The organism is Spongiimicrobium sp. 3-5 (assembly GCF_046557915.1).
GTDB lineage: Bacteria > Bacteroidota > Bacteroidia > Flavobacteriales > Flavobacteriaceae > JBHEBG01.
Genome location: NZ_JBHEBG010000006.1, coordinates 1 through 115,343, shown reverse-complemented (window position 1 = coordinate 115,343; position 115,343 = coordinate 1). Strand labels below are relative to the sequence as shown.

The window sequence follows — 115,343 nt, the reverse complement described above, 5'->3', positions numbered from 1 at the left end:
TAACCACCGAAACCTTTATTGCGCTGGAAAATGGTAGTATTTATCAGAACCACCTCTATATGGGACAAATAAATAGTACACTGCTCCCCGATACCTATGCTGGATTATCTGGGCGCGAAGCTGAAGAAGTAAACGTAATGAAATGGCTTTATTAAAACGAATATCCGCATCTACCTTAATGGAAACTTTGGTGGCCACTGTGTTGATCGTCATCGTTTTTATGATATCGAGCTTGGTGTTAAATTCATTGTTTAGCAATAGCCTAAGGCAAAATACAAATGTTATTGACCATCGCCTTAATCAATTGGAATATGAATACGCCAATGGCGCTTTGGTTTTGCCGTACTATGAGGATATGGGAAACTGGGAGATTACCGTGACCCGTGAATATTATGAATCGCAAGGTTTTCTTCGATTTGAAACCATAAATACTGCCACTCAAAAACAGATTATAAACACCATACCCGATGACCATTAAACTAAAGCGAATAAAGTCATTTACACTCAGCGAAATGATCGTAGTACTATTGATTACCACCGTAGTTGTTGGTTTGGCCTTTGCAGTTTTAAACCTGGTTCAAAAACAAATGGACGGTATAAGCGCCAACTATAACAAAACAATGGAAGTGGATCGGTTTCGGCAGTTGCTATGGATCGATTTTAATCGTTTTGATCTGGTTGTTTTTAACCATACAACCAACCACCTATCCTTTACCAATGCATTGGAAACCAAAGTATATGAGTTTTATGATGACAAGGTAGTTAAAGATTTGGATACCTTTCGTATCGGGTTAAGTGACAAGGTCTTTTACTTTGACAACACCCTAAGACCCTATGGGGAAGTTGATGCACTAAACCTAACAACAACCAAAGAATATGGTGGGCAACAGCTTTTTGTTTACAAGAAAAATGCCGCCACGGCCTACATGAACAAGTAACTTATGGGATTTAAGATAACACCTACCGTACAAAAAGAACACCATGCCGCCGAAAAGGATTGGCTGTCCAATGTCTTGGCCAGGGAAGTATCTCTTTTTAGCAAGAGTTTCGGCAATAAGAAAAAGGAGGACTTTTACATGGAACTATGTGTACTACTAAAAGCGGGCATCAATTTAAAAGAAGCTTTAGTCCTTATTCAGGAAAATCAGAAAAAGGAACAATTACGTATCCTCTTTTCGGAAATGGTAAACGCCCTGGTTGCCGGCCATAGCTTTTCGGAGGTACTACAAGACAAAAAGGAATTTACGGAATATGAATACTATTCAATAAAAATTGGGGAAGAAACCGGAACCTTACCGCGAATAACGGAAGAACTGGGAAAATTCTATTTAGGAAAGAACGAACAACGCCGTAGTTTGCTGAATGCGCTTACTTATCCTATCATTATTCTTATAACCGCCATTTTGGTGGTGGTGTTTATGTTGCGTATGGTGGTGCCCATGTTTGAGGATATCTTTAGGCAAAATAGGGTAGAATTGCCCGCAATTACCAAAATGATCATTAATGCCTCCAATTTTATACGAGACTATGGATGGGTAGTAATCTTAGGAATTGTTTTGTTGGTATTGCTTAGGGGAACCTTTTCCAATAATAAATGGTTTCAGCGAAAAAGAGATTATTTGCTTCTAAAAATGCCTTATGCGGGGAAGTTTATAAGTACTGTTTATTTGGCACAGTTTACCCAAGCCGTTTCGCTATTGACCCTATCCAAGGTACCTATGCTCAGCAGTATACAAATGGTACGGAAAATGATTGAATTTTATCCTTTGCAGGATGCCCTGGGAACCGTAGAAAAAGATATTTTAAAAGGCCAAAGCCTTAACCAGAGTATAGCCAAGCACAAGATTTTCGATAACAAAATGGTTTCCCTGGTTAAAGTGGCGGAAGAGACCAACCAGACCGAATTTATTTTTGAGCGACTTAACCAACAATACGCGTTGGAGGTACAACAAAAATCCAAGTTATTATCTACTCTTTTAGAACCGCTAATTATTGTATTGGTAGGAATCTTTGTTGGGGTAATTTTGGTGTCCATGTACCTTCCAATGTTTAAACTTAGCACCGTACTGGGTTAGTTTTTTTGTTGAGGTTTCTGCGCATCGTTAACTAAATCCTTTTGTTTTAAAGGACTTATCTGGTGATAACCTTATACATGCCCGGACCGTGATCTGGCCGTTTGCGGTACCCAAACCGATTATAGAATTCCGCTACGTCTTGTGCTGCCATTAAACCGATAAATGCATATTCGGTTACAGCATCCGACAAAAATTTTTCTACGGCATCCATGATGAGCGTTCCTACGCCCTGGCCTTTGTGCTCAGGATGGACAATAACATCCTGGATGTAAAAATAAATGGCCCCATCGCCAATTATACGACCCATGCCCACGGTTTTACCATCACAGTATACGCAAACCGAAAATAGATCCCGTGCCAAGGCCTTTTCTACACCACTATCGGTAATGGGGTGCCAGCCAGTAGTGTTTCTCAGACCCTGGTAGTCGGTTGCGGTAAGCGCATCGGTTTTTACGGTATATGTGTTCATAGGTCTGTATAAGGCTACCTAGCTTAACAATGGTTAGGCTTTCTTTTTGTTCTACATACCAAATGTATAACGATCTACCACTACTTATTTGCTTAAACTTCCTATTTTTTGACCAAGTTGTACGCTTACCCCGTTAAGCCTGCTTTTTTCAAACAATAAAAGTACCGTGGAACCTCCGTAGGCAAAATGCCCCAACTTATCGCCTTTATAAACCTCAACGGGAGAATCCACAGGAACATCTTTGAATTTTTCCTCAAAGACCACCGAACCTATGGTTTGCAATCCAATCGGAATCATGGCAATATGCCCATACGCCTTGGTATCTATGATATAATACCCGTGACGGAAATCTTGAAACACACTATAATCCTTGTTGTAGGCAATATTGCCGTTGTTTATGATATCGGGAATATCGGGCATACCAAACAATCGGTCTCCGGCATCTTGCTTTGATTCTACCATAATTCCGGATATGGGCGCATGGAAATGGTGGTAATTGGTGGGCAACAGAAAAACTGCCAATGCGGTGCCGTCAATGAATTTTTCCCGATAAGGCGAGTCTTCCAGAAGCTCGTTCAGACTTAAGGTCATGCCACCCTTGGTGGGGATTTGGGAATTGAGCTGTATATTATTGTTTATCATATTAATTACCCCATCTGCCGGTGCCACCAATACCGAATTGTCGTGGATATCTGTTATAGGCCTTGCCCCAGGCTTTAAATCTCTTGTGAAGAATTCGTTGAAAGAACGGAATCCGCCCACGGGCTCAACAAAATCGGTGTTTTTTAGATCGGGGTCCGAAAGCCAGGCTTCGACGCTTTTTGCGGAAACCGGACTATCCATATACTTTCCGCGATCCTCGGCAAAACGTAAAGACCAGCTTAATCCGGGCTCTTCCCGTATAAACTTCATACCATCGGGGTTTTTATAATACAAAAACGAAAATTCCATGATGTAGTCCAGACCATCTTTGGTGTTGGGCAAGAAATAAAACCAATCGTTCATAAAAGCATACAGATCTTCGATATTTTTATCTTTCCATGGGTTTTGTTTACCATTGGGCAAATCGTGTATATTCCGGAACATACGATCTATTGTTGCACTAAAGGCCTTATCCTTGGTATACAAGTCCTTAAGCTCTAGCACCGCTTTGCAATCGTTCTGCCCTATTAGTGTAAGTGGGGTCATACATATTGTACAAAGTACAACGGCGAGTGTTTTTAAAATTTGTTTTTTCATTTTCTATGATTTAATTAGCAAGATGCTTGTTGTATTTAAGTCCACGTAGATTTTTCTGGGGCGAGTTTAAGATTTAAATATCGTTCTTTGATAATATTGAAATGTCTTAATTCGTGCCCAGCAATATGATAGGCCAGTCCGCGTACCGTTCTTGAATTGATAATACTACCGTCTGCATCTATTCCTGTGCCATTTCTTAGGAAACTGGCCTCGGGAAGATTCTGAAAGAGGGATATGGTAGATTTTCTTACCAATTCATATTCTTCAAAAATACTATCCAAGCTTCTTTCGTTTGCCTCTGAGTAGTACGCATAATGGTTTTCATCAAAACCATGCAAGGGAGTTTTGTCTTTGCGCGCATAGCGCAGCGCCCGGTACGTAAAGATACGTTCGTCGTCAATTAGGTGCACCAAAATTTCTTTAATGGTCCATTTGTCCTTTGCGTATCTGTAATAGAGTTTTTCCTCCGGGAGTTCGTAGATAAAGGTTCTGATTTCCAAGAAGTTTCTCCAAAGATGTTCTAGAACGCGTCCGTCATCTTCCAACAGATCTAGATAGATTTTAGAGTATTCCGGGTATTCTCCCGGAATGGGTTTGTCAATGCTTCTCATGTTTTATAGATTTTTAGTTAAAGTTTTTTGCCCAAATCTTTGCCCAGCCGCCTAAGGGTTCAATTAGTTCATACAATTCCTTTCCATGCTGTGTTAATGCGTATCCTTCCATGGTGCGCTCTATCAAATAGGAATCTTTCAGCTCTTTAAGCCTTTTGTTGAGGGTAGTAGGTGAAATAGTTTCGCAATATGCCTGTAACCCTCTAAAAGTACTAGGGCCGTTGTAGAGGTGCCAGACGATGCCCATGGCCCAACTTCGGCCAAGTAAGTCTAGAAGTGCCATAATGGGTTGTCCGGTCTTTGATCCCCGAACGGGTTTTCCTGGAATTGGTAGTGCCATATCGAAGTGTGCTACATATTTAATAGCAAAGCTACACAAAGCGTAGCATCTTGGCAAAACCGAAATGTTAAAATTTAAAACGCTGGCATACCAAACACTTACAACAACTTGGCATAGGCCATAAGGTAGGAGATCTGCACTATTGCCCGGTTAAATATCAATGCTTATCAATGATTTTCTTCCAGTTGGTATCTGCCTTTTCCTTTAATGCAGTGGCACCTTCGGAGAGCCAACTTTCCAAAGTATTGGTAGCCCTAAAATTGTAGAAGAGGTATAATTTGTTGTCTCGTATCTCGTAGGTCTCCGGATTTATCTTTACTTTCTTTCCGTTCTTTCCAATGGCATAAGCACACCAACCTCCGTATTGTGGTATGTATTTCTTGGGGTAAGACCTAAACTTGTTTAAATTGGTTTCTGAGGAAAACAAAAAATTGGCCCCCTCATAAGTATGGGCAAAACTTTGTTGCCCCTTAACGGCAGTAGAATCAAAATAAGCGACTACATCATACCCTTCGGCTACGTAACCACCTTTTACATTGAAATTTGTTTTTTGCCCTAAGGCCGAAATACTTGTAAAAATCAAGACGATAATTGCATAATATTTTTTCATGATCGCTTAGAGGTTTTGTTTACAGCACTACATTAGTATACAATTAGTCCCATTAATTACAAGGTGCTGCCATTTGCCTATCTGAACGGTCCCTGTGGCCTTGCAGGTATACTAGTTTATACGATGTGGCATGCCATAAAAAAGAAGCTTTTTAATTATTTTTTGTTAGGTTTTAATATTTAGTAGACTATTCACAGTAAGATACCCCTGCAAATTAATGGGCAGGCAATTAAGACTGGAAAAGTGAGTAGATTGGCCATTTTAGTAAATTCAAAAAGTACAGGAGATACCTATGCGCAAATTGGATTTTATGGTTTGGTTATCAGTTTTATTGGTGCATTGCCAATAGGCACCCTTAATAGTACGGCCTTCAACATAGCCGCATCACAAGGAGTTTCGGAGGCTGTATGGTTTGCTTTGGCGGCTGTGTTCGCAGAACTGCTGATTGTACGCTTTACGCTGGCAGGCAATGGTAAGATCAATTTTAGCGGTAAGGCATCAATCTATATATTGTCGTTAGCAGTTTTATTGCTGCTGTATTTATCCGTTTCCAGTTTTATGGCAGCCGAGATGGTATCGGGGCCTAACGCTAGCACTACACTTTTTCCGGCAATAAAATCGTCCATACTTCTTGGAATATTGTTAAGCTTCCTAAACCCTTTACATATACCTTTTTGGATGGGTTGGAACCGTGTGCTATGGTCTAAAAATTTGCTTCGGAACAAAACCGGATCCTATGCTTCCTACATGCTGGGAATAGGGCTGGGTACTTTGGGCGCACTAATGCTCTTTGTATATGCCGGAAAATATATTATTCAGAATTATCAACAATACAATACGATCATTGCATTTACCATGGGATGTTTGTATTTGTGTTTTTCCTTTTACCTGATTTTTCTATTGTACAAAAAAATTATAAAATCTAAAATTGATTAGAGTCATGATCAAAGCGTCGATACAGACCATTGAAGAATTTAAAGAAGTACTACTTCAGCTACCGGATGAATGCTATGCAAAGCCATGCGAAACCTTATCGAACTCCAGCATAGGGCAACATACCAGACATATCATAGAATTGTACCAGTGCCTACTACAAGGATATCATTTAAACGAGATATCCTACGATAGGCGTAAGCGAGACAAGCGTATAGAACAAGATTTGTTTTTTGCAATACAACAGCTTCAAGAAATTCAGAATTCTTTGGAGCGCCCGGACAGGGATTTACAGGTTTCCTATGATCTTCATGATAGCGAGGTAAGCCTTAAATCCAATTATTTTAGGGAAGTAATGTATAATTTAGAGCATACCATTCACCATCAGGCACTAATAAAGGTAGGTATCGGGCAATTTACAACAATGTCCCTGCCAGAATCTTTCGGAGTGGCACCATCAACCCTTCAATATAGAAATCAATGTGTACGGTAAGTTTTGTAGCCTTAGATAACGGTCAATACGTAATTACCTCTAATCGCGATGAGCATATCTCGCGCCATACCCCTGTGGCTCCTGTTACCGCAACGCACAACAATTTAAATATAACGTATCCGAAGGATCCCAAATCCGGCGGCACCTGGTTTGCAGTAAGTGAAAATGGGGTAATAGGCGTGCTGCTAAATGGGGCCTTTAGAAAACATAGGCCCAAGGGCAATTACGAAAAGAGTAGGGGGTTGGTATTATTAGAGATTACAAGCAACACAGATCCGGCACTGTTTTTAAAAACGGCAGATTTAACGCAGATAGAACCTTTTACCCTAATACTTTTCAGTGGTAGCGTATTGTTAGAGTTTAGATGGGATGGCAATCAGAAACACTTTGGGGAACTAAGCACAAAGAGAAATTACATCTGGTCTTCGGCTACTTTGTATAGTAACCAGGTGATGGAGCAGAGATCTAAATTGTTCGAAGAATTTGTAACGGGCCCGGAAGCTATTGACCCGGCCAATATCATTAAATTCCACTCCAATACCAATGAGGACCAGGAAAACGGTTTTGTAATGAACCGGAGCAACACCTTAAAAACACTAAGCATTACCCAAGCCGTTATAGACACGGAAGAAATTGGCTTACGCCATATGGATTTACTTATGCATCAGCAGCAATCCGTTGCGGTGGCGCTCAATACCATGTTTAATCAAACGCAGTGAATTTAAAACTTAAAATCCATAAGTTGTTGCATTGGGAATATTGGCCTATGGAGGCACTTTATTACCCCATATTTCCCATATGGCTCTACTATGCCATCAGGGCACGGTCGTTCTTCTTTTTTAGTGCTGCCAACCCTTCGATTAAAAACGGGGGAATGGCCATGGAATCCAAAAAGGAAATTTATGATATAATTCCGCAGCAATACATTCCCAAAACAAGGATAATACCAAAAAACACGAATTTGGATGAGATTGTGGACATTGCCAAGGACGCCGGAATAGCATTTCCTTTGATTGCTAAGCCCGATATAGGTCTAAAAGCCTTTGCCGTTTGTAAAATTGATGGGGTGGACGCGCTACGCGATTACGCTGCAAGTATTTCGGACGATTTTTTAATACAAGAGTTTATTCCATACCCAAAGGAAGTCGGTATTTTTTATGTTCGGGAGCCCGATGCCGTACAGGGCACAATTACCGGAATAGTATCCAAGGAATTTCTATCGGTCATCGGTGACGGAAAAAGTTCCATTCTAGAACTCATCAAACAAAAACCGAGAAGTTATTTCCAATTACCAAAACTAGAGACCAAATTTGGTGCCCAGGCTTTGGAACAAGTACTTAAAAAAGGAGAAAAATTTGTGTTGGTTCCTTACGGAAGTCATACACGTGGCGCTAAATTTATTGATGAGACCTTTAAACGAAATAAGCAACTGCTAGAGCATATAGATGCCATTTGCCAACAAATACCAGGTTTTTATTTCGGTAGGTTGGATATATTGTACACCTCTTTTGACGCATTATCCGCCGGCAGAAATTTTTCCATTATTGAAGTAAACGGTGCGGGTAGCGAGCCTACCCACATTTATGACCCTAAGCATTCTATTTTCTTTGCTTGGAAAGAGATAGTCAGGCATTGGAAATTACTCTATAACATAAGCGCCAAGAACTACAGAAAAGGGCATGGATATCTAAGTTTTAAGGACGGTAGGGCCATGATGAAAGCCAACAAAGCGTTGGAAGAACAGCTGAAACTTATCTGATATGACAAACGGACCAACCACCTTACTTTTAGCCCTAACCTTGCTCTGCATGTCCATGGTATATTCGCAGACAAATAATAATGATGCTACCAACAAAAGAACAGATTTGGGAATATCGTTGCAAGCTTATCCGGCAGGTATAATCCCTACCCTCAATGCAGAAAGATATCTTTCCGCAGAATCTTCTTTGGTGTTAAGAGTAGGTGCCAATTTTACGGACCGACAAGATTTTAGCGATGAAAACGATAATGAAGAAGGCTCCGGCTTTGGGGCTTCTTTCGGATATAGGAAACACTTTCCACTTTCTAAGGGAAAAATAGTGGCCGGAGTGCACACTGACCTTTGGAATCTTTGGATCGATTGGGAAGATGGCCTTAACACGCCCAACCCTAGGGCAGGTACTACATATATCCTTGTTTTACAGCCTTGGTTGGAAGCGGGTTATTTTTTTGACGTAAAAAATTCTTCTTCCCAAATTGGTATTACAGCAGGTTTTGGTAGGGAGATAAATGTAATCACCAATGGCGATGACGTAGCTCAGGATTGGATTGCCAGTATTTTGCTACACTACCAGATTACGTTAAACTAAGACTGTTATTGATGTCCTATAGCACGCACGGTCTTCTCCTTTTTGCCTTGTTTTTCATCAATAAGGCCGTATTGCAAGCACAATCTATTCCACGTCCTCCGAGCAAGCTTTTCGTCATGGAAACCTTGGATACTTTATATTTCGGGGGCTTTTCAGAAAATAAAAAGATTCCGGATGCTATTAGGCTCCAAGTGCTGACCGCCCTATCGTTTTATCCAGAATTGGCAAAGACCCGCATAATCTTCAGAATGCGAAAACGCAAGACACCCCTGGCATCTCGTCCACAGCTATGGAGCGTTTTTAAAAAAAGGAAAAATAGAACCTATATCATTACCATTAGTACAGCCTCTAACGACCAATTGTCCCCAATACTGTTAAATCAGTTACCGTTTAATGCTCAGATCGGGGTGTTGGGGCATGAGCTTGGTCATTCGGCTTATTATGATACAAAAAGCACATTTCAGTTATTGGGATTATCCTTTAAACTTTTAAGATCGAAAAATACGGATGCCTTTGAGTTTAACACCGATCGTATTTGTATAGACCATGGTTTGGGATATCAATTGTACGATTGGAGCAAATACGTACGTGAAGTTTTTCAGATAAAAGCTTGGCGAGGTGCATCCGAGGGTGCTGTAAAATTAGATACAACCTCCGTTGATCAACGCTATATGAATCCGCCCACTATAAAAAAATATATGGACCAAAACCCCATATATGCCAATATGCATTGAAATTTGAAGTAGAAACCACCAACAGTTGGGGTTTTACCCTTAAATAATAGGGTACCTCCCTAAAGATCAAGGTCCTTTTCATATATTTATAGGAATAAGTGATATCTTGCTTAACATGAACCCACGTCTTTATTTTTTTTCCTTGTCAGTCCTAGGTATTTTGTTGTTTCAGAGCTGTAGTGCACAGACGAATCTAATCCAAGATGAGGTAGAGACTGTCTCCATAGAAAAGTTGAGTTATTACCTATATTATCCGGAAGATTATGAGGATGATGTGGATGAAAAATTTGGACTGCTTTTATTTCTTCACGGTGGTGGAGATGCGGGCGATAGTCTTTCTAGAATAAAATCGAGCGGACCTCCAAAATTGATTGCCCAGGGCAAGCAATTTCCTTTTTTGATTTTGGCACCACAAAATCCTCACGAAAAAAAATGGTGGAATACCAGGGCCGTTGTGCAATTATTGGATACCGTGGTAGCCAATAACAGGGTAGATAAAAATCGAATTTATCTTACCGGATTAAGTAGGGGTGGGGGAGCTGCCTGGGAAATGGCCGTACAATACCCGGACAAATTTGCGGCAATGGCCGTAGTTTGCGGAATGACCCCGGTTCCCTATGCCGCATGGATAAACAAAGAAATGCCCATTTGGGTATTCCATGGGGAAGAAGATGCATCCATTCCCATTTCAGAATCGGAAGAAATGGTGACCCGTCTTTTAGGTATGGGGTATGATGTAAAATTTACGCGCTATCCGGGGGTAGGACACAATTCTTGGGTAAGGGCGTATAATACGGAAGAACTGTACGAATGGTTAACCGAACAGGAAAGAAAAAAATAAACCCTATTTAGGACCCAATAGGTATTTTAGGTTTTATGGCCCTTGGATAACCTTAACATACTTTTACTGCTATTTATAGTATTTTAGCCCAGAATAATTTTTTAAGAACCCACTAATTGGTATGCGCCGGAACACAAAATCCCTACTGACATTACTTTTCTTTACTTCATTACTTTTTCTTTCTTGCAAGCAGGAGGAAAAAAAGCATTCCGAACATAAGTTTACCAATGCTTTAATAGATGAAACCAGCCCATATTTATTGCAGCATGCTCACAACCCTGTGGATTGGAGACCTTGGAGCCAAGCGGCGTTAGATGAGGCACAAAAAGAAAATAAATTGGTATTGGTAAGCATAGGGTATTCGTCTTGTCATTGGTGTCATGTTATGGAAGATGAGACTTTTGAGGATGAGGAAGTGGCCAAAATGATGAATAAGGACTTCATCAATATTAAGGTCGATAGGGAAGAACGCCCAGATGTAGATCAGGTATATATGACGGCCATTCAATTGATCAAAGGAGATGCCGGGTGGCCGTTGAACGTAATTACGCTGCCCAACGGAAAGCCTATTTATGGGGGTACCTATCATACAAAAGAGCAGTGGCAGAAGGTATTGACGGAGATTAGTGGCCTCTATGCCAAAGACCCTGAAAAAGCCAATAGATATGCTGATATGGTAGCCAGGGGAGTGCAAGAGGTAAACCTGATACAACCCAATACGGATGATAAATTGCTTACCCAGGATGCTTTGACCACCAGCGTAGAAAAATGGAAGACGCACTGGGATTTGGAGTGGGGCGGTAACCAAGGATATCAAAAATTTATGTTACCCAATGATTTAGACTTTTTGTTGGACTATGCCGAAATTACGGGCGATAGCCAAGTGAGGGAACATGTAAGGAATACCTTGGATAAGATGGCTATGGGCGGGGTCTATGACCATATTGGAGGCGGGTTTTTTAGATATAGCATTGATGTGGAATGGAAAGTTCCCCATTTTGAGAAAATGCTTTACGATAATGCCCAACTTATAGGACTGTATTCCAAAGCCTACACCATTTTTGGAAACCCCAGATATAAAGAAATTGTACTCCAAACGGTAGCTTTTTTGGACCGGGAGATGAAAAACCCCGAAGGGGGTTATTATGCGGCCATGGATGCCGATAGCGAAGGCGAAGAGGGTAAGTACTATGTTTGGCAGGAAACCGCGTTAAAAGAGGCCTTAAAGGATGATTTTCAGCTTTTTTCCGCCTATTACAACATAAGCCCTGAAAACATTTGGGAGCACGACAATTATGTATTGCACACATCAAACAAAGATGAAGCCTTTAGTGAAACCAACGCCCTTTCCCAAACAGATCTGAACGATAAAAAGAAGACATGGAAGCGTCAGTTACTGACGCTAAGACAAAATAGGGTGGCACCGCGTATAGACGATAAAATAATTACCTCTTGGAATGCCCTTCTGATCGACGGCTTTGTAGATGCCTATAAAGCCTTTGGAAATGAAGCATTTTTAGAGAGGGCTACCTCAATTTTTGATTTTATGAGTGAAAAGAACCTGGAAGGGAATCAGCTCATACATTCTTATAAAAAGGGAGGTAGGCGCGTAGATGGTTTTTTGGAAGATTACGCCTTTTTGATCGATGCTTCCCTACAACTTTATAGTGCTACTTTGGATGCAAAGTACTTGTCTTTGGCAAATGATCTTAACGAAGTGGTAAAAACAGATTTTACCGATGCCCGTTCCGGTATGTTCAGATTTAGTAAGAGTACGGAACTCATTTCTAACATTATTAAGACCGATGATGGGGTTATACCTTCCCCCAATGGCGTAATGGCCCATAATTTGTTGCGTTTAGGGCACATATACTATGATCTTGAGGCGCAGGAACAATCCAAAAAAATGTTGTCGGCCTTAATGCCGGCAATGGAAGAGTATGCAATAAATTATTCCAATTGGAATGCCTTGTTGTTAAATACGGTTTATCCCTTCTATGAAGTTGCTGTAGTGGGCGATGGAGCCAAAAAACAACTTAAGGAATTGGCGGCCCTACATCTTCCCAATGTATTACTTGTTGGCAGTACTGCTGCTAGCGACCTTCCCTTGTTCAAAAACAGGTATGTAGATGGTGATACTTACATTTACGTTTGTAAGAACACCACTTGCAAATTACCGGTAACAACTACTGAGGCAGCGATTGAGCAATTGAAGAATTTTTAGCTCCCGGCCGGTTTATTTTAATGGTTTGCAACGAATCACTGTTTTTTGCAACTAAGAGATACTGGTCTCCCTTAACATTGATTAAGGAAATATCCTTAACATCACCGGTCGTTAGCAAGCCTGTTTTATAGCTTTCCAACGGCAGAAAGTTACCCGCACCATCTCCTTTTAGAAAAAGCCCGTTACCGGCATCGTTCCGCGGCGTTTCTACCTCAGAACTATGTAGATTACCGGCGATGATAAAATCTAGATTGGTATCGTTGTCAAAATCATCTACCAATATTTGATTAACACAAGAAATTTGCGCCATATTAGGTAAATTAATGGCATTAAGTTGGCCGTTATCATTGGCTAAATAAACGCTTGCAAAAGATTTTACCTGGTAATGCAGGGACTTTTCCAAATAAGCCTCGGTATACACGTCCTCCAAAGTTGCGGTAGAGAATGACGCGTAATCACCAAACTTTTTCTTTATCCCTGGCATTTGCTGCGAAGAACATTCGCGCCCTCGCAAAGGATACTTTTTACCTCCGTTGAAATAGCTCAATACTATATCGTTGGTTTTATTGTTGTCAAAATCATTGAAATAGATATCAAAAGTTTCATTTTCATTGGCTTTGTACTTGTAGTTAAGACCAAGGTTACCTACAATAAAATCCATATCCCCGTCCTTATCAAAATCACCTTCCTTTATGCTAAACCACCATCCTGTGGTATTTGCCAGCCCTAATTCTTCAGTGCTATTTTCAAATTTCCCTTGGATATTCTTAAACACACTTATGGGCATCCATTCACCAACAATCAAAAGATCGGTCCATCCATCTTTGTCGTAATCTGTCCATACGGCATCCGTTACCATACCCAATTGGGTTAGGGATGGGGCAATCTCTTTGGTAACGTCCACAAACTTTGCAACCTGTGGGGTGCTCCTGTTTTCTAAGATATAACTGTTGGCGGGCAAAGGATAATTGCCGGGGACCAGCCTACCGCCAACAAATAGATCTAAATCCCCATCTTTGTCAAAATCTGCACTATGCACCCGGGAACCACTTGTAATCATTATTGGCAGGGCATCTGTAGATTTCACAAAGGTGCCGTCGCCCCTGTTTAGGTATAATCGGTCTTGTAACATTTTTGAATCCGGGGAAAACTCGTTCCCCCCACTTACGATATAGATATCGTTATCACCATCGTTTTCTGCATCAAAAATATGTATGCCCAAGTCTTCATAACCGCTATCTTCTGAAATTGCTTCGATGAATTGTTTTGAGAAACCACCAGTGGCCGTCTGAAAATAAACACCTGCCTTGTTTTGGGAAGCTCCACCTACGATATAATCTTGAAGTGTATCCCCATTAAGGTCACCCACCGCTACACTGGGTCCAAACTTGGAAGTTTGATGTGGTAGCAATATCTCTTTCACAAAATCATTGTAAAAGTTTTCAATATGTAGATGGGGCACTCCAATACTGGTATCTTTTACTGTATTGAACAACGTGGTTTGAGGTTGTTTGATGGTGGTATATTCTTTTTCTGAGGCATTGGTGTAATCCAACGTTAATATTTGATTGGAGGCAATATCGGTAATGTGTTGTTCTTTTGCATCTGGCCAATGCAGTACCAGGGAGTCTACTATTGTAGCACTACCCAAACCAAAATGCAACTGTGGGGCCACGGATGACTGAAACCCCCTTGTTAAGGTCATTTCCTGAAATTGCCTAGACCCATTGCTGTAAAGGGAAACCTTTGTACCTATTCCATTTGGGTTTTTGGCAGGGCCTTTTAATTTTAGCGTGATATGATTGTTCTTGGAAGCACTGGTATTTTCAAATACACTTGCATAATCGTCTATGTTATTGGTAATGATCTCTAGATCCCCGTCATTATCCAGATCTACATAAATGCAGCCGTTGGAAAAGCCTTTATGGCTAATGCCCCATTCCGAATTTGCGAGCTCAAATGTGAGGTCTCCATTGTTTCTAAACACGAAGTTGTCTATTTTTTCGGATGGAATGGCCAAGGCCTTTTCCAGAAGACTATCGCGTTTATTACGATCTTCACCAAGTTTGATAAAATAATCCCTATTGTTAATTTCCCTACGAGTTCCGTTAGATATAAAAAGATCTTTCCAACCATCGTTATCCAAATCGGCAAATAGGGGACCCCAACTCCAATCCGTGGAAGAAATACCCGCAAGGCGGGAAGTGTTGCTAAAATTGGGTATGTCATCGGCAATAATGCCAGCATTCAATTGTAGCGAGTTGTGCATGTATTGATAGTGAAACCCTGCGTTTACCGTACTCCAAAAAATGGCAGGGTTCATACTGGCCATATTGGCCTTGGCACGTCTGTTATCTTTGGCGTCCATATCTACCTGAAAAATGTCTAGTCGCCCATCATTGTTATAATCTGCTATATCCACACCCATACCGTAAAAAGAAGTTTGTTTGGTAGCTTGTTTCACCACTTCTTTAAACGTTCCGTCTTGGTTGTTTATATATAAATAATCTGGTGTGCTAAAATCATTGGAAACATATAGATCTGGCCATCCATCATTGTTTAAATCACCCGCGGTGGCACTTAGCGTAAGACCAAAAGAACGTACCCCAGCCGTATCTGTAACATTGGTAAAAATGCCATCATCATTTCTGTAAAGATGGTCGGTCTCCACATCTTTGGTGTTATCCATTTTAAAAAGATAGTAATCGTTGGGAGCGCTAAATTTGGTAGGAGGGTAGTTGGCCACATAAAGGTCTAGGTCTCCGTCCCTATCATAATCGAAAAAAGTCCCCTGTACGCTATTGCCAAGATCGGCGATCCCCAGTTCCATAGCTTTTTCCGTAAACGTATTGTTACCGTTGTTTAAGAACAGTTGGTTTCCCTTGGGTTTATATTTACCACCAACGGAACAATAAATATCTAGAAGCCCATCGTTATTGATATCAATCATGGTTGATCCTGTATACCAGCGCGAATCCCCTGCCACACCGGCATCTACGGAAATGTCCTGAAATTTCAGATTTCCTAAGTTGAGGTAGAGCTTATTGGGCACCATATTGCCCGTAAAAAAAAGATCTATAAGTCCGTCGTTGTTTATATCCCCAGCTGAAACACCTCCGCCCATATACAAATAAGAATAGGTAAAATAGTTTAAGGAATCGTTTTCTGTGAGGATATTGGAAAATGATATTCCGGTTTCTTCATGGCTTAGTTTGTTGAATGTTTTTTGTCCAGCAGTTTTCTGCTGGTTACAAGATGCCAAGGTAAAAGCCAAAACTACCATTAGGCCAATTAAAATCTTAAAAATTGCGGTATGCTTCATCACCATAAATATAACAATAAGCAAATTCTATATATTAAAAAAAGAACAGGACATCGCTACAATATCCTGTTCTTGGGCATAAACTAACTCAAACTAACTATTTAACTTAATAACCCGGGTTTTGCTCCAATACGCCCTGACTAAGATCAATGGCCTGTTGTGGTATTGGAAAAATTGCATCGGTGTCCGTATATACGGAACCTGGTAAATAGCTTCTGGTATTGTCACCGGCAACAAAGGCATTTAGTACCTCTGCCGCTTTACCTCTACGAACCAAATCGAAGAAGCGGTGGCCTTCCAATGCCGTTTCCAAACGGTATTCAAATAAAATGGCCTCTTCTGCAAAAGCTGCATCGGGGAATCCTCCGTTATCCGCATACAATCCAATAACATAATTGGCTGCATCGGAATCATCATCGTTTTTCACCCAAGTATCTGGATTGGCAGCTCTTGCACGTACCTGATCTACTAGGGTCAGTGCCGTAGCCAAATCGTTTTCTGAAGCAGCTATTTCGGCTCTCCATAATAATAATTCTGCAAACCTTATAATATTGGTGTTTATAGCATTAACCGTAGTGGCCCATCCGGTAGCCGTATTTACAGAACCGTCTTGATCTGCCCTATAAACTATCTTTTTAGAAACATAGCAACCACCGTTAGAAGGGTCTCTTGTCCAGGCCAATCCTGGAAAATCTCCCCAACCATTGAATGGTATTCCTTTTCTACCTACCGTCCAGTCCAATCTTGGATCTAGATTTCCAGGTTCTTCTATAAAGGCATCGTCATCTGGGAATCCGCTTGCGCTAGTATCGCCTGGATCTACGTTATTAATGTTTGTATCGTTGAACGTATCGAACAATGGTAGCCCGTTAGCATCCGTTTTAAAAGCGTTTACTAAATTGTGGGTAGGCTGAAAGAAACCACAGCATCCGGCCCCGATGGGGCTGTTATGTGGATGGTTCAAAATATCACCGTAGTTTCCGTTACTACTGTTATTACTTCCATCATTTACTGCATACTGAACTGCAAAAACAGACTCTAGACTGTTGTTGGTATCCGCATCAAAATTATCATGAAAGTTTACATTTAGCATGTAAGGACCGTTGTTGATTACGTCATCGAGTAAGGTTTTTGCCGCTGCATATTCCAATTGGTACATATGTGCTTTAGCCAAATAGGCTTTGGCGTTCCATGAGTTTGCACCTCCAACGCGTGCGCTTTCCACACCTAAATTATCGATCGCAAATTGAAAATCGGCTTCTATGGCAGCCCAAACATCAACCCCGATATTTGAAACACTCTCTGTAATGGTCTCATCTACAAATGGTACGTTGCCAAACATCTTTTTGGCTTCAAAATGGTAGTGCGCCCTTAAGAATCTCAGTTCACCTTGGAAGCCTGCCGCATCGGCGGCATCCAGCGTTCCACCATCAAGACCACCAGCGATGGCATTCAAGGCTGTGTTTACCCTTGCTACGCCTTCGAATATCGATGTCCATTTATAATCAACATACGAGTTGGTCACTTGTCCGTCATAGGTTTCAAATTGGGTAATCTCCGATTGGTCACCAGCATCACTACCCTTGTAGGCACCATCGGCGGCTACCTCACCATAAACCCAGTTAGAGGGTGCAGCCCGCCAAACGTTCTGATTATCCCTGTTACCATCTAACATGGCATAGGCCGCCACTACCTGTGTATTGATAAAGGTAGCGTTAAGTGGCACATCCGATCCGGATAGATCCTGAAGCGGTATGTCCAAGTCATTATTACAAGCGGAGAATAAGACCGCTGTTACGATTATTAGATTAATTACTTTTTTCATATTTTTTTTTTTTAGAATGATACATTTAAGCCCAAAATGAGAGATCTTGTAATGGGGAAGACACCACTGTCCACACCGATAGTTAAGTTTGTATTGACCGTTGGAACCAGACTGATGGAGTTTCCATCGCTAAGCCCAGTATTCCGCAAGTTTACTTCTGGATCTAGACCAGTGTAATCTGTAAGGGTCAGTAAATTTTTTCCCTGCAAGTACCATCTTATCTTGGATACACCCAATTTTTCGGTAATTGCCTCGGGAAGTGTGTAACCGATAACGATATTCTTTAATCTGGCATAAGAACCATCTTCTACATAATAAGAAGACTGAGCAGATTCCTCCGATATAATTCCTGCATCGTTTGTAAGGGCCGGTAGGCCATTACTATTAACGTAGTTTACACTTTTGGCACCTGGAAAGGTATTGAAATCCGTAAAGAACTTCAAAAAGTTGTACAAATCATTTCCTTGTGAACCTTGGATAAGTAGCGAAAAATCCAAGTTTCTATAGTTACCACTAAAGCTAACTCCATAAGTAAAATCTGGATGTGGATTTCCTATATATTCTTGTTCCCCACCATTGGCAAACTGCATTCTACCATCGGCACCGATACCTGTAAATACCTTACCGTAGAAAGATGACAAGGGTTGTCCGGCCTGGGTCCTTGTTGGGTTTTGGTCCCTTAATCTTTGACCTAGAATAAAGAAATCCGCATTGTCGGGATCTAAGACGGTTACTTCGTTGGTGTAGCCAGAAATATTAAGGCCAATGTTGTAGTTAAAACCGTCTGGGTTGTTGTTTCCATAACCCAAAGCTGCATCAAAACCTTTGTTGGTCATTTCTCCCAAGTTAGATACAATGGTGTTTACAGAACCTAAAACGGTTGGATCTCCACCCACGGCCAACAGCATATCTTCTGTTTTGGCATCGTAGTACTCAAAATCGAAGGTAAGCATATCAAACAGCCTAGAGCTAATACCTATATTTAAAGTGGTAGTAGTTTCCCATTCCAAATCTGGATTTCCTCGGTTATTTAGCCCATATCCTGTTGCCGATCCTGTATTGCTGTTAGGATAAGAAAAGAAATCCGCATTTGGGCTAAAGGTATCCGATGTTGCATTGGCGGCAATATTGCCATCATTTGCAACTACTCCATAACCTACTTTTAGCATTAAATCGGTAAACACATTGGAATCGGTCATAAATGCCTCATTGCTGATTCTCCAACCTGCACTTACAGAAGGAAAGAAACCATCTCTTTGGTCTTCGTTGAACAGTGAGGAACTATCGTAACGTAAGGTACCGCTTAGCAAATATGTGTCCTTGTATTTATAATCCACTTTTCCAAAACCTGAAAAGTAGGAAGTAATGAACCCATTACCTACGGCATTTTGGGCACCCGTACCGAACTGTAAGAACCTAATGTTCTCAACATCGTCAAAAAGGAAGCCTCCTATACTAGACTGTGTTTGTCTGAACAAATCCCTGTTGTATTCCGTTCCCAATAAAACATCAAAATCGTGTTCTCCAAAGGACTTGTTATAAGTAAGTGTGTTAAACCAAGTATAGGTTCTTCTAAGTGAAGAGTACTCAGTTAACAAATTGTTGGTAGGTGCTTCGTTCTCAAAAGAAGCTGGATCGAAGGAAGAGGTGTTCACGGACCAAAGGTCGAAACCTAGGTTGGTCTTGAAGGTTAAATTTTCAATGATATCATATTCGGCATAAAAATTTCCCAATGCCCTGAAGCTTAGGATATCATTTCCACTTTCCCTTTCGGCAACACCAATAGGGTTACGTCCGTTACCCAAACCACCTACACCAGATCCGGCAAAATTACCTCCTACGTCGCGTACAGGTATTAATGGGTTTATTCTGAATAAGGAAGCTATTGCACCATTATTCACATCGGCCCCAGGAGGAACCACTTGCTCCGAATAGGTAATGGAAACATTCTCTCCTACTCTAAACTTATCGGTAATATCAAAAGACGAATTGGTCCTTAAATTGTATCGTGTAAAATTGGTTCCCAATGCCACACCTTCTTGGTCCAACGCACCTAAAGACATAAAGAAATTGGAATCTTCCGATCCGCCACTGGCACTTACATTAAAATTTCTAGTAATGGCATTATCAAAATATTCGTCGAACCAATCCGTACCCTGTGGGTTTGCGCGGGTAATTCTGTTATCGGGAAAGCTATAGCTACTTTCGTCCGCGGTCTGCGCTCCTTGTGGAAAAAGGTAAACAGGTAGTACTGGTGTAGGGCCAGATCCATATTGTGGGTTACTCGCTACGGTACCATCATTGGCATTGGCTTCCCAAACGGCATCTGCCAATTGTTGTGGGGTTGCTAAATCGGGGTACACAGAGGAAGGAATGAAATCTACGCCTACATAGGCATCAGCGGAAAAGTTCACTTTAGAATTCCTTTTACCAGATTTCGTTGTCACAATAATTACACCGTTAGCCGCTCTGTTCCCATAAATTGCTGCAGAAGAGGCATCTTTCAGAATTTGAACGGACTCTATATCGTTCGGATTTATTTCCGTAAGTCCGGCATCGGTTGGTGTACCATCTATTATATATAAAGGATCGTTTCCGTTTATGGTACCATACCCACGTATTCTTACAATGGCACCGGAACCTGGACCTCCTTGGTTACCAACTATAACACCTGAGCTCTGCCCCTGCAAGGCTTCCTCAAAGTTTAGGGGAGCAGTAGCGGCCAGGGCCTCAGATTTTACAGTAGTTACAGAACCGGTAATGTCTCTGGTGTTTTGCGCAGAATAACCCGTAATGACCACTTCATCCAATTGGCTGGCATCTTCAATAAGGGTAATATTGATAGAAGACTGCCCGTTAACTGCCACCTCTTGGGAGGAAAACCCGATATAACTGAAAACCAGTGTGGCATTAGCATCTGCCTCAATGGAATAGTTACCATCAAAATCGGTTTGAGTACCATTTGTGGTACCTTTCACCAAGACGTTGGCACCTGGTAAAGGAGCTCCGTTAGCATCTACAACCGTACCGGTAATGGTAGCTTGTAAACTGTTGGTGAATTTCAAATTTTCAACATTCAACTCCGGACTTGCCAGGGCAAACTGTGTTCCCAGGCAAACCAGCATCGATAAAAACCCAAGGCTAAAAGAAAATGATCTTCTCCTAGGTCTTAACGAGTTACATTCATTTTTTTGATTCATAATCATCAATGTTAGTTAGTTATAATTATTTTAGTGAGTCCGTTGTTTTATATATCCATAAGCTCTATTTGCCGATAGAGAAATGTTAATAAAACGTTACGTAAGCTAATTGAACAAATGTATAGGAAAGAAGAACCAAGGCTTTATAGTATTTTGTCAATTAGTAATCAAATTATTAAATATGTGTTAAAATTTTAAGTAATTTGATAACCGAGAGGCCCATTTTATATAGATATGATCGATTTTGCACCCCTAGAACAGGGTTGGTATTATATTGACATTATTGATTCACCAAAGGTGTCGAATGTTACCATATTGCTAAGAACAAGCGAATTATGTTTAATTTTGTAGGGAGTGTGCCCTAGGGTACACTTTAAAAAACGTAAGCTGTCACGTGCAACTTCCTTAACCATTTGGAACTACCGTAATTTATACTGAGGACGGTTGAAGCTGCCTTAATATTTGAATACACCCCCTACCGTTATGATATGGACATTTCCAGGGGCCGACCTTGTTTTCGTCCGTATATGGAATTCCTTTTTGATCTACTCTAAAGTACCATTCTCCCAAGGGACGGTCTATAATTTTGGCATCGATAAATTGCCATATTTTTTTTGCGATATCCAATTGGGTATCCTTTCCCGAAATTTTCCAATTATAAATTAAACCCACAACTGCCTCTATCTGCGGCCACCAGTGTTTATCGGTATCCATTTTTGAGGTAGCCAAATCCATAGCATTAAAAACTCCGAAATCTTTATCCAATGCTTCTTCTAGAAAAGTATCGGTTACCTTTAAGGATAACTGCACCGTCTTTTCCATTAAATTTTTTTCACCAAGGATATCACATGCGTGTAGCATTAGCCATACGGCCTCAATATCGTGCCCAAAAGAGGCCTCGGTGGAGAGGCTTTTCCATTGATCCGAAAAGAACAGCTTAAAGTGATTGTTTTTACTACTGAAACGTTCATGGAATAACCGAATCAATCGGGCAAGGGCAGCACCTACTTCTTTATCCTTGCTTACCTCGTATAGGGTGGTATAGGCTTCCAGGATATGCAAATGTGTATTCATGGTAATGGGTGCATTTATGTCTTTTGGGCTTAATCTCATATCAGTAATGGGTCCCCAATCCTCATCAAAAGCTTCTATATAACCACCAATTTGGGGGCGATAAGCTTTGGTTTCCAATAAATTAAAGAGAGACATTGCCCATACAAGCACCTCGTTTTTTTTACAGTATTTAAAGTACTCCGCTAGTGCATAGATGGTAAAAGCTTGGGCATATACCTGTTTTCTGGTGTTTGTAGGCTTACCCAAATAATTAAGCTGCCAAAAAACACCATCGAATTGGGTGTCCCTGAAATTGGATTTTAAAAAGTTGTACGCACGTTTACATTCTTGGCCATAACGATTATCCCCGTAATAATTGGACGCGGCCGAAAATGTCCAGAGTATCCTGGTATTGAGGATCACACTTTTGTCCGCTTTTTCAATAACCTTGTTGTTATGGTCTATTCTGCCATGAAAACCACCATGTTCTTCGTCCTTGGTATTATTTTTCCAATAACTTAAAATGGATATCAGTTGCGTACTTACGGCGTTTATAAACTTTTGGTGCATGGGGATATTCCTGTTTTTGTAATAAGTTGTTCCGTAATCTTCTTTTGTCATTCCTTGTAACCACGGCGCCCTTTGAAACTTTTCAAAAGGCGCTTTTTAGGTAATGTATAGAGCTTTAAGTGCCTTCTTGGCACTAAAACCATTCCTTGGTATTTTTTGGGAATTGCCCTTCCCATTTTGCAAATACCTAAACAATAAAATAACTAAACTAATTGAACATTACACTAATAAAATCCTCTGTTACTCTCTATTAGATTTAAAATATTTTCGACGGAAGCGGTAGAGGAGAGTCTGTCTTCCGGGGTGTTTTTGCAATAATCCAGCAAAATATCTATTGTGGATGTGGCAACATGCATTCGGGTATCCGATGATGCGTAGTAGATAAATACTTTTCCATCCTCATCTACTATCCATCCGTTTGCAAACAATACATTGCCTACATCACCAATGATTTCGTCATTACTAGGGGCCATAAGATATCCTCCCGGTTGGTGTATTACTTTGGTAATGTCATTAAGATCTGTGACAAACATATAAAGCACATAACGAAGTCCGGCGGCTGTATTCCTTACGGCATGGGCCAAATGTAACCATCCGTCCTTGGTTTTTATCGGTGATGGCCCCTGACCGTTTTTCAGTTCATAAACGGTATGATATTTTTTTGGGTTGATGATTATCTCGCCTTCTACAACAGGATTCCGCATATCGGAAATATACCCCAATCCTATGCCTCCGCCAGAGCCAGTTTCGATAAACCCATCTTGTGGCCTTGTATAGACTGCGTATTTTCCATTTACAAATTCTGGGTGTAATGTAACGTTGCGTTGTTGTTTGGAAGAAGAAACCAGGTCTGGTAGCCTTTCCCATTGTTTAAGATCTTTTGAACGTATTATTCCGGCATTGGCCACTGCCGATGATGTATCGCCACTGGGCGAATCCGGATCTTTCCTTTCCGTACAAAAAATACCATAGATAAAACCATCTTCATGGGTCACCAACCGCATATCGTAGGTGTTTACATCTGGAATTTCATTTTGGGGCAACACCAAAGGTTTATCCCAAAACTTAAAATTATCTATGCCATTAGGGCTTTCCGCAAAGGCGAAGTACGATTTTCTATCGCTACCTTCCACGCGCACTACCAGAACATATTTATTGTCCCATTTTATAGCCCCGGCGTTAAAAGCGGCATTAACGCCTATGCGTTCCAATCCTAGCGGGTTGGTATTAGGATTTAGGTCATAACGCCAATGTAATGGAATATGGGCCGCCGTAATAATTGGGTGCACATATCTTTTAAATATACCATTTATATGGGGTTTGGCTATATTGGCTTTAGTACACAGGGTATCATATTCTTTCAACAGTTTTTCAAATCGGATTTCCGTTTGCTGTAATGTTAAGGGTCGAGTCATAAAAATTATAATAAAAAAATTATTGTTCTTGTGATCTTCTATGTAATAAGTCCGTATTTATTTTTTGCATAAAGGCATCATCTAATTTGTAGAACAAAATGAATATTGCAGATATTAGAGCGCCGGCCGCAGGCAAGAAACTAAGCATCATTCGTATTCCGGTTTTAGCTTCTTCGGTTTGTACCATATTGGCCTCAAACCCATAAAAGGCGAGCATCCAACCTGTTACCGCCCCACCAAGGGTCCAACCCATTTTTTGGGACATGGACGAGGAAGAAAATATAAGTCCGGTGGCCCTACGGCCAGTTTTCCATTCAGAAAAATCAGCAATATCTGCGTACATAGACCACAATAGCGGAAATATTATTCCGGCGCAAATACTGATCAAAAATTGAAAGGTAAATATGAGGGTTAAATGGTCTTCCCTAAACCAGAAAAAGATACAACTGAATACAGTAGCCAGAATCATGGCAAAAAGAAAGGTTTTCTTTTTGCCTAACCTGTCGGATATGGGTTTGGCAAGTATTACCCCAACAATGTTGGCTGCCTGTCCCAATACAAGGTATAGTGTACTGAAGGTTATGGAAATACCAACAACCGGTAAAAGGAAGGCTTCTTGATCCACAAAATAATATTTAAAATAATAGATGGCAGAACCATCCCTGAGGGAGTTAAAAATTAGGGTGGCTACACCAGCTCCCAATAAGATAAACCATGGTTTATTTGATGCTAAATTTTTAAGATCTTCCTTTAATGAGGTCTTCTGTTGTTTAGGAGGGGTTATCCTTTCTTTGGTAAAATAGAAGGTGCCATAGAAGAAAACTGCTGCAATGATCGCGTAGATGATCATGGTATACTGCCAACCCCGCGTGGCGTCGGTTTCTCCATTTGCAGTTTGGCTGAAATAGCTTACCAAGGGTTCGGCGGTCGCTAGCACCAATATACTCCCGGCAAACGCAAAAATAAATCTGTATGAGGCCAAGGACGTACGGTCTTTTAGGTTAGAGGTCATTACCCCTAATAAGGAGGCGTAAGGAACGTTTACGGCCGTATAGATTATCATCATTAAGCAATAGGTAACATAGGCGTAAACAATTTTGGAATTTGTGCTCAGCTCGGGGGTGGTAAACGTAAGTACCCCAATTATTCCAAAAGGTATGGCCATCCAAAGCAGGTAGGGTCTAAACTTTCCCCATTTGGTATTTGTCCTATCCGCAATAATACCCATTATGGGGTCGTTGGCCCCATCAAAAATTCGTGTAATAAGGAACATAGTACCTACAACAGCAGCAGAAATACCAAAAACATCTGTATAGAAATAGAGCAGATAAACAGAAAACATCTTCCAGAACATGGAGGAAGCAAAATCGCCATATCCGTAACCCAGTTTTTCTTTAAGTTTTAATTTTTCCATGACATTATTTCTACTTTCAAAGCTATGGTCTGGTTGTTATCTAATTTTCTTGATGTCCTTTAAAAAAAGAACATGGGGAAGATTCTTAAAAGTAACAAAGTCTTCACTACTTCCTTGGCCCGTGAAAGGTGCAAAATAATGATTTGGCCATGCATTTCTCCAAAAAAGGGCCCATGCAATACCGGTACCACCTATTTCCTTATCCAAGACTTGGGTCCACCAATTGGGAATGGGGATCATATTTAAACCACTTTCTGTAAGTGCGTAGGGCATCTTTTTATCGGTCGCAACTTTTTTCAAGATGGCGAGATCCTTTTTTAGGATGGTCATAAACTCTTCGGCAGAACGTTTGTGGTATATATCTATACCCAACATATCCACAAAATTGTCTCCAGGGTAATACTTTAGATAACCTGCGCTGTCCTCTACCACATCGGGGGCATAGATATATAATAGGTTATGTACTTCATAATCGTTGGTAAGAATATCAAAAGTCTCTTGCCATAGTTTTTTATATTCCTCGGATGAGCAATGCCCTTCTCCCCACCAGAACCATGGACCGCTCATTTCATGAAAAGGTCTAAAGGCTACGGGGATGGCATTTCCGGAGGCGTCCTTAAGGTCGAGCATAAAATCGGCCACTTTCCTAAGCCAGGCCCTATATTTTTGATGTAAGGGCGCCCCTTTTAATATGGCGTATACGGCGGGGGTATGGTCCCAGGAACTTTTAAGTGAAACCGGGTTGTTCGGATGCCAGCTAATGGTAATTATTCCACCTTTTTGATGTGCCTTACGGATCAAAGTCTTCATAAGCCCAAAATTTACCGTATCCAGATTCTGTGTATGCCCCAATTCTAGGTGGCCCAACTCAAAACCATGCACTGCAGGGTGATCTCCGGTAACTTCGTTCACATCGCTCTTATATAGTTTCCCATCGTTTTTCCAACCCATGCCATAGGCTGTGGCATCCTGATGCCCAAAGGCATAACCAACTTTGGAAAGGGCGTTTATTCTATTGTAAAGGTATTTGGTTTCTTTAGTTGCCTTTGCATCTGCCAATTGGGCATCTTTTCGCATAAGTGCTGTTGTGGATTTGCAGGAAGAAACGATAAACAAAAGCAGTATTATTTTTACAAATAAAAGTCTAATTTTTTCACTTTTGGTACTTATACTTATCAATGACTCAAACATTTTTACAAAAAATATTTAACGGATTACGAAATCATAGTTATAAATACTCATAATTAGGTATATCGCTATTTTTTTTAATTATTTTTGAAATATCCTTAATAAATCGGAATATTGTCATTAGCAAATATAGTTCATGCTGTTGCTAAGAATAGATACTATTTTATCAAATCAATATCTAATAATTGCCAATAAACTATGTATATGAAAGTTGATGTCCTTAAAAAATTCCATAGGGAAATTACTCCAATGTCTGTTCAAGATAGCTTTTTTGTGATTGATCGCACTAAGGACTGCTTTGATTACCCCATTCATTATCACCCAGAACTGGAACTTAATTTTATCCATAATGGTAGCGGACTTAGAAGGGTGGTAGGGGATAGTATGGAGGAAACGGAAGATTACGAACTGGTTTTGGTGGGGCCTAGTTTGTACCATTGCTGGGAACAATACAATTGCACCAATAAAGGCATTAGAGAGGTTACCATTCAATTTCATAACGATCTTTTTACAGAATCATTTCTTAGCAAGGATATAATGAAACCTATAAAGGATATGTTTGATAGATCTGTGCATGGCATTTTGTTTTCCCAAAAGACTACCAAAAATATTGCTCCAAGGATATTGAAGGTTTCAAAATTGGATGGTATTGATTACTTTTTGGAGTTGCTTTCCATTATGTACGATTTGGCCAATTCTAGAAACCAACGCCTTTTATCAACCTTTACCGTTCAGCTCGAAAATTTTGAGAACGGTGATAAAATCAAGTTGTTATACGACTACATCCAAAAGAATTACGCTTCAAAAATTACGCTGACCGAAGTATCGGAATTGGTAAATATGAGCAACGTATCCTTTAATCGGTTTATAAAGAAAAGAACGGGTAAGACTTTTGTAGAATATCTAAACACGGTAAGAATTGGGTATGCAACCAGATGGCTCATAGAAAAGGACTTAAGTATCTCCGAAATTGCATTTATGTGCGGTTTTAATAGTATTGCCAACTTTAATAGAATATTTAAGAAGAACAAGGGCCATACACCTACCAAGTACCGACAAGATTTTTCGGGTATAAAGCGGGTGCTTTAAGAGTAGGGATTCAATTGCTTTGTTAAAAAGACGAAAAAACACCTGTACAACTAGTTATATTTCTATAAGAATCCAATTATTCTGTCAATTTCATATATTTTTTAGTCAAAATGTACCTTTTATGCAGTTGTTGTGAATGGATTTTATAACTTTCTGCCACTTTAGTAAAAAACAACAACTTTATGCAGATAATAGAATCCTCAACTACTTATGATGTTATCATAGTAGGTTCGGGGGCCGGTGGTGGTATGGCGACTAAAGTTCTGGCGGATGCCGGACTTAAAGTAGCTGTAGTAGAGGCTGGTCCTTTTTTTGATCCCGCCGATCCAAAACAACAAACCCAGTTAAAATGGCCATGGGAGTCTCCTAGAAGAGGGGCAAGTAACATACGCCCTTTCGGAGATTTCGATAGTGCTTATGGTGGATGGGAAATTGAGGGTGAACCGTATACCCATAAAGATGGAACTAAGTTCGATTGGTTCCGATCACGAATGTTGGGAGGCCGAACAAATCATTGGGGAAGGATATCCCTACGTTTTGGACCAAAGGATTTTAAGCGCAAAAATGAAGACGGTCTTGGAGATAACTGGCCCATAGCCTATGAGGATGTAAAACCCTATTATGACAAGGTTGATAAACTTATCGGATTGTTTGGTACAAAGGAAAATTTACCCAATGAACCAGACGGTTTCTTCCTTCCTCCCCCAAAACCAAGACTACACGAATTGTTTTACATAAAAGGAGCCAAAAAGGCAAATATACCGGTGATTCCTTCTAGAATGTCCATGTTGACAAAGAAAATAAATAACGATAGAGGTGTATGTTTTTATTGTGGACAATGCGGTAGGGCTTGTCAGGTCTACGCAGATTTTTCAGCAGGCTCTTGCTTAATATTTCCGGCCCAAAAAAATGGAGGACAGGTAGATTTATTCGTCAATGCCATGGTCCGCGAGGTGACCACCAACGAAGAAGGGCACGCCACTGGGGTGTCCTACGTTAGCAAGGAAGATAGAAAGGAATATAAACTTAAAGGAAAGGTAGTAGTTTTGGCGGCCTCTGCCTGCAGTTCAGCAAGAATATTATTAAACTCCAAGAGCAAACAACACCCCAACGGGCTTGGTAATTCTAGCAATATTGTAGGGAAGTATCTTCACGATTCTACCGGAAGCAGCAGAGCAGCATTTATCCCGGATTTAATGAACCGTAAATTATATAATGAAGATGGTGTAGGTGGTATGCACATATATACCCCTTGGTGGTTGGATAATAAAAAATTAGACTTCCCGAGAGGATACCATACCGAAGTTTGGGGAGGTATCGGTATGCCAAGCTATGGTTTTGGATTTAATGTTAACGAGCTCAATAAGTTTTTTGGTATTAAGGTGGGCGGTTATGGAAATGGGCTGCGAGATGATGTCAAAAAATATTACGGCTCCGTTATGGGGATAAGTGGTAGAGGTGAATCCGTCGCCATGAAAGATAACTACTGCGAAATAGACCCAACAAAAGTGGATGAATATGGTATACCCGTCTTGCGCTTTAATTACAAATGGTCCGATTTTGAGAGAAAGCAGGCCAAACATATGCACGAGACCTTTGAGGAAATTTTTCATAACGCCGGTGGAGAAATTTTGGGAGAAACCCCGACAAAAGAAGATGATTATGGGCTTTTGGCACCCGGTAGAATAATCCACGAGGTAGGTACCACACGCATGGGCAATGACCCAAAAACTTCAGTAACCAATAAATTTGAACAAATGCACGAAGTGGACAATGTCTTTATTGTAGACGGAGGGCCCTTTGTTTCGCAAGCCGATAAAAATCCTACTTGGACCATCTTGGCACTTGCTTGGCGTACGTCTGACTATATAATTGAACAATTAAAGCAACAAAACATCTAAGAAATGGACAGGAGAAAGAGTATAAAATCCATAATCCTAGGCTCTGTGGCAGGCGGATTGGCCATCCATGGATGCAAACCCGAAGCTGAGGTTTCCGAAGACATGGCAATCGCTGAAGGCGATAAAAAATATTTTGGTAGAACACCGGAAGAAGAAAAACTAATCGATGAGCTTAATGCGAAGCAGTTCTTTAACGAACATGAAATGGCTACTTTATCGGTGCTCTGCGACTTAATTTTACCCGCCAATGAAAACTATGGAAGTGCTTCGGAGGCCGGTGTACCGGATTTTATAGAATTTATGGCTAAGGATATGCCAGAAATGCAAACAAACCTTAGGGGTGGTCTTATGTGGTTAGACCATAAGTGCAATACAGAGTTCAACACCGAATTTAAATCGGCATTACCAGAACAACAAACCAGTATTCTAGATACCATTGCTTTTCCGGATATTGAAGTACCCGAAGCGGAACACCCTTTGGAAATTCAGTTTTTCTCATTAATACGAAACCTAACACTCACGGGTTATTATACCTCCAAAATGGGTATAGAGGATTTGGGATACAAAGGCAATATGCCAAATGTTTGGGATGGAGTCCCAGACGATGTTTTGGCCCAACATGGGATCTCCTATGACCCGGCGTGGTTGGCTAAATGTGTAGACCAAAGTAAGAGGGGCGTGTTGGCCGAATGGGATGAGCAAGGAAATTTATTAACGTAAAGTAAATGGTACTTCAATGAGATTTGGTTTTAAACTCATAACTGTATTCTGTATAGCGTTTATGCTAAATTGCCCCATAGTATTTTCCCAGGAAATAGGTATTCAATTGTATAGTCTTAGGGAACAGTTTAAGCAAGACGTACCCGGTACCCTTAAATTGATCAGCAGCTGGGGCATATCAAAAATAGAGGGTGGAGAAGACACCTATGGCGTGCCAGAGGAGGAATTTGTGGCGTTGTTAAAGAAGAATGGCCTAGATGTAGTAAGTGTTGGGACCTCTTTTGAAGAATTACAAGAGTCGCCTCAGAAGGCATTGGCAAGGGCTAACACTTTTGATGCAAAATACATAATGTGCCCCTGGATACCACATGATGGAAATAACTTCACGATTAAGGATACAAAAAAGGCCGTTAAAGTTTTTAATGAAACGGGCGCTATGTTAAAAGCGGCGGGAAAGGAACTCGTCTATCACGCACATGGCTATGAATTTAGACCTTATAAAGGAGGAACTTTATTCGATTATATGGTAGAAAATGCATTGGATTTTAATTTTGAAATGGACGTATACTGGTTTGCCCACGGAGGCGCAGACCCACTACAAATGCTAAGAAAATATCCGACAAAGTTTAAATTAATGCACCTGAAAGACATGGCCGTTGGTACAGTAGGTGACACTTCTGGCCATTCCGATGTGGAAACCAATGTGGTACTTGGCACGGGTTCTATAGATATAAAGGCATTGGTAACGGAAGGTACCAGATTGGGTATAAAGTATATGTTTATAGAAGATGAATCTTCAAATGTGGTAACCCAAGTACCCAAGAGCCTTTCTTTTTTAATGAAATTATAAGACCCCAAAGGGTTTCCTGTAGTCCCGGTCCATAAAACGTTTTGGTAAGGACGGCATTAATGTATTGTAAAACCAATCTTCATGACCATTTTAGTTGTTGTTTTTTGTGTTCTGGTACTCGTATTGTTGATTACCTGGGGGAAGATAAACCCTTTTCTGGCCTTTCTTGTAGTATCTATTTTAGCCGGAGTATTGCTCGGGATTCCCATAGGGGAAGTTTCCAAATCCTTGGAGGTGGGAATAGGGGGTATGTTAGGTTCCTTGGCAGTTATCATTTGCCTTGGGGCTATGTTTGGCAAGATTATAGCCGAGAGTGGAGCCGCAAAAAAGATAACTTTGGTTTTGATGGATGCCTTTGGGGAAAAATACATTCAATGGGCGTTGATGATCACCGGGTTTATAGTGGGCATACCCTTGTTTTACAATGTAGGGTTTGTACTTCTGGTACCATTAATTTTTTCGATAGTCTATCAATTTAAACTACCTGCAGTATACATAGGCATTCCCATGTTGGCGGCACTATCGGTTACCCATGGGTTTTTACCTCCACATCCCTCACCCACTGCGTTGGTTGCCCAATTCGATGCTAATTTGAGTACTACCCTTATTTATGGCCTTTTTGTGGCCATTCCCTGTATGGTAGTGGCCGGACCATTATTTGCCAAAACCCTAAAACGAATAGAAGCCCATCCTCTGGAAACATTTAGACCCAAAGAAATTTCCAATGAGGATCTCCCTAGTGGATTTAATTGTTTTGCTACCGCATTATTGCCTGTTTTTTTACTGGCAGCATCTTCCTTATTACCTTATCTGTCGGTAACAAGTAAAACTCTGATCAGTCTTTTCGTATTTCTTGCCGATCCAGTAACCGTTATGCTAATATCTCTGATGATAGCTACTTACTCGCTCGGAATAAGGCGTAAAATTAAAATGAAAGCCATTATGGTAGACTATGCGGATTCTGTAAAAGATGTGGCCATGATTCTTTTAATCGTTGCGGGCGCAGGAGCTCTAAAACAAGTCTTTATAGATAGCGGTGTAAGTTCCGATATTGCAGATTTGTTGGGAGGATGGGAAGTAAATCCATTGATTTTGGGTTTCATAATGGCTACAATTATTAGGGTAAGTCTAGGATCGGCTACCGTGGCCGGATTGACCACGGCCGGAATTATTGCTCCCCTGATAGAAACAACAGGAGTGGATGCCAACCTCATGGTTTTGGCCATTGGGGCGGGTAGCCTAATGTTTTCGCACGTAAATGATTCTGGTTTCTGGATGTATAAAGAGTATTTTAATCTTAGTTTAAAGGATACGTTTAAATCCTGGACCGTAATGGAAACCATAGTTGGCGTGGTCGGAATAATTATGGTACTAATATTGGATGTTTTCGTTTAGCTGTCGTAAATTGTCGAGTATATAAAATAAGGACTGTTTAACAACTAATAAGTTTCAATGATATTTTGCAAATTAAAAACCGGGGTGTTGTTCGTTTTTATGGTTACCATAATAGCGTGCAACCCAAAAGCTAAAGAAGTGAAATCTACTACGATCGATATTATTGCAGGTACGTATACCAATAAGGAAAGTGAAGGTATTTATCTACTCAGTTTGGATACCATTACTGGTGAAATTGCAACTAAAGGACTCCTTGCCAAAACCAATAACCCGTCTTATCTAGATTTTTCAGCGGATAAAAGCATAGTTTATGCAATAAACGAGGACGGAAAAGGACCCGAAAGCAAAGGGGGAGGTGTAAGCAGTTTTATTTGGGACAGTAAAAATAAGACGCTTACTACTCAAAGTCATCAACTTACCCAGGGAGATCATCCCTGTTATGTATCGTTGAACCCCAACACAACATATCTTAGTGCCGCCAATTACTCAGGAGGTAACATTACCTTGTTTAAATTGGGGGAGGAAGGGCAGATACTACCCAATCCGGAGATAAGAAATCATTCCGGACAAGGAGCAGATTCTACACGTCAAAAGGCGCCGCATGCCCATTGTTCATTGTGGAATCCTTCGGGCAATCAACTTTATGCGGTAGATTTGGGAATAGATCAGGTTTTGTCCTATCAATTTAATGAGGCCACTGGCGCCTTGGGTCAAGGAAAAACGGCTTTTGAGCTTGAAGGAGGTTCCGGACCAAGGCATTTGGTTTTTCACCCTACTAAAAAAATGGCCTTTGTAGTCAATGAGTTAAATAATAGGGTTCAGTCCCTAAAGTATGGGGATGATAGTTCGGAACTTACCTTAATAGATGAGCAGGTTTCGCTACCAGAAGGCTACACGGAAACCAGTTATATAGGACATGTGGAGATTTCTTCCAACGGTAAATATCTTTACGTATCCAATAGAGGACATAATAGTATTGCCGTTTTATCGGTTTCGGAATCGGGGATGCTACAACTCATCGATACTTTTCCGGTAAAGGGAGATTGGCCCCGGTTTTTTACCCTATCACCCAATGGTAAACACCTGCTTGTAGCTAACCAGAGATCCAATAACATTGTGGTCTTTCAAATTGATGCGGCAACCGGCAAGCTGTTGGATATTGAAAAAGAAGTAACCCTGGATACTCCGGTACACTTGCTTTTTCCCTAACCTATAAGTTTCCTCGGTTACGCTTTTTGCCAATAGTTATTAATGATATGAGCTGTTTCAAAATTGGTGTTTTTGTTGCATTTTTAAGTGCATTTGGTTGTGTTTTAGGTTGTGCCGATGTTAAGGATGAGCCTATCAAAAAAGAAATACTGCCCAATATCATATGGCTGGTTGCGGAAGATCAATCCCCGCATTTTTTTCCGATGTATGGGGATTCTACAATAGCGCTTCCCAATTTAGCGACCTTGTCCAAAGATGGGGTGGTATTCAATAATGCCTATGCTCCTGTACCGGTATGCGCTCCAACGCGCAGCGCCATTATTACAGGGATGTATCCAACAAGTTTGGGGACCCATAATATGAGAACCTACAATGCCTATAGCACTGAGAACCAGCCCGAAATAAATATACCCAGCTACTCACCCATAGTACCACAAGCTACCGTTATGTTTACCCAATTGTTAAGGGCCAAAGGTTATTACTGTAGCAATAATCCCAAGGAAGATTATAACTTTCAAAAGCTTGAAACAGCTTGGGATGAGAGTGGAGAATTGGCACATTGGAGAAAAAGAAAGGCCGGACAACCTTTTTTCAGTGTTTTTAATTTTAATGTCTGTCACGAATCCGGTATTTGGAGACAAGGGGCCGAATCGCTTTTCGTGGACCCCAAGACCATACCCGTACCTCCAATTTTTCCGGATGACTCCATAGTACGACACGATTTAGCCGTCAACTACAGTAATTTAAAACGGATGGATGATCAAGTAGGTATAATTATAGATCAGCTTAAAGAAGATGGGCTATATGAAAACAGTATCATTTTCTTTTACGCAGACCATGGAGGGCCGTTTCCAAGGTATAAAAGGGCATTGTACGAAACGGGTACTAAAGTCCCCATGATCATAAAATTTGCCTCAAACAAGAAAACCGAGGACTTTAATGATGACTTGGTTAACTTTATAGATTTGGCCCCTACCGTTTTATCACTTTCAGGAATAAAGCCTCCGAGTAGCATGCAAGGCAAGGCCTTATTTGGTGCGTTTAGCGATAAAAACAAACGGAATTATCTGTTTACCACCTCTGATAGGTTTGATGGCACTGTAGATCGCTTACGGGCAGTGAGGTCTAGGAACTATAAATACATCAAAAATTTTAATATTGATCAAACCAACGCGCTGCCGGTAAAATATAGGGAACAAATGCCCATGATGCCCAGGTTGCGAAAACTGTTTGGGCAAGGGCTGTTAAATGAGGCACAGGCAAAATGGTTCAGCGTTCCAAAACCGGAAGAGGAGCTATACGATTTACGTGTCGACCCTTACGAACTTATAAATTTGGCAGATCAGGAAGCAGTTAAGGACACTTTGGGACATTTACGGGAAGTACTTAAAGATTGGATCCACACCACTAAGGATCTAGGTCAATTTCCCGAAAAAGAATTAATGGATAAATGGTTGGTAGATGGCAAACAACCAAAGCTCAATAGTCCTGTTGTTGAGAAGACCAAAAAGGGTGTGGTAATAACCCATGGGATTTCTGATGCGAGCATATTATGGAGAATTGATAAGGACACTGTTTGGCGCGTATACACAGATGCCATATCCGAAAAGGGCAATTTATGGGCTAAAGCCGTACGCATTGGTTATCAAGAAAGCGAAGAGGTGGCTTTAGATCCCTAGGAGCAGATAATTATCGTTATCCCATCAGTTTGGGAATTAGCCGTAACTTATTGAAAATTGAAATTTGGTGGAGGATATTAAACAATACCATTTACACAAAGACGATCATTCAAAACTTCATTTTGAGTTAAAAGAAGCGGCTCCCTATCTTAGTAAGTTCAAAGATCGCGCTACCAAGGCACATCGTCATAGTTTTTATCAAATCCTTTGGTTCACAACTGCTGGTAGACATTATGTGGACTATGAGATCATAGATCATAAACCAAACACCGTCTTTTTTATTAAGAAAGGGCAAATACATTATTTTTGTCCAGAATCTGCCAATGAAGGCTATCTGTTCCATTTTAATGATTCCTTCATCAACAAATACGATGGCGACGCGGAGAATAAACTAAGTTATCTTTTGTTCAATGAAATAGGTAGTTCTTGGGTAAATCCCAATAAGGATGATATAACAAAAATAGATCAACTTACTAAACTGATCAGCTCCGAACTGAAAACCCCGGAATATAATTACAACCAACAGGTCTATTTTCTCTTTCAGGCACTTCTTACCTTAATTGAAAGAATAAAACAAAAGGTACAACCGCTTAGCACTATGGCCGATTTAGACTATGGAATGGCCGTTGGGTTTAAAAAACTAATAGATGTCCATATACATGAGTCTTTAACCATAGACCATTACGCTTCCCAGCTTGGCGTAAGTGCCAAAAAACTTACTGCCATTTCCAAGAAGTTTCTGCAAGATACCCCGGCCAATATCGTCCACGGAAGAAAGATTTTGGAGGCCAAAAGAATGTTGTCTAACCATAGATTAAGCATTAAGGAGGTTGCCTATGATCTGGGCTTCGATCAGGCCACATATTTTAGCAAGTACTTTAAAAAACACACCGGATTAAACCCTAAAGAATTTAAGGGACTACTTCCTTAAATTACCCTTTATGGTCTTAATATTGCCATTTTTCATGAGTTTATTGGATCAATTTTGTAAAAGAAATTAAAATTGAAATTTATCATGAAAAAGCAAGCATTAATAGTAGGTGGAACCACCGGAATGGGAAGGGCCACTGCAGAATTGTTATTAAAAGACGGTATAGAAGTGTTTATAATTGGTAGGGCCGATAAAAATCTGAATACCACCAAGGAAGAACTGGCTTCTTTGGGTGAAATACAGACCATAGGTTTAGACCTTTTTGATTTAAGCGAGGTAAAGAATTTTTCAAAATCGATTTCCAAGACCATCCCCAACCTTGGATACTTGGTGAACGCAGCCGGGTTTTTTAGTCCAAAATCTTTTTTAGATCACACCGAAGCAGATTATGATATTTACCATAATTTCAATAAAGCATTTTTCTTTCTCACCCAAGGTGCGGTAAAAGTAATGGCCAATAATGGGGGAGGATCTATTGTAAACATAGGTTCCATGTGGGCAAAACAAGCGATAAAGGCAACTCCATCATCTGCCTATTCCATGGCAAAGGCCGGTTTGCATTCGTTTACACAACATTTGGCCATGGAACTGGCTTCTAACAATATTAGGGTAAATGCAGTTTCACCCGCCGTAGTAGTAACACCAATTTATGGAGCCTTTATAGAAAAAGATAAGATTGAGGAAACTTTGCAAGGATTTAATGATTTTCATCCTATTGGCCGTGTGGGTAGGCCTATGGAAATTGCAAAGACCATTCGTTTCTTGCTTTTGGATCAAAGTTCATGGGTAACAGGGGCCATTTGGGATGTGGACGGCGGTGTTATGGCCGGAAGAAACTAGGCAACTAGAACCTTAAGTATGGTAGTAGTCATTTATTAACTGAATTTGGGGGTGGTAATTGTAAAAGGAACGCCCCCTATTTGATTAAAACCGCCCCGTTTTATAATTTTTTAAGTTGAAGTAATCTAAAATCTATGGCTTGGTCTCCAGGTATTTTTATTGCGGATAGTTTTAGGGTACCACTACCTTTTTTAAGTGTAAGTTCACCTATGTTAGCAGAAATAAAGTCTTTAACATAGGATTCGGCGCGGGGAAACCGATCATTTTCCATTCCCTTCAAAGGTGGGTCGTGTGTTTTTTCCACTGTATAATGGATTTGGTGATCGCCAAATTCCAATTTTAATTGCGTGCCTTTGTTTTCGGGCTTGCAGGTGTAGTAGAGTGCTACTTCAAAAATACCGTCTTCCAATACCTCTATGTTCCAAGTAACGGCATCATTTGTACTATTCCATTCAGAAAAGAAAGAATCATTGGGGTATTTATTGCTTCTTGTTATGTTACCATGTGCAATACCGTCGCGTGCCGGGAGTTGCGTATAAATAAAGTCAGGATGGCCAACGGTAAAACGCCTTTCCCCATGGGTTTTGTTTTTATCCATCACGTTGGCTCTCCAACTATTCTTAAGTGCAATAAGGGAATCCCTAAATTTGGGAAGATTGGCAGCAATATCTTCTGTTTGGCCCACATCCGCCTCCATATCGTACAAACGGTTCTTATGGTCCAATCTATATTTTTGCGTTCTAAGGCTGGTAGAATCTTCCCAGTGGTTGTAAACAACCCGTGGTTCTACTTTGGTATTGCTTCCCAGTAACAAAGGGGCAAGATCTTTTCCATCGAGCCTTTGGGGTTCTTTAAGGTCTATATGTGCTAAATGGGCCAGAGTGGGTAGCAGATCTATAGATGCGGCTATGGTATTTAATTTGGTCCCGGATTTTATCACATTCTTCCATTGAATAAAGAAGGGTGATTTTACCCCTCCTTCATCTGTGGAACCTTTTTTGCCCCGCATAGAACCGTTCCATCTCCAAGAGTTTGGTCCATTATCAGAAAGGTAGATAACAATGGTATTTTCCTCTAGTCCCAGCGTTTTAAGTTTCTCACTTACTCTACCAACATTATGGTCTATATTCTCTACCATGGCCAAGGCCGCCCTTGTAAAACCAACATCTTCCTTAATACTGTCTTTATAGCCAAGGGCCAGGGGCTTATTCTTAAACCTATCCCAATAGGCATCGGGTACTTGCATAGGACTATGTGGGGTGTTTAAAGGTAAATACAGAAAAAAAGGTACCTCCTTGTTCCTCTCTATGAAGTTGAGACCTTTATCCGTAAGATCATCTACAAGAAATCCGTTTCCCGTCACAATTTCTCCATTATGTTCTAACATAGGGCTGAAGTAATTTCCCCAATGCCCAGAGCAAAAACCGTAAAAATCCTGGAACCCCCGTGCATTTGGATGATAGGGGGGTTGCATACCATTATGCCATTTTCCATAAGCGGCCGTAGTGTACCCCGCATCCTGTAAAATTTCGGCTAAAGTAACTTCGCCCAAATTCATGCGCTCCCCACCCGCGGAGGTAGCGTACACACCCGATCGGCCAAAATAACGACCTGTGAGCAGTTCTGCCCTAGTTGGTGAACATACGGGTTGCACGAAAAAATTTTCGAACGCAGCCCCGTTTTGGGCAATGGCATCGATGTTTGGGGTGGCCAAGTTTGTATTTCCATGAATACTTAAATCACCCCAGCCCTGATCATCCGCAAGAATAAGGACAATGTTCGGTTTTTTTATTTCTGTGTTTACAATCTCGGTTTTTGGGTTCTTACAGTAGGTTAGCAGTATAATGCAGAGTAAAGCACCGATTAGTTTGGAAAGCGCGTTCATAATACTTGTTTTATAGTGATCCATATCTTCAACGATGAGTTGAGGGATGTTGGTTATCCTTATGTTGTTAGCCTAGAACCCATTTTCCTTTATGACCTCTTTAAACCATAAAGCCGAATTTTTAGGTGTTCGTTCCAAGGTCTCGTAGTCCATATAATGAATGCCAAAACGTTTAGAGTATCCCAAGGCCCATTCAAAATTATCCATAAACGACCATACAAAATATCCTTTAAGGTTTACACCGTTGCCGATAGCTTTGTGGCAGGCAGATAGGTAACCGTTTAAGAAATCCAAGCGTTCCGTGTCCTTAATCTCACCATTCACAATCTCATCATTATAGGCGCACCCATTTTCTGTTATATAAAGCGGAGGATTCTGGTACCGGTCCTTAATCCATTCCAAGAGCTTTTGGCATCCCCATGGTGCTACAGGCCACTGCATGGCTGTGGTCTTCCATTCCGGGTCGGCGCTAAGCGCTACCCTTTGGTCTTCAAAAATACCACCGTTGCCGTATACATTGTTTTCTGCGGCAGGTCCGGAGGGAGCGTCCGCAGCGTACAAGGTGGTGTAATGGTTGAGTCCAAAAAAATCGGAGGAACCCAATAACATTTCCTTATCCTCTTCTGAAAACTTGGGTAATCTATCGCCCAATTTATCGCGCATGGACTTGGGATAATCACCAAAATAAATAGGATCTGCAAACCACCCCAAGAAAAACTCTAGCGCCTTTTGCGCGGCAGCTACATCTTCGGGTGTATCAGTGAGCGGTTCGCGCCAATCGCAATTATTTGTTATTCCTATTGTTCCTTGTTGTGTCTTCTCATATTTTTCCCTATAAATTTTAACCGCTTTTCCATGAGACCGTAGTAATTGATGTGCAACCAGGTATGGCTCGTCTTTGGACTTACGTCCGGGAGCAAAAACACCATCGGCATATCCCAAAATGGATACTACCCAAGGTTCGTTAAGGGTAATCCAGTTTTTTACCCTATCCCCAAAACGCGAGAAACAGATATCGGCATATGTACCAAAATAATCGGCTATTTCCGGATTAAGCCAGCCGTCCTTTTCGGTATGGAGTGCCAATGGTAAATCCCAATGGTACAAAGTTACCCAAGGGGTAATATTATATTTTAAAAGTTCATCGATGAGATCGGAATAGAATTGTATCCCCTCTTCGTTTACTGCACCTTGTCCATCGGGCTGTATTCTGCTCCAAGAAATGGAGAACCGGTATGCCTTAAGACCTAGATCAGCCATTAATTTTACGTCTTCCTTATATCTGTGATAATGGTCACAGGCCATATCTCCATGCTCATTGTTGGCCGTTCTGTCCGGTGTATGGGCAAATGCATCCCAAATGCTCCAAGCTCTACCGCCTTCGGAAGCTGCGCCCTCTATTTGATAACTAGAGGTTGCGGAACCCCAAATAAAATCCTTTGGAAAGTGTATCATCTAAGTAATATTGGTGATAAATAATTAGTGATTATAAAGATGTAATAAATTACGAATAATTACTAACTGAAAAATGACAAAAAAGTATCGGAATTGAAAAAGTTGATGTATTTTTCTCTTTAATAGTTCAATTTAACCCATAACATGATAAACAAGAACATAGTAATTCTAATTTTTAGCGTTGTTCTTGCAGTTGCCTGTAAAAACAACAAGGCTGCTAAGGAACCTATGGATGCGGTAGTGGAAAAACCCGATACTTCAGACATTAAAATAACGGAACCTGCTACGGTTGTTGTAAAAATGAAGACTTTGGAAGGGCTTGCGGATACAACTTTTGTGCGCTTGGCAGATTACAGTAAAGACTTTGTTTATGATTTGCGCTATGCTACCAAGAACAATTTTTTGGAAGCCAAAGTATACAACTGCGCCGAGTGTTACACCCGTGTAAAAACGGCAAAGGCCCTACTAAAGGCCAATGCCCAATTTATGAAACAAGGTTATAAAATAAAGTTTTTTGATTGCTATCGGCCCAACTCCGTGCAGTATAAAATGTGGGCCATTGTCCCAAATCCCCAGTATGTGGCAGACCCCGTCAAAGGTTCCATTCACAATAAGGGAGGAGCCGTGGATATTACCTTGGTAACCTTGGATGGCGAGGAACTGGACATGGGTACGGATTTTGATTTCTTTGGTAAAAAGGCCTATCATGATAACTTGGATTTACCCAAGACCGTTTTAGACAATAGGACATTGTTGAAAGGGATTATGGAAAGCCATGGGTTTTGGTCCATTAGGACAGAATGGTGGCACTACAACCTATCGGCGGCTTCTAACGACCCCATTGCCGATTTTAAATGGGAATGTACCACTACAGAGCCTTAGCACAGTAGAGCACTAGGAGCTTGCCCTGATGCGCTGTTACAAAAAACAGATAAACCTCCCCGCCATCGGTTATTTTAAACTTTTTTCTTAGCGTGGCAACAGTTTCGGGAAAATTACGGGTGGCAATATTCGCTTTTTTAAGGCCTAGGCCAAGAACGGTCTTTTTGTTGTATGGCAGTACCCGTTGTACAAAAAACCGTCTTCCCGGAAAACCTATTAATCGGTCGGAGGTGAATAAATGCGTATGTTGATGCAGTTTTGCAAGCTTAAATTGTTGTCCTACAATCTTAAAGGCCCCGGATTTAAGGATGGCCGAATTGGGTTCGTAGAGGTAGGCCATGGGAAAACCATAATCCGTCAGGGCGCTTTTTTCTTGACCGTCCAAAAAATTGAAAGTTTCAGAACTGTCTTTGGTTATGTTGATGGTTTTTATGGCCAGGGTACCTTTAAATCCCTTTTGCAACACCCACAACAATTCTTTTACTTCGTTTTTAACAGCTACCACATGGATTTCCTTTACAAACTTAAGTTGTTTAAGTCCAACGGAAATATCCAATAGGGGAGCGGTCTTAATCAAAATATTGCTGGCCTTGGAAAAAAGAAGCTCCAAATTCTCAGGAACGTTGGGAAGTGAATCCGTTAGTGTAAAAACTTTCCCTTTATCCTCATTACGTCTCGAAGGATCTACATAGATCCAATCAAATTTATCATTTGTGTTTTTTAAAATATGGAGTCCATCGCCATTTTTTGTCTCTACATTTTGGACGCCCAAAATGGTGAAATTATGAGTGGCTATTTCGGAGAGGTTTTGATCAATTTCACAGTGCACTACGGACGTCATTTTTGTACTAAAAAAATAGCTGTCCACACCCATTCCGCCGGTAAGATCCAAAAGCGCTTTTCCGTGTATCAAAGTGGCTTTGTGTTTGGCAGTAATTTCTGAGGAAGTCTGAGCAATATTAAGCTTGTTCGGATAATAAATTTTTGGCGTATTAAACCAAGAGGGAAGTTTATCCGCACACTTTTTTTTGGCCTCGATCTGCTCTGCAAGCTCTTTTGGGGAAACACCCTCAAAATTACTCTTTTTTAACAGAACTGACACGATGTCAGTATTTAAATTTTTGTCTATAAAACTTTGAACACCAGTATTTAATATGTCTTTATTCAAAGTTTTACTATAAATTTTTTGTTAAGGATTTTACGATCTTATTTTCAGCAAAAAACTCCTTCAAAATCACTTTTATTGCCGTATATCCTGGTACGGCGATGATCATTCCTGTTACTCCGAACAAAAGTCCGCCTATAATAATAATGAGGAAAATTTCTAAGGGATGCGACTTTACGCTTTGCGAAAAAATTCGTGGTTGAGAGAAAAAATTATCTACCAATTGGCCAACTAAAAACCCACCCATTACCCACAGCGTATCGGGTAAAATAACGTCCTTAAAATCGGCTCCGATATTGCTCGACATGGTGAGCACCAACATAAGCACTCCACCAATGATGGGACCCACGTAGGGAATAAGATTTAGTAGGGCACAAAGGAAGGCGATCACTACCGCATTTTCGATGCCAAAAACAAGTAATACAATCGTATAAATTATGAAGAGAATCAGGATTTGAAAAACCAATCCAACAAAATACCTGGATAGTAAATCCTTTATGGTATTGATTGATTTTTTTAGTCTACCCTCATTTCCCTTGGGTACCAATACCAACAAACCTTCTTCAAAAAGTTGGCTATCCTTTAGAAAAAAGAAAGTAATGAAGAGTACGGAAAATAGCCCAATGCTAAAACTTCCCAAAACACCAATCAGGGAATTGAAAAAATTGGGGACAAAGCTAAAATCTAGATTGGACAAGAGTTTGGAGTTTTTAATGCTTTGCTCAATATCTACGGTACTAAGTCCAAAATAATCAGTTATCTGCAAATACAGATTTTCCACATCGCCTTGCAAAGCATCTATATTCAATAAGGACAGGTTATGCCCTTGCTGTACCAAAAGCGGAACAAATAGTGCTATAATGCCTACTACCAAACCTATCAATAAAAGCATGGTAAAAACAACCGCCAGAATGTTTTTAAATTTTAACCTTCTTCTTAAAAAAAGGACTATAGGCCTCCCAATTAAGGAAATTACTGCCGCTATGGCAATATAGACTAGCACAACACTAATTTTTAAGAGGAAATAACCCAAAAGGACAACAACTACGATAATACCTACTGCCCTTAGAATACCTTCAGAAATTATTTTTGGGTTCATGTATTAATTTTTAAATGCATATTGTACAATATTGGCGCCCATTTGGAGTGCCTTTAGTCTAACCTCTTGTGGGTCATTATGTACCGAAGGGTCTTCCCAGCCATCTCCCAAGTCGCTCTCATAAGTAAATAGCAGTACCAATCGGTTTTCATAAAAGATACCCATGGCCTTGGGTCGTTTACCATCGTGTTCGTGAATTTTGGGTAGCCCTTCGGGAAATTTGTATTTCTGATCGAAGATCGGATGGTCTGCCCCAAGTTCGGTCAGCGCTATATCCGGAAATACTTTGGCCAACTCCTTTCTTAGGTAGGGTTCCATACCATAGTTATCGTCTATATGAATAAAACCGCCAGACTGTAGATAGGTCCTTAGGTTAGCCGCTTCATCCTCAGAGAAGAAGACGTTGCCATGCCCGGTCATATGCAGATAGGGGTATTGAAAAAGGTTGGTACTGCCAACCTCAACTGTTTTTGGTCTGAGCGCAATTCTGGTATTAATATTATCATTACAAAACTGGATTAGATTGGGTAGCGCTGTAGGGTTGGAATACCAATCTCCACCCCCTCCATATTTTAGGATAGCAATTTCTTGGGCATTTAGGGTAGTTTTCCCAAAAAAAGTTAAAAAGAAGACGAGTAGCGTAAGTAGTTTCATGTACGATCGAACTTATAATAAACCAAAAGTAACAAATCTCATGTTTAAAAAAATTATAGTTCCCTCAATTGTTTTGGTCAGTTTGGGTTTTATGGCGTTTACAACGCTGAGTTCGGCTACGTATACTGCCAGTACCAATGAAAAGTTACCGGAAGCAGCTGTTTACGACCCTATTGTAGTTTTGGAATTGTTTACTTCCCAAGGTTGTTCTAGTTGCCCTCCTGCAGATGAGTTGTTGAACAGAGTTAAAAAAGAATACAAAGACAAGGTATTTGCCCTGTCTTACCATGTAGATTACTGGAATTATATCGGATGGACAGATCCTTTCAGTAGTTCTAAATATGCCCAAAAACAAAGGGAATATAACCTTAAATTTAGGAATAGGAGTAACTACACCCCCCAAGTGGTAGTAAATGGTAAAGAACATTTTGTAGGTTCTAGCGCTTCCAAGATGTATGGTAAAATAAGCGCTTATAGCGACCTAAAATCCACGAACAAGATAGAAATCTCAAATCTTAAGCCCAATACAAGAAGTTTGAGTTTTGATTATAGTATTGAGGGAAACATAACCAGTAAAAAGATAAGGGCGGTTTTGGTATTGGACCAAAAAATTACCGAGGTAAAACGCGGAGAAAATAGAAATAGGACCCTTACCAATAGTAATATTGTGGTATCGGAGAAAACCATTGCCCTGGGCAAAGCTTTGGGCTCTTCTTATTTAAGCATCCCCGAAAATGTAGGGCCCAATGAAAAAATTAGATTAATGCTGCTTTTGGAAAATGCGGATTATGATATAACCGGTGCAGCAAAAATTGAAGTAAAAAGGTAAGTGTTTGATGTTTGTTGTTGTTCCGCACTTCGGGCTGTTTTGTTCAGCAGTTTGGAGTGCGGAATTTTTTTTACAATCCTTAATTAACCGTTGTTAATGATGGTTACAACCGTACAGGCGAAAATAGCCGCGGTTTCTGTCCGCAAGCGGTTTTCCCCTAGGGATACCGGCAAAAATCCGGTTTTAAGGGCCGTGTCTATTTCTTTACCCGAAAAATCGCCTTCTGGTCCTATAAGTATGGTGATATCTTTGTCTGGAGCTACACGTCTTTTGAGCTCCATTTTTTCACCGTCATCACAATGGGCAATAAAAAGCAGCCCATCTTGCGGCTCTTTCATATAGTCTTTAAATGAAATGGCCTTGTTCAGTTTTGGCAAGTAGGCCTGCAATGATTGTTTCATGGCCGATTGGATTACTTTTTGCATCCGCTCTTGTTTAATTACCTTTCTTTCGGAGCGGTCACAGATAATCGGGGTAATCTCGTGTACCCCAATTTCGGTGGCTTTTTCCAAGAACCATTCAAAACGGTCGTTCATTTTAGTAGGGGCCACCACCATATGTAAGTGATATCTTTTAGGGTGTTTTTTAGTAGTATTCACTATTTCTACCTTGCAACGTTTGGGGTCTGCCACTATTATCCGCGCATCAAAAATATAGCCCACACCGTTGGTGATATATACCATATCGCCCTCTTTTTTACGAAGTACTTTAACGATATGTTTGCTTTCTTCTGCCGGGAAAGTAAATTGGGAAATACTTAAATCCAGATTGGAGTTGTAAAAGAGTTGCATAAAATAGGGTGTGTTATAGTTTGGTTTTTGCGTGCTCTAATCCAAGTTCTATCCAATGCAAAAGTTGTTCCTCTGTTTTAAATCCGTCTGGGGATACATACACAAATTCTTTCATTGGACGTTTGGTAAAATCCATGGGTCTCGCAAAACCTTCACTTAAAACGGTGTTTATTTTATCGGAAACTACGCGTACTGCCAGCTCTTCCTTAATTACGCCTACGGTCATTTTACCTTTGTAAAGAAAGGACAGCCCTCCGAACATTTTCTTTTCGGTAAAGTCCTCCGGAAACAATTTGATGGTAATTCGTATTCTGTTTGCTAAATCCTCATTATAAGCCATCTGCTTAAGTTTAGGGTTGTTGGGTTAAAGTTAGCGGTTATTTATCGATTTTGGTTTTTAAATACTGTACCTGGCTTTGGTAGTGACCCGTTGGTCCGTAAATGCACCTTCCTTGTATTTTAAGTAGCCAACAATACCTATCATAGCGGCATTGTCCGTGCAGTATTCAAATTTGGGAATGTATGTAGACCAACCCAAAGTCTTTTCAGATTCTTTAAGCGCGGTTCGTATGCCCGAATTGGCCGAGACCCCACCGCCGATAGCTATTTCTTTAATACCGGTTTGCTGCACAGCCTTCTTTAGTTTTTCCATAAGTATTTTAATGATGGTATACTGAATGGAAGCGCATATATCGTTCAAATGTTCCGTTAAAAACTCAGGGTTTTGTTTTACGTTCTTTTGGACAAAATATAGGATACTGGTCTTTAATCCACTAAAGCTAAAGTCTAACCCCGCCACCTTCGGGGTTGGAAATGGAAATGCTTTTGGGTTTCCCAACTGTGCGTATTTATCTAGCAAAGGGCCACCAGGGTATGGTAATCCAAGGAGTTTTGCACTTTTATCAAATGCCTCGCCCACGGCATCGTCCAAGGTTTCCCCTAAAATCTCCATATCAAAGTAGTTGCGTACCAGGACAATTTGTGTGTGGCCGCCACTAATGGTCATGGCCAAGAAGGGAAATGGTGGTGTTTTAACCCCTTCCTCCTCAATAAAATGGGCCAGAATATGCGCCTGCATATGGTTTACCTCTATTAGCGGGATATCTAAACCAAGTGCGAGTGATTTGGAAAATGAAGCACCTACCAATAAAGAACCCATAAGACCAGGTCCCCTCGTAAAAGCTATGGCTGATAATTGTTTTTTATCGATATTTGCCTTGGACAACGCTTGGTGCACCACCGGCACTATATTTTGCTGGTGTGCCCGTGAGGCAAGTTCGGGAACAACCCCCCCGTATTCCTCATGGATTTTTTGCGTTGCCACCACATTGCTCAGTTTTTTTTTGTTGCACAATACCGCTGCGGAGGTGTCGTCACAAGAAGATTCGATAGCAAGTATGTAAATATTTTTTTTTTCCACTAGGTTTTGGAATAAAAATTGGTTGTACAAAAGTAAAACATAAAAGCCCTATCAAAAAATTAAGGAAAATACTGGTAAGATTACTTTTGGTTATCTTAATGATCATCGTATTGGGTTCTATAGTATTGTCCTTGCCCATAGTACAGACCAGCTTTGCCAAATACGCCACAGATTCCATAAACAAGGAGTTTGGCACCAATATAAATATAGAGCGCCTTCGTGTTTCCTTAATTACTTTAGATACTTCGCTTAGAGGTATTTATATAGAAGATTATAAAAAAGATACCCTTTTCTATATTGATCAGCTTACAACCTCTATCCTTAGTGCAAGGAATTTGGCCAATGGAAAATTGGAGTTTGGTGATATAGACGTTGAAGGACTCAATTTTAAACTAAAGACCTATGCCGGCGCTGACGACAACAATCTGGGTGTTTTTATAGATAAGTTAGACGATGGAAAACCACGGGAACCAGGAACCCCACCCTTCTTTTTTTCTTCTTCCGATGTAGAAATAGAGAAGAGTTGGTTTCGACTGATCGATGAGAATCTGGAAAACACAAAGACATTGGATTTTACGGATTTGCATATCCAGGCCGAGGATTTCCAAATACTTGGACCGGAAGTAACCACCGTTATAGAATCCTTGTCGCTTAAAAGTCAGGAAGGTCTAGAAATTGAGAAACTTGCAACTTCCTTTAAATACACCAAACAACAAATGCGGTTTGATTCGCTCAATATCCTTACACCAGAATCTAGCCTAAAGGGAAATCTAATCTTTAATTATAACAGGGAAGATTTTGCCAATTTTTTGGATAAGGTAAATGTAACGGCTTCGTTTGAAGAATCTACGGTGGCTTTGGACGAGATTAATTTGGTGTACAATCAATTTGGGAAGGGAAAAAAGGTTGCATTCTCATCCAACATCAATGGAGTGCTCAATGACCTGAACACCGAGGAGCTTTTTCTACAATCCGATAATACAGGTATCCGGGGCGATTTCAATTTTAAAAATCTTTTTAGTAAAGACGATCCGTTCGAGTTGAACGCGGATATGAAGAACGTTACATCGAGCTATTATCAGCTTAGGGCCCTACTGCCTAATATTTTGGGAAAATCCCTTCCTTCTTCCTTTCAGAAATTAGGACAGTTTACCATACGGGGGGATGCCGTTATCACCGAGAATTCCATTAATGCGCAGATTAACCTAAATACAGCTATAGGAAGTAGTTACTCTGATTTGGATCTTAGTGAGATCAATGATATTGACAATGCTTCTTACAAAGGATTTGTTTCTTTCATTGATTTTGACATTGGAGAATTTCTGAACGACCCAAGAATGGGAAAGACCAATTTAGATTTCAATGTGGAGGGAAGAGGTTTTGTACAGGAAAATCTGAATACGGAGGTAATCGGAGAGGTGTATTCGTTGGTTTTTAACCGTTATGAATACAAAAACCTCAAAGTTTCGGGTATCATTAAAGAACAGTTGTTCGATGGTACCGTGAATTGTAATGACGAAAACTTAAAGTTCGACTTTAAGGGATTGGCAGATTTTGGCGGAGGACGTCGCAATAGCTTCAATTTTATTGCGTCCGTAGCATATGCCGACCTTAAAAAGCTGAATTTCATAAACGATAGCATCTCCATATTTAAGGGCGATATCAATATGGATATTACCGGAAATTCATTGGATAATATCGTAGGGGATATTAAATTTTCCGAGACCAACTTCAAAAATATAAACGACACTTATTATTTTGAGGATTTTAAGGTGTCCTCCAATTTTGAGAACGATTCTACAAGAACCATAGATATTAATTCACCAGATATCATTACCGGGTTTATGAGAGGTAATTTTAAAGTGGGCGAACTGGGTAAATTGGTGCAAAATTCCATAGGTAGTATTTATACCAATTACAAGCCCTATGAGATTTCCGAGGGACAAAATCTGGCATTTAACTTCAAGATTTATAACAAGATCGTAGATGTATTTTTTCCTGAAGTGAAATTTGGCCCCAACACATTTATAAGGGGCAATATCATTGCCGATGAGGGAGATTTTAAGCTTACCTTCAAGTCGCCAAGCATAGCTGCTTATGGCAATGAACTAGACAATATAGATATAAAGGTCGATAATAAAAACCCCTTGTTCAACACCTTTGTTTCCGTACAGGATGTTTCCACATTGTATTATGACGTGCAAGATTTCAACCTTATAAACACTACCCTAAAAGATACCTTGTTCTTTAGGACGGAGTTTAAGGGGGGCAGTCTTTATGACGATAGCTATAACCTTAACTTCTACCATACGTTTAATGAGCAGAACAAATCCGTAATAGGATTAAAAACCTCGGATATAAGTTTTAAGGGCAACAAGTGGATACTAAACAAGGACGGAAATAGAAAGAACAAAGTTATCCTTAACAAGACCCTGGATAGCATTACTATAGAAGAAATAGTGATGAACAACAACCGGCAAGAACAAATTAGGTTGCGCGGACAACTCGCAGATTCTACCTACAAAGATCTTGAGCTTCAATTTAAAATTGTATCGCTCGATAAAATTACGCCAGCCATTGATAGTTTAAAATTACAAGGCGAGGTAAACGGTACCCTAAACATATTGCAGAAAGATAATATCTACCTACCCTCGTCCAATTTGGAAATTTCCGATTTTGCGGTCAATAGTATGCCTTTAGGTGATCTTTCCATTGGTATTGTAGGTAATAGGGATCTTACCGATTTTGTAGTGAACTCGCAAATTACCGATCAGGGAAGGGAGAAGTTCAGCGTCATCGGTAACATCACTAATAAAGGTAAAATTCCCAAGGCCAATTTGCTGGCTAATTTCAACGATTTTGAAATGGCACCTTTTAGTCCCTTGGGCGAGGGGGTAATTACTAAAATTCGTGGAAATATAAATGGTAGCGCCAGAATAACCGGCGATGTGGATAATCCTGATATCAGTGGATTGCTTACCCTTAATAATGCTGGTCTGGCCATACCGTATCTAAATGTGGATTATGGTTTTGCACCAAATTCGCGGGTACAATTGTTTAATCAGACCTTTTACTTTGAAAATATTGGACTCACCGATGTTGCCATGAACACAAGAGCCACCGTGGACGGTACAATAAACCATACTGCCTTTGGGGATTGGAATTTAGATTTGGATGTTAACACCAATAATGATAGGTTTCTAATTCTAAACACGGGGTTTGAGGAAGAAGTGTTGTACTACGGTACCGGCTTCTTTAATGGTACGGGAAGGGTGTTTGGGCCTACTACCGCACTGAATATAACCGTCGATGGATCAACGGCACGGGGCACTTCCCTAAAAATACCCCTTAGTGATGTTGCCAGTGTTGGGGATTATTCCTTTATTAATTTTATTGAACGAAACGATGTTAGGACCATAGAGGAACAACGTATCCTTAGGGACTATGAAGGGTTGGAACTGGCTTTTGACTTGGCGGTTACCCCCGATGCCGAAGTAGAAATTGTTGTAGACCCAAGGACAGGTAGCTCATTAAAAGGTACTGGGGAAGGAATTTTACTAATTGAGATAAACACCAATGGTAAATTTAATATGTATGGCGAATTTGTGGCCGTAACAGGAGAGTATAACTATAAATTTGGAGGTTTAATAGACCGGACGTTTTCCGTAAATCCGGGTGGAACCATTCTTTGGGAAGGAGACCCCCTTTCAGCACAATTGAATATGGAAGCCAAATACTCCTTAAACGCCAATCCTGCTCCGCTGCTGGACAATGCTGAATACACCCGAAGAATTCCTACCGATGTTGTGGTTAGGCTTACCGGGGAGTTGGAAAGACCCAATATAGATTTTAATGTAGATTTTCCCGGCACCAATTCCATAGTAAAATCTGAGCTCGAATATCGGTTGCAAGACCCTACGGTAGAAGAGCGTAATGCCTTTTTTCTATTGGCACAGGGAACTTTTGTAAATGAAAGAAGCGGTCTTAACCAACAGGCCGTTACCGGTAACCTTATCCAAACGGCATCGGGACTTTTAAACCAAGTGCTAGCGGGGGAAAATAGCAAATTGGACCTTGGTGTATCGTACGAACAAGGCTACTTGGATCCCAATGCGGATATACAGACAGAAAATAGGATAGGGGTTACCGTATCCACGAAAATAAGTGACAAGATCCTGTTCAACGGTAAGTTTGGTGTGCCGGTTGGTGGGGTAAGCGAAACAGTGGTGGCAGGGGATGTAGAGGTGCAGGTACTGCTCAACGAAGAAGGGACCCTACGTGCTAAGATATTCAATAGAGAGAACGAGATACAGCAGTTTTTAGCGGATAGGCAAGGATATACCCAGGGCTTGGGCCTTTCATATGAGGTAGATTTTGATAATTTTAAGGAGTTGATGGACAAAATTTTCAAAAGTAAATCCAAAAGGGAAGAGACCGCTCCTAAATCCGATCCAACCTCCAGATCCGTTATGGGAAAAGATAGCTTAATACAATTTTATCCAAAAACCGACGGGCGCGACTAATTTTCTATCTTTCGGGATTACTTTTTCCTCATAATTCTACGAATAAAATGAAAAATTGTTAACGAAAACGTTTGAAGTTTCCGATTCAACTAAAATAGCACCCTACGTCATACCTTTATTGGAATAAGTTTCCTAGTTTTACGCTCTTAAAATTTTTAATGGCTTCCAAAATAAAGAAAATAGCTGTTTTTACCTCGGGCGGCGATTCTCCGGGGATGAATGCTGCAATTAGAGCGGTGGTGCGTACGTGTGCCTATATGAAAGTAGCATGTGTGGCAGTTTACCGAGGATATGAAGGAATGATAGAGGGCGACTTTAAGCCAATGGATGCCAGAAGCGTAAATAATATCATCAATAAGGGAGGTACTATTCTTAAATCTGCCCGTTGTGAAGAATTTAGGACTGCGGAAGGCAGAAAGAAAGCGCACGAACAATTAATTAAGGAAGGGGTAGATGCTTTTGTGGTTATCGGTGGTGACGGCAGTTTTACAGGCGCCATTACCTTCAATAAAGAATATGATTTCCCGGTAATCGGTATACCTGGAACCATTGATAATGACATTTTTGGAACTACATACACCCTGGGTTTCGACACAGCCTTAAATACTGTGGTAGAAGCTATAGATAAGATTAGGGATACGGCAAGTTCGCATAACCGACTCTTCTTTGTTGAGGTTATGGGGCGAGATGTAGGGCATATTGCCCTGAATGTAGGAGTTGGGGCAGGTGCCGAAGAAATTTTGATCCCGGAAGAAAATCTCGGTCTGGAACGTTTGTTAGATTCTCTAAAGCGTAGCAAGAAATCAGGAAAATCTTCGAGTATCGTAGTAGTTGCCGAAGGTGATAAAATTGGAAAAAATGTCTTTGAACTCAAAGAGTATGTAGAAGAACATCTTCCCATTTACGACGTTAGGGTATCCGTTTTAGGCCATATGCAACGAGGAGGATCCCCTTCGTGCTTTGATAGGGTGTTGGCCAGTAGAATGGGGGTTAGGGCCGTTGAAGCACTGCTAGAGGGCAAAAGTAATCTGATGGTAGGCATACAAGACAACAAAATAACACTTACGCCTATAAGCAAGGCGATAAAGGGACATACAAAAATAGACAAGGAACTTATTAGAGTATCCGATATAATGACTACATAATTTTAATCAAAAAAAAAGTAAAGATGTCAAGTTTGAAAATAGGAATTAATGGATTTGGGAGAATTGGAAGGTTGGTTTTCCGTACAATTGTAAAGCGCGATAATGTGGATGTTGTTGCCATCAACGATTTGTTGGATGTGGAACATTTAGCATATCTATTGAAATATGATTCTGTACACGGAAAGTTTGAAGGTTCCGTTGAAGTTAGTGGAGGAAATCTTGTAGTAAATGGTAAGACTGTAAGAATTACGGCAGAGAGAGATCCTAAAAACTTAAAATGGGATGAAGTAGGAGCAGAGATCGTAGCCGAGTGCACCGGTATCTTTACAACCTTGGAAACAGCACAGTACCATATTGATGGCGGTGCCAAGAAAGTAGTTATTTCTGCGCCATCCAAAGATGCTCCAATGTTTGTAATGGGAGTTAACCATACCAGTATAAAAGCTTCCGATACCATTGTATCCAACGCCTCATGTACCACCAACTGTTTAGCGCCCATGGCCAAGGTATTAAATGATAGTTTTGGTATAGAAGAAGCATTGATGACCACAGTACATGCCACCACGGCAACTCAAATGACGGTAGATGGCCCTTCTAAAAAAGATTGGAGAGGTGGTAGAAGTGCTATGTTAAACATCATTCCGGCATCTACAGGAGCTGCGGTTGCAGTAACCAAGGTAATACCGGAACTTAAGGGAAAACTAACCGGAATGGCCTTTAGAGTACCTACGGCAGATGTTTCCGTAGTGGATTTAACCGTACGTCTAGAGAAAGAGACATCCTATGAAGAAGTAAAAAAGGCCTTCAAAGCGGCATCCGAAGGAGCGCTCAACGGAGTTTTGGGCTATACCGAAGAAGCCGTGGTATCCCAAGATTTTGTAAGCGATGCCCGTACCAGCATTTTTGATGCCGGTGCCGGAATTGAGCTGAATTCCAAATTTTTTAAACTTATTTGTTGGTATGACAATGAAGCCGGATTCTCTAATAAACTGGTAGACTTGGCACAATACGTAAACAACCTGTAATAGGTTAAAGTTCAAATACAGTCTGAAAGGGACCATATCAATGGTCTCTTTTGGATTTTTTTAATATAGGTCTATGATATTGATAGTTGATAGTGGCGCTACAAAATCCGATTGGATAGCCCTGGATGAGAAAGGAAACCAATTGTTTTTAACGCAAACGTTGGGACTAAGTCCGGAAGTGCTTACACGTGAGGTAATAGAGGATAGATTGGCTAATAATTTTGAACTTTCCAAAAATAGGGAGAAGGTAAAAGGCCTATATTTTTATGGTGCCGGATGTGGCACGGACCGTATGAAAAGATTTTTGAAAGGAATTTTCAGTGTCTTTTTCCCTAACGCCAAAGCCGATATAAAAGAAGATACTTTTGCCGCGGTATATGCAACTACAAAGATAGGAGAGCAAGGAATTGTTTGTATTTTGGGCACAGGGTCTAACTGTAGTTATTATGACGGACACCAACTATTTCAGAAGGTAATAGCCCTAGGTTATATACTTATGGACGACGGCAGTGGTAATTTTTTTGGTAGAAAGTTATTGCGCGATTATTATTTCCACAAAATTCCGCAATCTTTGGCCTTAAAATTTGAGAAAGAATACGACTTGGAAGCGGATGTTATTAAGGAAAACCTATACAAACAACCCAACCCTAATACATATTTGGCCACCTTTGCGCGTTTTCTAATAGAAAACAAAGATCATCCCTATTGCAAAGGAGTTATAGACAAGGGCTTTCAGCAATTTGTGAATAACAACATCATGCAATTTGAACTTGCCACCAAGGTTCCTATTAATTTTGTGGGTAGCATTGCCTATTTCTTAAGTGAAGAACTGACTACGGTTATTGAGCGTAACGATTTAATCATGGGTCAAATACGCAGACGCCCCATTGATGGCTTAATGGAATTTCACAGAGATACTATTTAACGGCGATCATAGAGATTTCCACATTTACGAACATAGGTAAATTGGCAACCTCCACAGTTTCCCTTGCTGGGGCTGTGGCAGCATCAAAATAGGCGCCATAGGCTTCATTTACCTGAGAAAATTGGTGCATATCCTTTACAAAGATTGAAGCCTTCACTACATTTTCAAAGGTCATACCTGCCTCATTCAAAATTGCCTTTATATTCTCCATGGATTGCCTTGTTTCGGCTTTGATATCTCCTTGTACTAGTTTTCCTGTGGCAGGATTCATAGGGGTTTGTCCGGAAACATATAGGGTATTTCCACTAAGAATTGCCTGATTGTAAGGACCTATTGGGTCTGGTGCATTGGAAGAAGTGATTATTTTTTTCATAGGATACTGTATTAAGAATGTTAGCGTTGACTTCTATTCTCCCATTTAAGGTCGCTGAGGATGGAGCTTTTTATCCCAATAAAAAAGTACCACCGTTCAAAACCGCCAAAAGGAGTCCAGTTAAAATTCATTCTAAAACTTTTTAAGTCTCGTTCAAAGCGTAACTGGGTTAAGGTAAAACCTTTGTTCTTAAAATCATAACCAGAGGAAGCACCTACCTTCCATCTAGGTGATAGGTCTACGTTGCCCGAAAACATTAGGGAATGATTGGTAAATTCATTTTGCCTGTTAGAATTACTATAGGTTACCGCATATTGTAACCTTAGATCCCAGGGTAATTTGGTGCCGTAATACGGGTTCTCAATATCATCGGAATCCTTGTCGTCCCGATCATTGAAACCACGTCCGTTTTCAAAATCGTTGGCCTTTCCAAAAAGATCATCGGTACGTCCTCCACTGGCAGCTACATAATCGTAGGGATCCTCCTCTTCCTCTTCGTCCTTTTTGTCCTTGTCGAATGTTTTACTGCTTAACGAATAACCTATATTCATTCTTGCAGAGGTTAACCTAAAAAGACTGCCTCCGTTATCAATATTAAAGGTATTTATTCTCCTACCATTGTTATCTATGGCATACGGATCTAGATTGGCTCCAAAGTTTATAGACATTTTATTGTCCAGTATTGTGGTACCCCCTGTAATATTAACAGGACTTATTCTTAAAGAATCTGCTTCAAAGTTGTACCCAGTGGAAACATTTAAATTACTCAAAATAGAAACTTTCTTAGGCTCCAAGGCCGTAGAATCCTTGTCGCGTACCTTGGCTTCCAAGGTATTGGCAATGGCAAAGCTCATGGCATTGGATTTTCCCAATCTTGGTGTGCCATACAAACTTCCCTGAAAACGGGTGAACTGCACATCCTCGCCAGTAACCGTGTTTAAATATTCGTCATAAAACTGATCAAAGGAGGGTGCATAGCCATAACTTATTGTTGGCCTCATCGTATGACGGATGGCTTGTATTTTTTTGTCCTCCCCAAAGACAAAGGTTCCGTATATCGTGGTGCCAATGCTGGTACTAAAACTATATTGGTTAAACCTATCAAAACCAGAAACGGTATCGCGCACAACTTGTTCCGTAGTGGAATCGAAACTTTGGTTTACGGTTTCCAAAGTCCAAACATCTTCATAAGATCCTCCAACGCTAACACTAAAGTATTTGGCTACCTTAAAGTTGGTGCTTATGGGGATACGGTGTCTTGCACCCACTCTGGCGTTGTCGAACATCCTTGCCGTTAGAAAATCCTCGTCGTTGGTAACGATACTATTTTGGGCATTTACGTCGTATTGAAAATTTATGTTTTGGATTATTCCCTTTTTAATACCATCGCGTTTTGCAAACGGAAAAATACGTTCCATACTAGCCTGCATGGTGGGCAACGTTAAGTTTACGACATCCGTTCTTGTATTCTGGTTATGCGTAGCGGTAAGGCTTAGATTCACAGAAGGATATTCTGGAAAGGTTTTGGAGTACGAAATGGACGAATTTAAACTGTTCACCTGTGTATTGGGCAAATTCTGTTGCAAAAGAGAATTGGTGAAGACGTTGCTGCTCCCCAAATTTACGGAAGCTGAAAGTCTGGAATTGGGATTGCTCTTAGGATCTTGGGTATGCGATATCTGAATCTGGTAACTGGTACTTCTGCTAAAATCATCGAACCCTTTTTGGCTAGTAACAATATTTTCAAAACTAAAATATATCCTTCCTCTGTATTTATATCGTTTGGCATACAGACTTTGGCCCCGAACGCCATAACTTCCGTTGGTATAAAAATCTCCCGAGAGGGAGAAATCAAAATTATCGTTTATAGGTATGTAATAACCCCCATTTTGAAGAAAATAACCTCTATTGGGGTCGTTTCCGAAAGTGGGGAAAATTAAGCCTGCGGTACGTCCTGTGGTAAGCGGAAAATAGGCAAAAGGTAAAGCTATGGGTGTGGGTACATCCACCAGATAAAGATTACTGAAACCTGCAATTACTTTCTTTTTAGGTACAAATTTGGCCTTTTTAACCCGTATATAGTAGTCTGGGTCTATAGTATCTTTAGAGGTAGTTAGTTTTCCTTCACTTAAAAAATAGACCGAGTCGTTTTCTTTTTTGGTGATCTCGGCATACACCTTCATGGCGTCACTACCCAGTTGTCCCAAACCGGCCTGCTGTTCAGTACGCGAGTTCCAAATAAGTGCTTTTTGGGTATCAAAATTAAACCGGATAGAATCTGGTATTACCACATTGTTACCCTGTTTAAAATAGGGTATTTGCGTATAATTACCCAAAGAATCCTTAATGCGCCCGGCATATACCTCGTTCTTTATGTAATCCATAATAATGATACCGGCCTTTAATTCGGTATCCTGATAGTATATTTCCGCCTCGTTGTACAGGTATATCTTTTGGTCTTTTTGACTTAGCTTTACGTAATCTTTGGCCTTGTACTTTATTTTGTCCAATAACAATGGCTTTTCGCCATTTAAGGAATCTGCCGCTACGGAATCTACCGCCGTGGTATCTCTTATAATATTTGGAGGCAACGTTGGTGCAACAATAGAATCCTGAACGGCCATAATCGGCAATGGTTTAATAAGATCCTCCTGTGCCAAAAGGGAAACTGTACCAAACGATAGTAGTAATAGGAAAAGTAAATAATGTTTGTTTGATTGCAAAGCTATAAATCCTATTTTTGTAAAGGTTTGGCTTAGTTTTTGGAACCCAAACTTACATATATTTTTTATTCCGTTCGTAGGGTATTACAATAAATTTAACCAATGACAAAAGCAATAAAATTCTAATGTTGATATGAAAATGAAACTGTTTTATATAATTCCCGTTTTTATATTGACCTGTCTGTTGATATCCTTTAGCAAAAATGATACCGAGAACGGCCCGGCAGATAAGTTTATTGTGGTATTGGATGCAGGCCACGGCGGACATGATCCTGGAAATCTTGGAAACGGCTATTTAGAGAAAAATATAGCCCTTAGTATTGTTCTTAGAGCCGGGGAACTTTTAGCGAAAAACCAGGACATAGAGGTAATCTATACCAGAAAGGACGATACCTTCATAGATCTTTTTGTGCGCGGAGAGATTGCAAACAAGGCCAATGCGGATCTTTTTGTCTCGGTACATTGCGATTCGCACACCTCGGATGCCCATGGGGCGGGTACCTTTGTTTTGGGCCTGCATGCCAACAAACAGAATTTTGAAATAGCAAAGAAGGAAAACTCGGTTATCTATCTAGAGGATAACTACGAGATAAGGTATGCCGAATATGATATCAACTCCCCGGAATCGGTTATTGGCTTAACCATTATGCAAGAAGAGTTTCTAGATCAGAGCATTATGTTGGCCAAGATGATGCAAGATAATTTCTCAAATAAGCTTAAAAGAAATAACAGGAAGGTAAAGCAAGCGGGTTTTATTGTATTGCATCAAACCTTTATGCCAAGCGTACTTATAGAGACAGGTTTTCTCACCAACAAAGATGAGGGACAGTACCTAAATTCCAAAACAGGTCAGTCCCAAATGGGAAAGGCCATAGCAGACGCTATAGTGGAGTATAAGAACAATATAAAATCCAATACAACCAGCGCATCACCTCGGAATGTGCCAGAACCTGCTACTACTGAAAGTAAACCAGCAGAAACCAAGCCAATAGTAGAGACGCCTAAAGAAGTAGTGGTTGCCACTACGGAAAGTAAAAAGCCGGTATTGGAACAACCTAGCGAAGAAGCTAAGGAGGATACGGCAAAAGAAGCGGTTGCCCGGAAAGAAGAAAAGCCGGAACCCCTAAAAGAAGTAGCCACAAAACCCAAACCCAAACCTCCAGTGGCTGTGGTGGAAAAACCTAAACCTAAGGCGTCGGTAGAAGCCGTCACTACAAAAACTGCGGAAGAAGAACCCGCTGCCAAAACCAATAAACCGGCAGTAGCTACCGGTACTCAGAAAACGACAAATATCAAAGATGATATTGTCTTTAAGGTGCAGATTTTGGCCAGCTCCAAGGATCTTCCTTTGCGAGCAGAAGATTTTAGAGGACTCAATAGATTATCAAAAGAGCCCTACAAAAACCTATATAGATATATGTACGGTAGTGTTAAGACCCATTTTGAGGCTACCCTGTTAAAATCCAATGCCGATGCAAAAGGGTATACCAGCTCCTATATTGTTGCGTATAGACAGGGTAAAAGAATAGAGTTATCCGAAGCGCTAAAATACGTTTCAGAATAATAGTCACTCTTCTAAAAATTATTTCTAATTTTGTTTAGAACAGAAAAAAGATCCTTTTGAAACTATCCAGGGAAATTAAGACTGGGATTATCGTTATAAGCGGGATCCTATTGTTTATCTTAGGCTTTAGCTATTTAAAATCTACCCCACTTTTTGATGACAGTAAAGTTTTCTACGCGGTATATGACCATGTGGGAGGCCTGCAACCTGGAACACAGGTATCTATAAATGGTTTTGGAGTGGGCAAGGTGCAGCATATTAGATTTAAGGATAGGGAGGGTAATTTACTGGTTACCTTTTCAGTTGATAATAGTTTTGAGTTTTCCAAAAACAGTAAGGCAGAACTCTATGACACCGGAATCATTGGAGGCAAGGGGATTCAGATTAAACCGGTTTTTGATGGTGCAGCCTTGGCCAAGTCTGGGGATACCTTGCCAACAGAAACAAAACCAGGCCTTACGGAACTGGTACAACAGAATTTGGCACCTTTACAATTAAAGATAGAGGGGGCCGTGGGCCATGCTGATTCCTTATTAATAAATTTTAATGAAATATTAGACGATAAAACCAAAAGAGATCTACGGGAGAGTATTGGCGGGCTCAATACGTTGGTACAAAGTTTTCAGGGTAGTGCCAATACCCTTAACGAATTATTGGCCAATAATAAGTCCCAACTAGATAGTTCCATTACAAACATAAACCACATTACCAATAACTTTTCAAAACTATCGGATTCTTTGGCAGGCGCAGGGTTGGCAAAGACCATGCGTAGTTTGGAGTCTACGGTAGGCAATTTGGATATTCTTCTAGCCAAGATTGAAAAAGGGGAAGGTTCCCTAGGGAAGCTGATGCATAATGAAGAGTTGTATGTTAACCTTGCCAATGCTTCCAAGGAGTTAGACCTGCTGCTTCAGGACTTTCGCTTAAACCCAAAGCGTTATGTTAACGTATCGGTATTTGGCAAAAAGCAGAAAGAATATGTGGTACCCGAAAATGATCCTGCGCAGCAATTAGAAAAACAATAGATGGATTACCTCCCCAACATCTTATTTACCATAATACTGCTTGCCGGTATAGCTTTTTTTGTAAAAAATGTACGAAGGCTTTCCCGAAATATAAAAGTGGGAAAATCAATAAGTATAACCGATAACAAATCGGAACGGTTAAAAAACATGGCTAGGATAGCCATTGGGCAATCCAAAATGGTTGTTAGACCGGTAGCGGGGATACTCCATATTTTAGTGTATGTAGGGTTTATCATCATTAATATTGAAGTGTTGGAAATCATCATTGATGGTATTTTTGGTACCCACCGCATTTTTGCCCCTTTAGGAATGGCTTATGACTTGCTGATAGGTGCTTTTGAAATTTTGGCGCTTCTTGTGATTGTTGCCGTGGTCCTATTTTGGTTACGAAGGAATATTATCCGGTTAAAACGTTTTATAAAGCCAGAGATGAAAGGTTGGCCAAAGCAAGATGGTAACCTTATCCTGTATATAGAATTGGTGCTAATGCTCTTGTTTCTTACCATGAACGGGGCAGATTATCAATTGCAACAAATGGGTGCGGAACATTATACCCAAGCAGGAATGTTCCCTGTAAGTCAGTTTATATCTGGTATGTTAGGCGATATGTCTACTGCTTCTTTGATTGTTTTGGAACGGATTGCCTGGTGGTTGCATATTGTGGGAATACTCTTCTTCCTCAATTACCTTTATTATTCTAAACACCTCCATATTTTATTGGCATTCCCGAATACTTATTATGGAAAACTAAAACCAAAAGGTCAGTTAGAAAATCTGGAGGCGGTTACCAAAGAGGTACGCTTAATGATGGACCCTTCTGCAGATCCTTTTGCCGCACCAGCCGAAGATGCGCCGGTACCTGAAAAATTTGGGGCTTCGGACGTAATGGATTTGACCAGGATACAATTACTTAACGCCTATACATGTACCGAATGTGGTAGATGCACCAGCGAATGTCCGGCCAATATTACCGGTAAGAAATTATCGCCGAGAAAAATAATGATGGACACCCGCGATAGGCTAGAGGAAGTTGGCAAAAACATGGAGGCCAATAAAGGAGAATTTGTTGCAGATGGAAAGCAACTTTTGGGAGATTATATCAGTCATGAAGAGCTATGGGCCTGTACGTCTTGTAATGCATGTACGGAAGCCTGCCCGGTAAGCATAGACCCCTTATCCATAATCATGGATATGAGGCAGTATTTGGTAATGGAGCAGTCCGCTGCGCCCATGGATTTGAATAATATGATGGGGAATATAGAAAATAATGGAGCACCTTGGCCTTTTAATCAGATGGATAGGCTTAATTGGGCAAACGAATAATAATGAAAAGCAAGGACACATATGGGCAGTGAGATTAAAGTACCTACCATGGCCGAACTTTTTGCGGCCGGTCAGCAACCGGAGGTATTATTCTGGGTGGGTTGTGCAGGAAGTTTTGATGATAGGGCAAAAAAAATTACCAAAGCATTTGTAAAAATTTTGAATAAAGCACAGGTAAGCTTTGCGGTTCTTGGTACTGAGGAAAGTTGTACGGGAGACCCGGCAAAACGATCTGGAAATGAATTTTTGTTCCAAATGCAGGCGGTTACCAACATTGAGGTAATGAACGCCTATGAGGTTAAAAAAATAGTTACGTCTTGCCCACACTGTTTCAATACCATTAAAAATGAGTATCCAGGTCTGGGTGGTAACTATGAGGTAGTGCATCATACAACATTCCTAAAACAATTGGTGGAAGAAGGCAAAATTGGCTTGGAGGGAAATCATTTTAAAGGAAAACGTATTACGTATCACGATCCTTGCTATTTGGGAAGGGCCAACAATATCTACGAAGCACCCCGCGATCTAATTAAAAAGCTGGATGCAGAGCTTACGGAGATGAAGAATTGTCGTAAAAAAGGACTATGCTGTGGTGCTGGTGGTGCGCAAATGTTCAAAGAACCCGAAAAAGGGGAGAAGGATATTAATGTAGAACGCACAGAGCAAGCACTGGAGACACAACCAGAAATTATCGCTGCCGCTTGTCCTTTCTGCAATACCATGATGACCGATGGGGTTAAGAACAAGGAAAGGGAGAATTCCATTGCCGTTATGGATATTGCCGAGCTTATTGCGCAGGCCGAAGACCTTTAAGGTAATAGCATCCAAAACTTTATTGCTAATCGTACTAAAACGGGTACGTTCCTGTAGACAAAAATATATTGAACCATTAGAAAAGGCATGGCTATTGCAGGGTGGTTACTAAACTAATAAAACAATCAGTATTAAAAAGTAAATATGTTAACAGCATTTGAAAAATTACCGGATACTTCTAGAGTATGGATATACCAAGCGAGTAGAAGTTTTGATGAAAAGGAATTAGGGGAGATAAGAGAGGCATTGGACACCTTTATCCAGGATTGGACGGCCCATGGGAGCCATTTGGAAGCAGGTTATGAAATAAGGTACAAACGCTTTATAATATTGGCTCTAGACAACACTATTACAGGTGCTTCCGGATGCTCCATAGATGCTTCTGTACATTTTATACAGTCTTTGGAAAAGAAGTACAAGGTAGATTTATTGGATAAAATGAATGTTTCCTATAAGCAAGGCGACTATATAGCCTACAAGGGGTTGACCGATTTTAAAAAGATGGCAAGACAAAAAGCGGTTTCCAGAAATACCATAGTGTTCAATAATTTGGTGACCAATAAACATGAATACCTTCACCATTGGGAAGTACCTGCCGAAGAAAGTTGGCATGCCCGTTTTATGTAGCAGCAGCGCGGTATACCCTTATTATCATTAGTAAAGTCGTTGAAATGCAATAATAGTTTTTGTTTTAAGTTACTATCATAGTAATTTTTATTTATGAGATTAAAGCTACTTTTTAGCCTATTTTTTCTAAGCTTATTTTTTGTCAGGGGTCAGGCAGACCCTTTGATGACACAAGATAGCTTGGCACAGCAAGAATGGGTAGATACAATTTTTAAATCCATGTCCCTGGAAGAAAAGCTAGGACAACTTTTTATGGTAAGCGTAGCTTCCGAACAGGGAAGCAGTAGTACCGATAAAATCAAAAAATTAATCCAAGATCACAAAATTGGAGGTGTAATCTTTTCCAAAGGTGGCCCATTAAAACAAGCCAAACTTACCAATGACTATCAAGCAGCATCCAAAATACCCTTGCTTATTGGTATGGATGCCGAATGGGGACTTGCCATGCGATTGGATTCTACCTACGCCTTTCCTTGGAATATGACCCTGGGTGCTATTCCCTATGATACCATTGTAGAAAGTGTAGGGCATCAAATAGGGAAACATGCCAAGCGTATGGGAGTACATATAAACTTTGCACCCGATATCGATATTAACATCGACCCAAGAAATCCCATTATTGGAAATCGTTCTTTTGGTGAAGATAGAGAGAACGTAACAAGAAAAGGGATTGCCTTTATGCATGGTATGGAGCGTGCGGGCGTGCTTTCTTGTGGAAAACACTTTCCAGGACACGGGGATACTGCAGTGGATTCCCATAAGGCCCTACCTCTGCTAGATCTGTCGATGGAACGTTTGGACAGTATTGAGTTGTATCCTTACAAAGGCTTAATAGCGGAAGGTTTAAGCAGTGTAATGGTAGCACATTTAAATGTGCCTAGCCTGGAAGAGCGAGAGGGTTACCCTTCTTCCTTATCAGAAAATATTATATCGGATCTTTTACAGAAAAAATTAGGATTTAAAGGGCTAGTATTTACAGATGCCTTAAATATGAAAGGTGTGTCCAATTATGCAGACGCCGGCGAGGTAGAGTTGGCCGCCCTACTTGCGGGTAACGACATGCTGCTAATGCCCTTGGATGTGGAGCGGGCAAAAAACAAACTTGCAGTAGCATATGCAAGCGGAGTACTTAGCGAGGAACGGTTGGCACATTCGGTAAAAAAGATTCTTAAGGCCAAGTACAAAGCAGGACTGCATCAATACAAGGACATCGAAACCGAAGGGTTGTACGAAGATCTCAATAGTTTGGAGAACGATCTGATCTATGAAAGGGCAATAGAAAATGCAATTACCGTCCCAAAAAATGATTTTTCGTTAATGCCGATAAAAAAATTGGAAAATAAAAAAATCGCCTACGTAAAGTTTGGCGATGCCGATGGGGACCATTTTTTAACCATGTTAAAAAAATATGCCTCGGTAACGGAAGTAAAAGGTAAAGATATTGTTACCCTAAAACGCAACTTGTCCAAGTTTAACTTGGTCATAATTGGCCATCATAAAAGCAATGAAAGTCCTTGGAAATCCTATAAATTTTCGAAGAACGAACTGTTCTGGTTACAAGAAATTGCGCGTGCTAGAACCTCAAATGTTATTCTCACTGTTTTTGCAAAACCGTACGCCCTGTTAGACGTGGTTTCCTTTACAGGAATAGATGGCTTGCTGGTGGCTTATCAAAATAGTAAGTTGGCGCAGGAAAAGGCGGCGCAGGTATTATTTGGAGCAGTTGGGGCCAATGGAATATTGCCAGTGACTGCCAATACGGTACTTCCGATAAACACAAGTGTTACATTAAAATCCCTATCCCGTTTGGGGTATAGTTTCCCAGAACAGGTGGGTATAAGTAGTTCAAAACTGGCAAGGGTAGATGAACTTGTAAAGAACGGGCTCGATTCTTTGATGTACCCCGGAGCGCAAGTACTTGTTGCGCGTAAAGGCAAGGTCATTTATAACAAAGGTTTTGGCAAACCTACCTATGATGCCAAGGAAGAAATACGGACAGATCATATCTATGATTTGGCTTCACTTACCAAAATATTGGCCACTTTGCCCATGATAATGAAAATGGAGGAAGAAGATAAAATAGCCCTGAACACAACTTTCAAGGAGCTAATGCCCGCCTATGCAGAATCCGAGTTAAAAAATGTTACCGTACTCAAAGCCCTGTCTCATTACGGCAGACTCCCGGCATGGATAGCCTTTTATTTGGATACTTTAGATAAAAAGAGGAGGCCATCGAGCGAGTTTTATAGGGATTCGCCTTCGGATGGATTTTCTATTCGGGTAACGGACAAATTATACCTCACAAACGCCTTTCAAGATTCCATTTATAATAGAATTGGTAGACAAGACCTAAAATCCAATCGGTATCGTTATAGCGATATTGCTTATTATGTGCTTAAAAAATATATAGAGGATACTTATAAAACCCGTTTAGATCGGCTTGCCGATGATTTTCTGTACAAACGTATAGGGGCCAGCAGAACCAGCTATAATCCCTTAGAAAAGTTTCCTAAGAACAATATAGTTCCGTCGGAAGTGGATAACTATTATAGGTACCAAACCGTTCAGGGTTATGTGCATGATATGGGAGCGGCAATGCAGGGAGGTATCGGCGGTCATGCTGGTTTGTTCAGCACGGCCAATGACGTTGGCAAGATTATGCAAATGTACTTGCAAGGAGGATATTATGGCGGCGAACGGTTCTTGGATGCCAGAACTATTAAAAAATTCAATACCTGTTATTTCTGTGATAAGAACGTTAGAAGAGGGGTTGGGTTTGATAAACCCCAAATAAAGGACAAAGGGCCAACCTGTGGATGTGTATCCCGACAGAGCTTTGGACATAGTGGTTTTACCGGTACCTACACCTGGGCAGATCCCGATGAAGAGTTGGTTTACGTATTTCTATCCAACAGAACATATCCCTCAGCATCCAATACACTTTTAGTTAAATCTGGGTTAAGAACCCGCATTCAACAAGCTATTTACGATGCCATTATAAATTAATTGGTAGCTTTGTAATAATGAAAATAGCCATTGTATGTTATCCTACCTTTGGAGGTAGCGGTGTAGTTGCCACGGAACTTGGAATAGCCTTGGCCAATAGGGGCCATGAAGTACATTTTGTAACCTATAAACAGCCGGTTCGTTTAGAGTTGTTGAGCAATAGGATACACTTCCATGAAGTACATGTTCCCGAATATCCCTTATTTCACTACCAACCTTACGAGTTGGCATTGTCTAGTAAATTGGTAGATACCATAAAACTGTTCGGAATAGAACTTTTACATGTGCATTATGCCATTCCGCACGCTTATGCCGGGTTTATGGCAAAAAAAATATTGGAACAAGAAGGTATTTATATTCCGATGATTACCACCTTGCACGGTACCGACATTACTTTGGTAGGAAACCACCCGGTGTATAAGCCCGCGGTAACCTTTAGTATAAATAGTTCTGATGTAGTTACATCGGTTTCCGACAATCTTAAAAAGAATACCCTAGAGCTTTTCGATATTCGTAAAGAAATTGAGGTTATACCAAACTTCATAGATAAGACCAAGTATAGTACTAGTTTTACTGACTGCCAGCGCTCCCTGATGGCCACGGATGAGGAACGAATCGTTACTCACATAAGTAATTTTAGAAAGGTAAAACGTATCCCTGATGTTATCCAGATTTTTTATAGAATTCAGCAAGAGATCCCGGCAAAATTGATTATGGTAGGGGAAGGGCCAGAAAAGGAAAAGGCCGAATTGTTGAGCGAACAGTTGGGCATAGCGGATCGTGTAGTATTTTTGGGCAATAGTAATGAAATAGATAGGATATTGTGTTTTTCCGATTTGTTCTTGTTGCCTTCGGAATCTGAAAGTTTTGGGTTGGCGGCTTTAGAAGCCATGATCAATAAAGTAGCTGTTATTTCTAGTAATACAGGGGGGATACCAGAGGTAAATCGCCATGGAATTACCGGTTTTTTAAGCGATATTGGTAACATTGATGAAATGGCCAAGAATGCCTTGAAAATTCTTAGGAATGACAGTGTTTTGGAAGAATTTAAAGAGAATGCCGCAGAAGTGGCATTGGAATTCGATATATTGAATGTACTGCCACTTTATGAGGCCGTCTATGAGAAGGCATACAGGGCTCGCTACAAAAACTCTTATTAGAAAGTGATGAAACAACTTTTACTTTGCATAGCGTTGTTGGCGACGGCCTGTAAAAGCCAACAGAACAGTGCTGCCGTAAAAACTGGTAAGGAATCTGCCGATAACTTGGAATTGCTATTACAAGACGGCTATGCCGGAATAACGGAAGCAGCTTTTATGGTGGTAAAAGATCAAAAAACATTAAAGGGGTTTTATTCAAAGATAAATAGGACACGCAAGCCTGGCATAGTACCTCCATACATCGATTTTAATAAAGAACTTGTAGTTATATTCTGTAATGGGGAGACCTCTGAAAATATGCTTCCGAGCCTCTTCATTGATACGGAAACAGATGGGGAATTGATTTTAGGTGTAAAACCCCTTAAGAACCTTAAAACCCCCACTAAGGCTATGGTTACAAGTCCTTTCTGTATATATAAAATACCATTGACCGAAAAACAGATCAGTTTAACGAACCACAAGGTTTCGGAGTAGGCCAAAGTTTCCCCTTTTTGTACCATCTGTCGGATTTTACTACACTTAATAGTACTTTGTTCATGAAGCTCTAGTTTGGCGATAACTTTGCCCTAGGTAAATCCCAAATTTTAGTTCGTTATGAAATTCTACAAAATTACATTGCACGTATTGATCGTTTTGATGGTAAATCAACTTTCATCACAAGATTTACAGTTAACAGCAAAAGATAGTATAATAAAGCGTTCCTGGATCGTAGGGCTTGGTTTTAATGCTGTGGACGATTCCGGTGATGCTTTCAACGATTTTACAACAATTAAGGATCAATGGAACGCAGTACCGTTTCCCTCTAGGTTAAGTATTGGCAGGTATTTTAAGAGTGGAATAGGGTTAGAGGCCATTGCCACGTATAACCGATATAAAGAAGGTAATATTGTGGATAACGCCATAAACATGGAGGATAAAGATTATTTTGGGTTAGATGCCAGATTAAGCTATGATTTGAACAAGATTATTGGCGAAACAGGGTGGTTTGATCCATATATAGGTGCCGGCTTGGGATATACCGATGCCAATGATATTGGACGTGGCACCTACAATGCCGTTGTTGGATTCAGAACTTGGTTTTCAGATCGATGGGGATTGGATTTTAACTCTAGCGGTAAATGGGCCTTTGGAAATGACGTTACAAACCACATACAGCATGCAGCCGGGGTGGTCTATCAATTTGAAACAGAAAAAGGCCTGACCAAGAAAGGGCAGGAAAAATTAGCGCTCATAGAAGCCTTGGAAAAGGAAAATCAACGCGTGGCAGATTCCACCGCACTGGCAAAAAAGGCAGAAGAAGAGGCTAAAGCACTGGCAGAACAACTTGCTAGGGAAAAAGAGAGAAAAGAAGCAGAGGAGCAAGCACGCTTGGCAGCCCAAAAAAGAATACAAGACATTGAAAACCAGGTAAAGGCCTTGGGTTATGTATATTTTGATTTAAATTCTTCTTATTTAAGCAAAGAATATAAAGGATTACTAGATCAACTGTATGCCATTATGCAAGAGAACCCGACCCTTATCATAAAAGTAACTTCGCACACCGATGCTAGGGGTACCGACAAATATAATGTTTGGCTCTCCGAAAGACGCGTAAAACAAACGATGGATTATTTGTTTACAAAAGGGATTACAGAAGATAAACTGCAAGGGGAGGCTTTTGGCGAGGAAAAACTGACCAATGAATGCAAAGATGGGGTTTATTGTTCCGAAGAAAAACATAGAAAGAACAGAAGGTCAGAGTTTATTGTAGTTAAAGTATAAGGTTTTGTTCAATAACCTTGGTATTTCAAGTTACTTTTGACTCAATTAAATTTATTGCGAAAAGTATAAAAACTGTTCATATCTTGTACCTAAGTACTTTTAAAACCCATAGTCCCAGTTCGTTTTAAATTTCTTGGAGCAACAAATTAAGTCGCGGCTGCAATCTATTACTAATTTTAGTCGTTTAGTGCTAAGTGGCTTTTTATTTATCATAGCGTTAGTAACATAAAAAATGCTTAACAAAGGCATCAAATTTCTAATAGAAAACAAACTGGTAGCGACTGTGCTGCTGGTTTTGTTCGTATTATGGGGTGTTGTACATGCCCCATTCGACTTGGGACTGGACTTTATACCCAGAAATCCCGTTGCTGTGGATGCCATACCCGATATTGGTGAGAACCAACAGATCGTATACACGGAATGGAAAGGCCACTCCCCACAAGATATAGAAGATCAAATTACCTATCCGCTTACTTCCAACCTATTGGGAATTCCTGGAGTAAAAACCGTACGAAGCTCATCTATGTTCGGTTTTTCTAGCGTTTATATCATTTTTGAGGATAATGTAGAATTCTATTGGGGAAGAAACCGTATTTTGGAAAAACTAAGCGCCCTACCCACCAATTTACTCCCAAATGATGTAAAACCTACCTTAGGACCCGATGCTACAGCCCTTGGGCAAATTTTTTGGTATACCTTGGAAGGAAGAGATCCTAATGGAAAAGTTGTTGGGGGTTGGGACCTGCATGAAATACGGAGTGTTCAAGATTTTTATGTAAAAAATGCACTTGTCGCCACCCAAGGGGTATCCGAGGTTGCCTCCGTAGGAGGTTATGTACAAGAGTATCAGGTAGATGTAGACCCTGAGCTGATGAGGCAATACAATGTATCGCTACAACAGATTGTAAATGCCGTTAAAGCAAGTAATAAGGACGTGGGGGCCAGAACCTTGGAAATTAACCAAGCAGAATATTTTGTTAGGGGCTTAGGGTATGTTAAATCAATAAAAGACATAGAAAATACTCCGGTATCTTCCCAGGATTTTACTTCCTTACATATTAAAGACGTTGCCCGCGTTTCCATGGGACCTGCCGAAAGAAGAGGAATATTGGACAAAGGTGGTGCCGAAGTTGTTGGTGGGGTAGTGGTATCCCGATTTGGGACCAATCCCATGGAAGTTATTAGCAGGGTAAAGGAGAAGATAAAGGAAATATCTCCAGGCCTTCCATCCAAAATTCTTGAAGATGGAACTAAAACCCAACTTAAAATAATACCCTTTTATGACAGATCTCAACTAATACAGGAGACACTTACCACCTTAAGTGATGCCCTTACATATGAAATTGTAATTACCATCTTGGTGGTTATCGTTATGTTGTTCAATCTCAGGGCGTCTGCATTAATTTCCGGCTTACTGCCTGTAGCGGTACTAATGGTATTTATAGCCATGAAGTATTTTGGGGTGGATGCAAATATTGTTGCACTATCGGGGATTGCCATTGCCGTGGGTACTATGGTTGATATGGGTATTATTCTCTCTGAGAACATTGTACGACATTTGGACGAAAAAGACCCACATGAAAACAACGATACTGCAATATACAGGGCAACCACGGAAGTATCGGGTGCTATATTGACTGCGGGTTTAACCACCATTGTAAGTTTTGTTCCGGTTTTTACACTCACAGGAGCGGAGGGAAAGTTGTTCTCTCCCGTAGCTTTTACCAAGACCGCTGCGCTATCCGCTTCATTAATGATTGCACTTTTCTTGATACCTCCCTTTGCAGGTATGATATTCAGAAAATATAACTGGTCTAAAATCCTAAGTATTACAATCAACAGTTTGCTTATTGTTTTAGGACTGGCCATATTGTTTATGGGAAATTTTCTTGGATTGGTATTAATGGCCTTCGGGGCCATGGCTATTTTGCATAAGCTAAACAAAGTATCAGCACCACAACTTAACCTCTCTCGTTTGGGTATTAGTTGCCTGGCGATTATAATATTTTTGGGTACCTATTGGCGACCCATGGGTTATGGGAACAATATTGTGGTTAACCTTCTGTTTGTTGTACTTGCTTGTGCCCTGGTTCTAGGGATATTGATGCTTTTTAAAACGTATTATGTACGGATTCTGCAATGGGCCTTGGACAATAAACTATTGTTTTTAGGAATTCCTGGTGTAATGGTTATTCTTGGTACTGCAATACTCTTCAACACCGGTGAGGAGTTTATGCCCGCACTGGATGAAGGCTCTTATTTGCTGATGCCAACCTCTATGCCACATTCTGGTATCAGTGAAAATAAACGGGTACTTAAGCAATTGGATATGGCCGTTGAAAATATGCCAGAAATCGATATGGTCGTTGGAAAAGCAGGTAGGGCCGATTCTGCTCTCGACCCTGCTCCGCTTTCCATGTATGAGAACGTAATTTATTATAAACCCGAATTTGCCTTGGACAGCAATAATAGGCCTATTTCATTCCGACAAAACGATGAAGGTCTTTTCGAAACTACCAAGGGCAATTTTGTAGCCTCGGGAAGCGGAATAGATACGGACCAACTTATACCTGATCGTAACGGTGCCTTTTTTAGAAATTGGCGACCCCAAATTAAAAGTAAGGACGATATATGGACCGAAATTGTTAAGAATACAAAATTCCCCGGAGTAACATCGGCACCTAAACTTCAACCTATTGAAACCCGATTGGTTATGCTGCAGACTGGTATGCGCGCAGCTATGGGCATAAAGGTAAAGGCTCAGAATTTGGATGAGATTGAACAGTTTGGATTACATTTGGAGCCCATCCTCAAAAAAGTAGCAGGTATAAATGCTGCATCAGTTTTTGCCGATAGGATTGTAGGTAAACCCTATGTTATAATCGATATAGACAGAGAAAAAATAGCACGTTATGGTGTTTCCATAAACGAAGTACAAGAAGTATTGGAAGTGGCCATAGGCGGTAAGATACTTACAGAGACCATTGAAGGAAGGGAAAGGTATGGAGTGCGGGTTAGATATCCCAGGGAGCTAAGAACAAGTCCGGATGATCTAGGGTCTGTTTATGTACAATTGAAAAATGGCGGTAGCGTTCCCTTGGAGGAGTTTGCAACTGTTAAATATGAAAGAGGCCCTCAGAATATAAAAAGTGAAGATAGTTTTTTGGTAGGTTACGTCATATTTGATAGGCAAGATGGTTACACCGAATTGGAAGTGGTAGCTAATGCACGTTCCACCATACAAAAAGAAATAGACAATGGTTCCTTATCCCTACCAGATGGACTTAGTTATAAATTTGCAGGTACCTATGAGCATCAATTGCATGCGGAAAAGACATTGTCTTTTGTAGTACCTTTGGTTTTATTGGTTATTTTTTTAATACTGTATTTGCAATTTCGCTCGGTATCCATATCACTAATGGTCTTTGTAGGAGTGGTTGTTGCCTTTGCAGGCGGGTTTATCATGATTTGGCTTTATGGCCAGTCGTGGTTTATGGACTTTGCCATAATGGGAACGGATTTAAGACACCTTTTTAACATTAAGACCGTTACACTTAGTGTAGCCGTATGGGTTGGTTTTATTGCATTGTTCGGTATCGCTACTGATGATGGAGTGGTGATGGCTACCTATTTGGTTCAGGTTTTTAGAAAAAACACCCCAAAAAGTGTGAAGGAAATTAGAAGTTCGGTTATAGAAGGAGGTAAAAAGAGAATACGACCTTGTTTAATGACCACGGCAACTACAATATTGGCCTTATTGCCCATATTAACATCTACCGGAAGGGGAAGCAGCATAATGATTCCTATGGCAATACCTTGCTTTGGAGGAATGCTTGCAGCGCTCATTACATTATTGGTTGTTCCGGTACTGTTCAGTTGGAGGCAAGAATATGTTTTAGAGAGATCAAATAATCAGATAAATAAATGATTATGGCTAAGAAATATGGGATTTACACGGTGATTTTGGTGGCAGGGATTTGTCTGGGCTATATTTTTTTTGGCAACAACAATGCCAATGAGACTACGCATTCTCATGAGGAAACAACTGTTAAGGAAGTATGGACTTGCTCCATGCATCCACAAATCGTTAAAGAAACTTCGGGTGCGTGTCCCTTATGTGCCATGGATTTGGTTAAAAGTGAAGGTGGGAACAATCTGCCGTCCGAGAATCAATTTACCATGAGTGAGGATGCCCTGGCGCTCGCCAACGTTCAAACTACGGTTGTAGGGATGTCTAAAAACAGCAATGAAAACTTGTCATTATCTGGTAAGATTACCGCTAACGATAAGACCAACGCCATCCAAACCACGCTATACGATGGAAGAATAGATAAGTTAAATGTAAATTACGTAGGTGAACGGGTCTATAAGGGACAAGAAATAGGTCTTATTTATTCCCCGGAGCTTTACTTGGCCCAGGATAAACTGTTAACATCTGCATCTTTTAAAGAGACCCATGAAAAACTGTATCAGGCAGCGAGGAACTCCTTGGGTCTTTGGAAAATGACAGATGAGCAAATCGACGAAGTACTCAAAACAGGTACCCCCATGGTTAATTTCCCTATTTATGGGGACGTAAGCGGTACCGTTACCGAAATTATTGCAGCAGCCGGCAATTATTACAAGCAGGGCGACGCCTTATATAAAGTTGCAAACCTAAATACCGTTTGGGCCGTTTTTGATGTTTATGAAAATCAATTGGCTTCCCTGAAAGTTGGTCAGGAAATCGAAATTACTTCCAACGCACTTAAGGGCAAAAGTTTTAAGGCCAAGGTAAATTTCATAGAACCCTTTCTGAACAATTTAAAAAGAACGGTTTCTTTACGCGCTACTCTGAACAATTCCAAGGGCCTGTTTAAACCTGGAATGTTTGTAAAAGGCGTTGTAGGAGTAGGGGGGGATAACCATCTGCTTACAATACCCAAGTCTGCTGTAATGTGGACAGGAAAACGCTCTTTGGTATATGTAAAACCTTTTTTAGATCAGTATGTTTTTGAAATGAGGGAGGTTACCCTAGGTAGCGAAATGGACGATATTTATGTTGTATTGGAAGGACTTGCCGATGGGGAGGTAATCGTAACCAACGGTACCTTTACTTTGGATGCCGCAGCACAATTACAGGGAAAAAAATCAATGATGACCGCAGTAAAAACAAAAGATTCCCAAATGCCATCAATGGACGATAAGAATTCGGTGGCCGATCTAAATCCAAATATAAGTAAGGAATTTGTTGAATCGCTTGATATTTATATTGAACTGAAAAATGCACTAATAGCCTCAGATTTTGAAAATGCCCAATCCAAGTCGAGAGTATTACACCAAAAGATTGTCAAATTAGAGCTCGATTTTACGAACGAAGCAACGCAACAGATGTTTAAGGCCATTGCCAAAAACGCTAGGGAGATATCTACTGCCGCCGATGTAGAGGCACAACGAAAGTATTTTAAACCCTTGTCAGAGGATATGGTTGGTATAACATCGGTTCTGAATACCTTGGGTAAAACGGTTTACGTTCAGTTTTGTCCTATGGCGGATGGCAACAAGGGCGCAAGTTGGCTAAGCTTTGAAAGTGAGGTTAGAAACCCTTATTTTGGGGAAGTTATGCTAAAATGCGGTTCAGTAAAAGCCACCTTAAATTAAGAATTTCCCTTTAGTTTTGTACTTGGAAGGTGAAAGTTTCGGAGTTAGACTCATTCCCCAACAAGTCTCTTGTAACTATTTTCCAGTAGTATGTGGTACCCGCAGTTATTTCAATATTCTCCAATTGTGAATTAGAAACTCCGGTTTCAAATAGGCTAGGAGGGTCGTTCTCTTCGAAATAAATATCGTATTCCGAAATGTCCCCGTCCAGATCGCTGGCTTCCCACACTAGGGTAATGGTGCTTTGCCCCGTAGAGATATCTGCACCGTCTACCGGAGCAATATTTTGTGCAGGGAAAGGGATAAAGGACCTTAGGCCGGGTCCTGCGTTATAAAAAGTTTCCCTATCGCTCTCCGCCGTATTGGCAGAGGATTCTACTTTGGATACAACATACCAGGTATAGGGAGTACCTCTGGACAATCGTATATCTAATTGAGACTCATTGGAAATAAACTGTTCATTGACCCCTGTACTTAAATTTGTGAGAAATACTTCATAACTATCGGCTATTTCTGCATCACTCCATTCAAAAGTTACCTCGCTCTGCGTTTCCGAAATTATATCACCTGCCGTGCATTCGCTATTGTTTTCTGGAAAAACCAGGGTTACCGCCGTGGGCACGGACTGAATTTTTGAGAAAAGATCACTATCCTTGCCGCAAGCTGTTACAAGAAGTACCGAGGAAAATAAGAGACAGTATCTTTTCATCGTTTCACAACTTTAAAGGTTTCTCTTAGGCCATCTTTTATAATGGCCAATACATAGATACCATTGGGTAAACTGGCAAAATCAAATTGCGAAACCCCGTTGGCAATATCAACGGATGATGAAACAATCAACATCCCGTTGTTTGCATACAAATTTAACTCTGCATTACCATCTCTACCACTAAATTCCAAATTCAAAATATCCTGGAAGGGATTAGGGAATATTTCCACTTCCCCTACCATCATAATTGTATCCTTATACTTGCCCTGGCAACTTTTATCTGTGGTGACTTCCAATAGATTTTCCTTTTCCGTGAGTACAAGTTTAACTTCGTTGCTGGTTGTTCTAAAACTGTTTTCATTGAGGGTCACAAAATACGCACTACCTCCAGACATGGACAAGGTTACAGAACCATCCAGCGAATTTAAAACTGATGAAACCTCCAAGCTTTCTGGTTCGTTCACAATTGCCTTAAAACAAGATTCAAAATCGGGAAGGCCTTGTACCGTAATACAGAGGTCATAACTACCTGGGGCTAGATTCTCTATTTGCAGGCCATTTTCGAAGGTAAAGTTTTGCGCTGTACCAGTGCCGGTTAAGTTAAGGTTATAATCCAAATTTAATTCTGGATTAATTTCTATACGCCCATCTTGTAAGCCTCTACACGAAGTACCCTGTACCGAAAGTTCGAAATTGTCCGCTGGCAATGTAAATATCTGACATCCATCTGCTCCGACTACAACGCCCGAAGGTGTATTGGGACATTGATCTAGAGCGTCGGGGATACCGTCTCCATCGGCATCTGAGGCGCTTACGATTAAGCTAAAGGTTTCTGAGCAACCTTCTTCAGAGGTTAAAGTATAAACTCCTTGCTCCGAGGAAGATACGTTTCCCAAATTGTAATCATCTCCAACTTGACTACCATCCGGAAGAGTAATGGTGAGTCCAATACCGTTTGGTAACATACTCAGCACAACTTCGGTACCCGATGCCACAGTTAATTCACTTTGGCCGCTAAACCAAGTACCGTCCAATCTGTATTCTGGAACAATACTGTTGTCAGAACAGTTAAAGTTTAACCCCCAAAGGGCAACATTTAAAGCGTTTGTTTGACCAGCAGCACTAAAATTGCCCCCGGCGTAGAGCGTCTCCTGATCGCTGGATAATATCAATGAATTGATCTGGGTATCTACCCCAACGGAAAAATTGATACCCAGCGCCTGCCAACCTAAGTTTTGGCTCCAACGGGCAACGTTATTCACAATTTTATTTATGTTGACAACATCCGAAGCTGTTTGAAAGCTACCTCCAACAAAGAGGTTGGTGCCATCATGCACCAAAGATCTTACGTTGCCACTTAAACCTTGTCCAAGCGCCTCCCATTGTGATGAACTCCGGTTCCATTTTGCAATTCGGTTAACTGTTTCGAAACCAGCTATAGCAAAATTTCCGCCAGCATATATATGGGAAGAAGTAACAGCTATAGCTTGCACAAATCCACTGGTGCCGCTCCCTAGTGTACTCCAATTTTGTCCATCCCAAGTAGCGATCCTAGACGCAGAATTTCCACCGGCAGAGTCAAAATTTCCCCCTACATAAACGACATTGTTTTCATCAAAGGCAATTGCCCTAACTTCATTATTGGTTCCTGATGTTCCGCTACCGGAATCGGTAAGGGCTTGCCAAGTACCGTTGTTCCATAGGGCTATATTGTTTACCGTAATTCCACCAGCGGTTTCAAAGGCACCACCTACATATACTTCACCAGAGTCACTGACCTCAATTTTGGCTACAGGACCATTGGTGCCAGTACCTAATGGGCTCCATATGCTTCCATTCCAAACAGCGATATTTGAAGCAGGGATTCCGCCTACTTCAGAAAAGTCACCGCCTACATATATAGCTCCGTCACCACCAATAGCAATAGAGTTAACTTTACCATTGGCGCCACTTCCAAAAGCACTCCAACCTGTATTTGTATCGTAGATGGCCAAATTGTTTACCGAGTTTCCACCTGCCTGGGTAAATTCACCGCCAAAATATAATGATCCATTCTGTGCTCTAGTAATAGATTCTACAATGCCGTTGGTACCTCCACCTACCTCGTTCCAACTCCCTATTCCGGTAACGGTGACAGTTTGTGGACCACTAGTTCCTCCTACTATTTTATATATACTGGCAGAAGAATTATAATCACTAAAATAAAGTTCCCCAAATTCATCCAAGCCAAAGCTTGATATAAATTCTCCATTGGTCCGAAATAGAAACTCGGAACTTGCCGTATTATTTGATGCGTTATAGTCTAAGGACCAAACCCTCCCCGACGCAAAATCACCATAAATATATTTACCCTGTAATGATGGGTTGTCGCTACTTCCGCGATATACATAACCGCCCGTAATGGAGACGTCTCCGCTGTTGTGATCATAGAAGAATACGGGTTTCGTGTCTGGTGTGGTAACCAAATCAGTACTGCCATCTTCAACATCAAAAGCCTCAAAACGATTCCAACCGTAGTTTTCCCCAATATTGATGAGGTTAATTTCTTCATTGGCGTCTTGGCCCACATCACTCCCCCAAAGCCTGCCCGTTTGAGCATCAAAAGAAAATTTCCAGGTATTTCTAATACCCCAAGCAAATAGCTCATCCAAACCGCTTTGACCCACACGCGGGTTGTTTGCAGGTATCTCGTAATTACCATTCGGGGTATCTGGATTGGATTCAACCGGGTTACTGCCGTCTAAATCGATATCGATCCGCAGGATACTTCCAAAGACTGTACTCAAATTTTGACCATTCCCTTGTGGATCACCGGCCCCGCCACCATCACCAACGGAAATGTATAGATAACCGTCTGGTCCAAAGGCTATTTTACCGCCATTGTGGTTAGAATTATCCTGGTTTTTATCAAAACTAAAAATCACAAGTTCACTTCCGGGATCAGCTATGTTTGGGTCCCCGGCACTAACAGTGTATCTAGCAAGTACTATCTCCTCGTTAATTCCCGATACCTGGCTGTCCTGGGTGTAATACACATAAAAAAAACCGTTTTGGGAATAATTTGGATGAAATGCCAGTCCTAATAGGCCAATTTCTTGCCCTTCGCTATACGATACAATTTGGGACAGGTCTAGAAAGGTGTCAACATCACTATTAGAAACCGATATACTGTTTGGAAACACTTTTATAAGCCCTGGCTGTTCTACCACAAACATTCTATTGGTACCGTCACCTGCGGTAGTAATTTCTACAGGAAAATCGAAAGAAATATTGGGATATGCTAGTTCAAACGTAACTTGCGCTGCTAACGACCCGCTAAGAAAGACCGTGAAAATAATTGAGATCAAAAAAGATCTCGAACAGGTTTTTATGTAAGTATCCACAAATTTTATCATTAGCTCAGCGCCCTATAAATATACGTACAGAAATGGCAAGATAGACTTTTTAAAAACCTTTTTTAGTTGAAATACAAAAAAACGGTAAAAGCTATAAAACATTAAGCATACGGACGGTTTGGCATTGGTACTCTAAGTCTTTTCCATTTTTTTTCAGGATTGAAAAAAAAGGATCAATTTGTAGTTTCTTTTACCTTTAAGGCGTACGATGTGAATCCTATTTATAAATTTCTGCTATAATGTGTGATCTCAAAAACGGAAAAAAATTGAACATAGGATACAGTTTAGAGACCCGTCTTCCTATCGGTGGCGCCAAAGTGGTTCTATGAAAAACAATATTTTTAGATTTATCGAATAATTGTTTCACTTCCTTTTGCTTTACACCCTTAACGTCTTTGTTTCTAGGGTTGTCAAAAGCAAAATCATACCAAATAATTACGCCTCCCGGCTTTAACAGAGACCACATTTTATTTGCTAGCTTGGTTTTAAATTCAGAATCCAATATGGAAGTGAAAACGGTAGCTTGCAATACAATATCGAAAGTTCCCCCTTCTTCTTCTGTTATTTTTAAGGCATCACCATCAATAACGTTTATATCCGGGTGTCTTTGACGTAAAACAGCAAGCCGATCCGATAGCAACTCATTGGCAAAAATGTGTTGATGGTTTATTCCAAGTTCCTTAAAAATACCAATGTTATCACCCGTACCGGCACCTACTTCCAGAACTTTTATCCCATTAAGCGAATCAAATCTATCTTGGACTATTGTTGCATATCGAGACTCTCTTTCAATCTTCATATGCCTCATATAATGAGTATACTTGGTGGAGTTTTTTTCTACATTTTTATCACCCTTCCTTTTTTCATAACGATCAATGATCTTTTGGGTTTCGGTTTTCATACTGCTTGGTTTAAAAATGGCGGTTAAATGTATAATTGCGATGATTTAAGGAAGCATTTGAAAGTTGAGTGGATGAATTTAACAAAATAAATAAACTAAATGCTGTTTTATCGTTCTACTTATATAATTATAGTTGTTTGGTTTAATTGGGAGCTGTTTTTTTTGCCCCAAACGCTCTTAAAACGTTTTCGGTAATTATTTCAACCTGCTTTGACTGTCTTGATTTTCTTAGCATTGGCACGTTAAAATCATCCAAACCCCAACTCCATTGCATACTTCCTGTTGCAAAAACCTGAGCTCCGCTATCTGCTTTATAGAGGGTCATATGGGAAACAACCTTTCCAGAACGCGTTATTTTAACAAACCAAACCGCAAAAGCCAGAAGAAATAGAAGTGCGAAAGGCATAACAAAAGCAAAACCAAAATTAAAAGTTGCGGCACAACCAGCGATTAAAACAGCGGCAATAGCCAGCCATACGATATTGGCACTCATTGTTTCGGATATTTTTAAGGTATTGATCAAAATACTACTTGGTAGTGACACCATTTTTTTAATCATGTATTTTAGAATTGCGAGATAATCGCTTTTACCAACGTTTTGGCATGGAGAACTGGCTAAAATAATTACATTGTTTGGCGAATCTTTGACTACGGCATCTACTTCATACCCCAATAGTCCTTTTAACAACTGACCCTGTTTTAAGTTGGTATTTGCAAATACCCAATGATCCGGATTGGATATTTTAATATGGCCCTGTACGGGATCTAGAATATACTGAACTCCCATTACGGTAGCTTCCGATTTTTGTTCTTTTATATCTCTATAGTTGATGGTACTTTTAATACCTTTTATTGGATCCTCGTCGGCATTTTTATAGCAAACCATTGTTCTATTTGGTTCTTGGGTTAGGGTACTTTTCTCTAACCGAACCTGCCAGTACATAGTATTCGAAGAAAAAAATGTAAGATTAACACCGCTATCCCGAGCTAGGGTTACGTTATTTCTCATTTCGGCCGACCAGTACTCATCATGCCCCTGAGATAGAAATACCTTGGTCTTGGTAAGCAAATTTGGCTTATTATGGGTATCTATATTGGTGATATAGCCTAGGTCATAGTTATTTTTTTCTAGCCATCTAACCATATTATAGTCCCACGCAGCACTACTAATGGGGTAATTATGTGTGGTAACGGGCTGTACATTGGTCAAAAATTCACCTGCGCCCACACCAAAAGCGGCTTTTGTATTGTTACTTCTTGCAAAAGGCCTGTTGAACGAAACTTTGGTTGCGTGTTCGCCGGTATTTGTCCCCCATTTTTCCAATGAACCGCTTCCGGTATCGTACAAAGATTTCCCACCCCAATAATTGTAGGCCTGGTACGTGGTTATTGGCAATTGAAAAAGTAGGCTGGGACTATTTTCATCGTCTCTAATTACAAAAATGATATAGCTTTGTGTATTACTTTTTTGTTCCTCCAATTTTGCCAAATAAACACCGCTGGTCCAGGAAGCGCTGGTAATTAGGGTATAAGAGTTTGTCCAATTACATTCAACCATTCCGGTTTCTGCATCTGGTACGGGTGTTTCCTGAACAATACCTGTTAGGGTTATAGGATCGGTAATTTGTCTAGCTCCCAATCCTTTATACCAGCCCATCCTATAAACGGTCAATGAGTACCTTGGGGAAATGCTGCTCACAAAAAGATTGATGGATTCGCCAGCGTTGATGCTCGTTTGGGAAGCATATCCTTCTATTTCCCTGTTTAAGGCAGGCTTATCCAATTTCCAATCAGATGTTCCTCTTTTTGAGTTTTCAATGGCAATTTTATTGGTGCTTTTGTGAGACATAATACTTGGACTACATGATATACTGGTAGTTTAAATGCTTAGATACGTGTGTTTGTACCATTTTTGGAAACAATAAAAAGCCCATACACTGTATGTGCTGTCCTTTTTTTTGGAGATATGGTTTTTTACCAAAGATGTAATATTATCCTTAATAAATATTCCCTGCGATTCTAAAAAGGAGGGGTCTATATAAGATTCAAGTTCTTTTCTTAAACCAGATCGTAACCAATCGCCCACCGGAGAACCGAAGCCTTGTTTGCTTTTCTCTAGAAACTTATCGGGGAAGTCGGTTTTAAAGGCTTCCTTTAGAATGTACTTTTTATTCCACCCGTTCATTAGATATTTGGCAGGTAATTTCTTGGTAAAATCCCAAATCTGTTTATTTAGGAAAGGTGCCCTGCACTCCAAAGAGTTTAGCATACTGGTTCTATCTACCTTGGCCAACATACCCCCTTCCAAACTGAGCACTTTATCTATAAATCTAAAATCGTTAAGAGAACTCGGTTTTTGAATGCCAGTTTTATCCTTGTATTCTTGAAATAGATTTGCTTCAAAAAGCTCTTCCTTTATTAGGCCTGCCAATTGTTCCTTTGTATTGGCAAGTGAAATAATATCCCAATAGTATTCGCCATCATAATTAACGGTCTGCAACATCTTATTGATCTTAAAACGCATTCCACGCTTATCATCACTAGAGGTTAACAGCCTATTGCCAATATTTAGAGAAAGATTATGAAGTGGTCTGGGAACAACACTGGTATATTTATTGTTCAATTTACCTACATAATATTTGTTGTATCCACCAAAAACTTCGTCGCCTCCATCTCCGGTTAATGCAACTTTTACAAAGTCTTTTGTTTTTTTTGATACCAAGTAGGTAGGTAGGGCAGCGGTATCGGAAAATGGTTCATCAAAATTGAGTAAAATTTCGTGCACGTTATTTTTTAAGTCATCTTCACCTATTACAAATTCGTGATGGTTGCTATTGATCATCTTAGCTACCACCTGGGATTTATCTGTCTCGTCAAAAGATGCTTTTTCGAATCCAATTGAAAAAGTATCAATTTTAGCGCTGGTCATTTGGGACAGGCAGAGGGAAACTATGGAAGAATCTACACCTCCGGACAGAAAAGTGCCTAATGGTACATCGGATATAGACCTGCTCTCAACACTCTTTGTAACCAATTCTTTGGTTTGGGCCTTGGCATCGGTAAAGGAAATATCTAAAGGACTCTTGTCCTCGCTGTCTGTAATCTCTTTAATCTGAAAACTATGGGAATTAAGATCGTAAACGATATAGTGATTGGCTTGGAGCTTATAGATATTTTCATAAATGGTATGGGGTGCAGGAATATATGTTAGTCTTAGAAAGTGATTTAGTCCGGTTTTGGAAATTTCTGGTTTCTCTGGCGCATCGGTCATTATAGACTTAAGTTCAGAGGCCCAAATAAACCTATCTTCTCTTTGGGTATAGTAAAGGGGTTTTTCTCCAAAAAAGTCTCGAGCAATGAAAATTTGGTTCTTCTTTTTATCGTAGATGCTAAAGGCGAACATACCATCTAGCTTAAAGAACGAACTTTCACCTTCCAGTTCATAAAGCTTCAGGATAACTTCTGTATCGCTATTGGTGGCAAAGACGATGCCTTGCTTCTCTAGTTGGTGTCGTAAAATGCGATAATTATAAATTTCACCGTTAAAAACAATAACTATTTGTTTGTCAGAGGAGTATATCGGTTGTTTACCAGATGTGAGGTCTATTATAGAGAGCCGTCGCATTCCCATTGCAATACAGCCATCGGTACCTACTTCCGTAAAGACCCCATCATCATCAGGACCTCTATGGATAATAGTATCATTCATGCTACCAATTTGTTTTTTAATTTGTGTAGCATCAAGATCAGTTTTAGAAACAAAACCGTTTATTCCGCACATTAGCTTTTTTTTAGTTGTGTATAAATTCTTTGAACTGTTTGTAGATATTTTTTAACTCAAACTGTTCGGCCCTTGCCAGGCTTAATCTACTATAATTGACCCTTTCCGCTGCATTTGACCTTAAATACCGCAGAGCACCGGCCAGGCCTATATGATCATCATTGTTAATTAATATTCCATAGGAAGCTTTAAAAAAACTGCCGTTGGGGATTACAACCGGTTTGTCATCATTTAAGAGTTCCAAAGGTCCGGACAGGCAATTGGTGGAGATGCTGGGCAGCCCCATAGCCATGGCTTCCAATAGTGCATTGGGAAAACCTTCGGTATGGGAAGATAGTACAAAACAATGGTTTTTTAGAAGGTAGTCGTTTACGTTTTTTACTCTTCCTCCCAAGCTTACTTTATCTTCCAATCCAACTTCAGCGGTATATTCTTTAAGTTGTTTTTCCAGGGGTCCGGATCCAAATATTTCCAATTCATAATCATCATCGAGGTTTTGAAGCGCCTTAATGATCATCTTTTGGTTTTTTCTAACGTTCAAAGTACCCACATTGATCACTTTAAAACTTTTAGGGTTGATTTGTAGTGATTCAGGAATTATTACATTAGCCGGTAACTCTATGGGGTTGTATACGATCTCCATGGGTATTGAAATCCCAAAATTGTCTTTTAGGTCCTTATTAATATATACCGAATTTGAAAACAGTTTGTAACATCGATTATAGAGTAGGGGGTAGAAGATTTTAGAAATTGCCAAAGACAGTTTACTTGTAGTGTTATCGGAAGGAAAACCTCTTTCACTAATATAAGTACGCACCTTTTTGTTAAATGTTGCGATAATACCATTTACCAAGTTGGGAAATGCCAAGAAGGAAACTGCGTAGCTTATTTTTTCTTGCTTTACAATTTTGTTGTACTTAAAAACAAACCCAATAAGGTCTGTTGCCTTCTGATAAAACTTTCTATCTGGGCTTTTTTTGGTCAGCATTATTACATTGACCTCCGGAGGTATGGGAAAATGAATTTCATTATAAAACAGGATCAGATATACATTATAATCATGTACTAACTCCTTTAGGAGTAAGCTCATTACTTTTTCGGCACCCCCGCTTGTAAAGCTTATAGCTAAAATACTAAGATTGGGTTTGGAGGACATATACGAATGGTTTGTTATACAAGATTTAAACGTTTAAAATGGTAAGGATGCAAATGCCAATACGGGACTGATGTACCTTTTTAATATTTAACTATTTGATTATTAACCCTTTTCCATTCTTGTTAAGCCACTGTTTCAATACCAAAAGCTTCCAGATTAATGGATAATGATTCCAACTTCCGTCCATATGTTGGTTTATCATTTTTAATGTTTTATCCACATTTATTCCCGGAATGGTGGTTAAACCTTCCCTATCCAATTCTGTTAATACAAATTCCTTGAGTTCTTTTCTAAACCATTCCCTAAATGGCATGGTGAAGCCCGCTTTTGGTCTTTGGAATATTTTCTCGGGTACATGTTTGTACAACAGATCTTTCAATATCCTCTTTTGGTTTCCGGGCTGAAATTTAAACTCGGTAGGTAACTTATTTGCAAGTTCTATTACCCTATGATCCATAAGGGGAGATCTGGATTCTAATGAAAATGCCATTGTTGCACGATCTACCTTGGTATTTATGTCCCAATTTAAATAGGCTTTGGAATCAAAATCGGAAATACGTTCAAATAAATTTTTATTATTATGGAAAAGGTATTCCTTGTCCGGCAAATTATCATAGTCCCACTCGTCCTCTATCCAAGACAGGTCTACTCCCGTCAAAATTGCAAGATAAAGGTGTTCTAGGCGGTCATAATTAAGTCCTTTGGCTATAGTTTTTAGCCTGTAATGGGGCGCTAAACCTACTAGGCTCGCGGAAAATTTTCTCAACCCTTTGGGCATGGCATACATTCCGAGAACTTTTCTCATCCAGTTATACCTGTGGTAGCCTATGAAAATTTCGTCCCCTGCATCTCCAGACAATGCTACCGTTACTTTTTTTCTGGTATACTTGGCCAAAAGTAGTGTTGGTATTGCCGAAGGGTCTGCAAAAGGTTCATCATAATAATAACTGAAACTATCGATAAGCTCTAGTCCCTCATCATAATTGCATTCAATAACATGGTGATCTGTCTGTAAGTGATCTGCTACCTGCTGGGCGTAGGCACTTTCATCAAAGCCCTTTTCATTGAATTTGACAGAGAATGTCTTAATTTGAGTAGGTGTGGTCTTAGAGGCTATTGCGGACATTAGGGAAGAATCTATTCCGCCAGATAGAAAAACACCTACCGGAACATCCGCAAACATTCTGGTATGCACGGCATCTTTTAATATATCTTCCAGTTCTTCAAGCGCCTCATTATAGGAACCGGTATAGGACGGCTTGTTTTTGTAATCAATATCCCAATACTGGTGGTCCTCAAATTGACCGGTATTTAGGTCATAAGTAAAATAATACCCGGCCCTTAGTTTTTTTACTTCATTAAAAATTGAAAATGGATCTGGCACATTGCCCCATTTTAGGTATTCAACAATTGATTTTCTTGAAATACTCAGATTATTATTGAATAACTGTATAGAGGATAATTGACTCGAAAATTCAAAATTACGTCCATCATGGTAGTAGTGGAAAGGTTTCTGGCCCAGTCGGTCCCTAGCCCCAAACAACTGTTGCTTTTTTTGATCGTAGATCACAAAGGCAAACATTCCGTTAAGGTGTTCAACACAGGCTTCACCATACTTAAGGTAAGCTGCACATAACACTTCGGTGTCACTAGAGGTTCTAAAGGTATACCCATCTGCCTCCAACGTTTTTCTTACCTCCTTAAAATTGTAAATTTCTCCATTGAAGACCACTTCTACTTGGTCTTCGTAGTTAAAGGGTTGATTTGATCTGGGATCGAGATCAATAATTGCCAAACGATTATGGCCAAGGGTCACCTGCCCGTTTGGATTGGGAATCGTTTTCCAATCTAATTTATCTGGGCCCCGGAAAGAAGTTCTTTTTAATTTTGCTTCAATTTGATGTTCTTCGTACCTGATTGTAGTACCGTAAATTCCACACATATAGGATGGGTTAGTGTTTTGGTTTAGGTTTTTAAATGCTTGGTTTTGACGTTAATCAATACTAGAACGTTGACTTGTAGATTTAAGTGTGCATCATTTCGCAAAATAATTGTTCGTATTTGGTTAATATAATTTCTGCACTATATTTCTTGAAAACCGACTCACTTACCGCAGCAGGGGCAAAACCACTGGTGTTTATGATCGTAAATACAGCCTCTTCAAATTCTTCTTCATTTTCTACTATAAATCCGTTAGCCCCAGTTTGCACAATTTCGTCTATTCCACCGGGGGCCTTAAAGGCAACTACGGGGGTTCCCACGGCACAACTCTCCAATAACGCATTGGGAAAACCTTCTACGTACGATCCTTGCAAAAAAATATGGCTTTCAGACAAATATTTATCTACATCGCTAGTAAAGGGTAAATGTATTAATTTATTTTGCAGATTTAGCTCTTGTGCCAAATTATTGATCTTTGCCTTTTCCGAACCATCGCCAATTATCATATATGAATATTCCAAATCCAATTTTGCGAGTGCTTTTAATATGCGCAGATGTCCTTTTCTGGGTTCCAAACTGCCTACCGTAATAAATTTAAAGCCCTTCTTATGGTCAGGTTTAGCGGTTTTAGGTTTAAATCTTTCGGTAATAGGGTTGTTAATAAGGTGCAATTTGCCCTGCAATCTTGGATATTCGGTACGGAAATCTTTTAGCATATCCTGTGACTGACATACGATAGCGTCTAAAAGTGAAAATCCTAGATTCAACAAAAAGCGGGGATAAGATCGCTCAGTTTCTTCAGGGTACTCCTTTAAAACACTCATTACATTAACCTCCCGACCAATAAATTTTATTTTTGGAAAGAAAAGGGAAAGTAACCCCATTACCACATTCATATGTCTAATGGCGCTCATTACTATGTCTGGCCTAGATTTTCTTAAATAGCCAAATACCGAAGGTATTGCAAGTAAAACACGGGATTTGTTTAAAAAAACTGCATCCACGTCTTCTACGCAATAACGACTTTCACTTTCGTAGCCTATTACCAGTATGGTAGCTTTAAACTTGGATTTATCTAGGTTTTGGGCAATGTAAGACATTACACGTTCTGCACCACCGGCAGTAAGGGTAGGTAAAACAAATAATACGCTTATAGACTTTTTTGGGGCTTTCATCTAATAGTTCTCTTATGTATTTTTGGCAAAAAGTAGGTTATGGTTAACCCAAAATCATCGTTAAAAGTAGCGCGGTACTTTTAAGTTTTATGTCTCAATCCTATATGTTATGTGTTTAGATGCGGTTTTACCAAATTTCTTGTGGCATACGACCAAAGATAGTCATTACCATGCTAAAATTAAAGGTAGGTACTCTTTTAGACCTTGCTTTTAACAAAAAGTTTAGTCTTTAGTATATTTAGGAAGATGCTATTTTTCTTATATTCTTTCGAATAGTCTTTCGTATTGGCCTAAAATAGTTTTTTCGCTAAAACGGTCTTTTACCGAGTCCATTATGGTCTTTTTTTGCCAATCTTTGAAGAGGGTAAGAAAGCGTATAAATTCGCTTTCCTCGTTTACTAAAAATCCATTGATGTCATGAATTATGATCTCTTTGGTACCCCCGGGGACATCAAACGCGATTACTGGAGTACCTACGGAACAACTTTCCAAAACTACATTGGGAAATCCTTCCACATATGAACCTTGCAGTAAAATGTCCGAGGCCCTTAAGTAAGGGTATGCGTTATTGGTGTATGCTATATGTGTTATTTTATCACTTAACCCAAGTTCCTGGATCAATTCAAGTAAGGTTTCTCGCTCGGGGCCATCCCCTACAATGGTGTAGTGAAAATCTATATTTATCTTGGACAACATTCTTAACAGCGGTTCGTGCCCCTTTTCCGGGCTTAACCTACCTATTGTAATGAATTGCTTTACGTCATTGCTGATCTTTGGTTCTAATGTAGTATCCTTTCTTCTGGTAATAGGATTATTAATTATAAATAACTTATCTGATGGAATATTATAAAGGATTCTAAAATCATTTGCCATATCCTTGGATTGACAGATAACAGCGTCTACCATAGGGTAACTTTTCTTTGATAGGTAGTCATAAAGATTGTTCTTTTTTATAAACTTCTTAAAACTACTTATTACGCTTGCTTCCCTAATTATGAATTTGGTTTTTGGAAAAATAGGAGAAATTAATCCCATTATGGTGTTTAGATGTCCTATGGAACTCAGTACAACATCTGGTTTGTATTTTATCAAAAACAGCACGACTTGTGGAATGGCCACTAAAACCCTGCTCTTATTTAAAAAATACGTGATTTTGGGATCTGTTTCGTAAGCCGCGTCTGTTTGGGGCCCAATAATCAACAACTTGCTGTCAAATCTACTGTTGTCTATGGTATGGGAGACAAAGGAAATAATTTTTTCAGCTCCGCCAGCCCTCAAAGTGGGTAATATAAATAAAACTTTTCTTTTTTTTGACATCATGCGGCAGCATTATGTTTTGTGGTCTAATTAGGCTCAGATTATCCAGAATGATCAGGATTCTAACAGCATTTGTTTTTGTGCCTCTTTTTCAACATTTATCTTGTTATACATCCATAAGGCAATGATAAGGAGGTAATCGGTATCAAAAAAGTTGTGGCAAGTAAGTATAAAAAGGGAAAAGGCAATACCTTGCATTAGCAAATAGGGGGTATGCCTAAACAGTTGGGCACCCATAAAAATAAAGTACAAACAAAGACCTATAAAAATTAGAAACGGAATAATCCCAGATTCACCGAGAACCAAAAGGAAAGAGTTGTGGGCCCCTACATGATTGAGGCCATTGGTTTGGAAAGCTCCATATCCATTGCCAAAAAAGGGCTTCTCTATAACATAATCGTAAAAAACAGCCCATGTTTCGGTTCTAGATTCTTTATTGGCACTTTTTAAGGCACCTTCTTCCTTGTTCAATATGGCAGTGAACTGGTTTAACCGCTCTGTATTTAGTTTGAGCATTGGCCCAAAAATGGTCAGTGATACCAGAAGCCCTAAGCCAATAGCCAATATTCTTAAGTTTTTGATGCTGATACTAATGGATAAAAGATTGGTGATCACCCAAATTAAAATAAATGTCCTGGAAAATGTAACTATACCCCCGATTGTTATTATAATTTGAGCAAGACTTTTGGAATAGAAGTTTTTTATTTTAAAGGTCAGTGTATAGGCCATTATAGCAATAAAACCCGCCATATTAGGGTTAATATAAAACCCGCTATAACGACCAAATCGATCCGGAAAGAAAACTGCATGAGCTATAATACTTATTGAGCCGATGACTAAGAATACAAAGAGTTCGTTCACCGTGGTCTTTTTTACCAAAGCACTACCTCCTACAATGATTATGATATACTTTATTAGAAAAACATAGAAATCGCGTTCCAGACCACTATAAAAATTAACCCCTGCAATTAAGAAATAGGCCAACCCAAGCACTAAAAGCCAAATATTTGGCTTTCCACCTTTGCTTAAAACATAGAACAAGATTAGAAGTGCGTAAGATCCATAACTCATAAGGCTACTTAGTGTGGGATCTACGTGAAAGAAGAACACCGAAGGGAGGTTCAATACCGTTAATGTGAGTATTATGTATTTTAGAATGTTCATTAATCTGAAAATTAGTTCAAATAACTAAACTTGCAAAACCAACTTTTGCATCTTTGTGGAGTATCTGGTCTTATATCAAGAACTCCATCATAAGTTTTTCCCACCTGCTCTTAATTTTATCAATTTCAAAGGCTTGTAAATCTTCCATAGCTTTGTTGCCCATTTTACTTCTCAGTGGCTCATCTGCCATTAGTTTAGACAATTTATTTTCTAACTCTGCCTGATCATCAACCTCTATTAAAAAGCCATTTTCCCCATTTACGATCAGTTCGGAAGGTCCATGCGGACAATCGGTAGATATTGAGGGAATACCATAATACATAGCCTCCGTAAGGGCATTGGGGAAACCTTCCGATCTAGATGTAAATGCAAAAATTGTGGCCTTGTTGTAGAAGGTCCAAACATCCTTACAATTTCCCAAGAATTCAATACGATCTGCTACACCTAAATCTTCCGCAAGGCTTTCATAATTTTCTTTTGCACTGCCATCTCCTACCAGTTGAACTTTCCAGTTTTCGTTTTGAATGTTGGCAAAAGCCCTGATCAATAGACCTTGGGCCTTGTTATTATCCAATCTTCCAACACTGAGAATTGTATTTTCCTTAGCGTATGTCTTGGGCAATATTCTTTTTGATGCAAGGTTTGGCTCTAATGGATTAGGGACAATATGGATTCTTTTATCGGGCATTAAATCACTATAGAATGCTTTATTGGCTTTAGTTTGCACCACTAGGGCATTGGAAAATCTATAAATAAGATTCCGCATTTTTTTCCAAAAGAAGGATGGACTGTTTACTATTGGGTTGTTTCGTTCACTTATAATGCAGGGCCTTCCGCACCATTTAGATGCCAGTATTGTGAAGACGTTGGTGGCTGTAAGAAAACTTATGCACAGACTAATTTCATTGGTTTTAATATGGTTTTTTAAATTTTGGACCGTTTTCCAATAGTCATATAAACGGCTGAGGGTAATACTTTTGTTTTCCGCTTTTAGGTTACAATGTAATCGTTTAATACGCGAATCCAAGGGATAAAAAGAAGTACAATCCTCTAGGGTAATGATATATACTTCAAAAGTATCGCAAAACTTATTGGCCAGTGTGGTCAAGACGCGCTCTGCACCTCCGGAGACCAGGTTGTATGAAACAAAGGCAATCTTCTTTTTTTTCGTTTCCTCGTTCAAATTATTTTAATTTAAAAGATTGTTTTAACATTGAAATTACCTGTTTCTTACCCATTTATTAAACTTTATAAGGGCATTGTACCATTTAAGGGGCAAAACTGCGGCCAAAAACAGCTGGGGTCTTTTAATACCGTATCCACTGTTCTCAACTAAAAGCTTTTTTATGTAGCTTCTATGCTCCAAATCTGGGTCTACCTCCGGGTAGTGGTTTATGGATTTATAATTGTATAGCAAAATGGTTGAAATGAAATCTCTGATAATATTGTCCAGTTCATGGTTTGTCAGCACTTCACCAACTTTACTTTTCACAAAAAGAGCTGCATCAATGGATTCTAAAGTTTTTAGTTTGTAGGAACCCCTGGTTATACTTTCACCCACTTTATAGTAGTTGTAAAAAGGGTTAGAGATAACTGCCATTTTGTGTAACTTAGCCATCAAATTTATAGTATAATATACATCTTCCGAGACTACACCTACCTTAAATTGTAAATCGCCAAGGGCTTTCTTGTTGTAGAGGCGTCGGCAAACGGAAAAAAATTGGTTGGAGATAATCCGTTTTAAGGCGGTTAGCTGATCTTCAAATTCCAAACTGCCGGGAGCAAAGATTTTAGGTTGGGTATCTTCATATCTATGCTTTACATTGCATTCTACCACTTCCACATCATCATCTGTCATCGTTTGCATCATCACGGAATACATCTCCGGATCTATCCAATCATCGCTGTCCACAAACGCAATGTAGTCTCCTGTCGCAACTTTCAGACCTGTATTTCGGGCGGCACTCAGCCCTTGGTTTTTTTGGTGCACAACTTTAATTTGGTTGTACTTTGCGCCATACTCATCGCACATTTGGCCACAAGTATCGGGAGAGCCATCATCCACTAGTATTATCTCTAAATTCTTATAGGTCTGCCCCAATACGCTATCAACACAACGGTGGAGGTACTGCTCTACCTTATAAACAGGAACAATAACGCTTATTTTCGGATTATTTTCCATATCTAAATCTTAAATAGATGGTTTGAATTCTGAAAAAGCCCGATAAGAAGAAAAATGGCAGCCATCTTATTAACCGTTCTCTAAGCGTTGCTCCGCGATATTTGAAATTTTCATTGTAAACGCGTTTGGTCTTTTTTGCAAAAATGTGTTCAGGATCCAATTCTTTATCCTTACTGTTAAAGAGGCTTTGTAAATGGTATAAGCAATTTTTTTGTACACGTCGTCTAATTATTTCTAAAAGCTCTTTATTTTCTGTAAAAAGCTCTTGAACTCTACGTTTCATATTTACATAAGCATCTAAGGTAATGAACATCCTTCTGCTATATGAGCTGCGTGTCAATGAGGTCGTGTTCTCAATATAATAAATATACAAGGGATTGGGAATGAATACTGATTTTGTGGCCAAAGCTGCTACCTCTGGGCCATAGTACAGATCTTCCACAAACAATACATCATCTCTAAACCTTAGATTTCCGAAGGTTTCAGTGGCGTAAAAATTTCGCCAAACATAAAAACCGTGATTAAAATAAAATTTTAATAGTTCCTCACTGTCCTGTAAGACAATATTAGTTACGTCCTTAGCAATTTTAAGTGATTGGGAGTCGTTGGAGTGTCCAAATCCACAAAGTGCCAGACTGGTGTTGTTTTCTGTGGCAGCGGATAAAAGAGAACCGAACATTTCTGGATGTATCCAGTCATCACTGTCCACAAAACCAAAATAACTTCCTGACATAAGGTCTAATCCGCTGTTGCGAGCTGCACTTAAACCTGCATTTTTTTTATGAACCACAATAACCCTAGCGTCACTTTTGGCGTAGTCGTCACATATTTTTGCAGAATTGTCATGTGAGCCATCATTAATCAAAATAATCTCGAGATTTTCGTAAGTCTGCACTAAAATGCTATCAATGCATCTATGAAGATACATTTCGGAATTGTATATAGGAACTATTATGCTTATTAGGTTGTTCATATTTGCTCAATAATCGAATTTCGCTTTAACAGATTTCAATGTTTACATTAAAGGTTAAAATTGATATTGTTATCAATTGCCCACAAATTTATCGGTCAGCCTAGATTTCGTTGTATAAAGGAAGGCATACATTTTTAAGGGAATTGTATTCAGTATACTATAACGCAGGTTAATATAGCCTGTTGTCTTAAGGTTTTTACGAATCAAATTATGCATTTTCATGAGTTCGATATTTTTTGGGTCTAGATCCTTGTTTTTCATTAAGGAATGAAAGTGAAACAGGAGTCCATCTAAAAAATTTTTACTCAATAAAAATGTAGTGGTCTCATTGTTGGAATTTTTCATTAGGTTTTCCATAGCCTGATGGGAGACCCAAAACCCTTCAAGTTTTTTTTGGTCATAGGCGCTTCGTATTATACTTTCACCCTCTTGGGAATAAACGTATAGTGCTTTGGGTACAAAACCTATTTTGTCTATTTTTTTCCAAACTTCTGAAGTGAAAAGGGTGTCTTCATATATTTTCCCTTTTATAAAACGGATGTCCTTAATCAACTCAAGTTCATAGAGTTTGTTCATCACATTATAGAATCCAGGTTTGTCTATCCTCTTTACTGCCTCATCGAAAGTTTGCTCATATACATCGTCCGACTTTTGGTCATAATATATATTTTCTCCTTTCCTATAGCTACATTCCACTACCTTTACCTTGTATTTAATCATCGTATCTAACATGATTTCGTACATTTTTGGAAGCAGGTAATCATCACTATCCACAAACCCGATATAAACACCGGTGGCCAAATCCACCCCATTGTTCCTTGCCATGCTTAAACCCTGATTCTCTTGATGCAAAACCTTTACTCTTGAATCCTTTGCTAAAAATTCATCGCATATTTGCCCACAATTATCGGGAGATCCATCATTAACCAATATTATTTCCAAGTTTTTATATGTTTGGTTCAAGACACTTTCCACGCATTTACGGAGGTATTGTTCCACTTTATATACTGGGATGATAACCGATATTTTTGGAAGGATATTTTCCATTATTGTTGTTTTTTAGTAATTCTGTTATATAAGTCCTTAAAACCTTTCCCAAAAATGAACATAACGGGAGTGAGGAGAGCAAATATCAAAAGGTTGAGCTTAAGGGCATAAACCAACCATTCCCAATAGTCCGCAGGAGTAGTTTGAAAAAATATTCCTTTTAAATAACTAATTGCAAAAGCGGGGACGATGAAAGATAATATTAGTTTTAGGAAATGTGGCCAAAATTTAATCAGTACACTTTTATTGAATCCAGAAGTGTAAAGATAATAGGGCTTCCATAATAATAATATACTTGTAACACTAATACTTGTCCCAAAAATAATTCCCTTAATCCCCCAAATTTTACCAAAGATTATTGAGATTATCAGATTCAAAACAATTTCTACGATAGGAGCCCAAGTGTCCTTATATAAGCCATAGGCATGGATAAAAGTATCTATGGGTAGCCGTGCTACTAAAATAAAATAATTGAAGGTCATTACTAATATAATGTCATTGTCCAATATGTATTTATCTCCTACCCAAATAGCGACAAAGCTATGTACCAGATAATAAAGATTCAATGAGGTAACACCGGCAATGAAGAAGCGGAGCGTCATCATTTCCCAAAACACTTTTTCAATTTGTTTTTGATTGTTTTCAGCGATAAGATTTCCTACACCTGCATTAATTCCGGAAAACAATTTTCCAATTACGTTTTGCAGCATAGTGAATATCAGATTGTAATTACCAAAGAAAGCTACACTCTGAATATTTACCAGCGAAAAAATCAATATTTGATCTGTTCCGTATGTGATAAAAGAAGCAACCTTATGAACAAAAACCTGCTTCACGGTCTTGATAACCCCTTTAAGCTCCCGTAGCACATCTTTGGTAGTTTTTTGGCTTACAACTAACCATGGATATTGTTGCTTTATTTTATAGCGTATTATTAAGCTATAGATTAACGAGAAAAACAATTCCAAGCTAATCCATAAATATAGGTTTGCATAGTAGTAGGCAATGGCCGATTGAATTAGCAGCCTTATGATATGGGTGGATTGTAAATAGGATGTAATAACATATTCTTTCTGATCGGCTTGTAGCAAACTTTGATGAAAGTTCATTAAATAGCCTAACAAGGAGGAGATTAGAAAGGCATAAAAACAATACAATATAAGTACGAGGGAAAAGTTTGTACCGGAGAAAAAATAACCAAAGAAAAGCGAACAGATAACGCCAACGACAAACACTAACAGCGCCACCCTTTTATATAGATAGCCAAGCAAAGCTATTATCTTGTTAATAGCTGCCTTATCATTGTTATAGATTGGTTTGTATAATGAAAAGCCAATGGCCGTACCGATACCGAGTTCTGCAAGGTTAAGAAACCCTAGTATACTTTGGAGAGTCCCCACCAAACCTACAAATTCGTCACCTAAGTAGTCTAGAAAGATTTTTCTACTAAGGAAGCCCGCTAAGGTATATAAAAGGTAAAAAAAAAGGTTTACCTTAATATTTACCACTATCTTTTTTACTCTAGACATAACTTTTTATAGAATGGTATTGGCTACGGGGGAACGTTCCAATTTTAAATCTTCCGATAATGGACGCTTATTTTAAATGGGGAACCTACAACCTAAAGACGTCCGTGTGTATCTTCTTTATCTAGGATTCCTTTTACATCGTATAAAATCCCATTATCCTTCAACAAACCATTAAAGTCTAGCCCAAGAAATTCCTTATGGGCCACACAGAGGACTATGCTTTCGAATTTTTCATTTGGCAGTTGTCTGGTGGTGGTTAAATCATACTCGTGCTTTACTTCCACAGGATTAGCCCACGGATCATAAACGGTAACATCAACGCCGAAATCCTGAAAGTGATTTATAACATCAACGGCCCTGGTATTTCTTACGTCCGGACAGTTTTCCTTAAAGGTAATTCCCAGGACCAGGATTTTTGCACTTTTAATCCTAAGATCGTTTTTTAGCATAAGTTTTATGACTTCTGTGGCAACATGTTCGCCCATACTATCGTTCAATCTACGGCCCGCCAATATAATTTCTGGATGATAACCAAACTCTTGGGCCCTTTGGGCCAAATAGTAGGGATCTACCCCAATACAATGCCCACCCACCAATCCGGGTTTAAAAGGCAAAAAGTTCCATTTAGTTCCTGCTGCCTCCAAGACATCATGGGTGTCTATATCCATAAGATTAAAAATCTTGGCCAGCTCGTTTACAAAAGCAATGTTTATATCTCTCTGTGAGTTTTCAATAACCTTGGCAGCTTCAGCTACTTTGATCGTAGGTGCTAGATGCGTTCCTGCGGTAATCACAGATTTATAAAGCGCATCTACTTTTTCACCTATTTCGGGTGTAGATCCCGAAGTAACTTTTAAAATCTTCTCTACGGTATGTTCCTTGTCACCTGGATTAATTCGCTCGGGAGAATATCCCGCAAAAAAATCGTTATTAAACTTTAACCCACTTATTTTTTCTAGGACAGGGATACATTCACCCTCAGTTACGCCCGGATACACAGTAGACTCATAGATGACCACATCTCCCTTTTTCAATACTTTCCCCACGGTCTCACTAGATTTAAACAAAGGTGTTAGGTCTGGTCTGTTGTTTTTATCTACCGGGGTAGGTACGGTTATCACAAAATAGTTGCATGCCTTTAGATCATCTATTTGGTCCGTACAGAACAAACCTTGCTCCATGGTATTTTCTTTTAACAATACCTCCTGTAACTCCTGATCATTAACTTCTAACGTACTATCTTTTCCTGATCGTAGCTCACTTATGCGATTTATATTGATATCAAAACCAATTACAGGATATTTAGTTGCAAATAACCTTGCCAGTGGCAGGCCAACATATCCTAATCCAATTACTGCTATTTTGGTTGAATCCATTTATATATTACTTTTTTCCTATTTGGAAATATTCAAATCCTCTTTTTGCCATAGACTTATCATTATATTGATTACGTCCATCAAAAACTATGGGCTGATTCAGCTGAACCTTTAACTCTTCAAAATCAGGGGATCTAAATTCTTTCCATTCTGTAAGTAAGATCATGGCATCCGCGTTTTGGAGTGTTTCATATTTTGAATTAAAATAGCTTACTCCTTCAACATCTTTTAAATAGAAGTGTTGGGCTTCATCCATTGCCTTTGGGTCATAGGCATTTATCTTTGCACCTCTTTTTGCCAGTTCCTTAATAACATATATGGCCGGGGCCTCTCTCATATCGTCTGTTTCGGGCTTAAAGGCAAGCCCCCAAATGGCAAATGTCTTTCCTGTTAAATCATCTCCAAACCGATTTATTACCTTATTGGCGATTACCAATTTCTGTCTGTCATTTACATCTTCTACCGATGTTATCAAATTGGCGGTGTAGCCATGTTCTTCTGCGGTTTTCTTTAGGGCTTTCACGTCTTTTGGGAAACAAGAACCACCATAGCCACTGCCTGGGTAAATAAAACTGTATCCAATTCTGCTATCAGAACCAATTCCTATTCTCACCTTGTTTACATCGGCACCTACCAATTCGCAAATATTCGCAATTTCGTTCATGAATGAAATTTTGGTGGCCAACATAGCATTAGCTACGTACTTGGTCATTTCAGCCGACCTAACATCCATGGTAATCAGTCTGTCCATACTACTCCTAAAAAAAGGGGCGTATAAGGCTCTCATCTTTTCTGTAGCTTCCTCATTATCGGATCCAATGACAACCCTATCTGGTTTCATAAAGTCGTTTATGGCATCTCCTTCCTTCAAAAATTCCGGATTGGAAACAACACTAAAATCTATGGCTACTTTACGTTTGTCCAGTTCTTCCTGAATGGTTGCCTGAACCTTGTCTGCCGTTCCAACGGGCACCGTGGATTTATCAACGATTATAAGCGGATGTTTCATATTTTGCCCTATTTCCTTGGCAACTTGCAATACGTATTGCAGATCTGCCGATCCATCATCCCCCATAGGAGTACCCACAGCAATAAAAGCGATATCGCATTTTTCTAAATTACTTTTAAGGCTAGTACTAAAGGCAATGGTTTTATTATCAACATTACGTTTTACCATGGCTTCCAACCCTGGTTCGTATATAGGAATAACACCATTTTTTAGGTTCGCTATTTTTTTCTCATCTACATCGATACAGCATACCGTGTTTCCCATCTCGGCAAAACAAGTACCGCTTACGAGTCCTACGTAGCCCGTACCAATAACAGTTAAATTCATATTTGGCTTATTTTAAATTTTCCCAGTACCACCGTACTGCTTGCTTTAATCCTTTTTGTATATCAAATTGTGGGTCGTACCCTAATAATTTTTTTGCCTTATCTATGGATGCAAGGGAGTGCGGTACATCCCCTTGTCTAGTTGGCCCATATTTGGCATTCACATCGGCTATTTTGGCATCAAATTCGCTAAGAAACTCCTTCAATAGGGCAACTAGTTGGTTTAAATCGGTGCGCTCTCCAAAGGCCACATTGTAAACGGTATTTACGGCCTCTTTATTATCCGTTACAATCGCTTTGATATTCATTTGGATAACGTTGTCAATGTATGTAAAATCTCTGGAGAAACTACCATCTCCATTGATTACCGGAGAGGTATGCTCCATTAATTGCAATACAAATTTCGGAATAACGGCGGCATAGGCACCATTGGGGTCTTGTTTTCTTCCAAAGACATTGAAATAGCGTAGGCCCACTGTTTCCAAGCCGTAGGTGTTATTAAAGATATCTGCGTAAAGTTCATTGACATATTTGGTTATGGCATAGGGCGATAACGGTTTTCCTATAATGTCTTCTATTTTAGGCATATTCTTAGAATCACCATAGGTAGAGGAACTGGCTGCATATACAAAACGTTTTACCTTGGCATCTCTTGCAGCTACAAGCATATTAAGAAAGCCAGATACATTTACATCATTACTGGTTATAGGATCATTTATGGATCTTGGAACTGACCCTAGAGCGGCTTGATGTAGTACATAGTCTACATCCTTACATGCTTGCTGACAGGTATCCAAATCTCTGATATCTCCTTCAATAAGGGAAAATCGAGAATTGGAAGACAAAGGAGCAATGTTCTCGCGCTTTCCTGTTGCAAAATTGTCCAAACAAGTTACAGAATTACCGTTATTCAGAAGAAATTCGCATAAATTGGAGCCAATAAATCCGGCACCACCGGTTACTAATATATGATAAGATGGATCAAGGTCAAAACTGGTCGAATTCATTTTGTTTTTAGTATTGAAGTTGCAAAGATGAACAAAAGAAGCATAAACTGTTTATATATTATTTTAAAAGATAATTAAATCCGATAAAACCCATCCTTAATATTTAATTGGTGTTGATTTAGAGTAATTAAACGCTTACTAGCTTGATTGCGAGGTGTTTTTTGTACATTTTATTTACGTCGTTTGATAACCGCATCAATTACCGTTAGTTTGCCTTTATGGTTTAGGGTGTGGGTTGAAACTAGATCTTTTTCCCAATTGGGGAAAATAGATTGTACCTGTCTTTCTTTATATTCCGATTCGTTGAGCGTTACTATTTCCCTCAACTGCATTCCGTATCCATAATGTTTGGAACAGTTTTGTGCAGGTCTGAATATTTTACCGTTGTGTTCAAAGATATTTCCGGCAGGTCTGGCATATTTTACGTCCGAAACAATCGGATTGGTCGGATGCGAAACCCAATTTCCATTTAACAAACTGTCCGAGTGAAAAAGAAAAAGTTCGTCCCAAGTAGATGCGCCTGGGTTTTCTTGTATATTAACGAACATCCAATACTTGCCATCATGTTTAAATATTGTGGCGTCAACAGCCTTTATATTGTCCATTACAATTTCTTGAAGTTCCCATTTCAGGGGGAAATCTATACATTTGTAGAGTTCAATTGTTCCGTTTTGTTTTGTTTCCGGGAGCATATAAAGTTCTCCTTCATCTTCTAATAAAAAGGGGTAGGACAGGTGGTAGTCTTTTTCCAGAACCGACTGTGCAGGGCCATATTTCCCGTCTTCATCCATTTCTATTACGGAAATGGTCCCTCTGTTATTTTTGTATATCAATTCTTCAAGAAAGATATAATACTTACCGTCCTTAAACCAAACGAAAGGATCTGCCCAGAACCTGTCTTTTGGAGGTAAAATTCTGGTGAATTTAACGAACGATTTGGAAATTTTATGTTCACTGTTTATGGCGAAAAGTAGAATCCATTGCTGAAAGTTAAACAAACCACTGACCTTAAGTTTGACCCGAGTCCAAAAATTACCCCAAAGAATTTTGAGCAATTCCCAGTTTCTGGGCCCTGCATAAAGCCTATTGTAATAGAAAAATGGCGTTGCGTTTACGGCATTTACTTTTTCAAAAAAAACATCGGCACCCAAACGATGCATTTCCTCCAGTTTTCTGGGAATTAATGAAAGTGCCTTCCAATAATAGTTATTACGGTTTCTATGAATACCATATTTATCGGTACATGAATAAGATTTGGCCAACTGAAGATCTCCTTCCTTGTCATTGGTAAGGATCTGTAGGGTTACCCCGGTTTCATCCCAATACTCCAAAAATTCCCATACTCCGGGAAGTCCACCTCTATTTACATCATAGTCACCATAATAATAAGACCAGACACCGTGTTTGGCACTATTTAGGACGTCACCTGCGAGTGTTCCAAAACCCAATTTGAGTAATACGTCTATATGATGCGATTTTATTTTTTCAATATCATCGGAGTTCAATTGCTCCTCTCCGTTAGACTCCAAAGTGCTAACAACCATTTCCGGACCCGGAACCAAATCCTTAAAGTTTCTATTTTTAAAGGCATCAGGGTGGAGCGCATATCGTTGTAGATCAAATCGCATGTACAGTTTAAACAGGATTCCTTTCCATTCTTTAAAAAAACGTTTCAAGAATGGTGCCTTTTGCTGTGTAGATTGAACTTTTCTAACTACCAAACTAATTTCGGCGTAGTCGGATTTAATTATTCTATCGAGCATCAAATATGCCCAACATGGTATGGTAAGATCGTCCACTAACAGGCCAATGCGCAGTTTTTCTTTTTTCATGTGGGGTTTTAAGGTGATGTTGTATTGAAGATTATCTTTTGGATTAGATTAAAAACACCAATATGCTTATATATGAACAAATTAACAGAATTCTTTTTTCTTCGTAGATTAAAAACTGGGAACAACGTAAAAATTGGACAAATAGACAAAATACATGGTTTTATGCACTAAATATGGCGTATTTAGTTTTACTTTTTCAGGCTGTAAAACACAATTTAGCTTATATTATAGTAGTCTTTGTACCAATCAATAAATTCCGAAACTCCTTTTTTTATAGGCGTATTGGGCCGGTAATCGTAATCTTTTATAAGGTCGTCCACGTTTGCCCAGGTCCTTTCCACATCTCCAGGTTGCATTGGCAACAATTCCCGTTTAGCGGTTATTCCCAAATTTTGCTCTATGGCATCTATAAAATCTAAAAGTTTTACAGAGTTGTTATTACCTATATTATAAATGCTATATTTTGCCTTATTTTTTTCGTCTTGGCCCCGTTCTCCTTCCAAGATTCTTACAACACCTTCCGTTATATCGTCGATATAGGTAAAATCCCTTTCCATTTTGCCATTGTTGAAGACTTTGATAGGATTGCCTTTGACCATGGCATCGGTAAATAGGAACATGGCCATATCCGGTCTTCCCCATGGGCCATAGACTGTAAAAAACCTAAGCCCCGTTGTAGGGAAACCATAGAGGTGGCTGTAAGTATGTGCCATTAACTCATTACTTTTTTTGGTAGCTGCGTACAGGCTAACTGGATGATCCACGGTATCTGTTGTTTCAAAGGGTATTTTTTCGTTCAATCCATAAACACTGGAACTACTGGCGTACACCAAATGTTTAATGTCATAATTCCTGCAGCATTCCAGAATATTTAAGAACCCCACAACATTACTGTCTATATAAGCTTCTGGGTTTTCCAGGCTGTATCTTACCCCGGCCTGGGCTGCCAGATTACATACTACATCAAATTTTTCTGTCTTAAAAAGTTGGGGCAACGCCTCCCGATCTTCTAGCGGTGATCTAATAAATTTAAAAGAATTGGGAAAGATGGTACTTTCAGAAATTGTGTTATATATTTCCGCTTTTTCTTTGGAAATGCCCAATTTGGCCAAGCGATCAAATTTAAGATTTGGATCATAATAGTCGTTAATGTTGTCCAAGCCAACGACGTTATGGCCATTATGTATGAGTTTCTTCGCCACATAGAACCCAATAAAGCCGGCAGCACCTGTTACCAATACTTTCATAATAGATGTATTATTTGGAGTGCAAATATCATAATTGCATTTTGGTTAATTCCTTTTTTTTGGGAAAATTTGGTAAAAGGGACGATTGTGTCGTTTAAATAAAAATGTAGGGCTTATATCTATTGGACTAAAGATGAAAAAAATGGTAACAGCAATAATCGAGAAATAGCCGAGGTAAAAATAATCAGCGCCCTGCTCCAATTGGAGCAGGGCGCTGAATTTATAAGAGACTTAAGATTTGGTTCTTGTGAAAATTACTTTATAAGAAGTTATCTTATTTTTTACAGTGAACTATTCGTTTTCTGTACTGCCAAGTTGTGTAAAAACTCTTCCAAATTTGTATATCCATCATTATTGCGGTCTTGGTTACCATCGCTAGAATTATTTGGGTCTAGATTTGCAGATATTTCCCAAGAGTCAGAAATTCCATCACCATCAGAATCAACATAGGGGGTCCCAGAATTTAAATTAGGATACCCACCAACTTGGCTTGGGTCATCGATGATGTTTCCAGAACCACTGTAAATTTCACTAATAACACGGTTATCAACGTCATCTCTAATGAAAGCACCGGCTATTGTGGTTACGTCTTTCAACAATGTGCTACTGCTTTTTGTAGCAGTAGACATTAATGGGAAATCGTAGGCATCTGCCTTTTGACTATTTGTAGACATCTTTTCGGAGCCTTGCAAAGCATTCCCAACGGCATCCCATTCTGCATCAGAACTGCTAGGTCTAAAATCACTGATGTTTCCTCTTACATATACTTTTGCGCTATTATCCACTAGTATAGGATACCTGTTGGTCTTGGTGTCCGGGCCTGCAATATGATAGTTATTGATTAGGTTGGCCCTAATGTCATTACCTTCTTCCAATACTGTTCCAAACTCTCCGTAGTTATAGTAAACGTTGTTTACAATTTCAAAACTGCTACCTGTGTTACCACCACCACCTATTAACGGATTTCTTTGGTTATTGTGGGCAAATATAGAGTTGTATATAGTTATTTCACTAGAACCATATCCAATGAGCATTCCCATACTATGTCCGCTTTCTCCATGGGATGCGTCCATTAAGGCTTCAGAGAAAATACAATTTTGAAAAGTAATACGGGAAGATCCAGCGGGGTTTGCCAGTTCATCTGTTGACCAAGAAAAAGAACAATGGTCAAAAATAATATCGCTACCAGAGGTCATTGTTAGATTATCTCCTGATGTTTCTCCACTTCTTCCTCTTCCAGAACGCACACGTATTCCGCGAACGATTATGTTATTGGAGGTAACCCAGAAAGCAGGCTGATCCATACTACTACTCCTTCTTATGGTAATTCCGTCACCTGGGGCAGTCTGCCCGGCGATAGTGATGTCACCATTGTCTATATCCAAGGTGCTGTTCAAAGTGATATAACCCGCTACTTTAAAAACAACGGTTCTTGGGCCACTGGCGTTTATCGCTGAACGTAAACTTCCACTTCCGCTATCATTTAAATTGGTAACTTCTATAACGGTACCACCTCGTCCACCGGTAGCGTATCTGGCAAAACCTTCCGCTCCGGGGAAAGCTTTTAGCTCACTATCTATTGGAGAGTCATCTGCGGCAATGGGTTCTTCCTCTTGTTGTGGATTAGTTGGATCATCACTTTGAGGGTCACGATCTTGTTGCTCCACAGATTTTCCTTCTTCCGAAACATATTCATTAAATAGGTCGGAATCTTTGCTGCAGGAAAAATTAAAACATAGGACAATAATAAATGCTAGCACATTCATACTAATGGGGATGGGGATTTTCATAATTAGGCTAAGTGTTTAAAAGACGAATTGATTTTTTCAAATTTTGGGTTTTATAAAAATATTTAATAATTCAGTGCAATCGATGAAAACAACCATTTTTTCGATGAAATACACTAAACTTGAAACTATCTTACGTTTGGTTTTTCTTGTTTGGATTTTTAGTTTGCCTTTATTCGATGAAATACAGTTTTTTTTAAGACTTTTTAAGATTTCCGAAAAATCCAAGGATTAATTAACCCATTCATGGGTACCCGAAGATTTGGCGGATTTTCTATTTTAAAGGACTGGAGTTGGAGAGATTTAGAATGTCATTATAATTTTGAGGGTAACGAAAAAAAAGTGTTGGCCACCTACCACATAAGTTGTAGTAAAGAGGATATCAAGAGAGCGCTGATATGAATTCTGGCTAGGTGTTTTCGAAAAGGGATACATCCCTTCGCATGGCCCCGTAAAAATTACGTTCCTATACCAGAGTAGCCAGGTCGGGAAATGAGAAAATGTTAAATGAGAGGGAAACGGTAATTACGCAATGAAGGTTTTAATGGTCCATTAATCCCTTAAGATGGTCTTAAAGGTATTCATGATTATTACGAAGTCCTTCAAAAGACTTCTTTCTTGAACATACTTTTTGTTGAGATTTAGTTTAGAAGGCAATATTTCTGAAATGTACATTTTTTCCGGATCTTGTGCTCCCTTTAAAAGTTCATTCTCGTTTCTAAAATGAATTGATGCGTAGTCTGTAATACCAGGTTTTACGGAGAGTACTTCTTGGTAAGCTTCGGCATATAGATCTACATACTTCCTAACTTCCGGTCTAGGGCCTACCAGGCTCATCTGCCCAAAAAAAACGTTGAACAATTGAGGTAGTTCGTCCAATTTATATTTTCTTAAATAATAACCGATCTTGGTAACACGATTATCCCGGTCTCCTACCGTTAACAAACCTTTTTTATCGGAACCCGTGTACATGGTTCGGAACTTAAGAATTTTAAAATCCTTTCCATTTTTTCCTACCCTTGTCTGTTTGTAAAAAATTGGTCCCTTGGAGCCTACTTTAATTAAAAAAGATACAAGTAATAGAATTGGGGAGAGTACAAGCAACCCTATTCCGGAGAAAATAATGTCCAATACCCTTTTCATGAGATTACTTTTTCAACGGACTTGGCAACGGTTGCGGTTATAAAATTAATTTCATCAGTACCCAATTGAGGGTATATCGGTAAGGAGATCTCATTCTTATATTGGTCATACGCCATTGGGTAGTCCGATATTTTATACCCCATCCCTTTAAAAAGACTTAGCAAGGGTAGCGGTTGAAAATGCACATTTACGGCTACCTCCTCCTCAGAGATCAATTCAATTATTCGGTCTCTTTGCGCTTCGGTGGCCCCTTTAATTCGAAGCGGATATAAATGACATGAAGATGCCGTCTCGCCACTTTTATACGATGGCATTAGTGCCCATTCATAATTAGAAAAGAACTTGTGGTATGTTTCAAAAATGGATACCCTTTTAGGAAGCACCTTGGAAGCATAGACCTCCATTTGCCCCACACCTATGGCAGCTAAAACATCGGGCATATTAATTTTAAGTCCAGGGTAGACGATATCATACCGCCAGGCACCTGGCTTGTTTTTAGAAAAGGCATCTTTGGTTTGGCCGTTTAATGAATAGCACCTTAACATATTGTACAAGTCGGCATTGTTAAAGGGATGTGGAAGGTTTAAACAAATGGCCCCACCTTCTGCGGTGGTAACGTTTTTAACGGCATGTAACGAAAATATAGTAACATCTGTCAAGGTTCCCGTTTGTTTACCTTTATATGTAGCACCAAGCGAATGGGCTGCATCGGAAATAACCAAAATACGCCCTAAAGCCTTTTGCACATCCGTATCTGCTGAATACAAATGTTTTTTGTCTGCAACCAGTCTGTTGATTTCATCGTAATCACAGGGCCATCCGGCAATGTCTACGGGCATAATGGCCTTGGTGTTTTTTGTTATTGCTTTTTCGATAGCGTTTACCGAAATGTTAAAATCTTTCGAGACATCTACAATAACCGGTGTAGCGCCCGCATGCATAACGGCCAAAGCTGTTGCCGAATACGTATAGGCAGGTATTATTACTTCGTCATTAGGTTGAACCCCAAGCCACTTTAACATTAGAATAGCACCAGAAGTCCACGAATTAACGCATAGTACATTAGGTGTATCGGTGAATTCCGCAATTTGCTCCTCCAGTAATTTCACCTTGGGTCCTGTAGTTATCCAACCAGAGTCTAACGAACTTAAAACTTCTTCTTTTACGTTGTCGTTAATATACGGAGGGGAGAATGCTATCTTCATAGTATTGCTTTATATAAGGTTACATAATTTTTGCTAATTACTTCCATACTATACTGCTTTACATTGAGTAAGGCATTTTTGGACAATCTGTCCGCCAGATCTTGGTCTTCAGCCAGATCAATGATTGCCTGCGCCAAATCGGATGCATTTTTCGGAGGTACTATTAATGCTTCCTTCTGATGCCTTGCAATATCCGTAACACCCGGAACATTGGTGGTAACCAGGGGAAGGCCCACTGCCGAAGCTTCTAAAAGTACCCTGGCGAAACCTTCTCTGTAAAAAGTGGGCAAAACAAAAATATCGGATGCCAAAAGCAAAGCATCTACATCGTTTCTAGTGCCCAACCAAGATACGTACTTTTCATATTGGCCAATTATACCCTCGTTTAATTTCTCCGAATTTTCTTCGAGAGGACCTACCAATAAAAACTTAAACGCATGTCCTCGTTCTGCGCATATTTTAGCCGCTTCCATATAATAGGTTATTCCTTTCTCATAAATCAATCTCGATACGCAAATTACGGAAAACGGATCTGCCTTTCTTGGGGCTATGGTTGTAATTTTATTTAAATCGATACCACTACCATAAATCATGGAATATGTGGTTGGTTTAATGAGTTTGTTCCTCATAAACAGATCCCTGTCATCTTTGTTTTGAAATGTGGTATGCGACACCTTATTTCTAACAATAAAGTGAAGAAATAAATAGAGCCAGCGAAGAGGTTTACTCTTTAAATCCTTGGAGACAAATACTTTGCCCAGACCTGTTATGGTCCTAACAATGTTCACCTTTATTCCGAACATGGCGAACGGAAATAAGAAGGCAGGCTTGGTATCAAAGGTTTGTACTATATCGAAGCCGTTCTCCCTTACAATTTTTCTATACTCTAAAACAGTCTTGAAATCCGATACCGGGTTTAAGCCTCTGTTCAATTTATACTTTATAAATGTAATTCCTTCTGGATAATCGTAGTCTTTTGTACCAAGAATGGTAACTTTGAAATTGTTGTTTATAAGATATTTTGATAATTCTATTCTCTTATGGGCATCTTCCCCACCAACAAGGCAAATACTAATCGATTCTCCCATTCTATATAAAGAAGTTTTTTTGCACGGCAAAGATCGTACTAAAATATCATGATGGATAAAAAAATATGTGGTTTTAGGCGAATGCGTTGGATTATCGGATAAAAGACATTTCCGCACGTAATTTTGATCGGCTGTTGGCAGTTGAATATTCTATATCACTTTATTTGCTGATTACTAGGAACTAGTTTGTTGCGTAAAGTATCAGTTAGACTTTGTACAAATTTAAAATGTGCATTAATATGTTGAAAACTTAGATATCAAAAACCATAAAGCAGCCAAATCGTAGTATACTTTTACCTTTGGAAATGGAAAGGTCCATTTTAGGTATTATAGCAATAATTTAAATCAGAGTTTTATTTACAGGGCATGGTTAAACGTCTTTTGGAGCATGGTCTCCTGAGGCCTGTCTAACCAACAATTAAGAATGCACTTTAACTGCAAGTTATTTGCCGGTGTGTGTGCTAAATATGTAATTATTAACAGGAATACGGAAAAATGCTACCGGTTGGGAGTTTCGTATTTCAGTAATCTCATCGATTAAAGGTAACCTAAAAACGAAGTTTGTCTGATAATTATAAATATGATTTGTTTTGGCCAAATAGGGGAAATCCTTCGTTCGCCGATTATTTTAATTCCTTAAACGAAATCTGGTCGCTTTATAATAACAACGGGTTGCGTATTGGGTATATTAGCTTTCCCTTAGCTTACTCGATGTACATTAAGGCAGAATTAAACTACTAATAGATGATACAAAATTACTTGACCAACAATCTTCATAGGTATGCGTCCAAGTGGCTTGTCTTAGGAATTGACCTTGTTCTGGTAGCTTTCAGCTTCATATTTTCCTATTTTGTGAGGTTCAATTTGACTTTCGATTTTGAGATAGACAAATTATTTCTGCAATTACCCGTAGTGGTTTTTATCAGTCTTATGGCATTCCTGGTATTGGGATCTTATAAAGGGGTGGTAAGGCATACGGGGTTACGTGATGTGTATAATATTTTTAATGCCATATGTCTTTCCAGTGTAGTGACCATTTTAGTAGTATTGGTTAACAAACAGCAGTATTTTATAGACCAATTTACCATTCCTCTCTCCATTATAGTCATACATAGCATGCTAAGTTTTATGGCCTTAACCGCATCTAGGTATGTTTTTAAGACAGTTTATGCCAACTTTGCCAAAAAGTACACGGCTACTAAGAACGTGTTGATTTATGGTGCAGGTGAATCTGGTATTCTTACCCACAATGCGCTTACCAATCATTCCAAGAGTAACGCCCGGGTCGTTGGCTACATAGATAACAACAATCTTAAGGTTGGGAAGAGTATCAATGGCGTAATGGTTTTCAGCAATAAGGTTTTAACCGAGCAGTTTATACTTCAAAAAGACATTTCAGAAGTAATTTTTTCCATTCAGGATATTGACTCTGTCAAATTAAGGGAACTCGTCGGAAGTTTGGTTGATTACCCTGTGCAGGTTAAGATTGTACCACCAGTTGAAAAGTGGATCAATGGGGAATTAAAACTATCCCAGATAAAACAAGTCCAAATTGAAGATTTGCTCAATAGGGAACCTATCACTATTAAAAAATCGAAAATTTCGTCAGAACTTAAGGGCAAAAAGGTTTTGGTTACAGGAGGAGCCGGATCTATAGGAAGCGAGTTGTCTAGGCAAATAGCCAACTACGATTATGATGCCCTTATTATTATAGATCAGGCAGAATCTGCCCTTTACGATCTTCAACAAGAGTTAAAGCAGATTGGACATCATAATTTTGTTCCCATTGTAGGAGATATTAGGGATAAGAATAGGATGAACAATATTTTTTCGGAACATAAACCCGATATTGTATTTCATGCTGCAGCCTATAAGCATGTACCCCTTATGGAATACAATGCATATGAAGCCATAAAAATTAATATTGCCGGGACCAAGGCCATAGCAGATCTTTCCATTCAGCACAATGTGGACAAATTTATCTTCGTTTCTACAGATAAAGCGGTTAACCCTACCAATGTAATGGGTGCCTCCAAAAGAATAGCAGAAATGTATGTTAGCTGTGTGCAACAGCAACGCAAAACCAAGTTTATAACAACCAGATTTGGTAACGTTCTAGGATCTAATGGATCCGTAATTCCTTTGTTTAAGAAGCAAATAGATAAAGGGGGCCCATTAACGGTAACGCATAAAGAGGTAACTAGATATTTTATGACCATTCCCGAGGCATCTCAACTGGTATTGGAAGCTGGTGCAATGGGAGAAGGTGGTGAGATTTTTATATTCGATATGGGACTGTCCGTTAGAATATTCGACCTCGCCAAGAACATGATCAAGCTTTCGGGACTTAAATATCCCGAAGATATCGATATTAAAATTACAGGGTTACGGCCTGGTGAAAAGTTATACGAAGAATTACTGGCCAACGGAGAGAATACGATGCCCACGTATCATAAAAAAATTATGATTAGTAAGGTAAGGGAATTGGATTATCAGGAGGTGCATAGAAAAATTGACGAACTTTGCGTCACCAATATGTTTTTTGATGGTAATATCATTAAACTTATGAAGAAAATTGTACCCGAATATGTTTCCAAGAATTCGGAATTATGTAAGTTAGACGAGGCAGCTGAACAAAAGTCTTCAAAGGGTAAGAACAACGATTCCCAAGACAACGATAAAACTGAAACTAAAGTTCTCCAAACATAAATTTATTCTAATTAAAAAACCCACCTTAATTATGTTCAATAAAAGCAATACTATTGGTTTATTTCCAATATCGATGATTGTGCTTGTTTTCGTTTTAATTTCTTCTTGCGCAAGCAAAAAGGAAGTCGTTTATTTTCAAGATGCCGGTAACTTTGAAACTTTAGTGAATGATAATGCATTCGTCCCAAAATTTAAGGTAGATGATGTGCTAAGTATTTATGTGTCTACTTTGGATGCAGAGGCAAGTGCTCCCTTCAATCTTTTTAGGGGAAATGGACAAAATGGTCTTCTTCCCGAACAAGTGGACTATTTAATTGACAAGGATGGAGAAATAGATTTTCCGGTAATCGGAAAAGTGAAAATTGCAGGATTATCTCCCGAAGAAGTACGTGTATTGCTAAGGGAAAAACTGACAGACTATTTAAAGGAACCTATTATAAATATACGACTACGGAATTTTACAGTCACTGTTTTAGGTGAAGTTAATAGACCTGGAACCTATCAGGTAAACGGTGAGCAAATTACCGTATTGGAGGCCTTGGGACTTGCAGGTGATATGAGTATAAAAGGAATGCGAGAAAATGTACTCGTTATCCGAGATTTTGATGGAACCAAGGTGTATAACCGAATAGATCTCACTAGTAAGCGTGCCATGAAGTCTCCGGTTTATTACCTTACCCAAAACGATGTGGTATATGTTGAACCCAACCAATCGGCAATTACAGCATCAAGCCTAGATAATAGGGCAACAATAGCCCTTTCCATAGCATCGATAATAATTACCTCTACAGTAATTGTACTTACAAGGAATTAGTAAAAACCCCAACATTTGAAATGAGCAAAATTTCCGGTAGTTCGTTAACAGGTGACATCAGTTTAAAAGAATTGATAACCAGCTATACAAAACAATGGAAGTGGTTTGTAATATCCATTTTAATTGCTTTGGTTTTAGCATTTTTAAAGATTAGGTATTCCACCCCGGAATATGCTGCGAAAGCCAAAATTCAGGTTATTGAAGAAAAAGGATCTAGTCCGGAACTTGGGGTATTTCAAGATTTAAAAATTTTCTCTGGAGGAAAGAATAAGGTAGAGGATGAAATTGAAATAATAAACTCCAGATCAAACCACATAGAAGTGGTAAAGACATTGGGTATTAACGTTAAGGTGATTGCCCTGGGAAATATATTGGACTCCGAGGTATATCATAGAAGTCCTGTTAATATTATTTTTAATGTGCCCGACTCAATTATTCATAGATCAAAATTTGAGTTTTTCATAGACCTGTCTACCAATACAACTTTTGGATACACCGAAAAAGAAGATAAGCCGGTAAGGGTGTTTTCTTTCGGTAAAAATATTCCTTCACCGGTAGGGGATATTGTAATTACCCCTAATTTACAGCATCTTAAAAGTTATGATGGTGGCCGCTTTATGGTTAAAATAGAACCCATTGAACTTGTTGCCCAGCACTATCAGAAAAAGACAATCGTTACAGCGGCCGCGGAATTTTCTAATATCGTAAACATTACACTGAACGACCCAATTCAGCAAAAAGCATTGGATATCCTAAACTCTTTAGTTACCATCTATAACAGGAATGCCATTGAGGATAAGAAGGCTATAGCCGATAAAACCTCGGACTTTATAAATGATAGGATTGCCGATATTTATACCAACCTGTCTACCGTAGATCAAAGTGCGGAGGATTTTAAAACCGGCAGAGGTATAACGGATATTGCATCGGAAGCTAATATTAACCTCAATGTGGGTGTAGCAAATAGGCAAGAGCTCTTGAATACCACTACCCAATTAAATATTGCGTCTTCCATGAAAGATATAGTGGATTCACAAGACGGCTATGATGTTCTCCCATCCAACATTGGATTAACAGACGCCTCTATAGCTACCACAACGGCTAAATATAATCAGTTGGTGCTGGAGCGGAAACGTCTTCTCAAAAGCTCTAATGAGAAGAACCCCATAATTGTAAATTTGGATCAACAACTTTCAGGTTTAAAAAGGAGCATGCAATCTAGTCTGAACAGCATGACCAATAATTTGAACCTGCAGGTAAACAGTCTTAGCAGTCAGGTTTCCCAGATAAACTCAAGAATTTACTCGGCCCCAAAAAATCAAAGGGCGTTACGAGATATTACCAGACAGCAGCAAACTACGGAATCGCTTTATCTATATTTATTGCAAAAACGCGAAGAATCCCAAATAGCCTATGCTTCCGCCTCACCAAAATCCAAGGTAGTCGATAGTGCTTACAACGCATCAGCTACGCCGGTATCCCCTAAAAAAGCAATAATTTATTTAGCTTCCATAATTTTGGGATTGGCCCTACCTTTTTCGGTAATTTATGTTGGACAATTGCTTGATAATAAAATTCACAATAAAACGGGTCTCGAAAAACTTGTTAAGAATATTCCTGTACTTGCAGAGCTTCCTAAACTATCCAAGAAAGAAAGTAAATTAATTTTAAAAGACGATCGTTCTGTTTTGGCAGAGTCCTTGCGCATACTAAGAACCAATTTGGATTATCTTATGAAATCCAAAAATTCTAAAGGAAAGAACAATTTAATTTTTATAACATCGAGTGTATCGGGTGAAGGTAAAACTTTTTTATCTTCCAATCTCTCTATGGTTTTGGCCAGCACTAACAAAAAAGTATTGTTGATTGGAGCAGATATCCGAAACCCTAAACTATATACGTTTTTCTCTAACAAGAACATAGATAAGTTTGGAACCAATTACCCAGGGAAAGATAGAAAAAGCTCGGCGGTAAGAAGTTTGGATGCCGGACTTACCGAGTACTTATATGATCATACAATTTCTGCGGCAGACATTACCAATTCTATGTTGGTACACAATAGTACCATCGATGTTATTTACTCTGGTAAGATACCACCTAACCCTGCAGAACTGTTGATGGGAGGAAGGGTTAAGGAATTGTTGGATGAGGTATCGGAGAAGTACGACTACGTCATAGTTGATACAGCGCCACTTATGGTGGTTACGGATACCTTACTAATAAGCAACTATGCAGATCATATTATCTATGTAACCAGAGCGGGCGTTACCGAAACCAAAGTAATCGAGTTCCCGCTCAAACTTAAAAAAGAGGGAAAACTAAATGGACTTTGCTTTGTAGTCAACGATGTTAAGGAATATGATTTGGGCTACGGGGGTAAATACGGTTACGGATATGGGAAAACCATAAAAAAATGGTGGAAATTTTAGGATTATTATTGTTGTAATGCCCTTAATTTTCGAAGGTTTTTTCTTGTTAAATAGTATTAGATATTTAAAACTTTTATGCCATTCGTAAGTAACGTATTTCAATCTAATTTTTTAGTTGTCCTTAGTAGTCAGGTGTTGTTAGAAACTCCCGTAATTTAAGGAGATTTGCCTGTCGATAAAAGGTTAGTTTATTGCAGTACAAAGGATTATGTTTTACGCTTCATCGAGTAAATTGAAAGCTTAATCGATTATAACTGTTTTGATATTTAAAAGAGCTGGTTTCATCATATTTTTGATTTAATATTTAGAGAACACTTTGTTGAATTTTTGGATAACCCCTAGGCTATGGAAAATAATTACCTCACGCGTTTTTTCTTACTGATCATCATATTCTTTTCCGGTGTTTCCGGAGCATATTGCCAAGACCCTTCCCAGGACGGTCAATGGAGCGATCCCATCGGATTCGGGATAGTTCCTGTCGCTGTTGCGAACCTTCCCGACGGACGGCTCATCACGTGGTCCTCTCAGTTTCGCGACACTTGGATTGGTGGCGGTGATGGCGCTACTTTCACGGAGATATTCGATCCCTTTCAGGGCAGCGACGGTGCCGCGCTGGGGGAGTTCACCAGCAATACGGACCACGATATGTTCTGTCCTGGGATCAACAACCTTGCTGACGGCAGGATACTTTCGGCTGGAGGGACCTCGAGCCAAAAGACGAGCATCTACGATCCTTCGACGGGGCTATGGAGCGTGGCTTCTGAGATGAA

General features: G+C 39.7%; 89 protein-coding genes (1 of these 89 running past the window's edge). 43 read left to right on the top strand and 46 right to left on the bottom strand.

Features of this window, described 5'->3' with window-relative positions:
• The 4 genes in view from ACEQ81_RS17500 to ACEQ81_RS17485 are tightly spaced (at most 3 nt apart) and all read left to right on the top strand, a layout consistent with a single transcriptional unit that may run on beyond the window.
• Positions 1–155, top strand: the end of a protein-coding gene (locus tag ACEQ81_RS17500) for a hypothetical protein (RefSeq protein WP_411032223.1). 1,117 nt of this gene lie to the left of the window's left edge; 155 of the gene's 1,272 nt are visible here — the last part of the coding sequence; its start codon lies off the left edge, out of view; its stop codon occupies positions 153–155.
• Positions 143–478 (top strand): hypothetical protein, encoded by a 336-nt coding sequence (locus ACEQ81_RS17495; RefSeq protein WP_411032222.1) that lies wholly within the window; start codon positions 143–145, stop codon positions 476–478. The genes ACEQ81_RS17500 and ACEQ81_RS17495 overlap by 13 nt, the downstream gene beginning before the upstream one ends.
• Positions 468–938, top strand: coding sequence for a hypothetical protein (locus ACEQ81_RS17490; protein WP_411032221.1), 471 nt, complete (start codon positions 468–470; stop codon positions 936–938). Before ACEQ81_RS17495 ends, ACEQ81_RS17490 begins: the two co-directional genes overlap by 11 nt.
• Before the next feature lie 3 nt (positions 939–941).
• The gene (locus ACEQ81_RS17485) at positions 942–2,075 is read left to right on the top strand and encodes a type II secretion system F family protein (protein ID WP_411032220.1); all 1,134 of its coding nucleotides are present in this window, start codon (positions 942–944) and stop codon (positions 2,073–2,075) included.
• Between the two features lie 55 nt (positions 2,076–2,130).
• On the opposite strand, the gene ACEQ81_RS17480 is transcribed toward ACEQ81_RS17485, so the two are convergent.
• The 5 genes from ACEQ81_RS17480 to ACEQ81_RS17460 all read right to left on the bottom strand — a co-directional run bounded on the left by ACEQ81_RS17480 (position 2,131) and on the right by ACEQ81_RS17460 (position 5,344).
• The gene (locus tag ACEQ81_RS17480) at positions 2,131–2,544 is read right to left on the bottom strand and encodes a GNAT family N-acetyltransferase (protein ID WP_411032219.1); all 414 of its coding nucleotides are present in this window, start codon (positions 2,542–2,544) and stop codon (positions 2,131–2,133) included.
• Between the two features lie 84 nt (positions 2,545–2,628).
• The gene (locus ACEQ81_RS17475) at positions 2,629–3,783 is read right to left on the bottom strand and encodes a phosphatidylserine decarboxylase (RefSeq protein WP_411032218.1); all 1,155 of its coding nucleotides are present in this window, start codon (positions 3,781–3,783) and stop codon (positions 2,629–2,631) included.
• 35 nt (positions 3,784–3,818) lie between these two features.
• Positions 3,819–4,394 (bottom strand): DinB family protein, encoded by a 576-nt coding sequence (locus ACEQ81_RS17470; RefSeq protein ID WP_411032217.1) that lies wholly within the window; start codon positions 4,392–4,394, stop codon positions 3,819–3,821.
• Between the two features lie 13 nt (positions 4,395–4,407).
• Positions 4,408–4,734, bottom strand: a complete 327-nt coding sequence (locus ACEQ81_RS17465; RefSeq protein ID WP_411032216.1) for a winged helix-turn-helix transcriptional regulator — start codon at positions 4,732–4,734, stop codon at positions 4,408–4,410.
• Positions 4,735–4,891: 157 nt separating this feature from the next.
• Entirely contained in the window at positions 4,892–5,344 is a 453-nt protein-coding gene (locus tag ACEQ81_RS17460; protein ID WP_411032215.1) for a YHS domain-containing (seleno)protein, read from the bottom strand.
• A 243-nt stretch (positions 5,345–5,587) separates the two neighbouring features.
• Between ACEQ81_RS17460 and ACEQ81_RS17455 the strand changes: the two genes are divergently transcribed.
• From ACEQ81_RS17455 to ACEQ81_RS17420, 8 genes are all read left to right on the top strand, one after another.
• Positions 5,588–6,280: a LysE family transporter gene (locus tag ACEQ81_RS17455; RefSeq protein WP_411032214.1), complete on the top strand. Its 693-nt coding sequence runs from the start codon at positions 5,588–5,590 to the stop codon at positions 6,278–6,280.
• Positions 6,281–6,284: 4 nt separating this feature from the next.
• Positions 6,285–6,770, top strand: a complete 486-nt coding sequence (locus ACEQ81_RS17450) for a DinB family protein (RefSeq protein WP_411032213.1) — start codon at positions 6,285–6,287, stop codon at positions 6,768–6,770.
• Complete coding sequence (locus ACEQ81_RS17445) at positions 6,758–7,489, top strand: NRDE family protein (RefSeq protein ID WP_411032212.1); 732 nt, start codon at positions 6,758–6,760, stop codon at positions 7,487–7,489. The genes ACEQ81_RS17450 and ACEQ81_RS17445 overlap by 13 nt, the downstream gene beginning before the upstream one ends.
• Positions 7,486–8,529, top strand: a complete 1,044-nt coding sequence (locus ACEQ81_RS17440) for a D-alanine--D-alanine ligase (RefSeq protein WP_411032211.1) — start codon at positions 7,486–7,488, stop codon at positions 8,527–8,529. The genes ACEQ81_RS17445 and ACEQ81_RS17440 overlap by 4 nt, the downstream gene beginning before the upstream one ends.
• 1 nt (position 8,530) lies before the next feature.
• Complete coding sequence (locus tag ACEQ81_RS17435; protein ID WP_411032210.1) at positions 8,531–9,118, top strand: hypothetical protein; 588 nt, start codon at positions 8,531–8,533, stop codon at positions 9,116–9,118.
• A gap of 11 nt (positions 9,119–9,129) precedes the next feature.
• Positions 9,130–9,852: a hypothetical protein gene (locus ACEQ81_RS17430; RefSeq protein ID WP_411032209.1), complete on the top strand. Its 723-nt coding sequence runs from the start codon at positions 9,130–9,132 to the stop codon at positions 9,850–9,852.
• 142 nt (positions 9,853–9,994) lie between these two features.
• Positions 9,995–10,693, top strand: a complete 699-nt coding sequence (locus ACEQ81_RS17425) for a prolyl oligopeptidase family serine peptidase (RefSeq protein WP_411032208.1) — start codon at positions 9,995–9,997, stop codon at positions 10,691–10,693.
• A gap of 121 nt (positions 10,694–10,814) precedes the next feature.
• A complete protein-coding gene (locus ACEQ81_RS17420; RefSeq protein WP_411032207.1) occupies positions 10,815–12,917 on the top strand; it encodes a thioredoxin domain-containing protein in 2,103 nt (700 codons plus the stop codon).
• On the opposite strand, the gene ACEQ81_RS17415 is transcribed toward ACEQ81_RS17420, so the two are convergent.
• From ACEQ81_RS17415 to ACEQ81_RS17385, 7 genes are all read right to left on the bottom strand, one after another.
• Positions 12,880–16,239: a VCBS repeat-containing protein gene (locus ACEQ81_RS17415; protein ID WP_411032206.1), complete on the bottom strand. Its 3,360-nt coding sequence runs from the start codon at positions 16,237–16,239 to the stop codon at positions 12,880–12,882. The genes ACEQ81_RS17420 and ACEQ81_RS17415 overlap by 38 nt on opposite strands.
• 106 nt (positions 16,240–16,345) lie before the next feature.
• Positions 16,346–18,064, bottom strand: a complete 1,719-nt coding sequence (locus tag ACEQ81_RS17410) for a RagB/SusD family nutrient uptake outer membrane protein (RefSeq protein ID WP_411032205.1) — start codon at positions 18,062–18,064, stop codon at positions 16,346–16,348.
• Between the two features lie 11 nt (positions 18,065–18,075).
• Positions 18,076–21,264, bottom strand: coding sequence for a SusC/RagA family TonB-linked outer membrane protein (locus tag ACEQ81_RS17405; protein ID WP_411032204.1), 3,189 nt, complete (start codon positions 21,262–21,264; stop codon positions 18,076–18,078).
• A gap of 429 nt (positions 21,265–21,693) precedes the next feature.
• Positions 21,694–22,938, bottom strand: coding sequence for an AGE family epimerase/isomerase (locus ACEQ81_RS17400; RefSeq protein WP_411032203.1), 1,245 nt, complete (start codon positions 22,936–22,938; stop codon positions 21,694–21,696).
• Between the two features lie 173 nt (positions 22,939–23,111).
• Positions 23,112–24,302, bottom strand: a complete 1,191-nt coding sequence (locus ACEQ81_RS17395; RefSeq protein ID WP_411032202.1) for a glycosidase — start codon at positions 24,300–24,302, stop codon at positions 23,112–23,114.
• Between the two features lie 19 nt (positions 24,303–24,321).
• Entirely contained in the window at positions 24,322–25,716 is a 1,395-nt protein-coding gene (locus ACEQ81_RS17390) for an MFS transporter (RefSeq protein WP_411032201.1), read from the bottom strand.
• Positions 25,717–25,752: 36 nt separating this feature from the next.
• Positions 25,753–26,907 (bottom strand): glycoside hydrolase family 26 protein, encoded by a 1,155-nt coding sequence (locus tag ACEQ81_RS17385; protein WP_411032200.1) that lies wholly within the window; start codon positions 26,905–26,907, stop codon positions 25,753–25,755.
• A 201-nt stretch (positions 26,908–27,108) separates the two neighbouring features.
• On the opposite strand from ACEQ81_RS17385, the gene ACEQ81_RS17380 reads away from it, so the two are divergent.
• The 9 genes from ACEQ81_RS17380 to ACEQ81_RS17340 all read left to right on the top strand — a co-directional run bounded on the left by ACEQ81_RS17380 (position 27,109) and on the right by ACEQ81_RS17340 (position 37,518).
• Positions 27,109–27,993: an AraC family transcriptional regulator gene (locus tag ACEQ81_RS17380; protein WP_411032199.1), complete on the top strand. Its 885-nt coding sequence runs from the start codon at positions 27,109–27,111 to the stop codon at positions 27,991–27,993.
• Between the two features lie 182 nt (positions 27,994–28,175).
• The gene (locus tag ACEQ81_RS17375) at positions 28,176–29,894 is read left to right on the top strand and encodes a GMC family oxidoreductase (RefSeq protein ID WP_411032198.1); all 1,719 of its coding nucleotides are present in this window, start codon (positions 28,176–28,178) and stop codon (positions 29,892–29,894) included.
• Between the two features lie 3 nt (positions 29,895–29,897).
• Positions 29,898–30,614, top strand: a complete 717-nt coding sequence (locus ACEQ81_RS17370) for a gluconate 2-dehydrogenase subunit 3 family protein (protein ID WP_411032197.1) — start codon at positions 29,898–29,900, stop codon at positions 30,612–30,614.
• 16 nt (positions 30,615–30,630) lie between these two features.
• Positions 30,631–31,464 carry a sugar phosphate isomerase/epimerase family protein gene (locus ACEQ81_RS17365; protein ID WP_411032196.1) on the top strand — a complete coding sequence of 278 codons (834 nt, stop codon included), beginning with the start codon at positions 30,631–30,633 and terminating at the stop codon, positions 31,462–31,464.
• Positions 31,465–31,545: 81 nt separating this feature from the next.
• Complete coding sequence (locus ACEQ81_RS17360) at positions 31,546–32,859, top strand: gluconate:H+ symporter (RefSeq protein ID WP_411032195.1); 1,314 nt, start codon at positions 31,546–31,548, stop codon at positions 32,857–32,859.
• Between the two features lie 57 nt (positions 32,860–32,916).
• Positions 32,917–34,068 (top strand): lactonase family protein, encoded by a 1,152-nt coding sequence (locus ACEQ81_RS17355; protein ID WP_411032194.1) that lies wholly within the window; start codon positions 32,917–32,919, stop codon positions 34,066–34,068.
• Positions 34,069–34,115: 47 nt separating this feature from the next.
• Entirely contained in the window at positions 34,116–35,747 is a 1,632-nt protein-coding gene (locus ACEQ81_RS17350; RefSeq protein WP_411032193.1) for a sulfatase, read from the top strand.
• Between the two features lie 67 nt (positions 35,748–35,814).
• Positions 35,815–36,678 carry an AraC family transcriptional regulator gene (locus ACEQ81_RS17345; protein ID WP_411032192.1) on the top strand — a complete coding sequence of 288 codons (864 nt, stop codon included), beginning with the start codon at positions 35,815–35,817 and terminating at the stop codon, positions 36,676–36,678.
• Positions 36,679–36,762: 84 nt separating this feature from the next.
• Positions 36,763–37,518, top strand: a complete 756-nt coding sequence (locus ACEQ81_RS17340; RefSeq protein WP_411032191.1) for an SDR family NAD(P)-dependent oxidoreductase — start codon at positions 36,763–36,765, stop codon at positions 37,516–37,518.
• A 100-nt stretch (positions 37,519–37,618) separates the two neighbouring features.
• Here the strand turns inward: ACEQ81_RS17340 and ACEQ81_RS17335 are convergent, their stop codons facing one another.
• Both ACEQ81_RS17335 and ACEQ81_RS17330 read right to left on the bottom strand, forming a co-directional pair.
• On the bottom strand, positions 37,619–39,403 hold the full coding sequence (locus ACEQ81_RS17335) for an arylsulfatase (protein WP_411032190.1): 1,785 nt from the start codon (positions 39,401–39,403) through the stop codon (positions 37,619–37,621).
• 72 nt (positions 39,404–39,475) lie between these two features.
• Positions 39,476–40,858 (bottom strand): GH1 family beta-glucosidase, encoded by a 1,383-nt coding sequence (locus tag ACEQ81_RS17330; protein ID WP_411032189.1) that lies wholly within the window; start codon positions 40,856–40,858, stop codon positions 39,476–39,478.
• Positions 40,859–41,002: 144 nt separating this feature from the next.
• Between ACEQ81_RS17330 and ACEQ81_RS17325 the strand changes: the two genes are divergently transcribed.
• Positions 41,003–41,740: a M15 family metallopeptidase gene (locus tag ACEQ81_RS17325; protein ID WP_411032188.1), complete on the top strand. Its 738-nt coding sequence runs from the start codon at positions 41,003–41,005 to the stop codon at positions 41,738–41,740.
• Here the strand turns inward: ACEQ81_RS17325 and ACEQ81_RS17320 are convergent.
• The 3 genes from ACEQ81_RS17320 to ACEQ81_RS17310 form a co-directional block, all read right to left on the bottom strand.
• On the bottom strand, positions 41,727–42,842 hold the full coding sequence (locus tag ACEQ81_RS17320) for a class I SAM-dependent methyltransferase (protein ID WP_411032187.1): 1,116 nt from the start codon (positions 42,840–42,842) through the stop codon (positions 41,727–41,729). The two genes, ACEQ81_RS17325 and ACEQ81_RS17320, sit on opposite strands and share 14 nt — an antisense overlap.
• 73 nt (positions 42,843–42,915) lie before the next feature.
• Positions 42,916–44,004, bottom strand: coding sequence for an AI-2E family transporter (locus ACEQ81_RS17315; protein ID WP_411032186.1), 1,089 nt, complete (start codon positions 44,002–44,004; stop codon positions 42,916–42,918).
• Positions 44,005–44,007: 3 nt separating this feature from the next.
• Positions 44,008–44,658: a DUF4159 domain-containing protein gene (locus ACEQ81_RS17310; protein ID WP_411032185.1), complete on the bottom strand. Its 651-nt coding sequence runs from the start codon at positions 44,656–44,658 to the stop codon at positions 44,008–44,010.
• Positions 44,659–44,698: 40 nt separating this feature from the next.
• Between ACEQ81_RS17310 and ACEQ81_RS17305 the strand changes: the two genes are divergently transcribed.
• Positions 44,699–45,487, top strand: coding sequence for a DUF1223 domain-containing protein (locus ACEQ81_RS17305; protein WP_411032184.1), 789 nt, complete (start codon positions 44,699–44,701; stop codon positions 45,485–45,487).
• Between the two features lie 83 nt (positions 45,488–45,570).
• Here ACEQ81_RS17305 and ACEQ81_RS17300 read toward each other — a convergent pair whose 3' ends face one another.
• Genes ACEQ81_RS17300 through tsaD form a run of 3 tightly spaced genes read right to left on the bottom strand, consistent with a single transcriptional unit; the run spans position 45,571 to position 47,698 of the window.
• Positions 45,571–46,278, bottom strand: a complete 708-nt coding sequence (locus ACEQ81_RS17300; protein WP_411032183.1) for a 16S rRNA (uracil(1498)-N(3))-methyltransferase — start codon at positions 46,276–46,278, stop codon at positions 45,571–45,573.
• Between the two features lie 13 nt (positions 46,279–46,291).
• Complete coding sequence (locus ACEQ81_RS17295) at positions 46,292–46,618, bottom strand: TfoX/Sxy family protein (protein WP_411032182.1); 327 nt, start codon at positions 46,616–46,618, stop codon at positions 46,292–46,294.
• A gap of 57 nt (positions 46,619–46,675) precedes the next feature.
• Positions 46,676–47,698: a tRNA (adenosine(37)-N6)-threonylcarbamoyltransferase complex transferase subunit TsaD gene (tsaD, locus tag ACEQ81_RS17290; RefSeq protein ID WP_411032181.1), complete on the bottom strand. Its 1,023-nt coding sequence runs from the start codon at positions 47,696–47,698 to the stop codon at positions 46,676–46,678.
• 98 nt (positions 47,699–47,796) lie between these two features.
• Here tsaD and ACEQ81_RS17285 point away from each other — a divergent pair, with 98 nt between their 5' ends.
• From ACEQ81_RS17285 to ACEQ81_RS17270, 4 genes are all read left to right on the top strand, one after another.
• Positions 47,797–52,221 carry a translocation/assembly module TamB domain-containing protein gene (locus ACEQ81_RS17285; protein ID WP_411032180.1) on the top strand — a complete coding sequence of 1,475 codons (4,425 nt, stop codon included), beginning with the start codon at positions 47,797–47,799 and terminating at the stop codon, positions 52,219–52,221.
• Between the two features lie 158 nt (positions 52,222–52,379).
• Positions 52,380–53,366 (top strand): 6-phosphofructokinase, encoded by a 987-nt coding sequence (gene pfkA, locus ACEQ81_RS17280; protein ID WP_411032179.1) that lies wholly within the window; start codon positions 52,380–52,382, stop codon positions 53,364–53,366.
• A gap of 23 nt (positions 53,367–53,389) precedes the next feature.
• Positions 53,390–54,391 (top strand): type I glyceraldehyde-3-phosphate dehydrogenase, encoded by a 1,002-nt coding sequence (gap, locus tag ACEQ81_RS17275; RefSeq protein WP_411032178.1) that lies wholly within the window; start codon positions 53,390–53,392, stop codon positions 54,389–54,391.
• Positions 54,392–54,464: 73 nt separating this feature from the next.
• Entirely contained in the window at positions 54,465–55,316 is an 852-nt protein-coding gene (locus ACEQ81_RS17270) for an N-acetylglucosamine kinase (protein ID WP_411032177.1), read from the top strand.
• Here ACEQ81_RS17270 and ACEQ81_RS17265 read toward each other — a convergent pair.
• Both ACEQ81_RS17265 and ACEQ81_RS17260 read right to left on the bottom strand, forming a co-directional pair.
• A complete protein-coding gene (locus ACEQ81_RS17265; protein ID WP_411032176.1) occupies positions 55,309–55,689 on the bottom strand; it encodes a Rid family detoxifying hydrolase in 381 nt (126 codons plus the stop codon). The two genes, ACEQ81_RS17270 and ACEQ81_RS17265, sit on opposite strands and share 8 nt — an antisense overlap.
• 20 nt (positions 55,690–55,709) lie before the next feature.
• Positions 55,710–58,313, bottom strand: a complete 2,604-nt coding sequence (locus ACEQ81_RS17260) for a putative LPS assembly protein LptD (protein ID WP_411032175.1) — start codon at positions 58,311–58,313, stop codon at positions 55,710–55,712.
• A 232-nt stretch (positions 58,314–58,545) separates the two neighbouring features.
• On the opposite strand from ACEQ81_RS17260, the gene ACEQ81_RS17255 reads away from it, so the two are divergent.
• The 11 genes from ACEQ81_RS17255 to ACEQ81_RS17205 all read left to right on the top strand — a co-directional run bounded on the left by ACEQ81_RS17255 (position 58,546) and on the right by ACEQ81_RS17205 (position 75,331).
• Positions 58,546–59,976, top strand: coding sequence for an N-acetylmuramoyl-L-alanine amidase (locus ACEQ81_RS17255; protein WP_411032174.1), 1,431 nt, complete (start codon positions 58,546–58,548; stop codon positions 59,974–59,976).
• 56 nt (positions 59,977–60,032) lie between these two features.
• Positions 60,033–61,001 (top strand): MlaD family protein, encoded by a 969-nt coding sequence (locus ACEQ81_RS17250; protein WP_411032173.1) that lies wholly within the window; start codon positions 60,033–60,035, stop codon positions 60,999–61,001.
• A complete protein-coding gene (locus tag ACEQ81_RS17245; RefSeq protein ID WP_411032172.1) occupies positions 61,002–62,324 on the top strand; it encodes a 4Fe-4S dicluster domain-containing protein in 1,323 nt (440 codons plus the stop codon).
• A gap of 21 nt (positions 62,325–62,345) precedes the next feature.
• Positions 62,346–63,137, top strand: a complete 792-nt coding sequence (locus tag ACEQ81_RS17240) for a (Fe-S)-binding protein (RefSeq protein ID WP_411032171.1) — start codon at positions 62,346–62,348, stop codon at positions 63,135–63,137.
• Positions 63,138–63,281: 144 nt separating this feature from the next.
• Positions 63,282–63,764 (top strand): ABC transporter ATPase, encoded by a 483-nt coding sequence (locus ACEQ81_RS17235; protein ID WP_411032170.1) that lies wholly within the window; start codon positions 63,282–63,284, stop codon positions 63,762–63,764.
• 93 nt (positions 63,765–63,857) lie between these two features.
• Positions 63,858–66,770 (top strand): glycoside hydrolase family 3 N-terminal domain-containing protein, encoded by a 2,913-nt coding sequence (locus ACEQ81_RS17230; RefSeq protein WP_411032169.1) that lies wholly within the window; start codon positions 63,858–63,860, stop codon positions 66,768–66,770.
• Between the two features lie 17 nt (positions 66,771–66,787).
• The gene (gene bshA, locus ACEQ81_RS17225; RefSeq protein WP_411032168.1) at positions 66,788–67,930 is read left to right on the top strand and encodes an N-acetyl-alpha-D-glucosaminyl L-malate synthase BshA; all 1,143 of its coding nucleotides are present in this window, start codon (positions 66,788–66,790) and stop codon (positions 67,928–67,930) included.
• A 6-nt stretch (positions 67,931–67,936) separates the two neighbouring features.
• Positions 67,937–68,404, top strand: a complete 468-nt coding sequence (locus ACEQ81_RS17220; RefSeq protein ID WP_411032167.1) for a hypothetical protein — start codon at positions 67,937–67,939, stop codon at positions 68,402–68,404.
• 120 nt (positions 68,405–68,524) lie between these two features.
• Positions 68,525–69,691, top strand: coding sequence for an OmpA family protein (locus ACEQ81_RS17215; RefSeq protein WP_411032166.1), 1,167 nt, complete (start codon positions 68,525–68,527; stop codon positions 69,689–69,691).
• Between the two features lie 232 nt (positions 69,692–69,923).
• Positions 69,924–73,619: an efflux RND transporter permease subunit gene (locus ACEQ81_RS17210; protein ID WP_411032165.1), complete on the top strand. Its 3,696-nt coding sequence runs from the start codon at positions 69,924–69,926 to the stop codon at positions 73,617–73,619.
• Between the two features lie 2 nt (positions 73,620–73,621).
• Positions 73,622–75,331, top strand: coding sequence for an efflux RND transporter periplasmic adaptor subunit (locus ACEQ81_RS17205; RefSeq protein WP_411032164.1), 1,710 nt, complete (start codon positions 73,622–73,624; stop codon positions 75,329–75,331).
• Between the two features lie 10 nt (positions 75,332–75,341).
• Here the strand turns inward: ACEQ81_RS17205 and ACEQ81_RS17200 are convergent, their stop codons facing one another.
• From ACEQ81_RS17200 to ACEQ81_RS17100, 21 genes are all read right to left on the bottom strand, one after another.
• Positions 75,342–76,040, bottom strand: coding sequence for a hypothetical protein (locus ACEQ81_RS17200; RefSeq protein WP_411032163.1), 699 nt, complete (start codon positions 76,038–76,040; stop codon positions 75,342–75,344).
• The gene (locus tag ACEQ81_RS17195) at positions 76,037–79,387 is read right to left on the bottom strand and encodes a PQQ-dependent sugar dehydrogenase (protein WP_411032162.1); all 3,351 of its coding nucleotides are present in this window, start codon (positions 79,385–79,387) and stop codon (positions 76,037–76,039) included. Before ACEQ81_RS17195 ends, ACEQ81_RS17200 begins: the two co-directional genes overlap by 4 nt.
• 265 nt (positions 79,388–79,652) lie before the next feature.
• Positions 79,653–80,336: a class I SAM-dependent methyltransferase gene (locus ACEQ81_RS17190; RefSeq protein WP_411032161.1), complete on the bottom strand. Its 684-nt coding sequence runs from the start codon at positions 80,334–80,336 to the stop codon at positions 79,653–79,655.
• A 142-nt stretch (positions 80,337–80,478) separates the two neighbouring features.
• The gene (locus ACEQ81_RS17185; RefSeq protein ID WP_411032160.1) at positions 80,479–82,185 is read right to left on the bottom strand and encodes a N,N-dimethylformamidase beta subunit family domain-containing protein; all 1,707 of its coding nucleotides are present in this window, start codon (positions 82,183–82,185) and stop codon (positions 80,479–80,481) included.
• 30 nt (positions 82,186–82,215) lie between these two features.
• Positions 82,216–84,117, bottom strand: coding sequence for an asparagine synthase (glutamine-hydrolyzing) (gene asnB / locus ACEQ81_RS17180; RefSeq protein ID WP_411032159.1), 1,902 nt, complete (start codon positions 84,115–84,117; stop codon positions 82,216–82,218).
• Positions 84,118–84,127: 10 nt separating this feature from the next.
• Positions 84,128–85,273, bottom strand: a complete 1,146-nt coding sequence (locus ACEQ81_RS17175; protein WP_411032158.1) for a glycosyltransferase — start codon at positions 85,271–85,273, stop codon at positions 84,128–84,130.
• A 91-nt stretch (positions 85,274–85,364) separates the two neighbouring features.
• Positions 85,365–87,215 carry an asparagine synthase (glutamine-hydrolyzing) gene (asnB, locus tag ACEQ81_RS17170; RefSeq protein WP_411032157.1) on the bottom strand — a complete coding sequence of 617 codons (1,851 nt, stop codon included), beginning with the start codon at positions 87,213–87,215 and terminating at the stop codon, positions 85,365–85,367.
• Positions 87,216–87,297: 82 nt separating this feature from the next.
• The gene (locus ACEQ81_RS17165) at positions 87,298–88,389 is read right to left on the bottom strand and encodes a glycosyltransferase (RefSeq protein WP_411032156.1); all 1,092 of its coding nucleotides are present in this window, start codon (positions 88,387–88,389) and stop codon (positions 87,298–87,300) included.
• A 258-nt stretch (positions 88,390–88,647) separates the two neighbouring features.
• A complete protein-coding gene (locus ACEQ81_RS17160; RefSeq protein WP_411032155.1) occupies positions 88,648–89,709 on the bottom strand; it encodes a glycosyltransferase in 1,062 nt (353 codons plus the stop codon).
• Positions 89,710–89,760: 51 nt separating this feature from the next.
• Positions 89,761–90,870 carry an O-antigen ligase family protein gene (locus tag ACEQ81_RS17155; protein ID WP_411032154.1) on the bottom strand — a complete coding sequence of 370 codons (1,110 nt, stop codon included), beginning with the start codon at positions 90,868–90,870 and terminating at the stop codon, positions 89,761–89,763.
• A gap of 70 nt (positions 90,871–90,940) precedes the next feature.
• The gene (locus ACEQ81_RS17150; protein WP_411032153.1) at positions 90,941–92,053 is read right to left on the bottom strand and encodes a glycosyltransferase family 4 protein; all 1,113 of its coding nucleotides are present in this window, start codon (positions 92,051–92,053) and stop codon (positions 90,941–90,943) included.
• Between the two features lie 36 nt (positions 92,054–92,089).
• Positions 92,090–93,052: a glycosyltransferase gene (locus ACEQ81_RS17145; protein WP_411032152.1), complete on the bottom strand. Its 963-nt coding sequence runs from the start codon at positions 93,050–93,052 to the stop codon at positions 92,090–92,092.
• Entirely contained in the window at positions 93,042–94,025 is a 984-nt protein-coding gene (locus ACEQ81_RS17140) for a glycosyltransferase (RefSeq protein ID WP_411032151.1), read from the bottom strand. The genes ACEQ81_RS17145 and ACEQ81_RS17140 overlap by 11 nt, the downstream gene beginning before the upstream one ends.
• A gap of 72 nt (positions 94,026–94,097) precedes the next feature.
• Positions 94,098–95,072: a glycosyltransferase family 2 protein gene (locus ACEQ81_RS17135; RefSeq protein ID WP_411032150.1), complete on the bottom strand. Its 975-nt coding sequence runs from the start codon at positions 95,070–95,072 to the stop codon at positions 94,098–94,100.
• Positions 95,072–96,601 (bottom strand): lipopolysaccharide biosynthesis protein, encoded by a 1,530-nt coding sequence (locus tag ACEQ81_RS17130; RefSeq protein ID WP_411032149.1) that lies wholly within the window; start codon positions 96,599–96,601, stop codon positions 95,072–95,074. Before ACEQ81_RS17130 ends, ACEQ81_RS17135 begins: the two co-directional genes overlap by 1 nt.
• A gap of 92 nt (positions 96,602–96,693) precedes the next feature.
• A complete protein-coding gene (locus tag ACEQ81_RS17125; protein ID WP_411032148.1) occupies positions 96,694–97,977 on the bottom strand; it encodes a nucleotide sugar dehydrogenase in 1,284 nt (427 codons plus the stop codon).
• A 7-nt stretch (positions 97,978–97,984) separates the two neighbouring features.
• Positions 97,985–99,313 carry a UDP-glucose dehydrogenase family protein gene (locus tag ACEQ81_RS17120; RefSeq protein WP_411032147.1) on the bottom strand — a complete coding sequence of 443 codons (1,329 nt, stop codon included), beginning with the start codon at positions 99,311–99,313 and terminating at the stop codon, positions 97,985–97,987.
• Between the two features lie 7 nt (positions 99,314–99,320).
• Positions 99,321–100,319: an SDR family oxidoreductase gene (locus tag ACEQ81_RS17115; protein ID WP_411032146.1), complete on the bottom strand. Its 999-nt coding sequence runs from the start codon at positions 100,317–100,319 to the stop codon at positions 99,321–99,323.
• 170 nt (positions 100,320–100,489) lie between these two features.
• Positions 100,490–102,151, bottom strand: coding sequence for a hypothetical protein (locus ACEQ81_RS17110; RefSeq protein WP_411032145.1), 1,662 nt, complete (start codon positions 102,149–102,151; stop codon positions 100,490–100,492).
• 215 nt (positions 102,152–102,366) lie between these two features.
• Positions 102,367–103,398 (bottom strand): NAD-dependent epimerase, encoded by a 1,032-nt coding sequence (locus ACEQ81_RS17105; RefSeq protein WP_411032144.1) that lies wholly within the window; start codon positions 103,396–103,398, stop codon positions 102,367–102,369.
• A 281-nt stretch (positions 103,399–103,679) separates the two neighbouring features.
• Positions 103,680–105,188 (bottom strand): hypothetical protein, encoded by a 1,509-nt coding sequence (locus ACEQ81_RS17100; protein WP_411032143.1) that lies wholly within the window; start codon positions 105,186–105,188, stop codon positions 103,680–103,682.
• Between the two features lie 243 nt (positions 105,189–105,431).
• Here ACEQ81_RS17100 and ACEQ81_RS17095 point away from each other — a divergent pair, with 243 nt between their 5' ends.
• A complete protein-coding gene (locus tag ACEQ81_RS17095) occupies positions 105,432–105,587 on the top strand; it encodes a hypothetical protein (RefSeq protein WP_411032142.1) in 156 nt (51 codons plus the stop codon).
• A gap of 150 nt (positions 105,588–105,737) precedes the next feature.
• On the opposite strand, the gene ACEQ81_RS17090 is transcribed toward ACEQ81_RS17095, so the two are convergent.
• From ACEQ81_RS17090 to ACEQ81_RS17080, 3 genes are read right to left on the bottom strand one after another with little or no spacing between them, the layout of a single operon-like run.
• Entirely contained in the window at positions 105,738–106,328 is a 591-nt protein-coding gene (locus tag ACEQ81_RS17090; RefSeq protein ID WP_411032141.1) for a sugar transferase, read from the bottom strand.
• Positions 106,325–107,533, bottom strand: a complete 1,209-nt coding sequence (locus tag ACEQ81_RS17085; protein WP_411032140.1) for a DegT/DnrJ/EryC1/StrS family aminotransferase — start codon at positions 107,531–107,533, stop codon at positions 106,325–106,327. Before ACEQ81_RS17085 ends, ACEQ81_RS17090 begins: the two co-directional genes overlap by 4 nt.
• Positions 107,530–108,621, bottom strand: coding sequence for a glycosyltransferase (locus tag ACEQ81_RS17080; protein WP_411032139.1), 1,092 nt, complete (start codon positions 108,619–108,621; stop codon positions 107,530–107,532). The genes ACEQ81_RS17085 and ACEQ81_RS17080 overlap by 4 nt, the downstream gene beginning before the upstream one ends.
• A 744-nt stretch (positions 108,622–109,365) precedes the next feature.
• Here ACEQ81_RS17080 and ACEQ81_RS17075 point away from each other — a divergent pair.
• The 4 genes from ACEQ81_RS17075 to ACEQ81_RS17060 form a co-directional block, all read left to right on the top strand.
• The gene (locus ACEQ81_RS17075; RefSeq protein WP_411032138.1) at positions 109,366–111,330 is read left to right on the top strand and encodes a polysaccharide biosynthesis protein; all 1,965 of its coding nucleotides are present in this window, start codon (positions 109,366–109,368) and stop codon (positions 111,328–111,330) included.
• A gap of 31 nt (positions 111,331–111,361) precedes the next feature.
• On the top strand, positions 111,362–112,144 hold the full coding sequence (locus tag ACEQ81_RS17070; protein ID WP_411032137.1) for a polysaccharide biosynthesis/export family protein: 783 nt from the start codon (positions 111,362–111,364) through the stop codon (positions 112,142–112,144).
• Positions 112,145–112,164: 20 nt separating this feature from the next.
• Positions 112,165–114,573, top strand: coding sequence for a GumC family protein (locus ACEQ81_RS17065; RefSeq protein WP_411032136.1), 2,409 nt, complete (start codon positions 112,165–112,167; stop codon positions 114,571–114,573).
• A 345-nt stretch (positions 114,574–114,918) separates the two neighbouring features.
• The coding region (locus tag ACEQ81_RS17060) for a hypothetical protein (RefSeq protein WP_411032135.1) at positions 114,919–115,343 on the top strand (425 nt) is incomplete at its 3' end.

Coding starts and splice junctions, on each gene's coding strand:
- ACEQ81_RS17095 (WP_411032142.1), top strand. CDS start 105,432: ATGGGTACCCGAAGATTTGGCGGATTTTCTATTTTAAAGGACTGGAGT.
- ACEQ81_RS17395 (WP_411032202.1), bottom strand. CDS start 24,302: ATGACTCGACCCTTAACATTACAGCAAACGGAAATCCGATTTGAAAAA.
- ACEQ81_RS17490 (WP_411032221.1), top strand. CDS start 468: ATGACCATTAAACTAAAGCGAATAAAGTCATTTACACTCAGCGAAATG.
- ACEQ81_RS17480 (WP_411032219.1), bottom strand. CDS start 2,544: ATGAACACATATACCGTAAAAACCGATGCGCTTACCGCAACCGACTAC.
- ACEQ81_RS17335 (WP_411032190.1), bottom strand. CDS start 39,403: ATGAACGCGCTTTCCAAACTAATCGGTGCTTTACTCTGCATTATACTG.
- ACEQ81_RS17235 (WP_411032170.1), top strand. CDS start 63,282: ATGTTAACAGCATTTGAAAAATTACCGGATACTTCTAGAGTATGGATA.
- ACEQ81_RS17125 (WP_411032148.1), bottom strand. CDS start 97,977: ATGGATTCAACCAAAATAGCAGTAATTGGATTAGGATATGTTGGCCTG.
- ACEQ81_RS17315 (WP_411032186.1), bottom strand. CDS start 44,004: ATGAACCCAAAAATAATTTCTGAAGGTATTCTAAGGGCAGTAGGTATT.
- ACEQ81_RS17240 (WP_411032171.1), top strand. CDS start 62,346: ATGGGCAGTGAGATTAAAGTACCTACCATGGCCGAACTTTTTGCGGCC.
- ACEQ81_RS17430 (WP_411032209.1), top strand. CDS start 9,130: ATGTCCTATAGCACGCACGGTCTTCTCCTTTTTGCCTTGTTTTTCATC.
- ACEQ81_RS17220 (WP_411032167.1), top strand. CDS start 67,937: ATGAAACAACTTTTACTTTGCATAGCGTTGTTGGCGACGGCCTGTAAA.
- ACEQ81_RS17375 (WP_411032198.1), top strand. CDS start 28,176: ATGCAGATAATAGAATCCTCAACTACTTATGATGTTATCATAGTAGGT.
- ACEQ81_RS17130 (WP_411032149.1), bottom strand. CDS start 96,601: ATGTCTAGAGTAAAAAAGATAGTGGTAAATATTAAGGTAAACCTTTTT.
- ACEQ81_RS17270 (WP_411032177.1), top strand. CDS start 54,465: ATGATATTGATAGTTGATAGTGGCGCTACAAAATCCGATTGGATAGCC.
- ACEQ81_RS17360 (WP_411032195.1), top strand. CDS start 31,546: ATGACCATTTTAGTTGTTGTTTTTTGTGTTCTGGTACTCGTATTGTTG.
- ACEQ81_RS17445 (WP_411032212.1), top strand. CDS start 6,758: ATGTGTACGGTAAGTTTTGTAGCCTTAGATAACGGTCAATACGTAATT.
- ACEQ81_RS17450 (WP_411032213.1), top strand. CDS start 6,285: ATGATCAAAGCGTCGATACAGACCATTGAAGAATTTAAAGAAGTACTA.
- ACEQ81_RS17185 (WP_411032160.1), bottom strand. CDS start 82,185: ATGTCTCACAAAAGCACCAATAAAATTGCCATTGAAAACTCAAAAAGA.
- bshA (WP_411032168.1), top strand. CDS start 66,788: ATGAAAATAGCCATTGTATGTTATCCTACCTTTGGAGGTAGCGGTGTA.
- ACEQ81_RS17435 (WP_411032210.1), top strand. CDS start 8,531: ATGACAAACGGACCAACCACCTTACTTTTAGCCCTAACCTTGCTCTGC.
- ACEQ81_RS17230 (WP_411032169.1), top strand. CDS start 63,858: ATGAGATTAAAGCTACTTTTTAGCCTATTTTTTCTAAGCTTATTTTTT.
- ACEQ81_RS17355 (WP_411032194.1), top strand. CDS start 32,917: ATGATATTTTGCAAATTAAAAACCGGGGTGTTGTTCGTTTTTATGGTT.
- pfkA (WP_411032179.1), top strand. CDS start 52,380: ATGGCTTCCAAAATAAAGAAAATAGCTGTTTTTACCTCGGGCGGCGAT.
- ACEQ81_RS17175 (WP_411032158.1), bottom strand. CDS start 85,273: ATGTCCTCCAAACCCAATCTTAGTATTTTAGCTATAAGCTTTACAAGC.
- ACEQ81_RS17160 (WP_411032155.1), bottom strand. CDS start 89,709: ATGATGTCAAAAAAAAGAAAAGTTTTATTTATATTACCCACTTTGAGG.
- ACEQ81_RS17115 (WP_411032146.1), bottom strand. CDS start 100,319: ATGAATTCGACCAGTTTTGACCTTGATCCATCTTATCATATATTAGTA.
- ACEQ81_RS17340 (WP_411032191.1), top strand. CDS start 36,763: ATGAAAAAGCAAGCATTAATAGTAGGTGGAACCACCGGAATGGGAAGG.
- ACEQ81_RS17350 (WP_411032193.1), top strand. CDS start 34,116: ATGAGCTGTTTCAAAATTGGTGTTTTTGTTGCATTTTTAAGTGCATTT.
- gap (WP_411032178.1), top strand. CDS start 53,390: ATGTCAAGTTTGAAAATAGGAATTAATGGATTTGGGAGAATTGGAAGG.
- ACEQ81_RS17310 (WP_411032185.1), bottom strand. CDS start 44,658: ATGAAACTACTTACGCTACTCGTCTTCTTTTTAACTTTTTTTGGGAAA.
- ACEQ81_RS17295 (WP_411032182.1), bottom strand. CDS start 46,618: ATGGCTTATAATGAGGATTTAGCAAACAGAATACGAATTACCATCAAA.
- ACEQ81_RS17090 (WP_411032141.1), bottom strand. CDS start 106,328: ATGAAAAGGGTATTGGACATTATTTTCTCCGGAATAGGGTTGCTTGTA.
- ACEQ81_RS17085 (WP_411032140.1), bottom strand. CDS start 107,533: ATGAAGATAGCATTCTCCCCTCCGTATATTAACGACAACGTAAAAGAA.
- ACEQ81_RS17420 (WP_411032207.1), top strand. CDS start 10,815: ATGCGCCGGAACACAAAATCCCTACTGACATTACTTTTCTTTACTTCA.
- ACEQ81_RS17460 (WP_411032215.1), bottom strand. CDS start 5,344: ATGAAAAAATATTATGCAATTATCGTCTTGATTTTTACAAGTATTTCG.
- ACEQ81_RS17215 (WP_411032166.1), top strand. CDS start 68,525: ATGAAATTCTACAAAATTACATTGCACGTATTGATCGTTTTGATGGTA.
- ACEQ81_RS17135 (WP_411032150.1), bottom strand. CDS start 95,072: ATGGAAAATATCCTTCCAAAAATATCGGTTATCATCCCAGTATATAAA.
- ACEQ81_RS17075 (WP_411032138.1), top strand. CDS start 109,366: ATGATACAAAATTACTTGACCAACAATCTTCATAGGTATGCGTCCAAG.
- ACEQ81_RS17105 (WP_411032144.1), bottom strand. CDS start 103,398: ATGAAAGTATTGGTAACAGGTGCTGCCGGCTTTATTGGGTTCTATGTG.
- asnB (WP_411032157.1), bottom strand. CDS start 87,215: ATGTGTGGAATTTACGGTACTACAATCAGGTACGAAGAACATCAAATT.
- ACEQ81_RS17300 (WP_411032183.1), bottom strand. CDS start 46,278: ATGCAACTCTTTTACAACTCCAATCTGGATTTAAGTATTTCCCAATTT.
- ACEQ81_RS17070 (WP_411032137.1), top strand. CDS start 111,362: ATGTTCAATAAAAGCAATACTATTGGTTTATTTCCAATATCGATGATT.
- ACEQ81_RS17365 (WP_411032196.1), top strand. CDS start 30,631: ATGAGATTTGGTTTTAAACTCATAACTGTATTCTGTATAGCGTTTATG.
- ACEQ81_RS17405 (WP_411032204.1), bottom strand. CDS start 21,264: ATGAATCAAAAAAATGAATGTAACTCGTTAAGACCTAGGAGAAGATCA.
- ACEQ81_RS17145 (WP_411032152.1), bottom strand. CDS start 93,052: ATGGAAAATAATCCGAAAATAAGCGTTATTGTTCCTGTTTATAAGGTA.
- ACEQ81_RS17205 (WP_411032164.1), top strand. CDS start 73,622: ATGGCTAAGAAATATGGGATTTACACGGTGATTTTGGTGGCAGGGATT.
- ACEQ81_RS17265 (WP_411032176.1), bottom strand. CDS start 55,689: ATGAAAAAAATAATCACTTCTTCCAATGCACCAGACCCAATAGGTCCT.
- ACEQ81_RS17155 (WP_411032154.1), bottom strand. CDS start 90,870: ATGAACATTCTAAAATACATAATACTCACATTAACGGTATTGAACCTC.
- ACEQ81_RS17285 (WP_411032180.1), top strand. CDS start 47,797: ATGATCATCGTATTGGGTTCTATAGTATTGTCCTTGCCCATAGTACAG.
- ACEQ81_RS17410 (WP_411032205.1), bottom strand. CDS start 18,064: ATGAAAAAAGTAATTAATCTAATAATCGTAACAGCGGTCTTATTCTCC.
- ACEQ81_RS17390 (WP_411032201.1), bottom strand. CDS start 25,716: ATGGAAAAATTAAAACTTAAAGAAAAACTGGGTTACGGATATGGCGAT.
- ACEQ81_RS17165 (WP_411032156.1), bottom strand. CDS start 88,389: ATGAAAGCCCCAAAAAAGTCTATAAGCGTATTATTTGTTTTACCTACC.
- ACEQ81_RS17330 (WP_411032189.1), bottom strand. CDS start 40,858: ATGATACACTTTCCAAAGGATTTTATTTGGGGTTCCGCAACCTCTAGT.
- ACEQ81_RS17495 (WP_411032222.1), top strand. CDS start 143: ATGGCTTTATTAAAACGAATATCCGCATCTACCTTAATGGAAACTTTG.
- ACEQ81_RS17210 (WP_411032165.1), top strand. CDS start 69,924: ATGCTTAACAAAGGCATCAAATTTCTAATAGAAAACAAACTGGTAGCG.
- ACEQ81_RS17200 (WP_411032163.1), bottom strand. CDS start 76,040: ATGAAAAGATACTGTCTCTTATTTTCCTCGGTACTTCTTGTAACAGCT.
- ACEQ81_RS17370 (WP_411032197.1), top strand. CDS start 29,898: ATGGACAGGAGAAAGAGTATAAAATCCATAATCCTAGGCTCTGTGGCA.
- ACEQ81_RS17400 (WP_411032203.1), bottom strand. CDS start 22,938: ATGACAAAAGAAGATTACGGAACAACTTATTACAAAAACAGGAATATC.
- ACEQ81_RS17325 (WP_411032188.1), top strand. CDS start 41,003: ATGATAAACAAGAACATAGTAATTCTAATTTTTAGCGTTGTTCTTGCA.
- ACEQ81_RS17470 (WP_411032217.1), bottom strand. CDS start 4,394: ATGAGAAGCATTGACAAACCCATTCCGGGAGAATACCCGGAATACTCT.
- ACEQ81_RS17140 (WP_411032151.1), bottom strand. CDS start 94,025: ATGAACAACCTAATAAGCATAATAGTTCCTATATACAATTCCGAAATG.
- ACEQ81_RS17110 (WP_411032145.1), bottom strand. CDS start 102,151: ATGAAAAAAGAAAAACTGCGCATTGGCCTGTTAGTGGACGATCTTACC.
- ACEQ81_RS17415 (WP_411032206.1), bottom strand. CDS start 16,239: ATGAAGCATACCGCAATTTTTAAGATTTTAATTGGCCTAATGGTAGTT.
- ACEQ81_RS17260 (WP_411032175.1), bottom strand. CDS start 58,313: ATGGCCGTTCAGGATTCTATTGTTGCACCAACGTTGCCTCCAAATATT.
- ACEQ81_RS17100 (WP_411032143.1), bottom strand. CDS start 105,188: ATGAAAATCCCCATCCCCATTAGTATGAATGTGCTAGCATTTATTATT.
- ACEQ81_RS17380 (WP_411032199.1), top strand. CDS start 27,109: ATGAAAGTTGATGTCCTTAAAAAATTCCATAGGGAAATTACTCCAATG.
- ACEQ81_RS17465 (WP_411032216.1), bottom strand. CDS start 4,734: ATGGCACTACCAATTCCAGGAAAACCCGTTCGGGGATCAAAGACCGGA.
- ACEQ81_RS17305 (WP_411032184.1), top strand. CDS start 44,699: ATGTTTAAAAAAATTATAGTTCCCTCAATTGTTTTGGTCAGTTTGGGT.
- ACEQ81_RS17485 (WP_411032220.1), top strand. CDS start 942: ATGGGATTTAAGATAACACCTACCGTACAAAAAGAACACCATGCCGCC.
- ACEQ81_RS17065 (WP_411032136.1), top strand. CDS start 112,165: ATGAGCAAAATTTCCGGTAGTTCGTTAACAGGTGACATCAGTTTAAAA.
- ACEQ81_RS17120 (WP_411032147.1), bottom strand. CDS start 99,313: ATGAATTTAACTGTTATTGGTACGGGCTACGTAGGACTCGTAAGCGGT.
- ACEQ81_RS17190 (WP_411032161.1), bottom strand. CDS start 80,336: ATGAAAACCGAAACCCAAAAGATCATTGATCGTTATGAAAAAAGGAAG.
- ACEQ81_RS17255 (WP_411032174.1), top strand. CDS start 58,546: ATGAAAATGAAACTGTTTTATATAATTCCCGTTTTTATATTGACCTGT.
- ACEQ81_RS17245 (WP_411032172.1), top strand. CDS start 61,002: ATGGATTACCTCCCCAACATCTTATTTACCATAATACTGCTTGCCGGT.
- ACEQ81_RS17080 (WP_411032139.1), bottom strand. CDS start 108,621: ATGGGAGAATCGATTAGTATTTGCCTTGTTGGTGGGGAAGATGCCCAT.
- ACEQ81_RS17385 (WP_411032200.1), bottom strand. CDS start 26,907: ATGTTTGAGTCATTGATAAGTATAAGTACCAAAAGTGAAAAAATTAGA.
- ACEQ81_RS17475 (WP_411032218.1), bottom strand. CDS start 3,783: ATGAAAAAACAAATTTTAAAAACACTCGCCGTTGTACTTTGTACAATA.
- asnB (WP_411032159.1), bottom strand. CDS start 84,117: ATGTGCGGAATAAACGGTTTTGTTTCTAAAACTGATCTTGATGCTACA.